The sequence below is a fragment of the Ignavibacteriota bacterium genome, assembly GCA_016708125.1.
Classification (GTDB): Bacteria; Bacteroidota; Ignavibacteria; order Ignavibacteriales; family Melioribacteraceae.
Window position 1 is genome coordinate 2,021,787 of record JADJGF010000001.1, and the last position, 115,343, is coordinate 2,137,129.

Consider the following 115,343-nt stretch of genomic DNA (forward strand, 5'->3'; position numbering starts at 1 on the left):
TTGGAAATTTATCTTTTACTTCCTGCAAAAGCTGAGTTCCATCAATTCCCGGCATTCTAATATCGGAAACAATTACATCAACATGATTATTATCTAAAATATTTATTGCTTCATTCCTTCCGTTTGCATAAAGCAGTTTCCACTCTTTATTCATTGGATACATCATTCTTCTGATTCCGGAAAGAACGTTTTCACTGTCATCGACAAATAATACACTTAAATTCATATAGTTTTTCTATTAATTTTATTTTTAAACTTGAACTACTGGTAATTTAATATTTATACTTGTCCCAACATTTTCTTCCGTATCCACTTCAATACTTCCGCCATGTTTATTTACAATAATATCGTAAGCTATGGAAAGTCCTTGTCCGGTTCCTTTCCCCACTTCTTTGGTTGTAAAGAAAGGTTCAAAAATTCTATTTTTAATTTTTTGAGACATTCCAATTCCATTATCTTTAACATTAATTTCTATAAAATTATTTTTATTTAAAGTTTTAATTAATATTTGTCCTTTAATTGAATCAGTATTCTTAAATTTACTTTCTAAAGCGTGAGAAGCATTTACAATAATGTTAACAAAAACTTGTCCTAAATCTGAAGCATAACAAACAAAGGAATTTATTGTATCATCAAAATCCGTAACCATTTCTGCGTAATATTTCCATTCATTTCTCGAAATTGTTATTGAATTTTGAATTAATTTATGTAAATCTGTAGCTACTTTTTCTTTTGGACCTGAGTGAGAAAAATCACGCATTGCTCCAACTATTTTCGCAATTCTTTCAACTCCTTTTATAGATTGATCAATTGCAGAAGGGAGTTCTTCAATAAGAAAATCAAAATCTATTTCTGATAAAATTGGTTGAAGTTCATTTGAATCTGCTTTATTGTTTTTTATTTTATTAAGTATTTCCAAAACCGGATTTAAGGAAATTTGTGTGTCTCTTAAAAAATATAAATTATCGTTTATAAATTGGGAAGGTGTATTTATTTCGTGTGCAATCCCCGAGGCTAAGGTACCAATAGCTTCCATTTTTTGCAAATGTCTAATCTGAGTCTCATTTTTTCTAACTTCTGTTAAATCTCTTATTATACCTTGTGCACCAATTTTATTGTTGAACATTAAATTACTTACAGAGACTTCCACATCTTTTTCAATTCCGTTTTTTGTAATAATTCTCATTTCATATTTAGAAGGAACTTTTTCACCTTTACTTACTTTTTGTTCTCTATCTATAATAATTTTTTTACTTTCATCGGTAACAAAATCTAACATATTAAAGTCAGAGGCAAGAAGATCTTCCTCATCTATTTCTAATAATTCAAGAAATTTTTTGTTTACAATTTCAAATTTTCTGTTAATTAATAAGTAAACCGCTTCATTTAACTTATCAATTAACATTCGATATTTAAATTCAGCTTCATGAAGAATTCTTAATACTTGATTTTGTTCAGTAATATCTTCAACAACTACTTCGTAATAAACAACTTTATTATTTCTATCTTTTATTGACCAAGCACTTTGTCTAACATCAATTTTTGTTTTATCTTTTTTGAGCAGAATATCTTCGTATCCGATTGTGTGTTCTTCACGTTTTAATAAATTTAAAAGCTTAAATTCATTTGTCGGTGATAAATAAATGTTTTCATTTTTAACTCTTATCAATTCATATTCAGAATTATACCCGAGCATTTTAACTAATGCCGGATTAGCCATAATAATTTTACCATCTTCGTCTAATCTGAGTATTCCCAAGGTTGAATTTTCAAAAAGTTTATTAAATCGATATTGACTCTCTTCAAGTTTAGTTTCAAATTGTTTTCTTTCTGTTAAATCGACTGTAATTCCATATGTTCCAATAATTTTATTTTCTTTATTTACTAGCGGAAATTTTGAAGTTTTACCCCAAGTTATTTTTCCGTTTTTATGGATTTCTGAATGTTCTTTTCCGATAAGTTCTTTACCGGTTGCCATAATTTGTTTTTCTTCTTTAAGATATATTTCAGCCACAGAGTAATCAAAAAAGTCCAAATCCGTTTTACCAAGTATCTCGTTTGAATTTTTTATTCCGAGAAAATTAATCATTGATTTATTTACTTTGGTAAATCTCGATTTTTCGTCTTTTACATAAATTTGGTGAGGTAAAAAATCTATGATAGTATTCAGAATATTATTATTACTTCTCAAAATTTCTATTTCATTTTTAAGAGACTCAATTAATTTATCTTTTTCCGAAGACAACATCGATTTTGGATTTTCTCTCCATATTCCGGTTAAATACCATTCATTATGAACTTCTGTAAGTGAAATTGACAATACTGATTCAAATTCTCTATTATTCTTATTTTTTGTAATAAAACTGGAAGAAGCTTTATAATCCTTTCCTATTGTAACAATTGTTTTAATATAATTTTCAAATTCGGAAATATTTTCTTGAGAAATAATTAATGAACTTATTGATTTATTAATGACTTCATTTTCTGCGTAGCCAAATAAACTTTTTGCCGATTCATTCCAAAAAATAATTTCAAAATTTTGATTAAAAGTAATAATTGCATCTTTTGTTGAATTAATTATTGCTTTGAATTTTGCTTCATTGTTAACAATTTTTTGTTCTGCAATTTTTCGTTTTGTTATATCTTGTTTAATAGCAATATAGTGAGTTACAATTCCATTTGAATTTTTTACCGGAGTAATAGTCATTTCCTCTGTATAAAAACTTCCATCCTTTTTTTTATTTATTATTTCATCACACCAAACATTACCAGCTTTTATTGTTTGCCAAAGATTTTTGTAAAAGTCATCTGAATGGTAACCCGATTTTAAAACTTTTGGATTAATATTTATTGCTTCTTCTTTTGAATATCCTGTTAACAAAGAAAATGCATTATTTATCCAAATAATTTTTCCTTCGGCATCAGTTATAGCAATTCCGTTAGCAGCAGCTTCCAGAGCTGTGCTTTGAAGAAAAGCAATTTTATTTTGTGGTGTAATTTCATCTTTTAAAATAAAATTAAAAGGTTTCGCCTCGATTACCTTTTCAAAAACATAATCATTCAATTTGTTTTTACTTTTAAAGTTCCTTGTAATATTTTCTTTCATTTAAATATCTATTTTTCTTCATTATCGAATTGTTGATAAATATTTAAAGTTCATGAATTTTCTTTTAAATAAGTATTTTAAAAATCGCTAAGTATTATAGATTATAAATATTTAGATAAGGTTTATAAATTAACAGCTTTCTTAAATGTTGGATTTGTCAAATTGGAAAGTATTGAGGGAATTTGATTAAACTCGCTTGATTTATTAATAAAATAATCTGCGCCTAATTTTAATGCAGAAGTTTTATATTGTTCATTGGGATAATTAGTAAGAATCACAACTTTCATTTTTTTATTTACTTTTCTAATATTTGCTAAAACTTCCAATCCATTTACACCCGGCATCCTTATATCTAAAAGTAAAATATCAGGTTTAAATCGCTTAATTAACTGAAGTCCTTCAATTGAATTGGAAGCTTCTGCAACTAAATTTATATCACTTACAGAAGCTATAATTGTTTTAAGTCGAGATCTTAGAAGTTCCGAATCATCAACTATCATAAGTTTTTGCATTCACTAACCTCTAAATAATTCGGAATGTAAATCTTAATGGCAAAGTAACAACAAGCTTTGGTAAAAATAATAGGATTTTTCTTATTGTGAGCGGATTAAATTCTATAAATGCTGTAGGAATAAATCTTACAAAAAATTAAACTAAACTATTAGTAATACAATACTTTGTAATTTCTGCATTATTCTTGAAATTCATTTTGGCTAAAATTCTTGATCTGTAAGTGCTGATAGTTTTAATACTTAAGCAAATTTCATCTGCAATTTCCGAAACAGTTTTTCCGCATGCAATTAAACGCATAACTTCAAATTCACGGTTAGATAAAATTTCAGCAGGATTTTCACTTTTATTTTTAATCAAGTCTTTTGCTAATTCTTGAGCTAATTCACTCGAAATATATTTTCCGCCTTTTATGCTTGTAAGAATTGCAGTTTTTAATTCTTCAGGACTTGCAAATTTAGGAATATATCCGGAGGCGCCGGCTTTTAAAACTCTTTTTGCATATTGATTTTCCGGGTGAACGCTGATAATTAAAATTGGAAGTTCCGGTTTAATTTGCTTTAAATAACTTAAAATTTCAAAACCGCTTTTTCCGGGCATGGAAATATCCAAAAGAAGTAAATCATAATTATTTTTTAACGACAAATCAATAACTTGAGTTCCATTATCAGCTTCGGTAATGGAGGCAATTTCATCAATTTGGGAAATAATTTGTTTTAAACCTTCTCTTACAACCGCATGATCATCTGCAATTAATATTTTCATCTGAGCAAGTTTTTTATTTTAAGATACGAATTATATTTTGCAACAAAAATGGAAAAATATTTTACATTTTATTCATTTATTGAACTTTTGATTTTTATAAATTCCGCAAATCTTTCAAGCAATTCCCAAGAGTAAATTCCCGAATCATAACCATCTTTCCAAGTAATACTAATTGCATAATTTCCCACGCTTTTAATATCTGCAATTTCATATTTCCCGGGTTTATCCGGTCCAGCCGGAGGCGGCGGATAATGTTTCCATAGAATTGTCTCGCCTTTATTTCCGGCATCCGGCGATTCATCTCTTAAAAATTTCAATGGGAATTCAACAATATTATTTTCGTTCCATTCAACTAATAAAATTTTTTGATCAATAAGTTTTATTTTTTTTGGTTTCATAGCAAAATTAAAAGTACTTAAAATTCATAAAGTGCCTAAAATACTTAAAATACTTTTGCACACTTTGTTTTAGTTGTTTCCTAAAATTAATGGCAATCCGTCTTTTCCGGAACCAATTACTACAATTTTTGAATTTGGAGAATTCGCCAATTTTTCAGTAGCTTCAATTCCTTTCCACTTTAAAAGATTTTCATTTATTCCATTGCTAACAATTGTTTGAAAATCTGCAATTCCTTTTGCTTCAATTCTTTTTCTATCGGCTTCTTGTTCTTCTTTCTGAAGTATAAAAGACATTCTCTGACTTTCTTGCTCAGCTTGCAATTTTTCTTCAATTGATTTTGTTAAACGTTCCGGCAAAGCTACTTGTCGCAACGGAGCTTTTTCAATAATAATTCCTCTATCGCTAACCAAATGCTGTAATTCATTTACAATTTCATCTTCCAATTGTTTTCTTGATGCCGTGTAAAGTGCTTTTGCCTCATATTTAGCAGTAACTCCGCGCGTAACTGATCTAAATTGCGGAACAAGAATTACATTTAAATAATCTCCGCCTTCAATTGATTTATAAATTTCATTTGTTTTGGATGGATCAAGCCGGAACTGAAGACTTAATTCCAAATTTACACTTAATCCTTCTTTTGAAGGAACCGTCATCGTTTCCTTAATCTCTTGAGTTTTAAAACTATATTTAATAATTCTTGCAAGCGGATTTACAAGATTTACACCCGGTTTTAAAGTGTTGTCACTAACAGTTCCAAGAAAATCTACTACGCCGACTGTTCCCGCGGGTATTACAGTAAATATTTGAACAATTGCAAAAATTGCAGCAACAATAGAAATAATTAACGTAATTGTTGCTTCTTGAAATCGCTTATTTTTTTTAACATTTACATGAATTGCGAAAAAAACTACCGCAGCTAAAATTCCAATTATGAAATACATTTTTCCTCCAACCTAACTAATAATTTTTTTAATCAATTTTTTCGGTTTAACTTTATTTGATGAAATTATTAACGAATTTAAAATCATAGATTTTGTTTCGTCAATTTTATTTTTTTTGTTCGAAAATAATTCGGCTATTTTTTCGCCTTTATTAATTCTATTTCCAATTTTGGGATAAAAAATAATTCCCGCAGTTGGATCTATAATATCTGTCTTTGTAATTCTTCCAGCACCCAATTCTAATGATGCCATTCCAATTTGATAATTATCTATTGATTTTAAATATCCGTTTTTTTCGGAATAAATAATTTCATGAAATTTTGATTTGGGATATGATTCGGGATTTTTTAAAAACTTAGTATCGCCTTTTTGAAGTTTAACAATTTCTAAAAATTTATCAAATGCTTTTCCATTCCTAATTAATTCTTCGGAAATTATAAAACCTTCTTCAATTGATTTTGCCTTTCCGCCAAGAAAAATCATTGCTCCGGAAAGATTTAGAGAAAGTTCATACAAACCTTCAACTTTTTCGCCATTCAAAATTTTTATAGATTCATAAACTTCCAACCAATTTCCAATGTAATTTCCCAACGGCTGATTCATATCTGTAATAAAAGCAATAACTTTTTTATCAAATGATTTTGCCGTATCAATTAACGAAGTTGCAAGTTTGTCGGCATCTTTAAGAGTTTTCATAAATGCGCCGCTTCCGGTTTTAACATCTAAAACTAAACCGTCAATTCCTTCTGCTAATTTTTTGCTCATTATACTTCCGGTAATAAGCGGAATTGATTCAACGGTTGCGGTAACATCGCGCAACGCATAAATTAATTTATCAGCCGGTGCAACATCTTTTGTTTGCCCAATTAAAACAGCTCCGCATTTCTGTAAAATACTTTGATATTGTGCAAGAGAAAGATTTGTATTAAAACCGGGAATTGCTTCCAATTTATCAAGAGTTCCGCCGCTATGACCTAAACCTCTTCCGGAAATCATTGGAACATTAACTCCCGCCGCCGCAACAATTGGAGCAATAATTAATGAAGTTTTATCACCAACTCCGCCGGTAGAATGTTTATCAACTTTTTTCCCGGAGATGTGAGATAAGTTAATAACTTTGCCGCTATACAGCATCGCTTTTGTTAAGTAAGAAGTTTCCTTTTCAGTAAATCCATTTAAAAATCCAGCCATCAAAAATGCAGAAAATTGATAATCCGGAATTAAATTTTTACTGAATGAAGAAACAAGAAAACTAATTTCGGAATTAGTTAATTCCTCTTTGTCTCTTTTTTTCTTTATTAAAGTTACAGTGTTCATATTTTTAGAATTGATTAATAAAAATGTAAATACAATATAAAATTTATCTCGTTAAGATTGAAATTAAGAATCATTTTAGATATTATGAAATTATAAATCTATTTATTTAAATAAAATTTTTTGAGGAAAAATATGTTCAATCCAAATTATAAGTTTACTTGTGTTGATAGATTTTTGAAATATGTAAAATTCGATACAAAATCAGATGAAGATTCAACAACATTTCCAAGCGATCCGAAACAGCTTGAACTTTCAAAATATCTTGTAAATGAATTAAAGGAAATTGGTTTAACCGATGCCCACATGGATGAAAACGGTTATGTGATTGCAACTTTAAATAGCAATACGGAAAAAGATGTTCCGGTAATTGGTTTTATTTCACATGTGGATACTTCACCGGCGGTAAGCGGGAAAGATGTAAATCCGCAAATTGTAAAAAATTATGATGGAAGCGATATAACTTTATTAAATGGTAAAATTATTGATGTTGCGAACAATCCGGAATTAAAAGATATGTTGGGATTTGATATAATAACAACCGATGGTACAACACTTTTAGGTGCTGATGATAAAGCGGGAATTGCAGAAATTATGGATGCTATGAATTACCTAATTTTGCATCCGGAAATTAAACACGGAACAATAAAAATTTGTTTTACTCCAGATGAAGAAGTTGGCAGAGGAACGGAAAAATTTAATGTTGAAAAATTCGGTGCAAAATATGCTTACACAATTGACGGAGGAACAAGAGGAGAAATTGAAACTGAAACATTTAGCGCAGATGCCGTAAACATTGAATTTATTGGGAAAAATGTTCATCCGGGTTATGCAAAAGGGAAGATGATAAATTCCGTAAAAATGGCTTCATACTTTTTAGAACTTTTACCCAAAGATAAATTATCTCCGGAAACAACAGAAAAAAGAGAAGGCTACGTTCACTGCACAACAATAAATGGCAACGAAGAAAAAACAGTTTTAAAATTTATCATTCGTGATTTTATTGATACAAAACTAAAAGAATATGAAAATTATCTTCAAGAATTAGTTAATAAAACTGTTGAAAAATTTCCCGGTTCAGTCAGCAATTTTAAAGTTATTGAACAATACAGAAATATGAAAAATATTTTAGTTCAGCATCCGGAAATTGAAAATAATGCAATTGAAGCTTTAGAAAGATTGGGAATCAAACCAATTCAATCTCCAATTAGAGGCGGAACAGACGGCTCACGCTTAAGTTTTATGGGTTTGCCAACTCCGAATATTTTTGCGGGAGGACATAATTTTCATGCTGTTACAGAATATGTTGCAATTCAAGATATGGAAATGTCAACAAAAACTATTGTAGAAATTTGTAAAATTTGGGAAGAAAAAGCTGAAAATATTGCGTAATTATTTAAAGGTTATTTCAAAATATATTGAAGTAACCTTTATTTATTTTCACGAATAATAAATTTAAAAGTATATTTTCAAACACAATTTATTTTATCGGGGCAAAAATGGTAATTCTTGAGAAGCATACAATTGCCGAAGTTCTGAACGAATCAGTTAAAAAATATCCTTCAAATATTGCAATGTCAAGCATTGATGGAAACGCAATAACTTATAATGAAATGCAGACTAAAGTTCAGAAAATTTCTGATTTTCTTAGAGATCGTGGAATTGTAAGTGGAGATAGAGTTGCCATTTGCAGTGAAAATACTCCCAATTGGGCATTGACTTATTTGGCAATTACAACAATTGGAGCAGTTGCTGTTCCGATTATGACGGAATTTCAATCGGCTGATCTTCATCATATTCTACGTCATTCCGGAAGTAAAGCATTATTTATATCAGCAAAACTTTACGAAAAAGTTGAAGAGTTTAGCTCGGAAAATTTAACAACATATATTTTGTTAGATGATTTAAGCATTATTCCGCACGATAAAACAAGTGATATTATTAGTGAAAAATTAAAGGAAGGAAAAAGAGAATTTGCAAAAATTTTAGATGCCGCAATGAAATTTGTTGGAATAAAAGATGAAAAAATTAATGAAGATGATTTAGCCGCAATTGTTTATACATCGGGCACAACCGGACATTCTAAAGGAGTAATGCTTAGTCACAAAAATATTGTTTTTGATGCAGTTGCAACAACCGAATTTGTTGATATAAATGAAAAAGATAGAATGCTTTCGCAGCTTCCGCTTGCGCACACAATGGAATGCACACTTGGATTGATTACGCCAATTATGGTTGGCGCTGCAGTTTATTATTTGGAAAAACCTCCAACAGCCGCAATTTTATTGCCTGCATTAAAAAAAGTAAAACCAACAATTATGGTTTCGGTTCCGTTAATTATTGAAAAAATTTACAAAATGAAAATTCTGCCGGAAATTAATAAAAAAGCAGTTACGCGGAATTTGTATAAAATTCCTCTTCTTAGAAAAAAAATAAATGGAGTTGCCGGTAAAAAATTGAAAGAAACTTTTGGCGGAAGTTTAAGAATGTTTTGTATCGGCGGCGCAGCTTTAGCTTCCGATGTAGAAAAGTTTTTAGTTGAAGCAAAATTCCCTTATGCAATGGGTTACGGCTTAACTGAAACTTCTCCGCTTGTTACTGGAACGGATAATTTTGGCGTTCGTTCGGGTGCTTCGGGAACTACACTTTACGGAATGGAAGTTAAAATTGTTGATCCCGATCCGACAACAAATGAAGGTGAAGTTTATATTAAAGGTCCAAATGTTATGAAAGGATATTACAAAGATCCCGAAAAAACTGCCGAAGTTTTAAGTAAAGACGGATGGTTCAAATCCGGCGATCTTGGTTATATTGATAAAGATGGATATTTGTTTTTAAAAGGAAGATCCAAAAATGTAATAATTGGAAGCAACGGAAAAAATATTTATCCCGAAGAAATAGAATCTGTGATTAATGAAAATAATTATGTCTTAGAATCTTTAGTTTATGAATCAGATAAAAAATTGATCGCAAGAATTCATTTAAATTATGAAGAACTTGATAGAGAATTTAATTTGCAGAATGTTAAAGAATCCGATGCAAGAAAAAAAGTTGATGAATTGCTAAATGAAATTATGGTTAATGTAAATAAACGAGTTTCAACATTTTCGCGCTTAAATAAAATTGTTCAACAACCGGAACCATTTGAAAAAACTCCGACGAAAAAAATTAAGAGATATTTGTATAACTAATTTTTATTTACATCATTATTAAGTGATTCAAAATATCTGCGGATTAAATCTTGATAATCCTTGGAATATCCTTCCTTTATTGCTTTAAGAAGTTCTTCTCTTAAAATATCTTTTGCTTGCTGATTTGAAAGATTAATATTTCCGGGAGAAGTTAAATCAAAAATTTTTCCTTCTTTGGATTCTCTTTTTTCTTCGTAATCTCTCTCATTAATTGAAAGTTGTGCATCTAAAAGTCGCGATAATATTTTATCTTGTTTCTTTATCAAATTATCATCAACTTTTTGTGTATTCATTCCCGATACAACTTCTTTCATTTCATTCAATACAGATTCTAAATTTGAGGCAAGTTTTTTTGATTCGCTTGATTCTTTCGCTTCTCTATTTAAATCTTGCAACGATTTTTGAATTGCACTTTGCTGTTGAGCTAATCTTTGAACCTGCGCTCTTTGCTGCATTGATAATTGTCCTTGTCGAAGAGATTGTGTTTGCTGATTCAAACCCATTTGCTGTTGAGCAAGCTGCTGTAACTGCTGCATAAGCGACATCATTCCTCCGCCTTGTCCTCCGCCCTGCATCATACTTTGTAACGAGTTTTGCATTATTGAAGCAGCATCATTCAAATTTTTCATGGCTTCGTTTTGTCCAATTGTTGAACCCATTCCGTTTTTGTTTTGAAGACCGGAAAGTGATTCCATCATATTTTTTTTTGCATCGCCGAGAGCTTTTCCCATTTCCGGACTTATTGCAAAAGTTTTTTGAGAAAGATTATCTAATTGCTTAAAAATATTATCAAGGTTTTGCTGAAGCTCCATTTGGTTCTGCATAAATTCAGAATATTGATTTTGCTGCGAATAAGAATTTTCTACTTTATTTTTTAAGCTTTCTTGTTCTTTCGATAAATCAATTATATTATCAATTGCTTGAAGCATTTTCTGCATAACCATAGATTGATTTTTTTTCTGCATTTGCTGCTGCATACTTTGCAAATCATTTTTCATTGAATTCATATTTTGAGAAAGCTGTTGTTGAAATTGCATTGCATTATCAAAATTTTGTTTCTGTAATTCCTCTAAAGATTTTTGCGAGAGTTCTTCATTTTTCTGTTCATCAAATTTTTTATTTGCATCATCCATTTGCTGCTTAGGCATATTTTCTACTTCTTTCATTTTCTCGCTTAACTTTTCCATCTCATCTTTTAATTCAGAAATATTTTTATCAATATTTTTTTGTTCATTCGATAATTCATTTTGTTTACTTAAATCATTCTTCGAATTTTTCTCATTTGTATTTTTTTTAAGCTCTTCTAAATTCTCAACAATTTTTTCCGTTCGTTTAACTATTTCATCCATCTTTTGCTCAATCTGAATTTGCTTCAATAAATTCAATGTTCTTTCAATACTTTTCTGAAAAGCTTTTTCATTCATTGATAAATTCTCTAAAGAATTTTGCACTTTATCACGCATTAAATCTTTCATGGAATCATTCAAATTTTCCAAAGCTTTTTTTAATTCATCACTGTTTAGCTCATCAAATAAATTCTGAAGTTCTTCATACTTTTTCATAGTTTCTTCGGAGAGCAAATTATTCTGCATCATTTTATTCTGCATTTCATGCAAATTATTTTTTACATCTTCAATTTTTTCCGAAACTTCTTCAAATTTTTTAGCTGCTTGTTCAATTCTTTCTTTTTCATTCCAATCAATTTTGTTTTCATTTTTCTTCAATTCATTATTTATTTCGTTCAGCTCAAGTTTTAATTCTTCAGCTTCTTTCATTGTTTTTGTCAACTCATCAATTGCATTTTCTTGCGTGTTTTCAACTTCGGCAAAAAGTTCATTTAAAGTTGGAATTCTAATTTTGAAAAAATTACTTCTCGTTTGTTTGGGACCGGAAATATTATCATTATCAAAAACATCAATAAAAAAAGTAACAATATTATTCTCACGCAAAAATAATTTTGTTAAATCCCAATTGTAATATAGCGCTTGCTCCAATTCAGATTTATCAATTGCTAAAATTAATTGGTTAAACTTTTGTTCAGAATTTTCTTCATTTGTTTCGGAAATTTTATAATTCAAAATGCAATTTGAAAATCCGAAATCGTCTTTAATTGTGTAATTAATATTTATCAAATTGTTTTGCGGAAGCAGAGAATTTTGTTCCGGTTTTGTAATTTCAATTGCCGGAAATTCATCTGGAATAATTTTTACGGAATAATAAATCGGATTTTCATTTTTGTTTTTCGCTGAATCTATAATCTCAAAAAAATAATTCATTTCATTAAAAATTTTGTAAGTGCCGGTTATATTTTTTTTATCGATAATTAATTTTTCTTTCAAACTATCATTTATAATAATCGTCGCATTTATTATTTCCTTAGAAGTTTTCAAATTGAAATTAACTTTTGAACCTTTTAAAACTAAAAGATTGCCGTTATCATTCTGAATTATTTTTGGCAATTTGGAATATTCCGGCGGAATAATTTCCAGAACTAAACTTGTGATTTGCGGAGTTGTAGAAACATTAATTTTAAAAATATCGGTTTTGTAATTTTTATTTCCGGCAAAATATGTAAAAGAACTTTTAACATTTCTTATCTGCAAAGTATAAATTTTATTAGAATCTAAAAAAATATTCTGAGAAATAAATTCTGATTGAAATTGATTTTTGGTAAAAAACTCAATTGTATTCGGTGCATTTCCTTTTGCAATAATTTTAATTTCAACATTTTCATTTTTCTGTATTTCCAAATTTCCGGGAAAAATTTCCAGTGAAAATTCATTTGGCTTTGAGAAAGTTTTGCCGAAGTTTATTACTCGATTTGAAGCACTTCTTAAATCTTGATTTAATAAAATGAAAACAAAAAATATTAAAATAAAAAGAGCTGTAATTTTTGAAAAATATTTTAAGTGGGAATAATTAATAACTTTTGCAAATTGCAAATCCTTAACCGAGTTAAAAACATCGAGAAAAGCCGCATCTTTTAATTGGGGAGAAAAATTAGAATCATCATTTTTTAATAATTGTATTGAGTTTAAAAGTTTATCTTTTACTTGCGGAAAATGAAAACCAATTTGGTTAGATGCTGATTCTATTGAAGTTTGTTCCGGTTTCTTAAATAATTTGTAAAAATTTAAAATTGCCGGAATAATTGAAATTATAAAAATTGCAAAAAGAATAATTATTAAAATTGTTCGAATAATTGAGCTGAAATAAAAATAAGTTTCAAGCAATGAAATTGTTAAAAATATTAATGTGATAATTCCTAAAGTTTTAACAATTCCAATTGCAAAATCTCTAAAATAAATATGTTTGATAAATTCCGAGATTTTAGAAATCAGCAAATTTATATTTGAATTTTTTAAATCCATTTTTAATGTGTGAGTGAATAAATAATAATATTCGTTCCAAATTTTAATGCTTCTTCTCTTTTTTCCGGAGAATCATTATGCACATCGGGATTTGCCCAGCCGTCACTTGGATTACTTTCCGCCGTGTAATAAATAACCATACGTTTTCCTAAAAACAATCCAAAACCTTTTGGAGCTTTATTATCATGCTCATGAATTTTCGGCGGACCTTGCTCAAACTCGTAAAATGAATTATAAATTTCATGATTAAACGGAAGTTCAATTAATTCATTATTTGGAAATACTTTTTTTAATTCTCTTCTAAAACTTTTATCTAAACCGTAATCGTCATCAACGTAAAGAAATCCTCCGTTATCCAAATAATCTCTTAAATTATTCGCACTTTTTTCTGTTAAAATAATATTTCCGTGACCGGTTAAAAATAAAAATGGAAAGCTAAAAATTTCGGTTGTTTCAATATCAACAAATTTATAAACGGGATTTGTTATGATATTTGTCTTTTCCGAAACAAATTTTAGCAAATTAATTTCTGCAGAAGGATCGTTATACCAATCACCGCCGCCGGAATATTTTACTCGTGCAATTTCAAAAAATGGGGAATTTTGAGAAAAAGTTTCTGCAAAAGTAATAATTATTATAATTAGTAAAATTTTGATCATTTTGTTTTTCAAACTTTTCTAAAAACGATACCTAAAATTAAATAATATTACTACTTGCGGAGGCAATTTGTTTCCTATTTATTTGTGTGAGCTATATCACAATTAAAAAAATATTGTTTCATTATTAAATTTTTCAAGCATTTTGAATGATTTTTGAGACACAAAAAATCAAAAATTCAATTACCTAATAATTTTATGAAAAATTTTAGCTGAATAAATTTGATAAAATAATTTGCTACTTAACTAAAGAAAACTTAAGTCGATTATAGAATATACTATTTTAAAAACAAATAACTATGAAGATACAATTATGAAAAAGAACTATATTTTGTTTGCCTTCATTTTAATCTTATCAGCATTTATAATTAGCTGCGATACAAAAAGTACAGATCCTGACGATACCGATGGAACTGATACGACTGATGTAGTAGTTCTGAATGGTCAAGTTGTAGCAGCAGAATCCGGTGATCCTTTAAGCGGTGCAATTATAAAAATTTCAGATGGATTAACCGTTAAAGGTGCAACTACGGGCGCTGACGGCAAATTTACAGCAAATTTTGAATTAACTTCTGATACTGATTTATCAATAATTGCATTTAAAGCGGGATATTTTCAAGATACAACCGAAATATTTGCAATCGTAAATACAGAGATGGAAGTTCCACTTTTTCAATTACAAAGAGATGAAAGCTCAAATGTTGCCGGGTATTCCGGTAAAGCGGCATCAATTTATCTTTATACTCAATCATCGGAATTTGTTGGTGTAACCGCAAGCGGTGCTGCAGAAAATATTGATATAGTTTTTGAAATTTCGGATTCAAGCGGAATAATTATTGGTGAAAGTAATGCAATTGAAGTAAGCTTTAGATTTGGTTCTGCACCAAACGGCGGAGAATATTTATATCCTTCTTCGGTTGTTAGTAATGCTTTAGGAAAAGCAGCAGTTTCTTTAAAAACCGGGACAAAAGCAGGAGTTGCTCAAATAATTGCAGAAGCCGTTGTTGATGGAAAACCAATTGCATCAAAACCAGTAAGCGTTACAATTCACGGCGGTTTCCCGGATATGGCACATTTTAGTATTGGTCCTGAAAAATTAAATTATCCTTATTTTTATGTAATAAATGAAGAAGCAAGAATAACAGTTTTAATTGGCGATAAATTTTCAAATCCGGTACGACCCGGAACAGCAGTTTATTTTAGTTCGGATGCTGGTGTAATTGCCGGTTCTGCACTAACAAACGAAATGGGAGTCGCTTCAGTTAGTCTTCTTTCGGGTTATCCAAAACCAAATGATCCAACTTATGGACCCGGATTTTTCTTTGTATATGCATCAACAGTAAATGAAAATGAAGAACAAATTACTACAAGAACAAGATTATTATTTTCCGGTTTACCGGTTGTAAACCTATATCCATTAAATATTGATACGTTAGGAAACGTTACACAAGTTGAAACAGTAGATATTGCAAACGGCGGACTTCAATCATTTATGTACACCGTAACCGATGATATGGGTCATCCATTAGCTTCCGGAAATAATTACTCGGTTGGAATTGCAACTGATGGCGATGCCGGCGCCGGCGGAGATATAAATATTACAATGCCGGATACACAACAAGGAAATACAATATTTTATTTCTCTGTTCAAGATACTAAACCGGATGAATTAACACCTGCCGCTATAACTGTTACTGTTAGCTCAAGCGGTCCAAATGGCAGATCAAGTGCTTCTGCAAATGGAATTACACGTTAATTAAATTATTCAAAAATAAGTATAAAAAGTCCGGTAATTGCCGGACTTTTGTATTTTTAAACCTTCGTCGTATTGAATAAAGGGCTCTATTTAATTATCTTAGCAAACTAAATTAAGATAATAACTGGGAAATAAATGGATTTCAAAATTCGTACACATACTTGTAATGATTTAAGAGAAAGTAATATTAACGATACCGTTGTTCTAAACGGATGGGTTGATAACCGTCGTGATTTAGGCGGCGTTATTTTTATAGATTTAAGAGATAGATACGGAATTACACAAATTGTTTTTGAACCAACTTATAATAAAGATTCGCATGAACTAAGCAAAGTTTTAAGAAGTGAGTTTGTAATTTCAATTGAAGGAAAAGTTAGAAAAAGACCAACCGGAACTGAAAATTCAAACTTGGCAACCGGAAATGTTGATATAATGGTTGATAAATTAATTATTCTAAATGAAGCAAAAACTCCGCCTTTTCCAATTAAAGATAATATAGATGTTTCAGAAGAACTTCGATTAAAATATAGATATCTCGATTTAAGAAGAGCGAGAATGCAGAAAAATCTTCTAACACGTCATCAATTCTATCAAATTGTAAGAAAATATTTTGATGAAAATAATTTCATAGAAGTTGAAACTCCGATTTTAATGAAAAGTACTCCGGAAGGCGCAAGAGACTTTTTGGTTCCGAGCAGACTTCACAAAGGAAGTTTTTATGCACTTCCGCAATCACCGCAAACTTATAAACAATTGCTTATGGTTTCCGGGTATGATAGATATTTTCAAATTGTAAAATGCTTTAGAGATGAAGATTTGCGTGCAGATCGCCAACCGGAATTTACCCAAATTGATGTGGAAATGTCTTTTATCAACGAAGAAATTATTCATCAAATGGTTGAAGGTTTGATGGCAAAATTATACAAAGAAATTAAAGGTAAAGATTTACAGCTTCCTCTAAAAAGATTAACGTACAATGAAGCATTAGAAAAATTTGGAAGCGATAAACCCGATACAAGATTCGGAATGGAAATGGTTACTTTGAATGAAGTTTTTTCAGCAACTGAATTTAAAGTGTTCAAAGATACATTAGATAATGGCGGAATTATAACTTCGCTTTTGGCAAAAAATTGCGGAGATTATACAAGAAATCAACTTGATGTTTTAACGGAATTTGTAAAAAAATTAGGTGCCGGCGGTTTAATTTGGATGCGTGTAAAAGAAGATGGTTTAGAAGCGCCAATTTCCAAATTTTTAACCGATATCGAAAAAAATAATATTATCTCAAAGTTAAACGCAAAAGTCGGGGATTTAGTTTTAATTCTTTCCGGCTCAAAAAGTAAAGCACTTCCTATTATGGGAAATTTACGATTGGAAATGGCAAAAAGATTAAATTTAATACAAAATGTTGTTGAAGATGAATTAATTTGGATTACAAAATTCCCATTATTTGAGTGGGATGATGAAACTCAAAGACTTTATGCAATGCATCATCCGTTTACTTCTCCGCAATTAGAAGATGTAGAATATCTTGAAAGAAATCCGTTAAAAGTTCACGCACGAGCTTATGATTTGGTAATGAATGGAAATGAAATTGCAGGCGGAAGTATAAGAATTCATAATTCGGAATTACAAGCTAAAATGTTTAAAGCTTTAGGAATTTCCGATGAAGAAGCAAAAGAAAAATTTGGATTTTTAATGAACGCATTTCAATACGGAGCGCCGCCCCACGGTGGAATTGCATTTGGTTTGGATAGAATGGTTATGTTATTTACGGATGAAAATTCAATTAGAGATTTAATAGCGTTCCCCAAAACCACAAGCGGAATTTCTTTAATGGATGAAGCTCCATCAAAAGTAGATGATGAACAATTAAGAGATTTGCACATTCGGCTGAGAAAGTAAAAAAAGTACTTAAAGTGAACTAAAATGCCAAAAGTTCATAAAGTTAAAAAATTTTAACAATTGAAATAGATTGTTCTAAAATTGGGATTACTTTTTTGATTAAGATCAATATTGAGATATTTTAATGAATTATTGATTTATAGCAATTATAAAATCCTTTGATTATACGATAATAATTGGCAAGAAACTTGATAAGTATATGTATGAATATCTTAATTAAATATTTTCTGGGGGGAAAATAAGTGGGTCAACAACAGTTACTTTTAATAATGCTTACCGTTATATTGGTTGGCGTTGCAGTTTTTGTTGGCATCGGAATGTTTACTGCTAATTCTGTTGAACAAAAACGAAATGAAATTATAAATGAATGTACAATCTTAGCCAGTGAAGCTCAATTATATTATAGAAAACCTAAAGCATACGGCGGCGGCGGAAAATCTTTTATTGGATGGCAGCTTCCTCAAGAATTTAACCAAACAGAAGCTGGGTTTTTTGTCAATACAGAAATTCAAGCAGAGCAGGTAATAATTACCGGTACCGGAAACGAAGTTGTAACCGAAAATGATTCTGTTAAAGTTGCAATGACGGTTACCGCTGATTCTATTTCTACGGAAATTATTAATTAAAATTTAAGTCAATTCTACAGGTAAAATTTACATCCTCATTACCTTCTTACTGTACCAAATTGAAATATTTGAGAATATTAGCCAATAGTGAATCATTTTCATACACATATGTGTGATATAAATCACTTTTTTTTAAAGTTTTGAATGTTTTTAGAATTGGCACAGTTATTTCTTTAGTTATTCCAACATTTAATCTCAAACAATTACCATTAACAAACAAAAGGAGTTAAAATAATGGGTCAACAACAGTTATTATTAATCGTTTTAGGTGTTATCATTGTTGGTATCGCAGTAGTAGTTGGTATCAACGTATTTACAGCAAGCAGTAAAAATGCTAATAGAGATGCAGTAATTGCAGATCTTACAACTTTAGCTGCTATGGCTCAACAATATTATAGAAAACCAACAGCAATGGGCGGTGGCGGAAACTCATTCGTAGGATGGGATGTTCCAAGTTCATTAGTTCAAACAGCAAATATGTCTGAAGATGTAACTATCGATGCTCAAACTCAAGATGCTTTAACTTTAACAGCAACATCAACTGAAGCTGGTGTAGACGGTACTCCATTTTCAGTTACAATGGAAATTACCAAAAATGAAATTGATACAACTTATTTCGCGAACTTCTAAAATATTTATCATTTAGTTCGATTATCAATTAAAAGTTCTTAATCATTGAAAGGCTAATAGAGCGAAGTAAGATAGTTTTATTAGCCTTCTTTATTAAAAAAACTAAGAAGAAAACATTATGATAGAATTACGTTTTAATGCTTTAAAAGCAAATGGACAAGCAATTTCAGGTACAATTAGTGCTCCAACTTTAAGCGCAGGTAAAAAGAAAATACAAGAACTTGTTGCTAAACATGGACTAAAAACCAAATCCATTGAAAAGAAATCTACATTCATGTTCAAAGTTAGAAAAGGAAGTGAAAAACCTTTTTCTGGAGAGCAAAAAGCATTTAATAAAGAAGAGGTAACGCAAGCATTATCAAAGCTTGGTTACCAGGTAATTTCTGTCAACAAAAAACTCATTGAATTTAATATGAAACCTCCTGCACAGGAGATTGTTTCGTTTGTAAAAATCAGTGCAGAACTTTTAGATCAAAAATTACCTTACAGTGAAATTATGACTTTGCTTCAAAATGATCTTGAAAATAAGGCATTACGAGAAACATTAAAGCAAATAAATAACGAATTGAAAAAAGGTGCAGATAGTGAAGCAGTATATTTAAAGTATGAAGGCATTTTCGGAAAGTTTACTGCATATATGCTTGGGTTGGCTTCTAAAAGCGGTAACATGACAGAAATTTACAGAGCTACTGCAAAGTTCTTAGAAAGACAACAAGAATTTAAAAAGAATTTAAGAAGTGCATTAATAACACCGCTTATAACATTATTTGTTCTTTTCATTGCAGTGTTATTCTATGTTGGTTACATTTTTCCGGAAACAGCTAAGTTATTCTTGAAATTTGATATTCCTCTTCCTCCGATGACGGCAGCTACATTAGATTTTAGTGATTTCATTTTAGCAAATCCAATATTATTAACTATACTAATTCTTGCTCCGCCAATTGTATTATGGCGATTTTCAAAAACTGAAAAAGGAAAATTCTTTGTAGATAGATACATGTTGAAAATTCCAATTATGGGATCTTTAATTCACAAAACAAATATTGAAGTATTTTGCCGTGTATTTTACACATTATATACAGGTTCGGCAGATAGCATTGAGCCAATTAGAATTGCGGCAGAAGCTACAGGAAATAGGTACTTCGAAAGTCAAATTAAAAATGTCTCGATTCCACTGATGGTAAGCAAAGGTATTGGTCTTACGGATGCATTAGAAGCGAGCGGCATTTTTACATCTACTGCAATTTCAAGATTTCATTCCGGTGAAGAAACCGGTACAATTAAAAATACAGCAAAACAATTAGCAAATTATTACGAAAGTGAAACTGTATTTAGATTAAAAAATGTGATAGAAATGATTCAAGTATTTATTGCAATGATAATTATGGTAGTTATGATTGGGTTAACATTAGTTTCAGCAGAAACAGCAACAATAAGTCCTAAACCACCATCAATGTAATTATAAAGAAAGATTGAAGAGCGGATAATGATTGAAGAAAAAATAGAAATGACGGATAAAATTGGTTACCTTTTGTTAAAGAAAGGCATAATCGATTTAGAAATCCTCGAAAAAGCTCTTCAAATTAAAGATAAAGAGTATGGTAACGCAAAACGAAATTTGGGTCAAATATTAGTTCATGAATTTGGATTTGATCACGATGTTGTTTTTAGAGAAATTGCTATACTTTATGCATTTAAGGAAATAATATTTAATCCGCTTGAATATTCTGAAATCCATATTGCAGAAATGCAAAAGATTTTGGAAGAAGCCGGTGAAGATGTTAAAGAACAACTTTTAGCTCATAAAGTTTTACCTTATAAATTCGATGACAGAATCAGAGATAAACTAATTCTTGCCGCAATTGATCCTACTGACAGATCGCTTACAAAAATTGCATATAATCTTAAAGCAAAAAAATATGAGCTGAATTTCATAAAAAAGAAAGATTATGAAAAATTAGCCGATTTATTAGTTCCGCAAGAAAATGAATTTCTTCAAATGGTTGAAGCTTCAGATGAAATTATGCAGGTGGATGTTGATGAAAGTTCAGTTTCGGAAGAACAACTCGATTCTGAAATCAACAAAAGTGCATTAGTAAATTTAGTTGAAGCTGCGTTGGTTGAAGGAGTTAGAAGAGGTGTAAGTGATATTCATATTTTTCCCAAAAGCGGAAAAAAGACAGAAATTCATTTTAGAACTGACGGGAAATTACAACTTTGGTACACACAAGATAATACTTTACCGGAAGCCGTAATGGCGGTAGTTAAAGATAGAGCAAAAGGTCTCGATAGATTTGAACGAGAAAGAGCTCAAGATGGATTTATTCAAAGACAAATTGATAATGTTGTAATTAGATATAGAGTTTCAGTTCTGCCAATGGTTGGAACAGAACTTAAAAGTAAATTCGAAAGTATTGTAATAAGAATTTTGGATGACAGAAACGTTGTAAAAGATTTAAGTAAACTTGGATTAGTAAATTATGCAAAAAAAGCTTTTGAAAAAGCAATCAAACAACCCCAGGGAATGGTAATTTTAACTGGACCAACGGGAAGTGGAAAAAGTACAACTCTTATTGCCGCATTATACCAAGTTATAAATCCAACCGTAAATGTTTTAACAGTTGAAGATCCGGTTGAATATGTTATTGAAGGTGCTCGCCAATTAAAAATTGGCCACAAAATGAATTTTGAACAAGCCATAAGAGCAATACTTAGACATGATCCCGATATTGTACTTGTTGGTGAAATGAGAGATAAAGAGACTGCAGAAACTGCAATTAAGCTTGCAAATACCGGTCACTTGACTTTTTCAACTTTACATACAAACGATGCGCCAAGTGCAGTTGCGAGATTATTTAAAATGGGTGTTGAACCTTTTTTAATTGCCTACGCAATAAATATTATTGTGGCGCAAAGATTAATTAGAAAACTCTGCGAACATTGTAAGCGTAAAGTTACAGAATTTGATAGCGCACATATGGAAGCACATGGATTAAATGTTGAAGAATGGAAAAACTATGAAATTTTTGAAGCAGTCGGTTGTGAAAAATGTAATAAATCTGGTTTTAAGGGAAGATTGGCAATACATGAAGCTCTTTATTTTACTAAGGAAATTAGAGAAATAATTGTAAGGTCTGGAAACGAAGTTGATGAAGAAGCAATAAGAATTCAAGCAAGGAAAGATGGTACTTTTAATTTAAGAGAAAATGGATTTGAGAAAGTAAAATTAGGATTAACATCCATTACAGAAGTAATTGCTGCAACAATGGAAGAATAATCTTATAAAAAATATATGATAAATCACGCATTAGAAATATTATCAAAATTCGCTAAGTCAATTCCAGATGCATACATCGGACTTGATCGAACCAATTATATTATTGAGAAATCTCAAGAACTAAGTATTAAAGATAAAGATCTTCTCATTAAGCTTATCAATCATATTTTAACTGTTATGGTAGATAGAGGAGCTTCTGATATAGAAATTGGCGGACCCGGATCCGGAAATTATGTTTGGTTTAGAATTCAAGGAATAAAGCAAAGAATTAAAGACTTGCCAAATCTAAAAATTGATGAAGCAACTTTATTAATTGCAGCTTTCCTAAACAAAAATCAGCACCGTCATTTAATGGTAGATAGAAATCTGGATTTCAGTTATTCGTTCCGCTATATAAAAGAAAATGTTAATGTAAGATTTAGAGCTGATGCATATTATGATTTAGACAATTTAACTTTAAACATGAGATCTATCTCAAGTAAACTTAGATCAATCCAAAGTTATGAATTTCATCCTTTTGCCATGCAGGCAATGAGTATCAACTATATAAAATTTGGACTTTCACTCATTACTGGAATTACAGGTTCGGGAAAATCAACAACTCTTGATGCACTAATTGATATGCACAATCAAGGCACACCTTGCCAAATTATTACAATTGCCTCTCCAATAGAATTTGTGCATGCTTCAAATCAATGTATTATAAAACACAGAGAAGTTGGAAGAGATGTTTTGTCATTTAAAGATGGGGTAACTCAAGCATTAAGACAAGATCCGGATATAATAATAATAGGTGAAATGAGAGATCCTGATACAATATTAGCTGCTTTGGAAGTTGCTGATACCGGTCATAAAGTATTTTCAACTTTACATACTTCATCTGCAATTGAATCAATAGATAGAATTATTGCAGAAGTAAATCCTGTTGAGCAGGAAAGAGTAAGAATGAGACTTGCTGATGTTTTGGTATCTGTAATATCTCAAAAATTAATTCCGGGTTTAGATGGAAAATTAGTTTTAGCAAAAGAAATATTAATTGTAACACCAAGTGTAAAAGCAGCTATCAAAAATAATAATACAAGTGAAATTTATATGATGATGAACCAAGGGGGAAACCTTGGAATGATTACAATGGAACAAGATTTAATGCGATTATATCAGCAGAGAAAAATATCCAAAGAAAATATGATAGCTTTTTCAAACAACAAAACAAGAATGCAACAATTATTTAAAGCGGTATAAATTATGAAACCAATTGTATGTGTCTCGTCAGAGGGAAATGATACCAAGATTGTGGTTCTTTCTAAAGAAAAAGATAAAATAAAAGTAAAAAAAACTTTTTCTATGATTATGTCCGGCGGACATGATTTCAAAGATCCAATGGGAAATAATTCGGAAATTCAATTTCTAAAAAATAGCGACTCTGATATTTCGTTTGACAGCATAAATGAAAGCGGCGGTAAGCTTGCTACTGTTGATAAAAACGACGTAAGTTTTGTTGCTAATTATTTTGGTTCTGATGAACTTAAAAATGCGGATTTTATTTCCGTAGTAACAGATCCAATTGTTAATCATCATATTTTTACCGGAAATATTTCAAACAATAAACAAAAAACTTTAAACGCAATTATTGGTGATATAGCAAAACAAAAAAATATTACTGTTGCGCCGGATTCCATTGATTATATTAAAATTGATGAAAAGACATTACACAGTGTATTTTTAAGGGAGGATAATCCAAGCGTAAATTTTATTAACGCATGGGCTGCTCATAACGGAAGAAGATATTACAAAATTTCTACCATTAAAAATTCAGAAACCGCGCTTGCAAATTATGTTATCAAAATAAATAAATTTTTTGATGAAGATTTTACTCTAATTATAAATACCGGACACGAATCAAGTAAGTTAATTTTCTTAAAAGGAAGTAAACTTTTACATATTGGTTCATCATTAGATATTGGTACTCAAAACATTCATACTTATGATGTTTATTTCTCAAAAATTCTTCTCGAAATGGAGAATGGCGGAATACCAAGATTAGATAATGTAATTCTCTGCGGTGAAGACAAATCAGAAAACTTAGTTCTTTCATTCTACGGAACTTTTCCGGAAGCAAATGTTACGGAACTAAAATTCGATAATATGGATACTTCTTCATTAAATGAAGAACAAATTGAAAATTTAGCTGCATTTGCGTTCCCATTGGCTGCCGGTATAGAATTTTTTGAATCAAAAGGAAATAAACACGTTGGAATTAATTTCCTTCCAAAATATATTGTCGAAAACCAGAAAGCAATTCAGTTTGGCTGGCACGCATTACTTGTGTTCCCATTATTATTTGCGGCAACTTTCTTTTTCACATTTCAAATACTTGAGAATAATAAAAAAATTGCCGAACAAAGAATGGAAATAGAAAGATTAAAATTACTTAAAGCACAAAATGAATTGATTATTGCCGAGATGGATCAATTAACTACTAAAATTAGTAAATTCGATGAAACACAAGCCATATTGGATTCAGCAACTGCCGGTACGGAAATTTGGGGAAATATGTTAACTAATGTTTCCGACTTTATGGAAAGACGAAGAAATTTTTGGATTGCCGGACTTGAAACAAATGTTGACCAAACTGTTGCCGTAAAAGGTTATACATTAAATAGAAATGTGCTAACAGAGTTTGCAGATGCTAATAATTCATCTTTGTTAAACACGGTAACATTTGAACCTTTGAGAGAAACAAAATCATACTCTTACTCATTAAAATTTAATATCAAAAGTAACGGAGCAGAAAAAAATGAACCGTAAAACATTTAGCACACTATTGCTTGTGGCAATTTTTGCAATAATTGCAATTACCGGCAGTGCATATACATATTACTTTCAGGGTAATGACATTGACGAAAACGAAAAGCAATTAAAAGAATTGAAAATCAATGCACAAAATACTGAAGAATTAGAAATGCAGCTTGCCGATTTGAAATTAAAGATTGAAGAAATGGATTCAATTTTATCTTTAAGAAAATATGTTATTCCAACAAAAATTTCTCAGTCAAGTTTCTTTCAATTTGTAAATGATGTTAGCGCCGGCTTTGCAGAAAATTCACATGTAAATGTTGAATATGTTACATCGGGAGAACAGGGCAGTTTTTCAACTCACAATTATGTTTTAAAAGGAACAGCAGAGTTTAATGATTTATTTAAACTAATTTATTCGGTTGAGCAAAGTAAAGAACTTAAAAAAATAACAAAAGGAAATTTGACAAATTTTGTTGAAGTTGACGATGAAGGAATGCCGCATTATTTAGTTTCATATACTTTAGAAGCAATGGTTTATTATTCAGATAACGATATGTTTGCTTCTGCAAATTATGCCGAAAACAGACTTGAACCAAATCCATTATACAACATTTTCTATCCATTAATAAGAGAAGAAATTCCGCCAAATTCAGAAGGATTGCTTGATGTTCAAACAGCGCAATTATTAGCGCTAATACCGGATGGAGCATATTTGACGGACGCTTCGGGAACGACACATTTATTATGGGAAGGTGATAAAGTTTATTTAGGATACTTAACAAAGATAGATTATACAACAAACGACGTGAAATTTATTCTTAACAAAGGCGGAGTTATTGAAAATATTACTCTAACTCTCGAACAAAAAGATCAAAAAAAAGACAAAAAAAATACGAGAAAATAAAATGAAAAATCTAATATTATTCGTAACTGTATTTTTAATTTCCTTACCAATTTTTGGTCAAAGAGAATTAGAAAAATCACTAAATGAATTTGTAAATCCGGAAGAATTGGTATCAATTTCTGAATACACACCTTTCGATAAAGCCTTGGAAATATTAAGTCAGATAAGCGAGAGAAAAACCGGCAAGAGAATTACGAGCGCAGCAGAAGTTGTAACACCAATTGGTGTTGAAATAAATAAACTTCCATATATGAAAGCGTTGGTAATTATTGTTCAGTATAACAATCTTGTTTTTGAGGAAAAAGAAAGCGTAATAATTGTTCATAAAAAAAGTGCTGAAGCAAAAAATTTAACAGACGAAACATTTGCAACTTTAGATTCTAGAGAAGTAAGAATTTCCGCAATATTTTTTGAAGCTGATGTAAATGAAATTAAAGAACGAGGAATAAACTGGGAATGGTTATTATCAAGTTCAGGTATTTCACTCGGAACAAAATTGAGATCTTTTTCTGAAACTGTTGAAAATGAAAATTCAACAAGCGCAAGCACAGAAACTCCGCCGGATTACTTAATAAACGGAGTGCACGAATTTACATCTGGAGATTGGAGCGGAACCGTTGAGGGTGTATTTAAATTTTTCGAATCTGAAAATTTAGGTGAAGTTATTGCAAGACCAAAAATTACAGTACGTGATAAAATGAAAGGCAGAATTCAAATTGGTTCTGATATTTCTATTAAACAAAGAGATTTTGCAGGAAATGTTATTGATGCGTTTTTCTCAACAGGTACTATAATTGAGGTAACGCCATATATTTATAATGAAGAAAAACAAGACTATATTTTATTAAAAGTTAGTGCCGAAAGAAGTTCTGCAATCCCAGGAGAAATTACAACAGAAATTAAGAAAACTGTTGTTGCAACGGACTTACTAATGCTTCATGGTGAAGAAAAAGCAATTGGCGGTTTATTTGTAAATGAAGAAGTAAACATTCGTCAAGGTATTCCATTCTTAAAAGATTTACCTTGGTGGGTATTGGGCATAAGATATTTAACCGGTTATGATAAAATAACAGTAAACAAAAAAGAGGTTATCATTGTTTTACAAGTTGAATTAGTGCCGACACTTAAAGATAGAGTTGCACAAAAGAAAGCAAATGAAATTGAAAGAGAAATTATTGAAGATCATGAATACTTAGAGAAATATAAAATAAAAGCTTTTAGAAATGCAGATGACAAGAATGAAAACAAACTCAGTAATTAAGTAGAAAATTTTTAAGAAAATTTTATTTACCCAACTGTGTAAATCATTGTTGGGTAAATTTTTATTTCAAATATTTATGTAATCAAATCAACAAAATGAAGATAAATGCAAAGCTACTATTACTCACATTTACAATTATCACTTTAGTATCCGTTACTTCGGCATTTATTTATCATACGCTCACCAAAGAATTTTTACTAAAGCAGCAATCAAAAAATTTAATTAATTCTGCAAATGATTTTATTTTTACATTTCAGCAAATAGTTGATGACATCGATTCTGATTTTCAAAATAATTACAAAAATGAAAATTTTTCGTTTTCAAGTTCCGAAATTGATTTTATAGTTTCTGCAAATATTGAAGATGAATTATTATCATCAAATTTTAAAATTAAACCCAATGTAAAAATTTATACGGATGTTCATTCACTTAAACAATTCTATGAACTAAACCGAAATCTAATTATTCGTCAGAAAAAAAATAATGAAGGATATATTTATTTCGGCAAAATTATTAACTCAAACTTTCTCACAAATCTCGCGGAAAAAATTCGCTCCGATATTGCGCTTGTTGATAATGGTGTAATTTCGTTATTATCAAATAATACCGATAACGAACAATATCTTCCTTCTTTAAGCAAAGCTGCGCGGGAGTTAAACGGTAAAAGTAATTTTGAACTTTTTGAAGAAGATGTAAATAATGCCGATTTATTTGTTACACATTTTTCTCCGGCTGCGCATAATCATTTTGGAAATAAATTAGACTTTATTGTATTTTCAATTTCCAACGAAGCCTCAACTTTCAGTAATACGATGAATCTTGTAACACTCGTAATTGTGTTATCCGGAATTTCATTAACAATTGTTTTTCTATTTTTATTTACCACAAAATTCAGAAAACAGCTTGAGTACATTTCAAATAGCGTTTCACAAATTGCTAAAGGTAAACTTGATGAAAGAGTTAAAATAATTTTGCAGGATGAAATTGGAAATCTTGGTTCCGCATTTAATAACATGCTTGAGGAAATTAAAAAAAGAGACGATTCTGAAAAAGAATACACAGAATTTATTTCTTTGATAAATAAGAAACCGGCATTAAAAGAAATTGGCGAAGTTACAATTGAGAAAATAATTTTATCAACCGGTGTTGATATTGGCGGAATTTATCTTTTAGAAAATAATTTGCTTATGCCTTTGGCAGTTTACGGGATTCCACATTTAGGTGATAAGGTTATTTACGAATCAAGTTTTTATAAACGCGCGATTGATAATAAAGAAATTATTGAAATAGAATTTGAAAATAATCACCCTATTGTGAGAACCGGTTTAACCGAACTCAAAATAAATTACTTATACATTCTGCCAATTTCTTATAACTATGAAGTTATTGCAATTTTAGAATTGGCTTCAGTAAATAAACCGCAGAATGACGTTAAGCAATATTATGAAAAAATTAAAGATCAATTATCAATTGGAATTGCAAACGGAAAAGCATTCAGCAAACTTCAAAACCTTGTTGATGAATTGCAGCAATTAAATAATGCTTATCAAAAACAAAATATTGAGATAACTGAAAAAAATATTGAATTATTGGAACTTCATGATAAACTAAAAAAAGGTGCTGAAGAATTAGAAATCCAAAAGGAAAAAGCTGTTGAATCTGCAAAACTAAAATCTCAATTTTTAGCAAACATGTCGCATGAATTAAGAACTCCGCAAAATTCAATTTTGGGTTTAACGGAATTAATTTTGAAAGATACAAATACTGATTCCAAAACAAAGGAAAGATTAAATGTAGTTTTGCGAAATGGTAAAAAACTTTTAAATCTTATTGAAAACATTCTTGAATTTTCAAAATTAGAATCCGGCAATATTGTATTAACCGAATCGGAAATTTTATTGAGTGATTTTATAAATGAAGTAAAAAGTTTTATCTCGCCGATTTTCTTAGAAAGAGAAATTTCATTTAACATAACAATTCCAAATGATTATGATTATTTGATAAAATCTGATATCAAAAAAATTGAACAAATAATTTATAACCTTGTTGGAAACGCTGCTAAATTTACAAAAGAGGGATTTGTAAATTTAAAATTACATGTAAATAACAATGAATTAATTATTGAAGTTGAAGACAGCGGTCCGGGAATTTCTGACGAAGATAAAAAAATAATCTTTGAGGAATTTAGACAAGCCGATGCAAGTTTAAATAGAAAATTCAGCGGTACAGGTTTGGGTTTAGCAATTTGTAAAAAATATACAAATCTTTTGCGCGGAGAAATTAATGTAATTTCAGAACTTGCAAAAGGTTCTAAATTTATTGTGCGAATTCCAAATACAATAAAAGACAAAGTAAAAAATCATGTTGTAAATTTTGAGAACACTCAGCAAAAAATATTTAAAGCTGTAATAATTTCTGACGGCGAAGATTCAATAAAATTAATTGGCGATTATCTAAAATCAAATAATGTTCAAGTAGAAATTCCGAATGTTAATGAATTTAATATTATTACAATTGAAGAAAGCTTTCCGGATGTAATAATTCTTGATGTATTATTGAAAAATAGAAATGGCTGGCAACTTTTACAAAAATTAAAAGAAAATAATTTCACTTCAAATATTCCTATAGTTTTAATTAACATGGATGAAGAAGCAAATTGCGGACTTGGATTTAATATTTATGATTTTGCAGTTAAAGATTTAACAAGACTAAATGTTATAAATGTTATTGAAAACATTGAGAAAAAACAAAGTATAAAGTTCAGAAAAATTTTGTTTGTTACGGATGAACAAAAATATAGCAAACTTGAAGAAGAATTAATTCACGATGAATTGAAAACTTATCAAACGTCAGATCATCACTCAATATGCGAAAATATTAAAAAGATTGAACCCGATTTAATTATAATTGATCAATTCAATAAAAATTTTGATTCATTCATTTTATTAAATGAAATTCAAGAAGATATTTATTCGAAAAATATTCCCGTTGTTTCGTTCATTCAAAATTTAAATGATGAAAAAGAAATTCAAGAAACAAATAATAAAATATTTGAAACAACATTAATTGCTCAACATCATCCTTTAGATGTTTTAAAAATTATTAAAGATAGAATTGAACTAATTGACGCTTCGGTTTTTAAATCAATTCAAAATGAGAATATTGAAACATCCGTAAATATTGGTAGAACTTTTGTTCAGAAAAATTATTCAGACTCCTACAATATTCTTGTTGTTGATGATGACAAAGATGCAAGATTTACAATTGGCGAGATTATAAAATCATTAGGTTACAACCCAATTTTTGCAGAAGATGGATTTGAATGTTTGGAAATTCTGAAAAACGAAAAACCGGATATTGTTTTACTGGATATTATGATGCCCAAAATGGATGGGTTTCAAACAATTAAAAAAATTAGAAATAATCCGGAAACTAAAACACTTAGAGTATTTGCGTTAACAGCTTATGCAATGCTTTCAGATAGAGAAATAATTGAAAAGAATGGTTTTAACGGATTATTCACAAAGCCAGTAAATACCGGACAATTAGAAAAAAGATTAAAAAATATTTTCAAATTAATTGCATGACAAAAATATTTAAAATACTTGTCGTTGATGACCAGCCGGATAATGTTTTTCTTCTTGAAGATAGATTGAATAAAGAAGGATTTAATGTCAGCAGAGCTTACGATGGAAAATCAGCAATAAAAAAGGCTGAGCTTGAGAAACCGGATTTAATTTTGTTAGATGTAATGATGCCTGATATCGACGGATTTGAAGTCTGCAAATCATTAAAGCTAAACCAGCACACAAATTCAATTCCGGTAATATTAGTAACTGCGTTAAATTCATCTTCGGATATTGAAAAGGGATTTGAGGTTGGAGCTTTTGATTATATAAAAAAACCGTTTAATAGAACTGAACTTTTGGCAAGAGTAAAAGCAGCATTAAGATTTAACGAAACAAATAAATTATATATTGAATTAGAAAAAATTAATACCTTTTCAACAACGGTAAAAAAAACAAACCATGAAATTAAACAGCCGCTTACTTTAATTAATTTATCTGTTACCGCACTAAAACGTGAAATTGAATCCGAAACATTTAATAAAAATTCTGCAATAAAAAGAGTTGAGTTTATTGAAAATGCGGTTAAAGATATTTTACATTTTATGGGAACAATGTTAAAAATTAAAGAGCCGGAAGTAAAAGAGTATTTAGATAATTTGAAGGCGAATCAATTTAAAATTGGTGAAGAAGAAATTGTAGAATCAGAGAAGTCTTTCTAAAATACTCTGCACTGTTTCAAAACTATATGGCTTTAATAAAACTTCGGAAATCTTAATTTCTTCCTTAAAATTTTCTACATCTGAACCGGAAGTTAAAACAATTGGAATATCTAAAAATTTAAGTTTAATATTTTTGATGCATTCTATTCCATCCATAATTGGCATATATCTATCTATAATTATTAAATCCGGTTTCTGATTATTTAATAAATCTAAAACTTCTAAACCATTTGCCGCTGAATAAGTTTTAATATTTAGCGAAGTTAATAAATCCTTTAAAACTTCCAACTGGAATGGATCATCTTCACCAATAATAATTTTTTTGTTGATAAATGATTTTGAAAATTTTTCAGTTTTGTGTGTTGGGAAAACAATTCTAAATAAAGTTCCTTTACCTAATTGGGATTTTACGGAAATGTTTCCGGAAAGCTCATCAACCAATTCCTTAACAATTGATAATCCTAAACCGTGTTCAATCTTATCAGATTTTTTTGATGAGAATCCAACATCAAAAATATATTTTAAATCTTCGGAATTAATTCCCGGACCATTATCGCTAATTATTAATTCAATTTGATTTTTGTAATAATCATTTAATGAAATAGTAATTTTTGCTTCACTATCTGCTTCTATGGAATTTTTAATTATATTCAAAATTATCCGACTTATATTCATATAATTAGCAAGAATAAAATCATACTTGCAATTATGAATAAATTGAATTGACTCTTGTTTTACATCAATGTTGAAAAGCTGAATCGAATCATTTATAACTTTTGATAAACTTATTTTTTCTTTAAAATTATTTTGAGAATTTGAAATTTCAGAAACCAAATCAGAAGCGAGCAGAGTATTTTTTTTAATAATATTTAGGAGTTGAGCAGCTCGATCTTTAGAACTAAAATTTTCATTAATTAGTTCAACGGAGTTCAAAATGTTGTTTAAAAGATTATTAAGATCGTGCTTAATTTTTTGCAGTTCACTTTTAGATTTGTTGTTGGAAAAATTAGAATCTAAAATATAGCGGTTGCTGCCATTCATTTATTTTAAACTATATTTTTTAATTTTTGAATAAAGAGTTTTCTGACTAATTCCCAGCATACGCGCTGTATTTTCTCTATTCCAACTATTTAGTTTTAATGCTTTTTGAATATGGAATTTTTCAACATCTTCTAAATTTAGTAATGCACTGTCATTTTCTTCTTCTAAAATTGGCTTTGAGTAAAACGTTGGCAAGTTCAAATCTTTTGCTTCTATTGTGCTTCCTTCGGCAAAAATAATTGATCTCTCAATCATATGTTCAAGTTCCCGCACATTTCCTGGGAACTCATAATTTTGAAGTGCAAACTTTGCTTCGTTAGAAAGAATTTTGGGTGAATTTATTGAACATTTTTTCTTCAAAAAATATTCTGAAAGTAAAAGAATATCATTTTCTCTTTCAACCAAAGGTGGAATTGTTAAAGTAATTACATTTAATCGGAAAAGTAAATCTCTTCTAAATTTTTTCTCTTCTGCAAATTCCATTAAATTTCTGTTTGTTGCTGCAATAATTCTAATGTTGGAAGAATGATTTGTAACTCCTCCAATTCTTCTGAATTCTCCGTTTTCTAAAAATCTTAAAATTTTTGGCTGAAGTGTTAAACTCAACTCGCCGATTTCATCTAAAAAAAGAGTTCCGCCGTCAGCAATTTCTACCAATCCCGGTTTTGAAGTTTTTGCATCGGTAAAAGCTCCCTTTTCATATCCAAAAAGTTCACTTTCCATTAATTGATCTGGAAGCGAAGCGCAATTTATTGCAACTAACGGTTTCTGATTTCGTAAAGAATTTTGATGAATAAACTCGGCGAAAATTTCTTTTCCCGTTCCGGTTTCACCTTCGAGCAAAATATTTGAATCGGAAAGTGCTGCTCTTTCGGCTAAATAAATTACTTCTTTAATGCTTTTGCTGTTTCCAATAATATTTATATTACTATATTTTTCAACTTTACTAACAAGAATTGTATTTTTTTCAAGAAGTTCGCGGTGTTTTAATGCCCGTTCAATTGTAATTAATAATTGCTGAAAATCGTAAGGTTTGTTGAGAAAATCAAAAGCGCCGAGTTTCATACATTCAATTGCTGTGCGCATATCAGATTGTGCGGTAAGAACAATAATTTGAAGACGAGGTTTATTTTCATTTGCAAACTTTAGAACTTTTTCGCCGGAAATATATTGCATTTCCAAATCGAGTAGAAGAATATCATAATCCTTTTCTTTCAGTTTTTCAATTGCATATTTTCCATCATAAACAATATCAACAGAAAAATTTTGGTTTATCAACTCCTCTTTAAGCAGATAGCATAAGGTTTCGTCATCATCAGCAATTAAAATTTTATTGTTTTTATTCATTTTATAAAGTTTAAAAAAGTAGAAAGCTGTCTATTAATTTAATGGAAATTTTGAAGCTGTAAAGTCTTTTCTTTTTAATTAAATAATTGTTATAATATTGTCGAAACCAAATAGGAAAATTTTACCGATTATTTTTGAACTCGCTTGCAGTTGGCAAGTTTATTTCAAAATCTCACATTTTAGATGTTGAAACAAGTTCAACATGACATTAGTCTTAATTTTTCAGTGGTTTTTTTATAAAAATTTCGAAAATAATTGGAAATAAATAGGAAATATTGGTAAATTTGCTGTCTTGAAATTTGGGCGCGTAGCTCAGTGGTAGAGCATCTGCCTTTTAAGCAGAGGGTCGGTGGTTCGAGACCACCCGCGCTCACTCCCCTAAACCCTTATGAGATAATATCTTATGAGGGTTTTGTTTTTTAAAGAATTTGAATCGTAGTAGAAATAGTAGTAGTTTCAAATAAAAACTTAATAAATGATTATTTAATCACGCTATGTTTTTTATTTTAAGAATCTCTAAACTTGCCAATTTGACTGATAATAACCACATTGAAAATATCTCATTTATAATTGCAAAATTGCAAATCTGAAATGTTAATTTTGCTTTCTTTGCTTCTTCTTCGGTTTTTCTTTTGTGAATAATTCTGCGGTATATTTTTCGTAAAGGGAAAATAGAAATTCCATTCTTTTTGCTTCTGTTGTAAATGGCTGAGTTCTGTATGCCGAATCTACTGCTTTATCAAGTCGGTTGTGAGCTTTAACCAAAGTTGGCGGCATTGTTAAAGGATCGTATAAATCTGCGAGTGAACTATTTGGAAATTCTAATCTTGTATCTAAAACTTTTTGTGCGGCTTCTTCTATTTCTTTTATTTGTTTTTCTGTCGGATTTTCCGGCCATGGGAAATTGTTGTAAACAATATCTTTAGAATATCTATAGTCGCTTTTCAATCTCCCACATACATATTTTACCCAAGCCATGTGCATCTTAGACATTAATATTCCAAAATGATATTGATTACCATTTGGAATAGCCATACAAGTATCACTTACAATAGAGTTTTTATCAAAAAAGCCGAATGGAATATATGGTCTATTTTCAGAAGAAACTCGTGGCACAACAATGAAAGTTTCAGGTCGATTTCTATCACGAAAAAGAGTTGGTGTTGACGCAAATTTCTGTGTAGAGGGAGCAACACTATCAAGCCGAAACTTTTTAACTAACTCAGCTCTTTTTAGTACTTCAGGCATTTGTTTTAATTCGTTTGGTTTAACATCCGTAAGCCATAAGCACCAACGATTTTTGCCATTTAAGAACTCATAAGCAGATATTAGAGGAAGAATAAATTTGTCAGCATTTGGTTCTTTAATAAGAAATTCACTTTTTTCTTCATCTGATAATATTAAATTTCCACCATCTAACGGCATATTGCCAAAACTCATTTTAGGCACATTACATAGTGGTGTAGATCGTTTATGTATTACCATATTATTTGCATCAACCAAATATGGATTGATATTTTTTACTTCAATCTTTAGTGCCTCGCCTTTAATATCTTCATATTCAAATAAATATTTTTTATTTGTATCAAAATTCGCAAAACCGATAATAACACAATAAACTGCAGCATTGCCTCTCGCCTCATTATTCCATTTAAAAGTTCTGTGTGCAAAATGTATTTTAATATTATAATGATGAAAAAGAATATTCCACAAAATTCCAACTTGTTCACCTTGTGTTATTGAATTAGTTGAAACAAATGCCACTTTAATTTTCGTTTTATTTACAAATTTTGCTGCTTTAGAATACCACGCTGATACATAATCAAGTACACCCGAACCTTTAAATTTCTCAAATTCTTCAACAACTTCATTTCTTTGGGAAACTGACATAATTTTTGAACCAACAAACGGCGGATTTCCCAAAATGTAAGAAAGTTCTGTTTTAGGTATTATTTCTTCCCAATTAATTCTTAGTGCATTTCCGTTAATAATTGTTGCAGATTTTTTTAACGGAAGTCTAACAAAATATTGACCAAACTCATTACTAATTGCCATGTTCATTTGGTGATCAATAAGCCACATTGCAACTTCCGCAATTCTTGCCGGAAATTCTTCATACTCAATTCCGTACATCATATCAACATCAAGAAAAACCAATTCGCTTACATTTAAAAATCCTTGTCCTACTTTATCTTTGTATAATTGCCGCAGAATTTCAATTTCCAAAAGTCTTAATTCTCTGTAAGTAACAACAAGAAAATTACCGCAACCGCAAGCGGGATCGAGGAAACGCAGTTTGCTTAACTTTTCATGAAATGCAATTAATTTATTCTTATTGTGTTTTACTGTTTCAAAATCCGCCCAAAGTTCATCAAGAAAAAGCGGCTTAATAAGTTTTAGAATATTTTTTTCACTTGTATAATGTGCGCCAAGATTTCTTCTTTCAATAGGATTTTTTACACTTTGAAACATTGAACCAAAAATTGCGGGTGAAATTTTTCCCCAATCCAATTGACAAGAATCAAGCAATAATTTTCTCATACTGCTATCAAATGCTGCGGGCGGAAGAAACTCTTCGAAAAGTTTTCCGTTTACATACGGGAATGCGTTTAATTGTTCATCAAGATTTTTTAATCTTTTTTCACGCGGAGTATTTAGCACATAAAAAAGTTCGCTTAATCTTGAACCAAGTTCGCTTCCGTCTTCATCGGTTCGTTGAGTTAGAAAATCATAAAAAATATCTTTATCGAAAATTGTAGCATCATCTGCAAATAAGCAAAATAAAAGTCTAACAAGATAAACTTCAAGCGGATGACCTTCATAACCGACTTCTTTTAATTTATCATGAAGTTTTCCCATAATTTCGGCGGCTAAAATATTTACGGGATCTTGTTCTTTGTAAGTATTTTTTTGGTATCCGGCAATAAATCCAAAGTGTTGAACATTATTTAGAAATTCGGAAATTTTGAATTCTATTTTGTTATTTTCAACTAAATTATGCAGACGAAAAGTTTCAAAATCGGAAATGAGAATATAATCGGGAATTTCATGTTCTTTAAGTGCTTCGGTGTATTCTTTAGCTTGTGTAAAAGCTTTGTCAAGGTCTTTGCCGCGGCTTTTCATTTCAACAAGAAGAGTTCCTTTCCAGAGCAAATCAATGTAGCCATCGTGATCATCAAGCTTTTTTACTCTTTCTTCAAAAGTGGCAACTTTTTTTCTTGAAATTCCAAACACATTAAAGAAAGCATCAAGGAAAGATTTTGCATCGGCATCTTCGTTAAAAGTTCCGTTCCACTCTTGAGAAAATTTTAACGCACGGTCTTTTATTTCATTCCAGCTTAAAGGCATTTAAAACTCTTCAAAAATTTAAGTATTAAGTTAACAGAATTGAATGATTTTTTCATTATGAAAAATGAGTTTTGCATTGCAGAAAACACTAAGCAAGAAATAATAAGAAAAATCTTGTATGTCGGCGATTTAAACAAATACGCTTCGACATGAGAATCTCAGTAGTTATAAATATTCAGATAGGCGAGGTAATTGAAATTAAATTCAATACCATATGCGTAGAAATTTAGAAATTATTACACTATAAAAAACAGCCCAATTGGCAAAAAACAAATTTATAAGAAATTTTACAATTTAATAGGTAATAAAATTATTGACGAAAAGTATTCAACAGATTTCTAAAATAGTGAAAAAGGCATTTTAAAAATAGCTTCAGATTTAAGAGCTTTTTCAAGATTTAATAATATTCAACTGAATTTTATCGTTGATATTCATATTATAATTAATAATTGAAAATATTTTCAGTATTTTAATCATGAGCAAAAATTTACTAAAGACATTGCAAATAATCACGATAGTTTTATTGACTTTATTGTAATACGTTCTAATAAAGAATTGGATTATTGTGCTAAAGAAAATAAATATATTGATTATTGATGATTCTAGTAATCTTATATTTGCATATTTAAGTGTATTAAAGAATCAGAGTTTTATCGTTAATCATAAACAAGTTTTAAGTTTAATAGATTTTGAAGTAGAACTTGAAAATAATAATTGGGATGTTATATTTTCCGAAATAAAATTACCAGAAATATCTGCCTTAAACGCTCTCAAAATTTTAAGAAAAAAAAACCTTAAAATTCCTTTAATCGTAATTACCACAAGGACAAGTGAAAAACTAATTATTGAACATATAAAGAATGGCGCTGCAAATTATATATTTAAAAAAAATATTAAAACTCTAGGTCATGTAATTTTAGAGGCAATTGAAGAAAACAGAAATGAATTAGTAACAAATGTTCAAAATTATACAAAAAAAAACGTTTCCTATATTGATAATATCAAAAAAATAAAAGATGATCCTATATCTATTAAAAGTACTGAGGCAGAACAATTTATCACTCAAAACGAGTTTAAAAATCTATCGGATTCATCACCTGGTTTAATGGGTACTTTTTATCAGAGACCGAATGGTTCAATATGCATGCCCTTCGCTTCAAAACAAATCGAATATCTATATGGATTAACTCCAGAAGAAGTAAAAGAAGATGCATCAAAACTTCTTGCAAGAAATCATCCGGATGATATTGAAAGAGTAAAAAAAACTATCGCAGAATCAGCAGAAAATTTAACCCCATGGCATTGTGAATTCCGTGTAATACACCCATCGCGCGGTGTGATCTGGTTAGAAGGATCAACAAATCCCAAACCGCATCCTGATGGTGGGGTAATTTGGTATGGTTTCATACATGATATTACAAAACGAAAAATAATTGAAGAACAATTAAAAATTAAAGAAAGGCATTCACAATCACTTTTAAGACTATCAAAACATTTTGAAGTAGCCCAGACATACGAAGAAATTTTAGAATTTGCATATACTGAAATAAAGGAAATTATTGGGTATAAAAATTTGTGGGTTTACTTATTTAATTCAGATAAAACAAAAGCAAGAGTTATTGCAGTAAAAGGGCCAATTTCCTTTAAAATATTTGATGATATAAAAGTTGCTGAACTTAATATTCATGGTGATAGAATGTTAGAAGAAATTGCGACTTCTTATCAACCTGTAATTATTGAAGAAGCAATTAATGATAATAGAACTAATAAAGATATTGTAAAATATCTGGGAAATAGGAGCATTATAAATATTCCTATTACTATTTCTGAAAAAATTTTGGGTAGTGTGGGATTAGGGACATTCAATGAAGAAGGTATTAAAATTCCTTCTAATATTGAGTTAGATTTTTTAAAATCTCTATCAAGCCAATTAGCAGCAACAATTTCGAAAATTAATATGGAGCTGGAGCGCGATAAAGTTGAAATAGAACTGCGTGAAAGTGAAAAACGATATAGGCTAATCACAGAAAATACTGCTGATACTATTGCAGTATTTGATCTTAATTTTAAACCAATTTATGTAAGTCCTTCCGTAAAAAAATTAAGAGGATTTACAGTTGAAGAAACACTTGGACAGACTATTGATCAAATATTAACACCAAAATCTCTGGAAATAGTTTCAAATGAACTAAAAAATCAGTTTAAACAAGAGTTAAATAATGAAAAAGATATTGAAAGAAATGTTCTACTTGAGTTAGAAGAATATTGCAAAGATGGAAGCTTAATTCAAGTTGAAACTTCTGCATCATTTATTCGGGATATAAATAAAATTCCTATAAGTATTTTAACTTTAACAAGAGATATAACCGAAAGGAAACTTAATGAACAAAAATTAATTCAAAGTGAATTAAAGTATCGTGAACTAACAGAAAATTCCCCTTATAATATTATGTTGTATGATTCAGATCGAAAGTTTCTTTATGCCAATCGAAATTCATATTTTGAATTAGGTTTAAATTTGTCCGAACTGCTTGGTAAAAAAATAAACGTGAATGAAAATTTCACGCCTTCAAAAATTTATGTAAATAAAATAGAAAGTGTTCTTAATTCAGGTATTCCGGAAGAATTTGAATTATTGATTCCAGACAAAAATAACCAGCTACGTAATCACAACATTAAATTGACTCCAGAGCATGATAATAGTGGAAAAGTTATTGGAGTTATAGCCTTTGGGACAGATGTAACTGATGAAAAAGTATATAAAGCAGAATTAGAAGAAAGTAAACGTAAATTTCAAAATATAATTGAACTATCACCTGTTGGAATTTATCAATCATCTCCTGAAGGTAAGTTCCTTCTCGCAAATAATAGGCTTGTGCAAATTTTAGGATACGATTCCATAGAAGAGTTACTTCAGTTAGAATTAGAAAAAGATATTTATTTTGATTCAAGTAGCAGATCAACTTTAATAAACCAAATAATTTCCGGTTCAGAAAGTCGAGACTATGAACTTAAGTGGAAAAAGAAAAATGGTTCAACAATATGGATTACAAATTCAGTACGAGTTGAGAAAGATGAAAATGGAAACATTTTGTACTTTGAAGGATTTGTAAAAGATATTGATGCTCAAAAAAAATCTGAAATGGAACTTCTTAAGTTATATACTGCCGTAGAACAAAGTTCCGCAACAATTGTGATTACTGACCTTGAAGGTAATATTGAATATGCAAATCCGAAATTTAAGACATTGACTGGATTTGATTTAAATGAAGCAAAGGGAAAAAACCCAAGAATTATTAGCTCTGGGAAACATTCTAAAGAATTTTATAAAAATATGTGGGATACAATAACATCAGGTAAAGACTGGCTTGGAGAAATTGAAAATAGAAAGAAGAATGGTGAATTATTTTGGGAAAGTGCTGTTATTTCTCCTATAAAAAATTCTAATAATCAAATAACTCATTTCGTAGCAATAAAAGAAGACATCACTGAAAAGAAGAGAATTATGCAAGAGTTAGTTGATGCAAAAGAAAAAGCTGAAGAAATGAATAGAGTTAAATCAATATTTTTTGCAAATATGAGTCATGAATTACGTACGCCTTTTGTTGGAATTATGGGATATGCTGATTTGTTATCTCAATCTTTATCTGATCATGAAGAAAAGGAAATGGCAATTGGGTTATTAAATACAGCAAAGAGAATGAGAGACACATTAACTAAAATACTAAATTTATCTAAGTTGGAGTTTAACGAAATTGAATATCGTCCTAATAGATTTGACATTACTGTAATACTAAATACCATACTTAAAGAATTTTATATTACAGCACAGAAGAAAAATATTATTTTAAGAATTGTCAAAGATTTTGAATCGTTGGAAATAAATACTGATGAATCACTACTTTTTGAAATTTTAAGTAACTTAGTTAGTAATGCTGTTATTTATACAGAAAAAGGTGAAATCATTATATCTGCAAGTATTATAATGAAAGAAAATAAAGATGTTTTATTACTTAAAGTGGAAGATTCAGGAATTGGAATTCCTAAGGAAAAACAAGAAATAATTTGGCAAGAATTTAGGCAAGTAAGCGAAGGAACAACCCGCAATTATCAGGGGACAGGACTTGGTCTATCCATTGCAAAGAAGTACATTAAATTAATTGGTGCTAAAATTTATTTGGAAAGTGAAATTAATAAAGGGACAACGTTTTTTATTGAATTACCAATTTCATAAAATCTAAATATTATTTAGATTATTTTATTACTAACTTAATTGAGAATACTTTTAACTTATTTTTTTTTAATTAAAATCTTATATAGGGGGTTCTTTGCCAACCTTGGGGGAAGGTTGGTTTTTTTATAATGGAATATCTAACTTTTTAGTACAATCAAAAAATAAAATGTTGATGTGCTAATGAAAGTAGTTTTGGATCTTCAATTTTATTTTTGTTCTTAAAAATTATTGCCCAAATAATGTAACACTCTTTTTCGGTAATCATAAAATTTCCGGAATTATATCTGTTGATTAGCTTTTCAGAGACACTCGCCTGTATTTCAGCTAAATTGAATTTATTATTTTTTATGCACTCAATTGCTGTTTTAATTATATCTTCCATCGGTTTAAGTTCATTGGACATTTTATCCATGTCAATTTCAAAAGGAACAATTTTATAATTCTGATCGTTTGAATAAATATTTTCTAATAATCTAACGGCACTTTCCATAGAAATCGGCGCGGTTACAAAATTGCCGGTTTTGATATTTTTTACCCTAAATTTCATCCTTCCCCCCTATGAAATGATGATGTTTTAAGTCATGCTAAAATGATAGGTTTTTTATAAAAGCAATCCTTCCAAGTTTTTGCAACAATATTTTGCTCTTTATATAATTTAACAATTTTTTTTTGTTTAAAACAGATCAACTTTTTAATTCAATAAACGAGCAACAAAATTGAGGACATAATTTTTGTAAATAGTTAATTTGATCAAGATGATATACAAACTGATTTATTCAATAACTGAATTAGATAAAAGTCATTGACCATAAGCCCCATCAACAAGCGTATTTCTAAGTAACCCGTTATTCTTCATTTGAGACTCTTTCTTATTTTCGATGCGAACCACCCCCATATTCAAATTTGGACTGGAAACTCAGAAATGATAAAGAAAGAAAATAGAGTATAATTTTATTTTCTAAAAGGCCGAATGAATTTATGATTAAGCTTCATAACAGAATGCCTGTAATACTTGGATTGCAGGAAGCTATAGAATATCTGTCCGGTGATTCAAATAGTAACTTGGAAATATGCCAGCTGTATAAGGATTAGAGGAATATGGAAAAAGAGGTTGCGGCGTTTTAATTGCATTTGTTCATTATGATCGATTAAAATTTCTATTTGCTGATTATAAAATTTTTATGGTAAGTTATTAATTCTTAATTATAAACAGTTACAAGTATTCCTCAATTATATAGTTGAATCATTTATTAATATTCGGTAATATTAAACTAAAATCATAAATAAAGGAAAATAAAATTGAATAGTAACTCTCATAATAGATATAGTATAAGATTAATCCGTTATGGAATATTGTTATTTTTATTTGGATTAATTACTGGTTTTTTAATTCCGTTATTGAAAAATCCAAGGATGGGTTTATCTAGTCATCTTGAAGGTGTAATGAATGGAATTTTAATAATAATTTTTGGATTAATTTGGCCAAAATTAAATTTATCGGATAAACAATTCCAATGGACTTTTATACTTACCATATTTGGAACATATACAAATTGGTTTACAACTCTGCTGGCTGGATTCTGGGGAGCAGGTTCGGAAATGATGCCAATTGCTGGAGGAAGTATGCAAGGATCAGCATTTCAAGAAATAATAATAAAATTTGGTTTGATATCCTTATCAATTTCTATTGTATCGGTTTGTATAATTATATTATGGGGTTTGAGAGGAAAGCTTGTAAAATAAATTGCAAGTTAATTCAAGAATTTAACTAACAAGTTTCCGAAATAATCAACGAGTAAGTTTCTCAAATAAATAATCCCTAATATCTCGGATGAAATGAAAATAGCTACTTTGATTTGTATATAATAAAATAAATTTAAATTGTCTCGTCAGAACGAAGAGCTATTATTACCGAATAACTACTTAACAATACTTTTCTTAAAAACAATGTAAGTCTCACATTTACTAATTATTAGATTTTCATTTTATTACATGTAAATGTTTTAGAATATACTGGGCTTGTTAGATGATATTTGTATTTTAAAAATTTAATACGATAATGTAGTGTGAAAATTTATAGAGTGTAAATTGAATATTAATAATATAATTGTAAATAGATATACTTTTGTATCGCTCATTTTTTGTCATAGTCGAAATACCGCTCAGTTGAATATAAATTATAACCTACAATTGACAATAACTAAAACTATTATAAAAATAATTATACTTGAACAAGGGTGAAGGAATGAAAACAACAATTAATTTATTAGTAATAATTCTTATTGTATCTATTAAAACATGGGCAGGATCAATATCAGGAGAAATATCTTATTTAGGTGGTGCCAAAGATTCAATTTTTGTTGCTGCATTTTTAACTCCAGATTTAGATGGTGAACCAATACAAATTACTTCATTAAGTGAACCAGGTAATTATGTACTTGAAAATTTGGATGACGGAACATATTATGTTGTATCTGTAATTACTAGCAGTACTGAATATATTAAAGCAACCGATCCTTATGGTTTTTGGGGAACATCAGATTCACTAACTGCAGTAATAATTTTAGGTAATAGTAATGTTACGGGAATAAATTTAACATTAATTGATGGAACAGAAGAAAATCCAAATCCGTTTGCGGAAAAGTACATTGAGCCATCAGCAATATTACAGTTAACAGAACTAACAGAAGCAGGCAAAAATCCTTGTATTGCATACGACGGAACTTCAATCTTGCTATATAAACATGATTATCAAGATGCACCAAGTGCCAAAGTTTATATAATAAATCCAGAAACTGGAGAAATAAAAAATACTATTTACTTGAATCTTGAATCGGCACCTAATAGAATTAGCTGGATTGAAGAAATGACATTTAGAAATGAAGAACTATGGGCAGTAGGTGGATTTGGTGATCCAAGCGGAACAGGATATGTTAATGGTGTTTTTAAAATCGATTTAAATACAAGCAACTCTTCTTCACAAATCAAATTTAATTCACTAATAGAAAACACAAATGGTATTGCATGTGATGGAACCAACTTTTTCGTAGGAGTGAAAAATAATTTAGGTGAAGAAGGAATAGTCAAATTCAATCCAGATCAAGTTTCTGAAATTCAACCAGATTTGTTTATTGATTTGCAAAGTGAAAATGTCGAACATATTACTTATGGAGATGGTATCCTTTGGGTAGGAATTGATAAAGTGAATAAATTTGATCCAGTAAATGGTGCATATTTAGGAAATCTAGAATTACCAGCCTCATCTTCAGAATTGTATATTGATAATAATTTTTGGACATATGACGAAGTTGAAAATTGTCTTTTTGTTTATAATTTATCGACTGTTGGAATAAAGGAACAAATTTATCCGAGTTATAGTTATAATAAGCTATCGCAAAATTATCCTAATCCATTTAATCCAACTTCAATAATAAATTATACAATAAAGGAAATCGGAAATGTAAATATTAATATATATGATGTATTGGGCAGAAAGGTAAAGGAATTATTAAACGAAATAAAAACACCGGGAAGTTATAAAGTGAAATTTGATGGATCAAATCTTGCTAGCGGAATTTATATATACACAATGCAGGTAAACAACTTCTTTGAAAGTAAAAAGATGATTTTAACTAAGTAATTTATTTGAGTATATAAAGGTGCGATCTAAAAAAGGTCGCATCAAATTTAAAATATCTAATATGTTAATTCAAAATCCTAAAATACTTCATTCAAATGATAAAATAACGAGAATTGTATATTCGTCATTGACCATAAGCCCTATCGACAAGCGTATTTCTAAGTAACCCGTTATTCTTCATTTGAGACTTTTTTAAAAATCCATTACGGGCCACACCCATATTTTTTTTCAAGATTTCAAATAACATGTAAAGAATACAAAGGGAGTATACCAACTATTTTCAAAATTATTTAGTGATATTTTATAGGAAAACCATGCAAATGTAATCAAGGACTATTCTCTCTCGAATGTAACTTTTATTTTAAATAATTTAGTCTAAATATTTAAAGAGCTCCTTGTAAAGAATAGATTTCTGAATATTTAAAAATCTATTGAAAGGTTTTTTCAAAAAAAATACCACAAATCAAAAAAAAATACTTTTAAGTTTCAGCAACCCCAAAAAGGAATTTAAATTTCAATAAGTTAAATCTTTTTCTTACTAATTTGCTCAAATAAAAAAAATCAATTCTGATTCGAGATGAATTTGTAATCATTATATTTATTATTTTTAAGAGATATTTAAAAGCTCAAAGAAGCTATGAACCAATCTTTATTTTTCAAAACATATTAAAAAACATGAAATTTTAGTATATTAAAATTAACTAAGATATTTCTACTAATTAAGAGAAAAAAATGAACGGTACTACGAGAAGAACATTTATCAAAAATATTGCATTAAGTACTTTTGCATTCAATTATATTCCATTTTCAGTAAGAGGTAAAACAGTACCAAGTAACAAACTAAATATTGCAGCAGTTGGTGTAGGTGGAATGGGCGGGGCAAATTTAAGAATGCTTGAGAATGAAAATATTGTAGCATTGTGTGACGTTGATTTTAATTATGCAGCCAATACTTTTAAAAGATATCCAAATGCAAATATTTATAAAGATTATAGGGTAATGCTTGAAAAGGAAAAGAATATTGATGCAGTTCTTATTGCAACTCCTGATCATACTCATGCAGTAATTACATTGGCTGCGATGCAAGAAGGGAAACATGTTTTTTGCCAGAAACCATTAACACACAATATTTACGAAGCAAGAAAAATAATGGAAGCTGCAAAGTACTACGGTGTTCAAACCCAAATGGGAAATCAAGGACACTCATCTGATCATATTAGAATTTTAAAGGAATGGATTGAAGATAGTGCTATTGGAAATATTTCGGAAGTTCATGCATGGACAGATAGACCCGTTGGCGGAGATCCTTGGTCAACATTTTTAATAAAATCAATACCAACTGAAAAAGTTGCAATCCCGGAAGGATTAGATTGGGATTTATGGCTTGGACCAGCCAAATATAGAGAATATCATCCGGATTACCATCCGACAAAATGGAGATCATGGATTGATTTTGGAACCGGATCATTGGGAGACATGGGCTGTCACATTATAGACCCGGCATTTTGGGCTTTAGATTTAGGTTCTCCAACTTCAATTGAAGCTACATCAACTCATTGGGAGCCAGAAATTGAATCTCAAACATTTCCAAGGGCATCAATCGTTCGTTACTCATTTCCTAAAAATGAAAAACGTAATGAAATAAAACTTACTTGGTACGATGGTAGATTAATGCCCCCAATTCCGGAAGAATTAGAATTGGGAAGAAATTTACCATCAAGTGGCGCATTAATAATTGGTGATAAGGGTGTAATAATGCATGGTAGTCATGGGGCAGAAAATGTTAGAATAATTCCGGAAAATAAAATGAAGGAATATAAACTTCCGCCTAAAACAATCCCAAGAATTAAAGGATCACATGAAGATGATTGGATACGAGCATGCAAAGAAGGAAAAAATGGAGTTCCGGCAAGTTCAAATTTTGAATATGGAGGAGCATTAACGGAGATGGTTTTACTTGGAATGATTGCAATACAAGTAAAGGATAAAAATCTGAAATGGAATGGTAAAGAAATGAAATTTGAAAATAATGAATATGCAAATGACTTAATAAATCCTAAATATAGAGAAGGATGGAGTTTGTAAAAAAATATTTCTGAATACAAATTTAAATTCAAAATAATTATTTAGTGACGAAATCTTTAAATAGATATAATGATAATTACGACTTAACTTTGTTTTTCTTCGTCTTGTAAGCCAATTTAAAATTAAAAATCTTGTGTGGTAAAAAATGAAAGTATTGATTTTTGGAGCCAGTGGAGCGACTGGAAAATTGGTTACAAAAGAACTTGTTGAAAGAGATATTAATACTAAAGTTGTGATACGAGAAACTGCAACAATTTCGCATAATTTACTTGATAACAATAAAGTTGAGATAATAAGAGGACAAGTAAGCAAATTTACATTGGAACAAATAAAGGAACTTGTAAAAGATTGTGATGCAGTAGTATGTTGTCTTGGTCATAATATTAACTTTAAGGGAATATTTGGTCCTCCATATAATTTAGTTTCTCAAACTGTTAAGAAAATAACTAAAGCAATTCTTCCATATAGTAATACTAAATTTATTCTAATGAGTACAACAGCATATACGAATAAAAAAATCGGTGAAAAAAACATACTAGGTGAAAAAATAATTTTTTCATTTCTGAAACTTTTTTTACCACCGCACAGAGATAATATGGATGCATGTGATTATTTATTATATAAATTAGGAGCAGAGAATAATATTGATTGGATTGCTGTTAGACCGGATTCACTTATTGATGAAACAAGTAAAAGTGCTTATGAAGTTTTTGAACTTAAAAAGAGAAGTCCAATTTTTAACCCTGGTAAAACCAGCAGAATAAATGTAAGTCAATTTATAGCAGATTTAATTATGGATAAACAATTATGGTCTTTGTGGAATCATAACACTCCGGTAATATATAATCAAGAATAGAAATCTTGATATATTCTCACTGTGAAATTAGCTTAACCGGATTTCACTCTTGATATTTCCCATGTAAATCAAGTTTTTTTAATTAAAAAAGTTTGTTTTAACTTTTCAGAATTTAATAGCTTCAATAAAAAAGAATACTTGTATCAATTAGAATATTTACTAAGTAATTTAGTTTGTATATTAAATATTAAAATAATTTATAAATTAACGATTATAGGTTAATAGTCAAAAAAAAATAGGTGGAGAAATGCAACAATGTGATTGTATAAATGGGTGTCCTTTTTTTAATGATAAAATGTCAATCGAAAGCGGTATTGGAAAAATATTTAAGAGAGATTATTGTTTAGGAAATTTTATGGAGTGTGCAAGACATAAAGTAAAAGTAGCTTTGGGAAAAGAATATGTACCCAATAATCTTTATCCAAATATGATTGATAAAGCAAAAAAAATATTGTTAGAAGCTAAAGTATCAATTTAATAGGTTTTGGCAATATTATTGGGCATACATTTCCCATAGATATAATATTTTATTTCAAAAGAAATTTCTTCGAATATTTTTATTGGAAAACAATTTCCAATCTTGCGGATTAACGCTATCTAAGTGATGGAATTTATTCGCTTCTAAATTTAGTTACGATTTACAGCCGATCTAAAAACTCATACCTCTATACAGCTTTTCAGCAATGGTTTGTTAAGCTTAGCTGAGTATTAAAAACTTAATAATATATTCAATCAAAATTCTTTATTCGAAATAAGAAAGACAAAATTGATTAAATGGTTACTAGATAATAAATCTTAAAATTTAATTTAAGGATATTAATAAAATTAGATACAAAAATATTCTTTCATAGATTTTTATCAATTTTATAGGTAATAATTAAGCGTTAAAATTTCGGAGATAATATAAAATGTTTTCAACAGTAAGATATTTTATAAAAACTAGCATTGTTTTTTTAATAATTGGAATTTTATCCGGATTGTATATTTCTATTTCAAAAGATTTCTTTCATATTCCAATTGGAACTTCATTTATATCTGCACATGTACATATTATTCTTGTTGGCTCAGTAATGATGATGATTATGGGTGTGGCTTTATGGTTTTTCCCACGGGCTGAAAAGGAAGATAAAAAGTATAATCCGAATTTAATTTTGTGGACATATTTATTAATTACAATTTCTACGGCATTAAGATTTATTTTCCAAATTATTGCTAACTTTTTTTACGTTGATTGGATAAATATTATGGTTACAATATTTTCGTTTTTCCAAATTATTGCAATTTTGCTTTTCTTCTATTCAATGTGGGGAAGAATCAGACCAGTTGGGAGCCAATATCGTGAAGCAAAAGGTGAAAAATTCTAAGTAAACTATTTTTCTTAAATTTTATACAATGAACATTTGAGAAATAAACCCGCATAAATCTTATCAACATTTTGCAGATAATCAAAAAACAATTAATATCTTGAAAAAGAAAAAATTTTATGATTGACAAATAAATATTAATTTCTTACTTTAAATCAGAATAAAAAATCCGAATAATAAATAGCTAATATGATTTTTAATAAAAGTACAGAATACAGTGTTAGAATATTGTTATTCATGTGTGAGGCTGGAGATTACAAATATTTTAGTGCTACAGAAATAGCCAATGTAGTAAATATTCCCAAAGAATATCTTTCGAAAATATTACAAAAATTAACTCACAAAGGAATTGTTTTTTCAAAAAGAGGGAAAGGCGGCGGGTTTAAATTACTTAAAACGAAAAATGAAATTGAATTAAAAGAACTTATAAATCTTTTTGATAACGAAAAATTTTACTCTAAATGCCTAATTGGTTTATCTGATGATTGTAATGAATGTAAATGTTCTTTTCATAACCAATGGGTAAACCTAAAAACTGTATTGATTTCTTCAAATTTAGAAAATATTAAAACGACACTTTTTTTACAATAAAATAAGACAATATATACTAATAATTAATAGGAACAATAAATGAAAAATAAAATATTTGTAATAATACTCATTTCAACAATTTTAATTAATTGCGGAGAAAATAAAGATTCCAATAGTTCAACTGGAAGTAACAATTCAGCAAAAGAAAAACTTGCGCAAAAATTTGGACTAACTCTTTATGAATTAGAAAATGGTGTTGGACCAATAAAAGAAAAAATTACTTTAGGTGAAATAAGCAAATCATTGGCGGATGATGGAAAAAAATTATTTGAAGAAAAATGTATGCAGTGTCATAAAATGGATGAAAGATATACTGGTCCGGCACTTCGTGGAGTAACTGAAAGAAGAACTCCGGAATATATTATGAATATGATTTTAAATCCGGAAGAAATGACTAAAAGACATCCGGAAGCTAAAAAGTTATTAGGAATTCACGCAAATCAGATGACATTTCAAAATGTTACACAAGATAATGCAAGAGCACTTCTCGAATATTTAAGAATGGAATCATCACATTAAAAGGGAGAATTATATGTCAACGAAACAAAAAGCAAGATTTATAATTTCTATTTTTTTCATAGCGCTAATTTATAGCTGTTCTGGAAATAATGGAAAACCGGGAACAAGTGATGCTGCCGAAAAAGTTTATGTTGCACCCGGAGAGTATGATGAATTTTATGCTTTCATGTCGGGTGGATTTAGCGGACAAATAACTGTTTATGGATTACCATCGGGTAGATTGTTTAAAATCATTCCCATATTTGCTCAACATCCGGAGAATGGATATGGCTACACTCCGGAAACAAAACCGATGTTGCAAACTTCATATGGAGAAATACCTTGGGATGATGCCCATCATCCAGAATTATCACAAACCGATGGAACACCGGACGGAAGATGGATATTTATTAATGCTAATAATACTCCAAGGGTTGCAAGAGTAAATTTAAGCACTTTTGAAACTGAGGAAATAATAGAAATTCCAAATTCTGCAGGCAATCACGGTTCTCCATTCATTACAATGAATACGGAATACGTTGTTGCTTCAACAAGATTTAGCGTTCCGATTCCCCAAAAGGATGTTCCAATTTCTTCGTATAAAGAAAATTTTAAAGGAACAATTTCATTCATAAAAGTTAATCCGGAAAACGGAAGAATGAATATCGAATTTCAAATTTTAGTACCGGGTTTCAACTATGATTTGGCACATGCGGGAAAAGGTCCTTCTCATGGTTGGGCATTTTTTACTTCATATAATAGTGAACAAGCAAATACTTTATTGGAGATCAATGCATCCCAAAATGATAAAGATTTTATAGCAGCAATAAATTGGAAAAAAGCGGAAGAATATATTAAAGAAGGAAAGGGTAAAAAATATAATTCGGAATATTACCACAATATTTATAATGATGAAACTCATACCGCTACTTCAAATGTTGAAAAAGAAATACTCGTATTAGATCCAAAAGATTGTCCGGGTTTAATATATTATTTACCAACTCCAAAATCTCCGCATGGTGTAGACGTTGATCCTTCTGGTGAATATATTGTTGCCGGTGGAAAACTTGCAACAGTTATCCCGGTTCATTCATTTTCCAAAATGATTAAAGCCATAGAAAACAAAGAATTCATTTCGGAAATATTTGGAATTCCGGTTTTGAAATATGAATCTGTAATTGCTGGTGAAGTTGAAGATCCTGGTTTGGGACCTTTACATACAGAGTTTGATGGAAATGGATATGCTTACACTTCTGCATTTATTTCATCCGAAATAGTAAAATGGAAATTGGGCACTTGGGAGGTTGTTGATAGAATTCCAACATATTATTCAATCGGTCACTTAATGATTCCGGGAGGAGACAGCAAAACACCTTTCGGTAAATATGTTGTTGCATTAAATAAAATTACAAAAGATAGATATTTACCAACCGGACCTGAACTTTGTCAATCAGCGCAATTGATTGATATCTCAGGAGATAAAATGAAATTGCTTTTAGATTTCCCAACAATCGGCGAACCTCATTATGCACAAGGAATTCCAGCTGAAATTCTTATGAAGGGACAAAAGAAAATTTATGAATTGGGAAAAAACAATCATAAATATGGATTAAGATCAGAGAAAGATGCAAAAGTTGAAAAAAATGGAAATGATGTTCATATTTATATGTCAACAACAAGAACTCACTTTAAGCCTGATAATATTGAAGGAATTAAAATTGGAGACAAAGTTTATTTTCACATAACCAATTTAGAACAAGATTGGGATATCCCGCATGGTTTTGCAGTGAAAGGAATGAATACTGCTGAACTTTTAATAATGCCCGGACAAACAAGAACTGCAATTTGGGAACCGAAATCAGAAGGTGTTTATCCATTTTATTGCACAGACTTTTGTTCAGCATTACATCAAGAGATGCAAGGGTATGTTCGTGTCTCCGCAAAAAATAGCAGTAATGAATTAAAATATAATTAGGGATTTTGAAATAGGTTGTCTCAGAATGTAATAGTTAATTATGGTTGGAATAAGGCTCCGTTCAAAACAATTTTGAGACAACCGTTATTATGATATAATATTCAGAGAACTATGAGGGAAAATATGATGAATAAAAAGGAGAGACTTCAAACAATAATAGCGGCGCTTATTTTAATCGGTGTTTTTTTATTTCCAATTTGGAAAATTGATTTGCAAGCTCCACAATATCCGGAAGGGATTGGTTTAAGAATTTGGGTGAATCAAATTACCGGATTTAATGAATTTGATTTGAATAATATCAATAAACTTAATCATTACATCGGTATGAAAGAAATTGTTCCATCATCAATACCGGAATTAAAAATAATGCCATATATCGTTTTATTTCTTATAGCTTTTGGAATATTAGTATCGATTCTAAAAAATAAACGATTTCTAACAATTTGGCTGTCTCTTATTATAATTCTTATGATTGCCGGTTTATATGATTTTTACATTTGGGGATATGATTACGGTCATAATTTAAATCCAAATGCACCAATTAAAGTACCGGGAATGTCATATCAGCCGCCGTTATTGGGTTCAAAGCAATTGCTAAATATGAAATCAATTTCATTACCGGATATTGGAAGTTATTTTATTGGAATATCGTTTCTGCTTGGGAGTTATGTTTTGTTTAATAAAAAAAAATAAAAAGGAAAAAACTTTATGAAAAATATTTTATTTGGAATAATTCTTTTGGTCAGTACTAATTGTTCAAACGGACCGGAACCAATTAAATATGGTCATGATAGCTGTGATAAATGCAGAATGCAAATTATGGATCCAAAATACGGAACCGAATTAGTTACATCAAAAGGGAAAATTTATAAATTTGATTCAGTTGAATGTTTAGCATTTTATGCAAAAATATGAATGATGATGAAAATTCAACATTGTGGGTTACAGACTTTTTAAATAAGAATGAATTAGTTGAAAAAATAAAGCTTACTTTTTGTTAAGTGCAAATTTAAGAAGTCCAATGGGATTGAATCTTACTGCTTTTTCTTCTCAAACAGATTTAAATAAAATTAAGAATCAGTATCAAGGTAAAAAAATAAATTGGGATGAACTAATTGAGTATGTTAATCATGAATGGCAGCACAAAACAATGCATCATTAGTATTAATTTAGTTTGGATAATTTTCTTAATTCCACAATATTTTTATGCGAAAGAAATTCATGTTGGAAAAGATCATCCGATTAAAACTATTAAATCAGCTTTAAGTATTGCAAATACTAATGATAGAATAATTTTACATAGTGGAAAATATTTTGAACATGATATTGTTATTGATAAGAAAATTGAATTAATAAGTTTTGAAAACTCCGTAATTGACGGTGAAAATAAATATCAAATTTTAACGGTAAAATCTGATTCAGTTAAAATATCCGGCATTACTTTTATAAATACCGGAATTAGCTTTATCGATGATAATTCAGCCGTTAAATTAGATTCGGTTAAAGGATGTGAAATTTATAACAATACTTTTGATAATAATTTTTTTGCAATCTATTTAGCTAAAACTTCGGATAGTATTGTGAGAGATAATGTTATTAAGGCATATACAAAAAAGGAATCATATTCTGGAAATGGAATTCATTTATGGTATTGTAAAAATATTACAGTAGATAAAAATTATATCAATGGTCATCGTGATGGAATTTATTTTGAGTTTGTTAGGGAAAGTCAAATTCAAAACAACATAAGTGTTAATAATTTACGATATGGATTGCATTTTATGTTTTCAGATAATTGCAGTTACTCGTATAATGAATTTTTGGAAAACGGCGCCGGTGTTGCTGTTATGTACACAAAAAAAGTTAAAATGTTTAAAAATAAATTTGAAAGAAATTGGGGACCAGCTTCTTATGGAATATTATTAAAAGACATATCAGATAGCGAAATTGAAAACAATTTCTTTTACAAAAATTCCAGCGGCATTTATGTTGAAGGCTCGAATAGAATAAATATCAATAATAATAATTTTACCGAAAATGGTTGGGCAATCCGCTTAATGGCAAATTCTATGGATAACCACTTTGAACGAAATAATTTTATTGGAAATTCTTTTGATGTAACGACAAACAGTACAAAAAACTTTAACTATTTTGAAAATAATTTCTGGTCGGATTACAAAGGATACGATATTGATAAAAACGGAATTGGTGATATTCCATACCGACCGGTAAAATTATTTTCTTTAATTGTTGAGAAAAATAGACCGACAATGATTCTTTTGCGAAGTTTATTTACCGAAATTTTGGATGTTGCAGAAAAAATATTTCCGGTACTAACACCGGAAACACTTATCGATGAATCTCCATCTATGAAAAGAATTTTATGATTAGAATTGAAAGTTTAGAAAAATTTTACGGTAAATTGTGTGTTCTAAAAAACATTGAATTATCAATAGAAAAAGGCAAAATCACTTATCTTGTTGGACCAAACGGTTCTGGGAAATCAACACTAATAAAAGCAATTCTTGGTTTAATAAAAAAGTATAACGGAACAATTTCTATTGATGGTAAAATTATTAACGGCGAAAGTGATCATAGAAATCTAATTGGTTATATGCCGCAGAGTGCAAGTTTTCCGGAAAATCTTTTAGTAAAAGATATTTTTTCTATGGTTAAAGATATTAGAAATTCCAAAACAATTGATGAAGAATTGATTTTGGAATTCTCACTTGAAAAGGAGATGAATAAAAAGTTAAAGAATCTTTCCGGCGGAACAATTCAAAAAGTTAATGCCGCAATTGCATTTTTATTTGATCCGCAAATATTAATTCTTGATGAACCAACATCCGGCTTGGATCCGGTTTCAAGCAATATTTTAAAGAAAAAAATTCTAAAAGAAAATCAAAAAGGTAAAACAATATTTTTTACGTCCCACATTATAAGTGAGTTGGAAGACCTTGCTCAAAACATAGCTTTTTTGTTAGATGGAAATTTATGGTTCAATGGAGCTAAAGAAGAATTGATAAATTCTACTAATGAAAAAAATCTTGAAAAATCAATTGCATCAATAATGATAAAAAATTCAAAATGAATAAAACTTTAAAAATTATCAAATATCAAATTAAGGACAATATTCAAAGCAGATGGATTATTGGATTTTTTATTTTTTTTCTGACTTTTACATATTGGTTAATAAATTTTACCGGAGATGCGCCAAAGGTAATTTTAAGTATTCTAAACATGATTTTAATTGTTATTCCGCTTATAAGTTTAGTGTTCGGATCAATTTATATTTACAACAATTTGAATTATATCAAATTTATGTTAACGCAGCCAATTAAACGTCTTTCGCTTTATTTTGGTTTATACTTTGGTTTGGTAATTCCGTTATTATTTTGTTTGACTTTTGGAATTGGAATTGGCGTATTGACTTTTTTCCCACTGTTTGAAGAATATTTAAGCATTGTAATTTTACTTTTAATAACCGGACTTTTTCAAATTCTAATTTTTACAGCAATTGCATTTTTAATCGCAACTTCAAATGATGATAAACTTAAAGGATTGGGGATATCAATATTTGTATGGCTGTTTTTTACAATAATTTATGATGGATTAATTTTATTTATACTTCAAACATTTCAAGATTATCCGCTTGAAAGAATTGCGCTTGGATTAACAATGATAAATCCAGCTGATCTTGGCAGAATATTTATAATTCTAAAATTTGATGTATCTGCGTTAATGGGTTATACCGGAGCAGTTTTTGAAGATTTTTTTGGAAATAATGTTGGTCTAATAATTTCTTTATCTGTTCAGATAATTTGGTTTTTGATTAGCTTTATTTTTGGATTAAAAATATTTAAATCAAAGGATTTCTAAACGATTTTGTTCTATAAAAAATTATATAAAAAATATACAATTTTGTTTTACAAACACAACTTTCATTTTCTTTTTTACATTGTTTTAAGTATTCATGATACTTTCAGAATTATGAATTCTTGTCTTGATTAAATTTCCTATTATTACATGAAATACAAAGTTAGAGTCATTGGAAAAGACTTCGCACCAACCACGCTTAATAATTTTTTTTGCTAAAATATCGAAACTAAATCAATAATTGTTCGTAACAATATGCATTGAAATATAATTCCATTTTTAAATATGATGGCAAAATGATTAAGAAATATTCGGTTTTAATATCCATTACAATATCGGTGATTTTATTTATGATCGCAACTTCTGTTTATCCAGGAGGTTCAATATTAGATAAGAATTCAATAGGCTTTGATTGGTCAAAAAACTTTATAAGCAATTTATTCTTAGAAAAAGCGTTAAATGGTTTTGATAACACATCAAGAATTTGGGCAATCATAGGGATGGCAGTTCACTCAATTGGTTATGGAATATTCTTTATCAATACATCAAAAAAGATACCTCATAAACACAGTAAAAATGTCTTAAAATATGTGGGAACAGCTAACATAATATTTAATTTCCTAATTGCAACGCCATTGCATGATATTATGGTGACAATTTCGAGCACATTATCATTGCTGGGCATATTTTATATTACTGTATTTATTCTTAAGTCTAAACTTCATTTATTTAAAATCTTCAATATAGTTTGCTTATTAACTTTTTATTTTACTTTATTTTTATATGGTACAGGGGATTGGGGATTATTGGCAATAATGCAGAAAGTATCTTTGTTATTTTCAATGATTTTAGTTTTAAGTATAGAATATTTTATCAAGAAAGAAGATTTAATTCCAATTAAGCAATTGTAAAAATTTTAATTATGCAAAAAATGTACAATTCTTAGAGCCCGTATTTTTTCGGGTTTTTCATTTTAAAGAAAATTTCATCGAAGTACATTTCGAAGTAGAATATCTTAAAATTTTGTAACCAATAAATTTATTTTGAACAAAATAAGAAATTCAATTTTACAATTAGAAACGGTGTTGTGCTATTTCATAACTTCTTTTTCCAATTTCCCAGCGCTACAGATAACTTGCTTGAAATTTCACCAAATGTACCGCTGAAGTTTAATTCTTCCATTGCAGCGTCTCTTTTACCGGTTAATGCTAATCCAAGTGTGGAAGCTGCAGATTTATGAAATTTTGAATGTAAATCTTTTACTTTTTGGAAATCTTCTGTTCCTTTTTCAATACTTGGCAAACTTTCCAACCATTTACCAAATTCACAAACATTATCTTTTTGAACTATTGCTGTTTGGAATTCTGATTTGCCGGTTTCTATTGCACTAATTAGTCGGCGTTTCCAAATGGAATGATTATTTATTGCTGAATTTAATGCTTCCTTTGTTACCATATTTCCTCCAAATTCATTTTAATTTATTATCGGGCAATATGTCTAAAAATTAAGATGTTAACATGAAATTGCAAAGTATTTGAGAATGTAAAAAAGTAGGATTTAATTATATTAATTGCACAAAGAAAAATAGGGCATTATCCGTAAGTGAATAAAATGTAGATTCATTATATTTTAATTATTAAGTTTATAGATAAATTTTATGTAATAAACTCTAATTTTTTTGATTTACTTTTTGGCTTTATGAATTCAAGCAAAACTTATTTTGAGAATTATACTCAATCAATTTCCGCAAAATTTTCTCATCCTACAACTTCAGAAATGGGTTACAGAACCGATTTTGAAATTCTTCTAAAAGGAATTTTCGAATCAATAAACGTAAGCAGAATTGATCATGATGCAAAAGCCGTAAAAGGAAATAAACCAGATTTTATTATTCTAAAATTCGGCGTTCCGCTTCTTTATATTGAAGCAAAAGATATAGGCGTTTCTCTTGATAAAGTTGAAAAATCCGAGCAAATGGAACGTTATTTCGGTTATGCAAATTTGGTGTTAACGGATTATGTAGAATTCCGGTTTTACAGAAACGGCGAAAAATATCAAGAGCCGATTAAAATTGCGGAGTACGATTTAAAATCCCGCACTTTAAATTCGCTGCCAAATAATTTTGAACTTGCCGCAAAAACTTTAATTGATTTTACACAATCGCATAAAGAACCAATTAAAAGCGGGCTTCATCTTGCTAAAATTATGGGCGGAAAAGCTCAAAGAATTAGAGATAATTTATTGCAGTTTCTTTCCAAAGATTCTGAGAAAAATGTTGAAATAAATAAAATTTATAAAACCTTAAAAAAACTTCTTGTGCATGATCTTAAGTTAGAAAATTTTGCGGATATGTATGCGCAGACTTTAGTTTACGGTTTATTTGTCGCAAGATATTTTGATGAAACTCCCGAAAATTTTTCACGCCGCGAAGCTCGTGATCTCGTTCCAAAATCAAATCCTTTTTTACGTCATTTCTTTGATCATATTACCGGCGCCGATTTTGATAAACGCCTTGAATTTATTGTTGATGAACTTTGCGTAGTTTTTTCTCATGCAAATATTTCGGAATTAATGAAGCAATATTTTAAAGATGATCTTTGGGGAAAGGCTAATGATGGTCCAGATCCAGTAATTCATTTTTATGAAGATTTTCTCCGTGAGTATGATGCAGAACTTCGTAAAAAAATGGGAGCTTATTATACGCCGCAGCCCGTTGTGCGCTTTATTGTTCGCGCTGTTGATCATATTCTAAAAACCGAATTTAATCTTCCCAACGGTTTGGCTGATACTTCTAAATTGGAAAATGGAAATCACAAAGTTCAAATTCTTGATCCCGCAGTTGGAACCGGAACTTTTATCAGCGCAGCAATAAGAAATATTTATGAGCATTTGTTAAAAACCGGACAAAAAGGAAGATGGACTTCTTACGTTCATCACGATCTGCTTCCAAGAATTCACGGATTTGAAATAATGATGGCGCCTTACACAATTGCGCATCTAAAATTAAGCATGGCTTTTAAGGAAACCGGATTTAACCATTTTAACAGAAGATTGGGAATTTATCTTACAAACTCTTTGGAAGAAGCCGATAATTTAAGCGATCTTTTTACCGGATTTGGTTTTGCGGAAAGTATTGCCGAAGAATCTAAAGAAGCAATCCAGATTAAAAACGAAACTCCCATTATGGTTGTTCTCGGAAATCCGCCGTACAGCGTTAGTTCATCCAATAAAGGTAAGTGGATTACGGATTTAATTAAAGAATACAAAAAGGATTTGAATGAAAAAAATATTCAGCCGCTTTCTGATGATTATATAAAATTTATTCGTTACGCAGAACATTTTGTTGAAAAAAATAAAAGCGGAATTGTTGCAATGATTACAAACAATTCTTTTTTAGATGGAATTATTCACCGACAAATGCGTAAACATTTGCTTGAAACTTTTGATGAAATTTATATTTTGGATTTGCACGGAAACTCGAAAAAGAAAGAAACTGCGCCGGATGGAAGCAAAGATGAAAATGTTTTTAATATTATGCAAGGCGTTTCAATTTCAATAATGATTAAGAAAAATATTAAAACAAAAACCTCCGAGGTTTATAAAAATTTGGCAACCGTAAAATTTGCAGAACTTTACGGAAAGCGAAATGAAAAATTTGAAAATCTTAATTCAAATAATTTGAATACAATTAAATGGAATGAATTAAAAATTACTGAACCGAATTTCTTTTTTACGAAAAAAGATTTTAGTGAAAAAGATGAATATGAAAAAGGATTTAAAATTGATAAACTATTTGCGAATTATGCTTCTGGAGTGGCAACTGCAAAAGATGGTTTTATAATTAAGTTTACACAAGCTGAGATAAAAGAACTTAAAATCAGTTTCGAAAAATATACCAATAAAGAAATTGCACAAAAAAATAAAATTGATCTGAATAAAGTTGAACTTGTAAAAAATGATTTACCAAATATCGTAAATGACTTCACACAAATTCTTTATAGACCTTTTGATATTAGATATTCTTTGTATTCTCCCAATAGTGATGGAGTATATCAAAGACCTCGCCCAGAAATTATGAAACATCTTTTACAAAAAAACATTGCCATTTTAACTTGTAAAAAACAAACGTCATTTGATTTTCAACATATTTACCTTTCAAAAAATATTGTAGATCGTTGTTCGGTATCTTTACAAACTGGTGAAGTTGGATACGCATTCCCACTTTATCTATATTCAAAAGACGGTACAAAAATCCCAAACCTAAATAATGAAATTTTAGAAAAGATAGAATACATTGTTGGCAAAACAGAACCGGAAGAAATTTTAGATTACATTTATGCAATTTTGCACTCGCCGAATTACCGCAAAAAATATAAAGAATTTTTAAAGATAGATTTTCCCCGGGTTCCATATCCAAAAGATAAAAACACATTTAACAAATTGGTAAAACTCGGCACAGAATTACGCCAATTACATTTATTAGAATCACCAAAAGTAAATCAATTTATAACAACATTTCCCAATTTGGGATCAGACATTGTAGAGAAAATAAATTATACAAACGGAAACGTTATAATAAACGAAGAACAATATTTTGGAAACGTTCCGGAAATTGTATGGAATTTTTACATTGGCGGATATCAGCCGGCACAGAAATGGCTAAAAGATAGAAAAGGCAGAACACTAACAAATGATGAAATAGAACATTACCAAAAAATAATTGTTGCATTAACAGAAACAAACCGTATTATGCAAGAAATTGATTTTGAGTAAATAATTTTACTTCATTTATACATTATTGAAATTCATATTCTCAAAAACCAAATTTTCTTCCGATTATACTAACATTAAGAAACTTCTGAAAAATTAATTTAATGGTGCTTGTCATTCCCACGAAAGTGGGAATCCAGAGAGAATTAAATAGATTCCCGTCCGTCAGTTGACGGATCACGGGAATGACATTTTGAATATTTCAGAAGTCTCATTAAAATATTTATAATTACTTATTTTATATAAAAATATTATAGTTTTAATTATTACAATAGTGAAAGATGATTCTGATCATTTAGCGGAAACAAATAAATTGGGAATTAAATTTACTGCGGATTTTCCGTTAATTTTTAACTTCAAAATTGAAACAATTTCTTCTAAACCATTTTGAAAAAGTGTTATTATTTTGATTTGTGTTATGTTTGATATTATTTATTATTTTTATGTCAATAATTATAGACATATGTAACTTTTTATAGACAAAGGAAATTAAGAAATGATAGTTAATAATGTTTTAAACAAATTATTTTCTGCACCAACATCAATTATGGTTTTAAGAGAATTATCATTGCGGAATACCGGAATAACTGGAAGGGAATTAGGCAGAGTAATAAATATTACACCGCAAGCCGTACATAATACACTTAGTAATTTAGAAACACTTAAAATTGTGAAAAGGGAATTTGCTGGAAGATCTCATTTCTTTACATTAAACAGAAATCATTTTCTAACGAAAAAAATTATTGAAAGTATTTTTGAATATGAAAGAGAATATCTAAAAAGTATTTTTGATAAAATAAAAAAGGAAATTGGCAAAGAAACATCAAGCATTATTCTATATGGAAGTGTTGCAAGAAAAGACGAGAATTGGGAAAGCGATTTTGATATTTGTATTGTATATAATAATGAGAAAAAACAAATTGAAGATAAAATTAAAAATTTAAGAACTAAGCTATACGATGACTATGGAATAACACTTGCACCTTATTATGTTAGTCAAAAAGAATTTATTGAAGGGAACAAAAAAAATAAATCACCAATAAAAAATATAATAAATGAAGGAAAAGTTATTTCGGGCTTATCAATAAGCAGGTTAATAAATGGTTAAAAAAGTATCACGTAAACAGTATGAAACATCGAACTATAAAAACTTTTTAAAAGTTGCAGAAAATTTTATAAATGGAGCAGACTTAGCCTTAGATTATGAATACTACAATGCTGCCGGAGTTTTAATAATTCATTCAGCTATTGCATTAGCCGATGCAGTTACTATTCGTTTCGGATCAGTAAAATGTACGGGCGAAAATCATTATGAAATTATAAAATTACTTCAGGAAACTGCGCCAAATTCTAAGCAGACATCGGTTGCAATAACTCATTTTGATAAATTAATTGATCATAAAAATGCTGTATCGTACCAAGGTGAAATTTATGATTCGGCTGATATAAAAACTTTAAGAAAACATTATGAAAGATTTTCAGTTTGGGTTAAATCAATTTTGGAATAAGAAATTAAATTATTACATATTCATCTGCTGCGATTAAGTTTTAATATTTTTTCAATTGCGTAAAAAGTTATGTGTAAGTGAATCGGTAAAACCGATGAAATTATTGTGAAACAATACCAAACATGTAGAACACCCCACTCAGTTGCTTAAAATTATATCAGTAAATAAATAATAGAAAATTCTGAAAAATTATAATTTGTCATATTGAGTCCGTTTCCGTTGGCTAACGGACAGCATGACAAAAATCATTATTTCAATTTAATCAAATTCATTTAGTTCAAATTTTATTTAACTTCAAAATGATATTTGCCGGAACCAATGTGTAAAACTATTTTTCCACTTTCAACTTTTACAGAATTTATTCCTAAAATTTCATTTAAAGATTTTCCGCTTTCTAAAATATTTTCCTTTTTGTCAGTTGGAAGAAAAACATCTGCGGTTGTATTTGCCGGAATTTCAAGTTCCAGTTTAAAAATGTTATCTACATTTTTCCACGATGATTTGATTTTCCCATAAATTGAGTTGAACTCAGCTTTGGCAAATTTAAGGTTTTCATTTGTATGCGGATTTACAATAATATTTTTAAAACCGGGAATATTCTCATCCAAATCAATTCCGGCAACATCGCTGTAAAGCCATTTGCCAATTGCTCCATACGCATAATGATTGAAAGAATTCATTCCTTCACTTTGAAAAGTTCCGTCAGTTTTAATTCCGTCCCAGCGTTCCCAAATTGTTGTTGCACCTTTTGTAACCGGATATAACCAAGATGGGTATTCTTTTCTAAACAAAAGTTTAAATGCCAAATCTTCATAACCAAAATCAGTCAGTACTTTTGCAATATGAGAAGCACCAAGAAATCCACTTGTAAGATGACCAAAATTCTTTACATCATTGGCCAATCTTTTTGCCGTTTCATTCTTTGAATTTTCTGGAACTAAATCAAATGCCAATGCAAGTAAATAAGCCGTTTGTGTATTTGAAGCAATTCTACCGCTTGAAGTAATAAACTCTTTTTGAAATGCATTTTTAATTTTAGTCATTAAAAGTGAAAATTCTTCAGCATCTTTATTTTTCCCAAGCACAAAAGCAATTTTGTTCATTAAACTTGTTGAGTAATAATAATATGCGGTTCCTATTAAATCTTTATCTGTTGTAGCTCCAGGATAGTCAGAACGATTTGTTGCGAAAGCAAGCCAATCTCCGTATCCGACGGCGGTATTCCATAAAAAAGAATCACCGGCGCGAGTCTTTAAATATTCTATCCATTTCTTCATCGATTCATATTGAGTTTCTAAAATTCGTTTATCGCCGTAATTCAAATAGACTGTCCAAGGAACAATTATTCCAGCATCTGCCCAGCCGGCAGCGCCGCCCTCATTGGGAAGAATATTTGGAATTACATGCGGAATTCTTCCATCGCTTAACTGATCTGGAATAAAATCTTTCATCCATTTCGAATAGAACGAAGCGGCATCCATATTGAAACATGCAGTTGGAGCAAAAACTTGTGCATCTCCCGTCCATCCTAATCTTTCATCTCGCTGCGGACAATCGGTTGGAACATCAAGAAAATTTCCGCGCAATCCCCATTGGATATTTTTTTGAAGCTGATTGATTAAAGAATCAGAACATTCAAAATTTCCGGTTGGAGTCATATCCGAGTGAATAACTTTTCCAACTAAATCGTTGAGTGCAATTTCACCTTTATAATCTGTTACCGCAACATATCTAAATCCTTGAAAAGTAAAGCGTGGTTCATAAATCTCTTCTTTTTCACCTTTAAATGTGTACTCAACTATTTGCTTGGCTTTACGCAAATTTGCTAAATAAAGATTTCCATCTTGATCTAAAACCTCACCATGTTTTAAAGTGATTTTTTCTCCGGCATTTCCATTTAATTTTATTTGAATCCAACCAACCATATTTTGTCCAAAATCAAAAACGAGTTCTCCGTTTGGAGTAACGAATTTATTAATAGGGCGAATTGTTTGTGTTACTTTTACTTCCGGTCCTTCCGAAGCAATGAGATTTTCGTACCCGTAATTTGCAACGGAAACTTTTTCCCAAGAATTATCATCATAATTATTATTATCCCAGCCGGATTTTTCTAAGCGGGCATCATATATTTCACCGTCATAAATTTCAGACATTAAAATTGGTCCAGTTGAGTATTTCCAACTCTCATCAGAAATAATTGTTTTCGTTGAACCATCTTCGAAAGTGATTTCAATTTGCAAAAGTAAACCGAGTTTTGAGCCATAATTATTAGGAGTATAATCCCATTTCATCGGACCTTTATACCAGCCGTTTGCAAGAATTGCACCCAAAGAATTTTCGCCACTAATTAAATTTTGTGTTACATCATAAGTCTGGTATTGAAGTCTTGCATTGTAACTTGTCCAGCCCGGAGTGAAAAGCTGCTCACTTATTTTTTTACCATTAATTCTAAGTTCATATAATCCATGACTTGTAACATAAGCTTTGGCAGATTTTATTCCTTTCTTCAAGTTAATTTCTTTTCTAAACATTGGGCAAGCAGTTGAATTTTTCAGATTGTCTTTTTCCGATTGCTCAATCCATTTTGCTTTCCAATCACTTTTATTAATTAAACCCATTTCCCAAAATGCGGGATCGCTCCATTGGGATTGGCTTCCGTCAATTCCCCAAATTTTTACTTGCCAAAAAATTCTTTCAGATGATTTTAAATTATTTCCTTTATACTCTATTTGATTTGAACGATCTGAAATTATCTTCCCGGAATTCCAAATTAAGTTTTTGTCTGATTCAAGTTCCGCAATACTTTTAGCAGCTTTTATTTGATATGCCGATTGAATAAAATTTCTTTGCTCGGTAATTATTTCCCAGCTTAATCTTGGAATTTTACTATTAATTCCAATTGGGTTTTGCTTGTATTCAGTTCGCAGATTATTAACAATTATCTTATTTGCGGCAATAGTTAAATTGAAAGAAAATACAAGAGCTAGAAATGTGAAAAGAAAAGATAAATTATTTGTTAAAAATACTTTTTCCCCGAAGTTAGTTCTCATCTTATTCCCATTTAATTTTTCAAAGAATTATTTATAAAAAATTTTTATAGTTACAACAAATATAGTAACCAAAAACAAATGTAGTTATACTTAATTCACAAAAAAAATATTCAACTTTTATGTTTTGCTTAAAGTTTTTGATAAACGAAAAAAATATTAATTACATTTCTTATATAAAAAAATACTACATGGGGAAAAATGAAAAGAATATTACTGGCAGTTTTAATGCTTACATTTACAATATTTGCAAATGACTCAGTTAAGAAAAAAGAACTTGCAGAATTTGTTAATCCGCTTGTGGGCACAGATTCAGATTATACTCTTTCAAATGGAAATACATATCCGGCAATAGCAGTGCCGTGGGGAATGAATTTTTGGACACCGCAAACCGGGAAAATGGGAAACGGATGGCAGTACACTTATGATGCATATAAAATTCGTGGATTTAAGCAAACTCATCAGCCATCGCCTTGGATAAATGATTATGGTGCATTTTCTATTATGCCCGTTGTTGGTAAATTAAAATTCAACGAAGATGATCGTGCTTCTTGGTTCAGTCACAAACGAGAAACCGTTAAACCATATTACTATCAAGTTTATCTTGGTGATTACGATACTTGGGTTGAATTCACACCAACGGAACGAGCCGCACAATTTAATATCAATTTTCCCAAAACAGAAAAAGCTTATTTAGTTATTGATGCCTTTCATAAAGGTTCATTTGTAAAAGTATTACCAAAAGAAAAAAAGATTATTGGATTTAGCAGAAATAATGATGGCGGAGTTCCGGAAAATTTTCATAATTATTTTGTGATTTATCTTGATAAGGAAATTGATTCTGTTTACACATGGAATGGAACAGCACTTTCTGCAAACAGTTTTGAAAGTAAAGGTGAACATGTTGGAACGGTAGTAAAATTAAAAGTTAAAGAAAATGAAAAAGTGAATATTAAAATTGCATCATCCTTTATAAGTTATGATCAAGCTGAATTAAATCTAAAAAATGAAATTGGTAATGACACTTTTGAACAAACACTTAACAAAGCAAAAAATACTTGGAATGAAGGATTAAATAGAATTGAAGTTGATGGAGGAAGTGAAGAACAATTCAAAACATTTTACACAGCGTTGTATCGCACAATGTTATTCCCCAGGAAATTTTATGAGATTGATAAAAATAATAATGTAGTTCATTACAGCCCGTATAACGGCGAAATATTACCGGGTTATATGTTTACTGATAATGGCTTTTGGGATACATTCCGTGCTGTTTTCCCTTTCTTTACAATAATGCAGAGAGAATTGAGCAGTAATATAATGGAAGGACTTGCAAATGCTTATAAAGAAAGCGGCTGGCTTCCGGAATGGGCAAGTCCCGGACACAGAGACTGTATGGTTGGATCAAATTCAGCATCAATAATTGCTGACGCATATTTAAAAGGAATTCGCGGATTTGATATTAACTCATGTTACGATGGTATTCTCAAAAACTCTGAAAATGAAGGTCCGCTTAAATCTGTTGGAAGATTTGGTGCTAAATATTACAATACTCTTGGCTATATTCCTTATGATGTTAATGTGAATGAAAATGTTGCCAGAACTTTGGAATATTGTTATGATGATTTTACAATAATGAAACTCGCAAAAGCCTTAAATCGTCCGCAAAGTGAAATCAATCTTTTTGCAAAACGTGCATTGAATTATAAAAATGTTTTTGATCCATCAACAAATTTTATGCGAGGGAAAAACAAAGATGGAAACTGGCAATCTCCTTTTATTCCGGAAAAATGGGGAGACGCATTTACAGAAGGTTCATCATGGCATTATACTTGGTCAGTCTTTCATGATCCGCAAGGACTAATTGATTTGATGGGCGGACGAGAAAAATTTGTAAATAAATTGGATTCAGTTTTTACTTCGGAACCAACCTTTGATTTTTCTTATTACGGAATTCAAATTCATGAAATAACAGAAATGGTTATTGCGGGAATGGGGCAGTATGCACATGGCAATCAGCCGATTCAACATGCTATTTATTTATATAATTATGCCGGTGAACCCTGGAAAGCACAAAAATATGTTCGTCAAACTTTAGATTTAATGTACACTCCATATCCGGATGGACTATGCGGTGATGAGGATAATGGTCAAACTTCTGCATGGTATGTAATGTCTGCTGCTGGTTTCTATTCTGTTTGTCCCGGAACAGACGAATATGTTTTAGGTTCACCTCTTTTCGAGAAAGTAACACTGAAACTTGAAAACGGAAAAACATATACAATTGCCGGAAAGAATAATTCAAGTGAAAATATTTACATCCATAATGCAAAACTAAACGGTGAAAATTACACCAAGAATTTTATTCGTCATAGCGATATTATGAATGGTGGAAAATTGGATTTTGAAATGAGTAATACTCCAAATTTGAAAAGAGGAATTAATAAAGAAGATTTCCCATATTCATTTTCAAACGAATTTAAAAAATAATTTTAAAGGTTTTGAATTATAAAAATGATGATAAGTTTATTGGAGTTTTATAAATCATTATGATATAATAGATGGTGGAAAACCCCTATTTAATTATGGGCGATAAACCCAACAAAAACTGAAGATTATAAAATGTGACTTTGGTTTGGGAATTTTTATTTTCAAATAAATATTTATCATAATGAATTTATAACATTTTCGAAGACACAATAACGAGTTAATGAGAAATAGAAAATTAAAAACTATAAATCTCCGATTTCTTTTATTAGTTTTTGCCAGAGTTCACTGCCGTTTTCATTTCTTTTTTTATGAACATTACTTTAAAATGAAGTGAAAGTTAAAATAATATTTTTATCAACAAGAATTTTCTTATGATTTTGAACTTTGTTATTGAATAAACAAATCTCTAATTCAAAGACCTAAATTGATTGGGTGTTTGGCCAGTTAAGTTTTTAAATAACCGAGTAAAATGTTGAGGATATTTAAATCCTAATTCGTATGCAATTTCATTTACAGTTTTATTTGTATCTAATGTTTTGTTTTTAGCTAAATCAATAATTTTGTAGTGAATATATTCTTTTGCAGATTTTCCGGTTTCCTTTTTAATCAAATCACCAAAATAATTTGCAGATAAATGTAGTTCTACCGCAAAATATGAAACAGTTGGTAAGCCTATTTGTGTTGGTTTTTCTGAATTAAAATAATCATTTAATAAATCTTCAAACTTTTCCAAAATACCTTTATTAACATTATCTCTCGTAATGAACTGACGATCATAAAAACGTTCACAATAATTTAGGAATAATTCAATATTTGAAGTTATAAGTTTTTTACTGTGCTTATCAATACTGCCGTTCAGTTCAAATTCGATTTTCGAAAAACAATCCAAAACAATTTGTCTCTCTCTTTCTGATAAATGAAGTGCTTCATTAGCGTTGTAGCTAAAAAAACTATAATCATTTATGCTTTTTGCAAGTGAAGTTCCATGTATTAAATCTGGATGAAAAACTAAAGCATAACCTTTGGGCTGATAAACTTTCCCGTCATTTTCAATTTGCATTATTTGTCCCGGAGAGACAAAAACCAATGTGCCTTCTTGGTAATCATAATAGTTTCTCCCATACTTTAAATCTCCACATTTTACTTCCTTCAAAAAAATGCAATATAAACCATAATTGATTCTTACGGTTTTTTGTCCTCCCCAAGATCTTGGATCGGCTTTTGAAAAATCAATAACGCTAACCAAAGGGTGAAGAGTTTGATGATTATTTAAATCATTGTATTCTTTTACGGTGTTAAATCTGAAAATCTTTTCCATATCATTTATTTTTTTAAATCAAATTTAATCATTCATTCATCGTTTTAATAATCATAGAAATAAAATCAGTAAAAATGGTAGATAATACAGTAATCTATATACCAATTACTAATCATCATGATTGTATATTTGAATTGAAAAAAAAGTATAGATTTTGAGAAAATAAAATATAAAAGGTTAAAATGAAACAAAAAAACATTAGAATAATTGAAAAGTTATTGAAATCTTTAATTTTATTTCTGGTCGTAATATTTATTTCATCATGTAATTTATTCAATGAAGATCAGCTTATTATCAAAGAACAATGCAGTTTTACAATAGGTGGAAAGATCATTCGCAATCCCGGTAAATTTGATCCATTTAACCCAACACCAACCGGACAAACTTATCGAGGTGATCATGCTTACGTTTTCTATCAAATTCCGGACAATGCACATAAATATCCTTTAGTTATGTGGCATGGCTTCGGTCAGTTTTCAAAAACATGGGAAACAACACCGGATGGGCGTGAAGGATTTCAGAATATATTTTTACGAAGACGTTTTCCGGTTTATTTAATTGATCAACCAAGAAGAGGTGATGCCGGTCGAAGCACAGTTAGTGCGAATATTGAACCAATAGCCGATGAACAACAATGGTTTGGTACATTCCGATTAGGTATATGGCCAAATTATTTTGATGGAGTACAATTCGCCAAAGATTCTGTTACTCTTGATCAATATTTTCGTTCTATGACACCAAGCATTGGTACAATCGACATAAATGTTAATGCAGAAGCGGTGTCTGAACTTTTTAATAAAATAGGTTCTGCAATTTTAATTACACATTCACATTCTGGCGGAATGGGCTGGCTCACCGCAATTAAAAATCAAAATGTAAAAGCTATTGTTTCTTATGAACCGGGAAGTGGTTTTATTTTTCCGGATGTTGAAGTCCCCGAACCTTTGGCAAGTTCTGGTGGTACGCTTGTAGCTATTGGTGTTTCAATGCAAGAATTTCTAAAACTTACAAAAATTCCAATTGTAATTTATTATGGAGATTATATACCAAGTGAACCAAATCCTAATCCCGGACAAGATGGATGGCGAGTAAGACTTGAAATGGCAAAGTTGTGGAGAGATGTTGTAAATAAAAATGGGGGAGATGTAACTGTTATTCATTTGCCGGAAGTTGGAATTAAAGGTAACACTCATTTCCCATTTTCAGATTTAAATAATTTAGAAATTGCCGATTTACTATCAGATTGGCTAAAAGCAAAAGGATTAGATAAATAATATATAAAAGGAAAAATATGAATTCAGTAAAACTTAATAATGGTGTTGAAATGCCGATTCTTGGTTTTGGAGTATTTCAAGTTACAGATCTTAAAGAATGTGAAAATAGTGTCCTTCAAGCAATTGAAGCCGGTTATCGACTTATCGACACTGCCGCAATTTACATGAACGAAACAGCAGTTGGAAATGCTATCAAAATTAGCGGTGTTGAAAGAGAAGACCTTTTTATAACAACTAAACTTTGGGTGCATGACACAGGTTATGAAAAAACAAAAGCTGCATTTGAAAAATCGTTAAATAAACTTCAACTAGATTATCTTGATTTGTATTTAATCCATCAGCCATATAGTGATGTTCATGGTTCATGGAGAGCAATGGAAGAACTCTACAAAGAAGGAAAAGTGAGAGCAATTGGTGTAAGCAATTTTCACCCCGATCGAGTAATGGATATTATTGCTTTTAACGAAATTGCTCCGGCAGTAAATCAAATTGAAACTCATCCATTCAATCAACAAATAGAAGCTCAGAAATTTTTAATTGATACTGGAGTTCAATTAGAATCTTGGGGCCCATTTGCAGAAGGAAGAAACAATCTATTTCAAAACGATTTACTGCTTTCTATTGCTGCAAGGTATAATAAAAGCTTAGCTCAAGTTGTGCTTCGTTGGCTTACACAAAGAGGAATAGTTGCAATACCTAAATCTGTAAAAAAAGAAAGGATAAAAGAAAATTTCAACATTTTTGATTTTGAATTAAATCCAGAAGATATGAAAGCAATTGCAAATCTTGATATGAAAACCAGCTACTTTTTCGATCATCACAATCCGGAAATTATTAAATGGATGGGAAGCAGAAAAGTTGACTTATAGTGTTACGGATAAAAAGTTGAAGTAATATAATTAAATAAAATTTTTAGGAATAAGTTGTGAAAAATATATTTGTGAATAATCTACTAATAGGAATTCTCATGTTAATGAGTTTAAATATCAAAGGGCAAAATAAAATAGAAAATCCTTTTACACTTGTTTACAAGGGTGCAATAATAGAAAATCTTTCAGGTGAGGTAAATATTCGACAAGTAAATTATAAACTTAATGGCATTGAAATATCTGCAAATGTTTATACACCAGCAAATTATGATTCTTTGAAAACTTATCAAGCTATTGTTGTTGCACAGCCTAATGGCGGAGTAAAGGAACAAGTAGCGGGATTATATGCCCAACGTTTGGCAGAATCTGGTTATATCACCATTGCTGCCGATGCATCATTCCAAGGAGCCAGCGGTGGGTATCCTCGTAATGTTGATAAACCATCAAATAGGATTGAGGATGTAAGAGGAATGGCAGATTTTATCTCACATTATAAAGGTGTAAACAAAGAGAATATAGGTTTATTGGGAATCTGTGGCGGTGGAGGTTATTCATTAGCTGCCGCTCAAACCGATAAAAGATTTAAAGCTGTAGCTACTTTAAGTATGTTTAATTCCGGACTAGTAAGACGAAACGGATTTATGAATTCCCAAGTATCTTCAATTCATGAAAGATTAAAACAAGCATCTGATGCACGCGCTCAAGAAGCAGTGGGTGGCGAAGTTATATATGCCGCAAATGCAGAAATTACAGATGAAATGGCTGATAAAATGCCATTCGATTTATATCGAGAAGGTCATTACTACTATAACAGAACTCATGCGCATCCCAATTCAACTTTCAGGTATACTATGAGTAGTCTGCTCGATTTGATGGCTTTTGATGCAACCACTAATATGGATTTAATAAATCAACCTTTGTTAATGATTGCCGGAAGTAAAGCCGATACATATTACATGTCAGAAAGCGCATTTAAACTTGCTACTGGCACTAAAGAAAAGGAATTATTTTTGATTGATGGAGCAACTCACATTCAAACATATTATGTTCCAGAATATGTAGATCAAGCAATGGACAAACTCAACGAGTTCTTCGACAAGTATTTATAATTTTTTTAATAACCAATAAGGATAAAATTATGAAAACAAAAATTATGCTTCTCTTTCTAACATTTTTAACAGCGAATTTATCACTTGCACAAAATTCTTCTGAAGAAGAGGAAATTATTAATCTTTCCAAAGCCAAATGGCAGTGGATGTCAGACAAAAATGTAGATAAGCTAGATTCACTCTTCCATGAAAAGTCTATGTTCGTGCATATGGGTGGAACTTGGGGGAAAGAACCGGAAATCAACATAATAAAGAGTGGTGGAATCTGGTATAAGAATGCGGACATTCATGAAGTATCTGTAAAAATTATTGATAATACTGCAATCCTATTAAATAAAATTACACTGCTTGCAGTTGTCGGAGGAAATGAAGTTACCAATCCTTTTGAAGTTACTGAAGTGTATATAAATCAAAATGGAAATTGGAAATTAGGTTCACTATCATTTACTAAGCTGCTTATCCCTAATGCTCAATAAGTATCGGTAATTCACAACAATAATAAAGTGGTTTAGAGAATTAAGAATACAATAGTTGCAAACAATTAAAAGGGAAAAAATGAAAACAGCAAAAAATTATTTTCGTCTACTTCTTATAGTTTTCTTTTTCGTCAGCATCAATAATATTAATTCACAAGGTAAAGAAAATGTGCCAACCTTAAAATTGAACAATGGAATTGAAATGCCCCAATTGGGGATTGGCACTTTTGCAGTCTCATACGATGATGCAAAGGCAGCATGTCTCGAAGCTTTTAGAAATGGTTTCCGCCATGTGGACTGTGCTACCGCATATCGTGTTGAGGGAGCAGTTGGTGAAGCAATGAAAGAGAGTGGAATTCCGCGTGAAGAATTTTTTATTACAAGCAAATTATGGGTTTCCGATTATACAAATGGCAAAACCCTTGCTTCTATTGATACAATACTGAAACGCTTTCAGACAGATTATATTGACTTGCTCTATATCCATCAGCCTATTGGAGATTATATCAATGCATGGAAGGATATGGAAAAGGCTGTTTCATCTGGAAAGGTACGATCATTAGGAATCAGTAATTTCGATGCCAGCAACGAACGTTTCCATGCAATTGTAGATAGCATGAAAATTAAACCAGTTGTGTTGCAAATAGAATGTCATCCATACGCGCAACGTAACGATATTAGAGAGTGGGTTAAACCTTACAACATTATTATAGAGTGTTGGTATCCACTAGGTCATGGAGACAAGGGATTGTTAACCGACCCGGCAATTAAAAATATTGCCGAAGCACATGGAAAAAGCATTGCCCAAATAATTCTCCGTTGGCATATCCAAGAAGGTTTCTCTGCAATTCCGGGATCCAAAAATCCAGTTCATATCAAAGAAAACATAAGTATTTTCGACTTTGAGTTGAGTAATGCTGAAATGACAACAATGCGTTCACTTAACAAAGACAAACGTTTTTTCAGTGTAACATTAGAACAACTTGATAGCTGGGTTAGATAATCAATAGCAAACGAACTGTGGGATGAATAATGAATGATGTATAAAAACCTTTACCCACTTGCTTATGCGCTGTGTCAATTAATAATTGAAATAAATAACATTAAAATAGAACGATATGAAAAAAATAATATTAGAAATCATTTTATTCTTTATTTCATTTTCAATAAATGCACAACATGCAGAAAATACTACTACTTATGTAACTGTTAATACAATCTCCGGAATTTTGAGAGGCGTTAACGAATGCGAATGTGAAAGTTTTAAGGGTATCCCGTATGCTGCTGCTCCAGTTGGTGAATATCGTTGGCGTCCTCCACAGCCTTGCCCCAAATGGGAAGGAATTCGTGATGCAACAAATCTCGGAGCAAATTGTGCTCAAGCAGGATGGCCTCGCGGTTCAGGCTCTATTGCAGAAGGCTCATCGGAAGATTGCTTATTTATCAATTTATGGAGACCAGAAGGAGCAAAGCCGGAATCAAAGTTACCAGTAATGGTATGGATACATGGTGGTGGTTTTGTTGGAGGAGCTGGATCTTATCCGGGTTTTTCCGGTGATCAGTTTGCAAAGCAAGATATAATTCTAATTACATTCAACTACCGTCTTGGTAGACTTGGCTTTTTTGCATTTCCCGCATTAAGTAAAGAATATCCGGAAGAACCTAAGGGCAACTATGGTTATATGGATCAAATCGCAGCACTAAAGTGGGTACAAAGTAATATTGCATCGTTTGGAGGCGATCCAAACAATGTAACTATTTTTGGTGAATCTGCTGGTGGTGTTTCGGTACATTCATTATTGACAATTCCGGACGCCAAAGGTCTTTTTCACAAAGCTATAATTCAATCAGGAGGAGGTCGGGATGGTGTTCTTACTGGCAGACCAATAAGTGAAGAAAATGCTGATTTGTATTACCCGGTTTCTGCCGAAACGATAGGAATTAATTTTGCACGGAAACACGGAATCGAAGGAACTGATGAAGCTGCTTTAGTTAAATTACGAACACTAAGTGTGGAAGAGATTGTAGATGGTGGACAAGAAAGTGATGGTCAAGGAGAATTGCCAATATACTCTGGTCCAATTCTCGATGGAAAATTGGTTGTAGAAACTGCTGAGAGTGCATACGAGTTTGGCAGACAAGCAAACGTTCCGCTCATAATTGGTTCGAATAGCGCTGAAGTTCCGGCAGGGTTCGTAAATGCTAATTCCAAAGAAGAATTACTGTCTTTATTTGGAAATTTTAAAGACGAAGCAAATAAAGTGTATGATCCAAATGGGACTGCTGATTTTGCTGAGATGCTTACAATGGTCAATACTGACAAGGTATGGGCTGAACCGGTAAGATTAACAGCAAGAGCTTTTGCAAATGAAGGAATTCCAGCTTATGTATATCTTTTTTCTTATGTAGCTAATTCAATGAAAAATTGGATGCGATTTGGTGCCGGACACGGATCAGAAATTTCTTATGTGTTTAATAATCTTAGTAATCGGAATGGAATTGTAATTGAATTGAAAGACCAAGAAGTTGCTAATATGATGAATGCTTATTGGGCTAACTTTGCCAAGACTGGTAATCCCAACGGTAAAGGATTGCCGCACTGGCCAATTTATAATTATGAAAAGGATGAGATTTTAGAGTTTCAATCTGATGGTTCAGTGGTTGGAAAATCAGATCCTAAAAAAGCAAGACTTGACTTAATCGAAAAATCAGTAACAACTGGAAATCTTCGTTAATCCAGATATTTTTTCTGAGCTTAAAAACTAAGATTGTAAACTTTAGGAGAAATGATACAAATGTTGGTAAATGAAAATAAAAACAACTTTACTAAAATGATATTTACATTAGTTATCAAAAATTACTTAATGATTTTTGTTGTATTTGTTTCTTTGACACTTAATCATTTAGCTCAAAGTGAAATGGATGCGAGACTGTCATTAACAAATATGCAACGTAGCATAATTTCGATTTCAGCATTTACGGCAAAAGGCAAATTGTCAGAACTAAAATCTGCTCTGAACGTAGGATTAGATGCGGGTTTAACTATCAATGAAATAAAAGAAGTAATTGTTCACCTTTATGCTTATTGCGGTTTCCCTCGCAGTATAAGAGGATTGCAGACTTTTATGGATGTGATTGAAGAAAGGAAATCTAGAGGAATTTATGATATTGTTGGTGCTGAATCATCCGATATAATTGATGAAAATACCAAATATGAGCAAGGTAAAATAAATTTAGAAAAACTAACTGGGAAACCGCAATCTGAATTTAAAGGCGGATATGCAGAATTTGCACCAATTATAGAAATATTTTTAAAAAAACATTTATTCGCCGATATTTTCCAGCGAGATATTTTAACCTTTGCCGAAAGAGAATTGGTTACTATATCAGTGTTAAGCTCAATTGGCGGAACAGAACCAATGCTTAAAAGTCATTTATCAATTTGTCTGAATCTTGGCTTGACTCCAGCACAATTGAATGAATTTGTTGGAGTTATTCAATCAACGATTGGTGAAAAAGAAGCAAAAGATGCACAAACTGTTTTAAATGAAGTTTTAAAAAACAAGTAACGGCAATATTAAGATAAATGAAAAAAATCCAATGAAGAAAAACAAAATTATTTACAGTCTGCTTGTTATTTTTATTATGAATACTTCATGTAAACAAAGTACTCAAAATAAACCGGCATTTGCAAAAGGAAACAAAATAACCAACGATAACTTTACTGGTTCAGCATGGTTAGAAATGTTTGTAAAAAGTGATAGTATTTTCAACGCCTCAATTGGCAACGTTACATTTGAGCCAAAAGCGAGAACGAACTGGCACAAACATCCGGGCGGACAAATACTTCTTGTAACAGACGGAAAGGGGTTTTATCAGGAAAAAGGAATGCCGGCTCAAATTATTAGAAAAGGTGATATTGTAAAAATAAAACCTTATGTAGAACATTGGCATGGAGCTGCATCAGACAGCGGTTTAACTCATATTGCCATTAGTCTTAATACAGATATAGGAAATGTTATTTGGTTAAATTCAGTTACAGATGAAGAATATTTCAGTATTAAAAATTAGTTGATTATATTAAAAGTAATTTAACGTACTTATAACACTTTCATTTTATATAAATTCAACCAATTTGAGTAATAACAAATCTAATAAGTGAACAAAAGTTATATACGAATTAAATCAATTGTTGTGAAATTCTATGGGTTTTGACGAAGATAAAGAGCTTGTGTAGTTGTTATTAATTATAGGAAGTTTTTCATTTGCAAATTTTTGAGAAGATTGGCATAGAACATTCTATTTATTTACTTACAAAATAAACAAATATTTTATCTCTAAAATGGATAAAGACTTTAAATAATATCGTATGATTTTGTTAAATTAAAACAAGTGAAACTTTCAAATAAATAAGAGTATGTCGATAATTAAACCCAAACTTTTTACAACGTTAAAAAATTATAATAAGCAGCAATTTATTTCTGATTTAACCGCAGGTGTAATTGTTGGAATTGTTGCTTTACCTCTCGCAATTGCTTTTGGAATTGCAAGCGGAGTAACCCCGGAAAAAGGAATTATAACTGCAATAATTGCTGGCTTTATTATTTCTTTTTTTGGCGGAAGTAGAGTACAAATCGGCGGACCAACCGGTGCGTTTATAATTATTGTTTACGGAATTATTCAAGAATTTGGAACAACCGGATTAGCTATTGCAACAATAATGGCGGGCGTAATTCTAATAATGATGGGATTGGCAAAATTCGGTTCGCTGATTAAATTTATTCCTTATCCAGTTGTTGTGGGGTTTACAAGCGGTATTGCATTATTAATTTTTTCTACTCAAGTAAAAGATTTTTTTGGTTTAGACATAAAAACTGTTCCGGCTGAGTTTCATGAAAAGTGGATTATTTATTTCGAAAAATTTTATACAATAAATTACTATGTCTTTGGTATTGCAATGTTGGCTCTTATAATAATGATTTTTTGGCCAAAAATAACTCACCGGATTCCAGGTTCACTAATTGCAATAATTGTAACAACAATAATTGTTATAGTATTTAAATTACCTGTTGACACAATTGGCAGTAGATTTGGAGATATCCCTTCCAACCTTCCTTCTCCAAGTTCATTTGATATCAATTTAGATATAATTAGAAAATTAATAGAACCTGCAACTGTAATTGCATTACTTGCAGCAATTGAATCTTTACTTTCCGCAGTTGTAGCAGATGGAATGATCGGCGGAAAACATAGAAGTAATATGGAATTAATTGCTCAAGGTTTAGCAAATATAATAACACCAATATTTGGTGGAATACCGGCAACAGGGGCGATTGCAAGAACTGCAACAAATATTAAAAATGGCGGAAGAACACCAGTTGCTGGAATTGTACACGCAATTACACTTTTGTTAATTATGCTTTTCTTTGGAAGTTATGCAAAGCTAATACCAATGGCAACTTTAGCTGCAATTCTTGTAATTGTTTCTTATAACATGAGTGAATGGAAAACATTTAAGTCGCTGTTAAAAAGTCCCAAAAGTGATGTTGTAGTTTTATTAACTACATTTTTCTTAACAGTAATTTTTGATTTGACAATTGCAATAGAAATTGGAATGATATTAGCCGTATTATTATTTATGAAACGAATGGCAGAAGTATCCAATGTAAGTGTAATTACAAGAGAATTTGAAGATGCTGAAGATATACTTGATCCGAATGCTATTGATAAAAAACAAATACCTGTAGGTGTTGAAGTATTTGAAATAAACGGACCGTTCTTTTTTGGTGCTGCAAAGAAATTTAAAGATCAAATGTTTGCTATTGAAAAACCACCCAAAATTAGAATTATTCGAATGAGAAATGTTCCGGCAATTGATGCAACTGGTTTGCAAACATTAAAAGATTTTTATATTGATGCAAAAAGACAAAAAACTAAATTAATACTTTCCGGTGTGCACACACAACCTTTGATGGCAATGACTCAAGCGGGATTATTAGAAATATATGGGGAAGATAATATTTTTGGAAATATTGATGATGCGCTTGATCACGCACGAGGAATGCTGGGACTTTCAAAATTAGGCAGACCAAAAGATTTTATTGCAACAGTTAAAAGAGATGTTAGTAAATGATTATTTTGTAAAAATTCTGCACATAAAATGGCGTTAAATTTAAAAGAAATTTCACACATGCTGATAATTTCAGAAAATGATATTCAATAATTAATTTTTTAAAAATTCTCTTCCAAAATCTTTATAATACAATTGACTTAAATAAACAACAAATAATAGTGTGGGCTATAATTCGAAATCATCCGTTTAATAATTCTGATCAACTGAATTATTTCCATTTTGAAAAATTATTTTCAAATTGAAAACAATAAATTAAAAATTAGGCAATAAATAGAAAGATTTGTTCGTTTAACTTTCGGCACAAATATTGACTATTTCCTTTGTGAATTTCATTTCATATAAATAATAATTGAATATTTTAGTATATAAGTAATAAAAAGAAGAAGTTATGAATAAAGGAAATGTTTTAATAATAGACGATCAACTTGAAATAAGAAATCTTCTTTCAAAGTTGTTGGAATTAGAAAATTATAATTCATTCTCAACGGATAATATTAATGATGGAATAAAAATAATTTCCGATGAAGATATTCAAGTAATTATTTTGGATGTAAGACTAAAAGAAGTAAACAGCATAGAATTCATTCCAATAGTAAAAAAGCGTAATCCATTTATTGAAATTATTATGTTAACAGCATATGGCAAAATTAATGACGGAGTTCAATCAATAAAATTAGGCGCATTTGACTATATTGTAAAAGGTGATGATGATGATAAAATAATTCCAACTGTAGCAAAAGCAATTGATAAATATAGACTATCAACAAAACTTAACAAACTTGAAAATAAAATAAGAAGTAAATACAAATTTGAAAATATAATTGGTGCTTCCGATAAAATAAAAGAGGCAATTAGTTTAGCTAAAAAAATTACGGATTCTGATTCAACAGTTTTGTTAACTGGTGAAACTGGAACTGGAAAAGAAGTTTTTGCACAGGCTATTCATTATGAAAGTTATAGAGCAGATAAACCTTTTGTAGCAATAAATTGCAGTGCAATTCCAAAAGATATTTTAGAATCTGAATTATTTGGATACAAAAAAGGAGCTTTTACCGGAGCAATAACAAATAAGAAAGGTTTGTTCGAAGAGGCAGACGGAGGAACTTTATTTCTTGATGAAATTAGTGAAATAGCATTTAATTTACAGGCAAAATTATTGCGAGTTCTAGAAACAAATAGTTTTATTAAACCCGGAGATTCAAAAGAAACAAGTGTTGATATTAGAATTTTAGCTGCAACAAATAAAAACTTAGATGATGCAATCAGTAATGAAGTTTTTAGAAAAGATCTATATTACAGAATTAGTACATTTGTTTTAAATTTACCTTCACTGCGTGAAAGAAAAGAAGATATTACAGTACTTGCAGATTATTTTATTTCACATTTTTCAAAAAAATTAAACAAACAAATAATTTCTGTTGACCCGGAATTTCATATTAAGTTAATTTTATATCCATTCCCAGGCAATATTAGAGAATTGCGCAATGTTTGTGAACGCGTTGTTATACTTTCGGAAAATGGAATTATAACTTCAAAATATCTTCCGCAAGAATTTTTTATACAAACTAATAGTGATTGGTCCAATGAGAACGATCTTTCACTTTCAAAAATAGAAATGCATCATATTCAGAAAATTCTAACATTTACTAATAATAATAAAAATAAAACTGCAGATTTATTAGGAATTGGCTTAACTACATTGTACAGAAAAATTGAGCAATATGGTTTATAGAAAAAGTAAATAAATGTTAAATCTTAAATCTAAGATATATGGCAGTCTCTCAATTCTTATTATTACAATAATAGTTTTAGGTTTTTACGGAATTTATTCACTCAGGAAACTCTCAAATGATTCGAAAGCAATTATCAAAGATAATTTTCTATCCATAGATTATACTTTTTTAATGATTTCTGAATTAGATAAAATAGATGCATTAAATGATTCTTTAAAATTTCATTTGGAGAGAAATGAAAATCCGGATTTAGTGATAATCGATTCTCTCGCAAAACACTATTTCTCCTTTGAAAATTTACTTAAGCTGCAAAATAATAATATCACTGAAATTGGCGAATCTGAGCTAGTTGAAAAATTGAAACAGAGTTTTTCAACTTATAAGTTAGAAACTAAAGAATCAAATTATTATCAGAAAATTCATAACAGAAAAAAAAGTAAAAATTATCTTCAACTTATGAGAAATACAATTAGCGAAATTTACAACCTCAATATGAAAAGCATTTTACATAAGAAAAAAGTTGCAGAAAAAACCTCATCTGAAGTAATATCGATTATGTCGATTATATCATTTGTAAGCTTAGTTATTATCATATTTTTCGTAATTCGTTTTCCAAGATATATTGTCTCGCCAATTGTAGAACTAACTTCAAAAATAAAAGCTATTTCAGCAAAAAGCTTTGATCAAAAAATAGAATTTAAATCAAAAGATGAAATTGGATCACTTACAAGTGCCTTCAATGTTATGGCTTCAAGACTTATGGAATATGAAGAACAGCATATTGATCAATTATTGTTTGAGAAAAAACGAATAGAAAGTTTAGTGCAAGGATTAAACGATGGAATCATTTTATTAGATAAAGAAAAAAAAGTAATTCTGATAAACTCAAATGCATTAAAGATTTTATCACTTGAGAATCTTAGTATATTAAATAAAAATATTAGCGTATTAAATAAGTTATCGGAAAAATTAAATACAATTAGTAGTCAATTATTATCTAATGATAAAGAAATCAAACAAACAGAATTTTATGATCATGAGACCGATCAATATTTTAATGTGGATAAAATTGAAATTATGCAGGAAAAAGAATCGAGTAATAAAAATGAAGTAAAGGGAATAGTAATTATTTTAAAAAACGTTACACTTTTTAAAGAACGAGATTTAGCAAAAACAAATCTTATTGCTACAGTTTCACACGAATTGAAAACGCCAATTTCCTCAGTAAATTTAAGCCTAAAGCTGCTAAACGATTTTAGATTAGGAACTCTTAATGATGATCAAAAAAAATTAGTTGAATCAATTTCTCTTCAGAATAAAAAACTTTTACGTGTTGTAAATGAATTGTTGGATTACTCCCAAGCAGAAACTGGGAAAATAAACTTATTTATTGAGCAAATAGATCCAACTCAAATTGTTGATCTTGCAGCATCTGCACTTATGATTTTACTATCCGAAAAAGAAATTGAGTTAAAATTGGAATTGATGAAAAATCCGCCTTTAATTAGAGCTGATAAGGAAAAATCAGTTTGGATTCTTGTAAATATTTTAACAAATGCTATTCGATATTCACCTCAAAAAAGTCAGATTCTTATCGAAATGGTAAGGTTAGATAATTTTATAAAATATTCTGTAATTGATCATGGTTCAGGGATATCGCAGGTTGATATAGAAAATATATTTAAGAAATTTGTTAAATCAGACAATAAAAAAGGTACCGGACTTGGATTATCTATTGCAAAAGAAATGGTAGAATCTCAAGGCGGAAAAATTTGGGTTATGAGTGAAATAAATAATGGCAGCCAGTTTTATTTCACGTTACCAATCGCGTAAATATTTTCATTTTGAAAAACAATTTTCATTTTGAACTATATAATCAAATATTTTTAATACAAATCTCAAAATATTGTTTTTATTCCAACCAATTAATTTGGTACACAACTTGCCTTATTAATATCATGATCAAAATAAATAATACGAATAAACGCAGATATTTAAATGATAAAAAAGCTGTTGAATAATCTTTCGCCAATACAATTGTTAAGTCTTGGTTACTTAATAATAATTTTAACCGGAGCATTTTTATTAATGCTGCCAATTTCTTCAACCAACGGATCATCACAAAATTTTATTGATGCTTTTTTTACATCTACTTCTGCAATTTCTACAACAGGTTTAATTGTTGTTGATACCGGCAGCTACTATACTTTATTTGGGCAAATTGTAATATTATTCTTACTACAAATTGGAGGAATTGGATATATAGCAATTTATGTAATTATTGTTTTGTTAAGTAATAGCAAGTTTTCAATTAAAAGTAAAAAAGTTTTAAGAGAGTCCATTTCAAGATTACCGGAAGTTAATCTTATCAAATTTGTGAAATTAATTTTGCTATATACAACTGTTATTGAATCTATAGGCGTAATTTGTTATTACATTGTTTTTCAGAAAAAATTCACATTTTGGGAAGCAATTTATCAATCAATTTTTCATTCCATTTCAGCGTTTTGCACGGCTGGATTTTCATTATTTGTGGATAGTTTTTGTTCATATAATAATGATTGGCTGATAAATTATACAACGTACTTTCTTGTAATAACCGGCGCAATTGGTTTCTTTGTAATTTTTGATGTACTTCAAATTTTTAATAAGTCTTCTAATCAAAAAAAATTAACACTCCAAACAAAGATTGTTTTGTCTACATCGTTTTACCTTTATGCAATCGGCAGTATTTTAATTTTTATTACTGAGCAAAATAAATTTTCTACAAGTCTTACTTATAATGTTTTAATAAGTGCATTTCAAGCAATTTCAGCATCAAGTACAGTGGGTTTTAATTCTATTGATATTGGAAAAATGTCGGAAAGCAGCTTGTTTGTTTTAGTCATTTTAATGTTTGTTGGAGGTTCACCTGGAAGTACTGCCGGCGGGATTAAAACAATTTCATTTGCGCTGATAAATATTTTCTCAGTTTCATTAATTAGGGAAAAACAAACTCCTTCAGTTTTCAAACGAAGTATAAATATTAATAATTTTTATAAATCAACGGGACAAGTTTTTATTGGTTTTGTTTCAATTGTACTTTTCTCATACTTATTAACAATCTCAGAAAATATTGGATTTATGAAAGTTTTGTTCGAAGCGGTTTCAGCTTTTGGTACAGTTGGACTTTCAACCGGAATAACTTTTAATTTAACTTGGCTCGGAAAAATTTACATAACAATTTTAATGCTCATTGGTAGAGTTGGTCCATTTGCCTTAGGTTTAGTTTTCCTTACAAAATCAAATGAAAAATATTACAAATACCCGGAAGAAGATTTATTTATTTCATAAAAGGAGATTATAATGAATAATTTCGCAGTTTTAGGATTAGGTAATTTTGGTTTTAACATTGCAAAAAAATTATCGGAAAAAGGGAAAAATGTTTTAGCAATTGATTCTTCGCCAGAACAAATTGATAAAATTAAAAATATTGTAAATGATGCCGTAATAGGTGATATCAAGAATAAATTTTTCATAAATGAATTTATTGATACAAATATTGAAACCGCAATTATCAGCACTGGCGAAAATATTTTTGATAGTATTTTAGCTGTTCACCATGTTAAAGAAGTTGGAGTAAAAAATATTATTGTGAAAGCTGTTGATGAAATGCATTCACAAATTCTTAAAATAATGGGAGCAACAGAAATTATATTCCCGGAAAAAGATATCGCTGAGTGGATTGCAATTCGATTAGCGGAACCAAATTTAATTGAAAGAATTCCACTTTCACAAGATTATTCAATTGTTGAATATGCATGTCCCGATAAGTTTGCCGGTAATTCATTAAGAAAAATTCAACTAAGATCTAAATTCAACATATTATTGATTGCAGTAAAAGATATTCTAATAAATGAATTTATCTTAATGCCTGAAGCTGACTATATTCTTAAACCAGATACAACATTATTACTTATGGGAAAACAAAAAGATATAAATGATATGAAGTTGAAAATTTAAAAAGTATTTTAAATATTTAAAATCAAATTCACTAAATCGCATTTTCTTTAGAAGTAAAATGTGCATTTAAAATTTGTAAATTATTAAAATAGTTCAAAAGGTTTTTAGTTAGAAATTGAAAACTAAATTTTTTCAACTTGCTCTACAAGTGATTTGACTAATTCCGTTTGTGTAAAACCATTTTTCTGAACTCCGGAATATGAGTGAACTGAAATTTTACAGTAACTTAAATTGAGTTGATTTAAAATTATTCCCACATTTTTATTATTAACGCCGCCGGCAATAACTATTTCAATTTTGTTTTTTGCTTTTTCAATAATTTGATTTAGACAAGTAATTCCATCTAAAGCACTCTTTTTATTTCCCCATTTTGTTCCGCTTGTTAGCACGCGATTTACACCCAAATTAATTAACAATTCAATTGTTTCAATTGGATTAGGTGTTGCATCAAATGCTCTGTGAAAAGTAATTAGTAAATTATTTTGTTTGCTTAATTCTATCAGCGAAATCATAGAATCAACATCTAAATTGTTTTGATTATTCAAAACTCCAAAAACAACTCCATCCGCACCGGCGTTTGATGCAATTTTAATCTGCTCTTTCATTTCAAAAATTTCTTTTTTAGAATAGGAAAAATTTTCGGCCCGCGGTCTAATCATAACCATTAAGCCAGATTTCTCCCTAAATGCTTTTCTTGCTTCAGTAATTGAATCTAACTTTGGAGTTAATCCATCTACTTGCATTTCTCCGCATAATTCAATTGTTGATGCACCGCCGGAATATGCCGCTTCTACCGAATCTCTTAAGCTTTGTTCACCATCGCAATTAATGCACACTTCAACTTTAATCATAATGAAAATTAATAATCTTTTGTTTTTAATATCGTTTAAAAATAATTATTATGAAATTAAATGTAGGTTATAACTGTTACACTAATTAGGTTAAAAAAGTAAAAATATATTCACTAGTTTTTAAACTGAAGATTAAAATATTTTATTCATTGAAAATGTAATTATTTTTACTTTAATTTAAGTGTCCCCCAATAAATTTAATAACTTTTAAGAAAGTTGAAAAAAATATCTTCAGAAATTCTTAACATATCAAAATAAGACACGATATACAATTTAACAATTTTTTAGAAAGATCTGAAAAATGTCAAAGCAGAATAAGTTAGTTCTAATTGTTTCAGTTGGACTGCTCACTACAATTATTTCATTCATAGTTTCATATAGAATTGAGCAAAAAAGAGTTCAGATAATTTTTGAAAAAGCTGCAGTAGAAAGAACTGCGCTTATAATTCAATCTATAGAAATGACTGAATTAGTAACTGAATCAATGAGAAATTTGTTTTTAGTTACGGAAGATATTTCTTATCCGAATTTTCAAAAGTTTATTAACTCATTTAATAAAAAAATGATTGGAATTCAATCGTTAGAATGGGTTCCAAGAATTAAACATTCCGATAAAGAAAATTTTATTACCCAAGCAAAAAATACTTTATCTATTGATTACAAAATACTTGAATTAAATGCTGATCATAATTTAATTTCTGCAAATGAAAGAGAAGAATATTTTCCGGTTTATTATCTTGAACCAATAAAAGGAAACGAAGAATCTTTAGGTTTTGATTTAGCTTCAAATAAAGAGAGAAATGCTGCATTAAAAAATTCTGCAGAAAAGAATAGATTTGTTGCTTCCGAAAGAATTATTTTAGTCCAAGGTGAAAAAAATGAAATCGGGATTAGATTATTTGAACCAGTAATTAGAAATCTTTCTGAAAGCGAAACTGAAAATAAAAAACTCGAAAATTTAATTGGTTTTGTAGGCGGTGTTTTTAAACCTGAAAAAATTGTTGAAAATTCAATTTCTGTTTTGCAAAAGACCGATATTGATATTTACCTTTTAGATGAATCTGCGCCGAAAGAAAATCAATTATTATATTTTCATAAATCAAGATTTTCTCAAAATAATGAACAAACTAATTTTGATGAAGCCGAAATAAAATTTCATCAAAAAATTCAATATGGCGGAAGAACTTGGTCAATTACATGCATTCCAACTCAAAATTTCTTTGATGTAAATGAAGCGTATATTCCTCATTTAATTTCATTAATCTTCTTTTTCTTAACTGCATTTTTTTCGTTTTATTATTTTCGTCATTCGCAAGAAAAAGAAAGAATTAAAAATATTGTTGAAAAACGAACAAAGGAACTTAATGAAAGTAAACAACGTTTAGATTTAGCAATTAACGTTGCGGAATTGGGCTTGTGGGATTGGAATATTAAAACCGGCAATTTATACAATAATGAAAAATTTGCAACAATGCTGGAGTTCAAAGAAAATGATATTGAACCATTTTTTGAAAATTGGAAAAAGTTAATTCATCCGGATGATGAGGACGAAGTTCTGGATATTTTAAATCAGCATCTTGAAGGTTACACACCAAACTTTTCTGCAGAATTAAGGCTTGGTACAAAATCCGGTAATTGGAAATGGATTCAAACTTTAGGCAAAGTTGTGGAAAGAAATGAAAATGGAAAACCGGAAAGGGCAATAGGAATTAACATAGATATTACTGAAAGAAAATACATTCAGCAAAAATTAATTAAGTATAGTCAAAAACTAGAAAAACAAAATATTGAAAAAAGTAAAATATTTTCAATCATTAGTCATGATTTGAAAAGTCCTCTAGTTGCAATAAATGGTTTTTCGGAATTACTTGTAACTGATATTGATACATTAGATTTATCCGAAATAAAAAAATATTGCATTTACATTTATCAATCATCAACTTCATTAAATTCAATTTTAGAAGGATTGGCAGAATGGGGAAGATTGCAGCTTGGACAAATTACATTTTCTCCAAAATCTTATCAATTGAATAAGCAGATTGAAAAAGTAATAAATCAAGAAAAAATAAATGCGCTTAATAAAGAAATAGAAATTCAAAATAATTTTAATGGAAATTTTAAAATTTTTGCAGATGAAATTATGATAGAAACATGTATGCGAAATCTTCTATCAAATGCAATTAAATTTACTCCCCATAAAGGGAAAATTTATATTAATGCCGAAATGAAAGATGATAAAATAGTTACTTTTTCTGTTACGGATACGGGAGTTGGAATTCCCGAAAGTAATTTAAAAAATATGTTTAAAGATTCTTATCATATTTCTACAAATGGAACTTCCGGCGAAAAAGGAACCGGTTTGGGTTTAGGAATCTGCAAAGAATTTGTTGAGCGTAACGGCGGAAAAATTTGGGTTGAAAGTATAGAGAATTTTGGAACAACTTTTTATTTTACTTTGCGGACAGAAGATAGTTTAGACTACTTTAGGAATTTATAAAATATTTTGAAATATAATTACGCATTAAAAATTACAGAGAAAATAGAACCAACATTTTTTTCACTTTTTACTTTTAGTTCAGCATTATTTAATTCAGCATAACTTTTAACTAAAGATAAACCAAGTCCAATACCTTCGTAAGATCTTGTGTAACCTTGTTCTTCTTGGATGAAAGGATCAAAAATTTTATTTAAGTAAGCTGATGAAATGCCAATTCCGGTATCAGTTATATCAGCTTGAATATTTCCATATGAATTTACAAATGATTCAATTGTAATGCTTCCTTTGTTTGTATATTTAATTGCGTTGTCAATCAAATTAATAAACATTTGGTTAATTGAATATTGATCGCAGACTAATCTTAACGGTATTTTGGAATTTTTTAATTCTAAATGAATTCCTTTTGCAAAAGCTTTTGGATGAAGTTCTTTTATAATTGGCCAAAGAATTTCGTCTTCTAAATTAACTTCGCTTAATTCAATTTTATATTTTTGGTTATGAATTTTAGAAACATTTAAAATCAAATCAATTGTTCTTGTTAATCTATTGCCGCCGCGTTCAATATAATCAAATGTTTCAGCCATTTCCGGGTTAAGCTGACCATTTAATTCATTTCTAATTAATGCAGAGAAACTCAAAATTGAGTTTAATGGAGTTCTAATTTCATGAGAAATTTGCGCAAGAAAATCCGATTTTAATCGTGCAGCTTCTTCCGCTTCATTTTTTGCAATTAGCAATTCATCTTCATATTTTTTTCGTTCAATTACTCTTGCAATTTGATCGGCAACAAGTTCTAAAACTTCTTTATCTTTTTTTGTGTATAAATTTCCAACGTAATCTTTAATAATAATTGCGCCGATAATTTCACTTTGTATTTTTAATGGAATTCCTAAAATTGTATTTGGTTTTGCGATGTATTCAAACAATTGAGAATTGGTAACAAGCAATTCAATATCTTTTTCATCTAAAATATATGATGCACCGGTTTTTTGGATAAATTTAAATTCTTCTTCCAAATTATGTTTTTCATCAAACTCAATTTCACTTAACAAAAAAGGAAATCCCAATTGATTATTTTTTGAATTTAACAGACAAACTGCAAAATTTTTAATCGGCATTAATTGAGTTAAATATTTGTATATGGAATCGTAAAGATTATTATCAAGCTTTGATTTGTTAATAATATTTGAAATTTGCAGAAGAACCGATTGAACCAATTCATTTTTCAATCTGTTTGTAACATCAATTGCGGTTGTAATTCTTAACTTATTTCCGTCTTCGTCATTAACTCGCAAATTTGTTGTTTGAATATAAAAATAAGTGCCGTTTTTATGTTTAACTTTTTCTTCAGCTTTAAGAATATTTATTCCATTAAAAATTTTTAGATGATTTTCTCGCGCAACATTCTGTGAATCTTCAGAAAGTAAATTTAAATATGGAATTCCAACCAATTCAGATTTTTCATATCCAAATAATTCGGCAAAATGTTTGTTTATTTCAACAATATTTCCCTCAAAATCTGCAATACAGATTGCAGTTTGCGCTTCATTGAAAACAGACTTGAAAAAATCTATATACCTTTCCTTAGAATTTTCTTCCAATTCCTTTCCAATTACAGTATTTTCAGAGTTAATTAGCATTTTGAAGTATAATATGTTGACGTATTATCGGAAGTATTTGACAGATTTTGAGTTGCATCACACAATAATTCTTTAAATTGAACATCCCTTTACTTATTTTAAAATATAATTACACAAAGGAAATTGTTTTGCTGCTAATAGAAATTTTACCGGATAAATGCGATTTTTGCGGCTGCTGCGTTGGAGTTTGTCCGGAAGATGCAATCGAATTGAAAGAAGCGGAAATTAAAATTATTGAAGAACTTTGCACAAATTGTTCAAAATGTGTTTGGTCATGCCCAATTGAAGTTCTAAAATTTAACCGAAATGGAATTGAGGCTGCGGAATTATGAAAAATGAATACGATGTAATTGTTGTAGGTGCGGGACCAGCAGGATCAATGGCAGCAAAATTTGCATCAGAAAATGGTGTTTCTGTTTTGATGCTGGAAAAAGATAGAGATGTTGGTTATCCGGTAAGATGCGGTGAAGCTGTAAGTTTGGCCGGAATTGAAGAATTTGTAAAACCTGATCCCAAATGGATTTCTGCGGAAATTACAAAATTTAGTTTTATTTCTCCCGATAAAACCGAAGTAATAATTCCCTTCGAAGGAAAAGGAGTTATTCTAGAAAGAAAAATTTTTGATTATGAATTAGCAAATTTAGCTTCGCAAAAAGGGACAGAAATTTTAACACGAGCTTATGTTAATGGATTATTGATTGAAAACAATTCCGTCTGTGGAGTGAAATATGATTTTAGAGGAAAGCAATTTCAAATAAAATCTAAAATAGTAATTGGAGCTGACGGAGTTGAATCAAGAGTTGGGCGTTGGGGCGGATTAAAAACTCATTCGGATTTTAGAGATATGGAAAGCGGCATTCAAATCACCGCTTCAAATATTAATGTTGATCAAAATACTTGTTATTTTTATTGGGGAAGCGAATATGCGCCGCAAGGATATTTATGGATTTTTCCCAAAGGAAATGGTTTAGCAAATATTGGGTTGGCAATTACCGGAGATATTGGAAAGAAAAAATCAGCTTTATCATTTCTTAATGATTTTATGAAAAATTATTTTCCAAATGCGTCAGTTTTATCTTCGGTCGCCGGAGGAATTCCATTTACTCCAACTTTAGAAAAAATTGTAAATCCCGGAATTATGTTGGTCGGAGATGCAGCTCGACAAATAAATCCGCTTTCCGGCGGTGGAATTGTTAGCGGAATGATTGGCGGAAGTATTGCCGGGAAAGTTGCCGCTCATGCAATTAAAAATGATGATTTGCATAAAATTTATGATTATGAAATTTTGTGGCGAGAACGACTTGGTAAACGTCATGAAATGTTTAACAGAATTAAAAATGGAATTTACAAGTTCAGTGATGAAAAATATGATCAGATTGCACATTCTTTGGTTGAACTTCCCGATGAAAAAAGAACTTTGGGAAATGTTGCAAAAAAAGCTGTGATAAATAATCCTTCATTATTAATTGATGTTGCGAAAGTGTTTTTTAAGTGAAGACGAAAAACGGAAAACGAAAAACGGAAAAAAGTAAAAAATATTCTCTAAAAATTAATATAAAACTTCTGAAACATTATAAAATGTCATATTGAGCGAAGCGAAATATCTCGATTTAAAATTATTATGAGATTCTTCATCCCGCATTTTGCGGGATTCAGAATGACATTTAAGTGATAATTAAGTAGTTTCAATATATTATTGAAATCTCATATCTTTTGTCTGAAATCTCTAATCTATTTTAATAAAATTACTTTTTTTGATTCAAAATAATTATTAGCAGAAATTGTAAATAAATAAATTCCGCTTGTAACTTTATTTGCATTCCATTCAAAATTGTATTCACCGATTTGATGATTTTTATTTATTACTTCTTCAATTAATTGCCCGAGTAAATTATAAATTCTAATTTTTACATTTGCTGGCTGCGATATTTTATAATTTAAATTTGTCGTTATGTTGAACGGATTTGGATAAACACCAAACTCAAATTCTAAATTCTCATTTAAATTATTATCAATATCAGTTACGGTTGAAGGTGCATAAACGGAAACATTAATTAATTCCGGAGTTCCGGATTTGTAAATTTTTAACGAATGTTTGCCGGAATTTAAAAACTCATTAATTACAAAAGTTTGAGGACGTTTTTGTAATTCATTCCCAGTAATGATTTTCTGATTTGTTAAATCTATTTCTTTATCATCAATTGTAATTTCAATATCATCGGACGAATTCATATCAAATGAAAGTAGGCAAGTAATTTCAGAATTTTCTGAGATTTCTAAATCAATATTTTTGAAAAACCCATCTTCATCATTTGCTATTTGATTAAAATTATTATTGTAAATTAATTTTCCGCTTGGAGAATTTACTACAATTATATCGCTCACAAAAGGAGTTTCATCTGTATAAATTTTTAAATTATGATTTCCGGAAGATAGATTAACTGGTAATGAAATTGAATATCCATTTCCATTTATTAATTCACCGTTTAATGAATTTTGATTGTTCCAGCCATAATCAATATTATCAATAACAATTTTTAAATCATCATCAATCTCAATTTCAGAATAATTTTCTGCATTTCCGGTTATATAAATTAAAGCTTCACTTTGATCTTCAATTGTAAAATTATATTCTTTCCACAAAATTTCTTTTTCACCGTTTGGGTATGAATTTGGAGAATCCCAAAGTAAAATATTGCCAAAAATATTTCTTGAAATTTCTGTACCGTTTAATCCGCTAATTTCAACAAAATCCACAAAGATTGATGAAACTTCGGAAATATTATTCCAATATTCGCTGGGATCTTCAATATTTATTACTCGGTTATCAATCCAAACATCAAACCGCATTTTATCATCGGGAATATTTGAATTCGCCAAATAGAAAAGTTCATCATCAATATATAAAGAAGTAAAATTTTCTTCCCAAATTATTTTATAAGTATGCCATTCTGTTTCATTAAGTTTATTTTGTAAATTCATAGTTTTTTTGTTGCTTAAAGAATCACTGGCAACGCCGAATAAAAACCAATTATATTTTTCTTCAGTTAAAACACTTTTTTGCTGCATTATCCACGCAACATCGTAATCAAGAAATAGATCAATTAAAGTTAAATCTCCATCCCAAAAACCCCAGCCTCTTGATCCAATATGCTGCGGCGAGCATTTTATTCTTGTTCTTAAAATTGTTCCCGGCAAATAAGGTTCGGTCGGATCATAAATTTCTGTATTGCAATATTCTGAACTTTCGGCGTTTAACAAAGTGAGTTGCAGCATTCCATCTTTAACAATGGGAATTGTTTGATTTCCATCTGCTCTATAAAACCAATAATTATTTTTACTTTGAAAATCATCACGCAAAATTAATTGTGCATTTACGGAAACTGAGAAAAATAGAATAAATCTTAAAATATTTTTCAATTGGGCAATCTTTCTATTTACTAAAATTTGGCAGAATAATTATTGATAATCACAATAAAGAATTTTTCGAATAGCAATTATAATATTTCTAAATTAAAATTATGTGTTATTAAACAATGAATTTATTAGAATCATATTTTTTAGAATAAATATAAACAACTAAATAGAATTCTATTTTTATTAAATTTAACTACATAATAAAATTTTTAATTTAGAATATTTATAGAAAAATATATGCCTTCCAGCTGGGGAATTAATCCTAATTATTTACATAATGTTTTTAAATATCTTGATTCCGCAATTATGGTTGTGGATGACAAGGAAGAATTTTTAGTTTGGAATAAAGGTGCCGAAAAAATTTTTGGTTATTCACAAGAAGAAATTATTGGAAGAAATTCTTCCGCACTTTTGCCAGGTGGACAAAAATATATTACCGAATTAAATAATATTATTGAAGAAGTAAAATCAAAAGGTTTTGCCGAAGTAATTGAAACAGAAAGAAAATCCAAAGATAATAGAATAATTCCGGTCCAGCTAAATGTTGCAAAATTGCCGGGAGAAAATAATTCATATGCCGGAAGAACTGTTATTATTACAGATGTTTCTGAGGTTAGAAAACTTCAGCAGCAAGTTGATCAATCAGAAAAGCTTGCGGTAATTGGACAGTTAGCAGCGGGAGTTGCGCACGAAATTGGAAATCCGCTTGCCGCAATTTCTTCAATCGTACAAATTTTGCAGAGAAAATCTACAGATCATTTTACAAGTGAACAGCTTGCAAATGTAAAGGATAATATAAATCGAATTTCAAAAATTGTGAGAGAGTTAGTTGATCTTTCTCGACCGCCAAGTCATGATGAAGTTATTACTCAAATTAATGAAGTTATAAAAACCGCCGTTGGAATTGTTAAATATGATAAACGTGTAAAAAAGGTGGAGTTTAAAACTTATCTTGATGAAAATTTACCGATGATAAAAGTGGTTCCCGATCAATTAATTCAAGTATTTATAAACATTTTAATAAATTCTTTAGATGCCGTTGAAGGAGAAGGAATTATAAAAGTAAAATCATTTTATAAGGAAAAATTTATTTTTGTAAGTATAAGTGATAACGGCTGCGGAATAGATGAAAAAGTAATTTCGAAAATTTTTGATCCATTCTTTACAACAAAGCAAGTTGGTAAAGGTACAGGGCTTGGACTTTCCGTAAGTTATGGAATAATTAAAAAATTTAACGGAGATATTAAAGTAGAAAGTCAATTGGGAAATGGAAGCGAGTTTCTTGTTCAAATTCCAATATAACTTTTAAGAAAGGAAAATTATGGATATAAAAATTTTAATTGCCGATGATGAAAAAGGAATTCGCGATTCGCTCCAAATGATTTTGAGCGAAGAAGGATTTCAAACAATTGCTGTTTCAGATGGTGCTGAAGCACTTGAACTGATTAAAAATAATGAATTTCAGTTAGTGATTTCTGATATTAAAATGCCCGGAATGGATGGAATTGAATTGCTTGAAAAATGTTCTAAAATTTCTCCCGAAACTTATTTTATAATGATGACGGCTTACGCATCTGTAGAAACTGCAATCGGCGCTTTAAGAAACGGAGCATATGATTATTTGCTAAAACCGGTTGAGTTTGATGATATTTTGAATAAAATAAAACGACTTCTTGATTTCAAAAAACTTTCCGATGAAAATAAATTTTTGCGACAAAAAATTTCGGCGAAAGCAGATTTTGAAAATATAATCGGCAAAAGTGAACCGATGAAAAAAGTATTTAATATAATTTCTCAAGTTGCGCCAACAAATACAAATATTTTTATTTCGGGAAAAAGTGGAACTGGAAAAGAACTTGTTGCAAAAGCAATTCATTATAACAGTAAAAGAAAAGACAAAATATTTCTGCCGATTAACTGCGGAGCAATTTCAGAAAATTTAATTGAAAGTGAATTGTTCGGACACAGAAAAGGTTCATTCACCGGAGCAGTTGGAGATAAAGACGGATTATTTAAAGTTGCTGATGGAGGCACTTTATTCTTAGATGAAATTGCCGATCTTCCGATTAATTTACAAGTAAAATTATTGCGCGCAATCGAAGATAAAGAATTTATGCCGGTAGGCGGAATTAAACCAGTAAGAACTGATGTAAGAATTATTGCAGCTACAAATCAAGATATTTACGAAAAGACAAAATCCGGCGAATTTAGAGAAGACCTTTATTACCGTTTAAATGTTGTTGAAATTAAACTTCCTTCACTAAATGAAAGAAGGGAAGATATTCCGCTTTTGGTCGATCATTTTGTTGAAAAATATTGCAACGAAATGGGAAAGCCTGTAATCGGCGTAAATAATGAATCAATGAAAAAATTAATGAACTATGATTGGCGAGGCGGAGTTAGAGAACTTGAAAATATAATTGAAAGAGCGATAATATTTTCCAGCGGCGATAAAATTGAAGTTAATGACCTTGCAGATAATGTAAATTCTTCAGTAAGCATAAACAACATGCCGGAATCAATAAAAGAAGCAACTTTAATTTTTGAAAAGGAACATATTAAACGAGTTGTAAAAAAATATGAAAATAATAAAGAGGAAGCTGCAAATGCTTTAGATATTGGCTTATCCTCACTTTATAGAAAAATGGAATTGTTGGGAATTCCAACAAGATCAATTAAAGAATAAATTATTTATTAAAAAATTTTATGTAATTTTATTTAACATTTTAATGTAACATTTAACGAATATGGAATTTACAGATAACAAAATTTTAGACAAACTTTTAGTTCCGAATAAAAATTATTTTGTAATTTCATGGAGTTACAACGGCGAGTTTAATTGTCCGGTATCTTTTGAAAATATGACCGGATACACAAAAGAAGAAATTTCAAGCTTTCCTTACAAACATCATTCATTAACGGAAAATAACGAAGACGAGCAAATTTATAAATCAGTAATACAGCTTAATTTTGATGAGGAAATTAAGCAGATTACAAAAATTTTCAAGATCATTTCAAAAAGTGAAAAACCAATTTGGCTTAAAGAATTTATTTCCGTTGATGAATCAAATTTAAACAATGGATTTCTTAGTCTGCTTGTTGATATTACTGATCTTAAGCAAAAAGAAGTTGAATTTCATGAAATTATTGAAGCTAAAACTGAGCAGAATAATTCTAAAGATAAATTAATTTCAATTATCTCACATGATTTGCGAGCACCATTTACAAGCTTATTAGGATTTTCAGAAATTTTATTGAATGAACAAAATCTTTCCGAAGAAGAGAAAAAAGAATATTTAGAATACATTTACGATGCATCTAAAATTCAGCTTCAAATGGTAAATCATTTATTGGATTGGACGCGGCTTCAAACCGGAGCAATGAAATTTGAACCGCAAAGAATTGAAATTAGAGATATTGTTGAAAACTGTATTTCCGTTTTAACCGGCGTTGCAATTAGAAAAAATATTGAAATAAAAGTTGATGGAGGGAAAGGAATTTTTGTAAATGCCGATGAAAAATTAATTTCTCAAGCAGTTACAAATCTTCTTAGCAATGCCGTAAAATTTACTCCGAGCGGAAAAAAAATAAAAGTAAATATCGGTTTTTTCAAAAATGATATGATTGAAGTTACTGTAAAAGATGAAGGCGTTGGAATTTCTGAAAGCAATCAAATAAAATTATTTAAAGTTGAAAGTAAATTTTCACAAGCCGGAACTGCCGGTGAAAAGGGAAGCGGGTTAGGTTTGGCTTTAGTAAAGGAAATTATTGAAAAACATTCCGGCAAAATTTGGTTTTATTCGGAACTGCAAAAAGGAAGCGAATTTCATTTTACAATTCCAAAAGCTGATGATACAATTCTAATAATTGAAGAACATGAAGATTTACGAAATGAATATCAAAAAGTTTTTGCTGAAAAATATCCAACATTTAATTTATTATTTGCAAAAACCGGATTTGAAGCGTTGAATTTTATTTTAGAAAAAACACCTTCGGCAATTATTTCATATCATAAAATGCCGCTTATGAACGGAGTTCAATTAGTTTCTTCACTCAGAAAAAAAGATATTCATAATAAAGTCTCTGTAATTATTTTAATTGATAAAATTGAAGAGGAAGAAAAATCAGAGTATAAAAAATTCAAAGTAGAAAAATTTGTTGATTTTAAAAAAACACCTCAAGAAATTGGCGAAATATTAGCCGGCGTCATATCTTAAATTCCAACAATTTCAATTTTTTATTTATTTTTAAGTACATTGTTTAACAAATCTGATAAAGGAAAAAATTGCAAAATTCTGAAGTTACGGAAAATAAAAAATGGTACGCACTTTACACAAAACCCCGGCATGAATTTAAAGCTTCAAGTCAATTAACAGCTTGCGGAGTTGAACATTTTTTAGCAACAGTTACAAAAATTAAACAATGGAGTGATAGAAAAAAGAAAGTTACAGAACCATTATTCAGCGGATATATTTTTGTAAGAGGAAATGAAAAAGACAGATTAATTGCATTAGAACAGCAATCAATTGTGCGGACAATTTTTTTTGAAGGCAAACCCGCAATAGTTCCAAATTGGCAGATTGAAAATCTCCAGAAAATGTTGGAACGCGGAACGGATATTTCTTTAACTGAAAATTTAGCAATTGGAAGTCGTGTTAAAATTATTTCCGGTCCGTTTAAAGATGTAGAAGGAATAGTTTATGAAAATGCAAATCAAGATAAAATATTGGCAATAACAATTGATTTGCTTAGAAGAACTGTGATTGTAAAAATTCCAAAGGATAGCGTTATTGAAGCAAAATAAAAAGGATTTGAAATGTTAAATCAAACAAAATTAAATCAATTAAAAAATCAAGATAAGTTAGAACATTTTTTATTGATGACAAGCATTTCTTTAAAAAGTGCAAAAACCGGTAAAAATTTTCTTGATATGGAATTGCGCGATGATACAGTTTCGTTAAATGCAAAAATGTGGAACGGATTTGAAAATTTTGCGGGAAATGCAAAACCCGGATCAATTGTAAAAGTTCTTGGTTCGGTTGATGAGTTTAATAATCAACTTCAAATAAAAGTTGAGAAAATTAGAATTGCTGATAAAAATGATAAAATTGCGATTGATGATTTTCTTCCAAAATCCAAAAGAGATTTTGCCGAAATGGAAAGTGAGTTTAAAACTATTTTAAATTCAATAAAATCAAAATATTTAACTCAATTATTAAAAAATATTTTTACCGAAGAAAATTTTAATAAATATAAAAAAGTTCCCGCGGGAAAATCTTGGCATCACGCTTATATTTCCGGATTGTTAGAGCACACTTTGGAAATTATTAAAATTTGTGAACTGATGTGTAAATTTCATTCTGAAGCAAATCGTGATTTACTATTAACCGGCGCAATTTTACATGATTTTGGAAAAATTGAAGAGTTAGATTTTACAACCGGATTTGATTATACGGATAAAGGAAAATTAATTGGACATATAGTAATTGCGGCAAATATTATTGAAAACGAATCCAAAAAAATTGAGAACTTTCCGGAAGAATTAAAAAATCAACTTTTGCATATTGTGTTAAGTCACCAAGGAAAATTAGAATTTGCTTCTCCTGTAATTCCTAAAACTTTAGAAGCAATAATACTTTATCATGCCGATGAATTAAGCGCGAAAGCAAATGCATATAAAAATGCAATTCTTTCTGAAAAGAGAAGTGGAAATAGTTGGACAAAATATTTACCACTTGCAGAAACTTCATTATATCTAAAAGATGTAAATGATTTAAATGATGAATTTAAGGAAACGTTGTTTTAATAAGTTTCTAAATTTTAATAAAGTCATTCTGAGGAGTTCGCTTCAAAGAACGACGTAAGAATCTCTGGTTTAAAAAAGAGATTTCTCTTCCGATAAAATTCATCGGAATCGAAATGACAAAATTTTAAATATAAAATAATTTCAAGTTTCAAATATTTTTTTATGGAATTCAAAAAAGAATTTATAGAAAAATTAAAGACTGCCGACACACTATTATTTTTTACGGGCGCTGGAATTTCTGCGGAAAGTGGAATTTCTACATTTCGCGGAAAAGATGGTTTATGGAATAAATTAAAACCGGAAGAACTTGCAAACTTTAATGCATTTATGAAAAATCCCGATATGGTTTGGGAATGGTATCAATACAGAAGAAAAATTGTTGAAGAATCTAAGCCAAATAACGGACATTTAGCAATTGCAGAATTGCAAAATTTTTATGAAGTTTTTGTTGCAACACAAAATGTTGATAATTTACACGCTCGCGCAGGAAGTAAAAATATTGAAGAATTGCATGGAAGTATTGTAAGAAATTTTTGTATTGATTGTAAAACTTTTTATGAACATCAAGATTTTATGTTTGACAATAAAGTTCCCAAATGCCCAAAATGTAATGGACTAATTAGACCGGATGTTGTTTGGTTTGGTGAAAATTTACGTGGAAATGCTTTTCCAAATAGTGAACGAAATGCAAAAAAATGTGATATTTGTTTTATTGTTGGCACAACGGGAATTGTTTATCCAGCAGCTTATATTCCATTTACGGCAAAAGAATATGGCGCATATTTAGTTGAAATAAATATTGAACCAACCGAAATGACTTTCAATGTTAATTATTCAATCATGGGAAAATCCGGAGAAATTTTGCCGGAGATTTTGGAGTTGGTGAAAAAAATGAAAACGAAAAAATAAAAAAATGTTAAAGATCCGATCTTTTGAAAAGATCTGATCTTATTAATGAGGATAAGTCTATTTTTCAATTAAACAAATTTCTTCTTCCGCATAAGTATTTTCAGTTTCGCAAACTCTAACTTTTATGTGAGTTATATTTTTAGGCAATTTCTTTTCGGAAATTTTTCTCAAAAAATAATTGCACAAATTCTCTGCGGTGCTTTCAAAATCAACAATTACATGGGCTGAGTTTAATTTCTTAATTACATCAAGTAATTCAAAATCTTTATCACTTATAATTACTGCGTGATCTAGTTCATCAACAAGCGGACCAACAATTTCTTTTACATCAAAATAATCTAAAACCATTCCATCATTATTTACATCTCCGGAAAATTCAACAATTAATTTGTATGAATGTCCATGGAGATTTATACATTTGCCTTTGTGGCATTGTAATCTGTGACCCATTTCCCATCTAAATTCTTTTGCAATTTTCATACGCCTCTTTGGTTTGGTTCCCAAATATGTTTATGTAATTGAATTTGAAATCTTACATTTAAATTATCTTGTAAAATCCATTCGGATAATTGTTTGTATTCAATTTTACCAAAAACCGGAGAAAAAAGTATTTCACATCTGTCATCTAATTTATATTCATTAATCAAATTTTTCGACCATTCAAAATCTTCTCTATCGCCAATTACAAATTTTACTTCATCATTCGGTTTTAGAAAATTAATATTTTCATAGAAATTTTTCTTTTCCATTTTGCTTGATGGAGTTTTGAAATCTAAAATAATTTTTACTCTTTTGTCAACATTTTCGATTGATAAACTTCCGCCGGTTTCCAACAAAACTTCATAATTTTGATCGGAGAGAATTTTCATTAATTCCAAACTTTCTTTTTGAACGAGCGGTTCGCCACCGGTAATTTCAACTAAATTGCATTTGTATTTTTTGATTTCTGTTAAAATTTCATTGATTGAATAATCTTTACCTTCGTAAAATGAATATTCCGTATCGCAATAAGTGCATCTTAAATTGCAAAATGTTAATCGTATAAAAATACAAGGCAAACCAACTTTTGAACTTTCGCCTTGAATTGAATAAAAAATCTCGTTTATTTTAATCAATTTCTAACTTTCTTTTCATTTTATGTGCAAAAATACTAATAAAATAGAAGTTTTTGTACATTTTAAAGTTGCAGTTGAAAAATAAATTTTCTAAGTTTATTGTCTTAAAAAATTTTGTAAGGTAAAGAATGGCAAATCATAAATCTGCTAAAAAAAGAGCAAAAACTAGTGAAAAAAAGAGATTGATAAACAAAGCTTCAATGTCTAAAGTAAAAACATTAGTTAAAAATGTTCTTGATTCTAAAGAAAAAGAAACTGCAGAAGTTAAATTGAAAGACGCTGTTGCATATTTGGATAGAGTTTCCGGGAAAGGTAAAATTCATAAAAATAATGCTGCAAGAAAAAAATCACAATTAACAAAATTTGTTAATTCATTAACTGCGTAAATTCTGAAATTTTAGTTACATATTAGAATAGATGATAAAGCGATCTTGGAATTTCCCGATCGCTTTTTGCTTTTAAAAACCTAACATTTTATAATTCATCAATTGCGTCAATTCCTTCCGGCATCGGAAGAAAGAATCTAATATCTTGAATTTTTCCGTCTTTTCTAATTAGTTTATCAACTTTTTTCTTAATCAAAACACTGTGTTCGATAAATAAATCATCATCTACAATTGAACCAAAAACGTAACTGGTTCCTTTTATTATAACGTTTTTTCCAATTCTTGTCGGATGTTCATCGCTTCCGGTAATATTAACGCTTGATTCAATTCTTGAGTTTTCACAAATTGTAATATTTCCTTTTATAATATCGCCCCAAAGAATTTCTACGTTGTCTTTCAATTCTAACTTTTGATTTGGAAAACAAGAAAGGTGAACATTTTCACCAATAATTATATTTTGTCCGAAAATAACATTCCCCATTACATAAACATTTTTTCGCAATTTTATGTTATAATTTAGTTTAACACCTTCGCCAACGTAAACGCCTTTGCCGATTTTAACATCCAACGGCTGACCTTTTTTATCTGCTTCAATTATATTTTCCATAACATCATCAGCAATAAAAAAATCATCCGGATCATCAATTTCAATTATATCTTTTAATTTTTCATATGCATGTTTTCGGGCAATATCATCCATTTCTTTCAACACGGATTTATTGTTAAATCCCATAATTACATGCTGCTGCTCGGCAATTACGGCTCCGACAGATAAATTATTTTGGTTGAAAAGAGCAATTAAATCTGTTATATAAATTTCACCTTGAGCATTATTGCTGCTTATTTTGTTTATAAGTTTTACAAGAAAATTAAATTTAAATGCGAAAACACCGGAGTTAAATTCATTATTTTTGATAAGTTCTTCTTTTGTAAAACTATAATTTCTTCCGTTAAAAATTCTTGTGTAAGGAATTTTTTCATCCAATCTTAAAATATCTTTGTACTCAATAATCTCAATTACCTTTCCGGTATCTTTGCCGGAAGATTTTCCATTATCATCGATTGGTTTTACTCTAACAATTCTTCCGTAACTATTTTCATAAGGATCTTTTCCATCATACATTCCGGTTAAAACCATCATATCGGTTTTGGATTTTAGAAATTCTTTTTTGAACCTAATTAATGTTGCATCATCAATTAAACCCATATCGCCCGGAAGAATATAAACTGTTCCGTTATACTTTTCTTTTTCAATTTTCTTTAGCGCAATTTGAACTGCGTGTCCGGTTCCTTGCTGAACTTCTTGAAATGCGAAAACATTATTTTTTTTATTTCCGATAACTTTAATAACATTTTCGGCTTTTATTCCCGTTACAATTATTGAGTTAGATTTTGAAAGTCCGTTTTTGCAAGCTTCGTAAACACGTTGAACAGTTGATTTTCCCCAAATTTTATGAAGCATTTTTGAAGTTTGAGATTTTATTCTTTTTCCGTGACCCGCCGCTAAAATGATAGCAGTTTCCGAATTTTTATAATTGAACTCTGATGAATATTCTTTTATCAAATCATTAATTGGTGAACTTTTTTGTTGCGACATTATTTCTCCAGATTTTTTTTCTAGTAAATAAATTTGATGGGAGCTAATAACAAGGAATTATTTTCAATTTCCAAATTTGTTTTGGTTTTTATTTTCAATTGCGGTTTTAATTTCGCGAATTCTATTATCAAATTTTTCGGTTAATTCCGGTTTAGCAATTTTAAGTTTTTCAAAAATTTCTAAAGCTTCCGTAAAATTTTCTTGCGATGCATAAATTTCTGCAAGAGTTTCCGTAACAATTGGTTCATTATCGAAATTAATTTCATCTGAATTAATTTCTTCATTTGAAATTAATTGTTCTGTATCAATATTATCAAATTCATGATTATCAATTACTGATTTGTAGAAAAAATTATTTTGAGAATTTCCTAAATCCAAATTGATATCATCTTTTTTTAATCTAATATTTTCTATAAGCTGATGATAAAAATCTAATGTTTTTTTATCGTTTAGAAGATTATCACCTTTAAGTAAATTTTGTTTGGAAAGTTCAAATTGATTGTTATAAGCATCCGCAACTGCCTTTAGAAAAAAGACAGTTGGGTGATACGGAAATTTTTGTGAGGCTTTTTCGAATAACTCTATTGATTTCTGAATGTTTTTTTTTTCTAATTCTTTAGATGCTTCATAAACAATTAACGGAGATTCTTTGTTAAATTCGTAAATGAGAGCAAATTTATCCATAGAAATTAAGATTTATTTTCTAAAGCATGTTTTATTGATAATCCGGCAACAGATGAAAATCCCAAGAAAAACATTAAGTGAAATGGTAATGCTGCAATTTCAAAAAAGTATAGTGATGCAACAACGCCAATTAAACAGTAAACAGCTAGAATAATTTCAACCATTATCGTAGAATTTATTTTATTAGATGAAAGATAACTTTCGTTCTTTTTTATTTTGTCTGATTTTTCAACAATTTTGAATTTTGGTGTTCTAACAAATTCACTTTTTCTATCCATTAACCCTTCAAAAACCGCACGCGAATTGTTTACTGCAAATCCCATACTTCCAGCCATAAATATTGGGAAAAGTGCCATTTTTTTTCTCCAATCGGTGTAAACATCTTTTTGTGCATATAGATAAAATAAAAATGAGCTGATAAATGCTAAAACAAAAACGGACATAAAATTAAAAAATATTGCGTAAGGTCCGCTATTTTTAATAAATACAAGCGGAACGTTTAAAATTCCGGCAATAAGAATAAATGGAAAAACAATATTATTGGTTAAGTGAAAAGTTGATTGAATTTTTGTTCTGAATGGAATTTTAGATTTCCAAACCATTGGCAATAATTTTTTTGCGGTTTCGATTGCACCTTTTGTCCATCTGAATTGTTGAGCTTTTAAGGCATTCATTTCCGAAGGTAATTCAGCCGGAGTTGTAAAATCTTTTAAATAAATAAATTTCCATCCGTTTAATTGTGCTCTGTAACTTAAATCTAAATCTTCAGTAATTGTATCGTCATTCCAGTTACCGGCATCTAAAATGCACTCTTTTCTCCAAACTCCGCCGGTTCCGTTAAAATTGATAAAAAATCCGGCTCTGTTTCTAATTGGTTGTTCCATCACAAAATGTCCGTTTAACGCCAAAGCTTGAATTCGAGTTAAAATTGAGTAATCTTCATTAATATGTTCCCAACGAGTTTGAACCATTCCAATTTTAGGATTTGTAAAATATTTTAAAGTCTTTTTCAAGAAATCCGGTTTTGGAACAAAATCAGCATCAAAAATTGCAATTAATTCACCCGTTGCCGATTCTAATCCTTCTTTCAAAGCTCCGGCTTTGTAACCTTTTCTATTACTTCTTCTAACTTGCTTAATATCAAAACCTTCTTTTTGTTTTTGCTCAACAATTTTCTTAACAAGATCAACTGTCATATCTGTAGAATCATCAAGAACTTGAATTTCCATCAAATTTTTAGGATAATCTATTTTGCAAACAGAATCAATTAATCTTTCCGTAACATATTGTTCATTATAGAGTGGAAGTTGAATTGTAACTTTTTTATCAAAATTTTCTACTTCAGAAGGTTCCGGAACGTTGGAAATAAACTTTCTGTAATAATAAAGCATAATTACACCGTGACTTGCAAATACAAGCAGAACAACCATTGTAAGAATGTAAATAATTAAAATAATTTCGTCTAAAACCATTTTATAAATTCCAAAGTTAATAAATTAACTCTTTTAACTAAAAAAGAGTGATCATAAATATACGTAATTTTATCAGATTTTCAATTGTTACCAATCAGATACAACAGCAAGTAAAATTTCTTCCGATAATTTTTCTATTGCTTCTGTAATTGCATTATTTCTATTTGTATAAACATCTCCGGTATTTGAATAATCTGCGTAATCCGAAAAACTTTTCTCAAAAACTGTTTTTTTCATCACAAAATCTTTATAAATAACTCTTGCATTAATTGTTAATCTTATTGTTGAAACAGTTTCTCCGCCTTGAATAATATTTGGAGATTCAGAAATTGAGTTGATTGTACAATCTAAAAGTGCATCCGATTTTGATTTATCTGTTATTGCAAGCGAATTATCTGAAATAAATTTTTCAATCAAAGTGCTGGTAAAATTATCAGCCATGTTTGGTTCGCCGGATCCACTTCTATCTACGGCAAAAGGAATTGCAATTGTTTTTAGATGATTGGGAACAGAACTTCCGGTGAATGAATAAGCGCAACTTGATAAAACTATTGTAATGAAACTTAATAATATTATACTTTTATATTTATTTACTTTTTTTAACATTTCTAAATTTTATACAATTCCTAATTTAATTTTGTTCAAATTTATTCAAAATTCCACAAACATTTTTAACTTTTGATTTTTGATATTTAATTTAGATTCCGTATTCTTTTAACTTTCTGTAAAGAGTTCTTTCGCTAATTCCCAATAAATTTGCGGCTTTTCTTTTACTATCTTTTGTAAATGCTAAAGCTTTTTTTATTGCATCTTTTTCAAGTTTTGTAATCGGAATTATTTCATCCAAATCAAAATTTGCTTCTTCAGATTTTTGCGGAACATTACTTCTATATGCTAAATTTTTAAGCTCATTTAAATCTTTTTTAATTTCGATTAAAGCTCCCAAAATTATTTCTCTATCCAAAGATTCTGTAGATTTCTGTAAAAATATTGGAAGATTTTTATTTTCTTCAATTTTAGGATTTGTTAATAAATTAGTAAACGAATCTTCATTTAAAATTCCGGTTTTGCTTAACGCTGCCGCAGTTTCGATAACATTTTTTAGTTCTCTAATATTTCCGGGCCAAGAATAATTATTTAACAATTCATATGATTCATTTGTTATGTTTGGAGATTCAATCTTGTGATGTTCAGCATAATTATTTAAGAAAAAATTGATCAAAAGTACAACATCTTCTCTTCTTTCACGTAACGGAGGAATATTTAAAGTAACAGCTTTTAATCTGAAAAATAAATCTTTTCTAAATCTTTTTGAATCAACTTCCGTTTGCAAATCTTTGTTGGTTGCGGCAATAATACGAACGTCTACTTTTTTTGTTGTTTCACTTCCCAATGGTAAAAATTCACCAGTTTCTAAAACACGCAATAGTTTTACTTGAGTTGTTAGCGGCATTTCCGCAATTTCATCAAGAAAAAGCGTACTTTTATCTGCCATTTCGAAATAACCTTTTCTGTCATCAATCGCTCCGGTAAACGAACCTTTTTTGTGTCCAAATAACTCACTTTCCAAAATTCCTTCTGGAATTGCTCCGCAATTTACACTAATTAATTGCTTATTTGCCCTTTTGCTTGTATTGTGAATTTCTCGCGCAAATATATCTTTCCCAACTCCGCTTTCTCCGTAAATTAACACAGAAATATCAGATTGAGCAACTTGATGTGCAATATCAATTAAATCTTTAATTTGTTTGGATTTGCCAATTATTTCCATTTTACTAAATTTTGTATGACATTATGACAGTAATATACGACAAAATTATTCAATATTTGATAAAAATGCAATATTTGAAGCGAAATTTAAACTTATCAATTTTAAATATTTAGGTATGATTTCTTGTAAAATCGTCTGTAATAAATTTTTTTGAATTTGTTTTGAACTCAATAAGGAAAAATTTTCTATTCAATTTCTCTAATTTTTCCATCCACAGAAAATTCTGTTTTCAATCTTTTTTGCAAAACTTCGGCATCTGATTGTGAAGAAAACTCTCCAACGGTAACAACATGAAGCTGTAAATTATTTACATTTTTTTGAGAAATATTTGATATTAAACCTTTCTGTATAAATTTATTTTTTAACTCTTGAGCATTTTGTAAATTTCCAAAAGCACCAGCTTGAATTGTATATTTTTTATTTGCTGCAGATTTTTTATTATATGGTTTATTTTCAACTAGAATCATTTCATCATCTTGAATAAAACTTCTATCTGTATTTTTTAGATAAGGTGAATCTGGATATTCTTTGTTGAGCAAAGCTTTCAGAGTTTCAGCTTTTTTATATAGGCCGATTGCATAAAAATATGAGAAACTTCTGAACAAAGCTGCATCGGCAAATTTACTGTTTGGAAAAGTTGAATAGACTAATTCATAAAGTTTTTGTGATTCTTCTCCATTTTCCGTTAAAACCGCTTGAAGAAAAATTACATTTGGATCATTTGCATTTTTCTTTTTGAAGAACTCCAAATTTTCTTTCGCTTCATCAATTTTTCCTTGTTCAATCATTTTTAATTGCGGAATTATATCAACATTTTGTGCAAATGTTTGAGTAGAAAAAACTAATAAAATTATCTTAATCAAATTTTTCATTTATGCAATCTTATGTTTTTCTTCATTAGAAAAATCTACTTTTGTAACAACATCTGCAAATAATGTTCCCGATGTTGCTTTATTAATTTTCACTTTTATGTAATCACCTTTAAAAATATTTTCTTGTGACGGAATTATTACAACTTTATTTGTATCGGTTCTTCCGGCAAGAAATTCATTTGATTTTTTACTGAATCCTTCAATCAAAATTTCCTCTTCTTTACCAATTAAATCTTGATTTATTTCATAAGAAATTTTTTGCTGTTGATCAATAATTTCACTTAATCTTTTTGATTTAGTTTCCTCATCAACATCGTCAATCATTTTAAAAGCTTTGGTTCCTTCCCGCGGAGAATATTTAAACATATAAGCTCCGTCATATCTAACATTTCTCATTACTTCCAAAGTTGCTAAATGATCTTCATAAGTTTCTGTCGGAAATCCGGAAATAATATCTGTAGAAAATGTAACACCCGGAATTATTTTCCTAGCTTTTTCAATTATGTTAAGATAATGTTCAATAGTGTAAGTTCGGTTCATTAAATCCAAAATTCTATTTGAGCCGGACTGAACCGGAAGATGAATATAATTGCACAAATTCGGATGTTCGGAAATTGTATAAAGTAATTTATCGGAAAAATCTTGCGGATGAGAAGTTGAAAATCTCACACGAATTTTTCTATCAACAATTGCAACAGCGGAAAGTAAATCCGCGAAATCCAAACCATTATCATTATACGAATTTACATTTTGTCCGAGTAAAGTAATTTCTTTATATCCTTGATTTGAAAGCTGTTCAACTTCTTTAATTACTGATTCTAAAGTTCGGCTTCGTTCTCTTCCTCGAGTAAATGGAACAACACAAAATGTGCAGAATTTATCACATCCGCGCATTACAGAAATCCACGCAGAAAGCCCATCGTCATTGGCTCTGAACGGAATTAAATCATCATAAGTTTCAGTTTTGGAAAGTTTAACACCAATTCCTTTTTCTCCGGAAAAAGCAAAATCAATAAATTCAGGTAAACGTCTGTATTCATCGGGACCAACAACCAAATCAACCATTTTTTTATCGTTAATTAAATCATCGCGCAATCTTTCAGCCATGCAGCCCAAAATTCCAATTACCAAATTTGGTTTTTCCGATTTCAGAGTTTTAAAGTTTCCTAATCTGCCGTAAATTCTTTGTTCCGCATTTTCTCTAATGCTGCAAGTATTTAATAAAACTACATCCGCATTATTTATATTATTTGTTAAATCATAACCTTTTGTTGATAAAATTCCTTGAACAATTTCCGTATCGGCCAAATTCATTTGGCATCCGTAAGTTTCAATATAGACATTACTTTTTTGCAAAACTTTTCCTTTCTGTAAAACTAAAAAATTTGAATTGAAATTTACTTATATGCTTGTTTAATCTCAAGAATTCAAATCACTTACAAATATAATTCGGTATTGAAAAATTGTACTAATGCAATAAAAAATTTATAACTTTAATTACAAATTTTTATTAAATCGTGAGAACATATGAACTTCCCCAAAATAACTTTTGCTGTTTTAATGATTTTAATTTACTCATGTTCATTTCAAGATTCGGTAAAAGTTGTAAATTTTTCTCCCGAAGGAGAAATTGAAAAAGCCACAAATTTTACAATAGAATTTTCGCAAGATTTAGCTCCAACGGAAAAAATTGGTGAATGGCTTACCGACGAATTTGTTGTATTTGAACCAAAAATAAATGGAAAATTTAAATGGATTGATCCAAGAACTTTACAATTTTCTCCAGATTTTTCTCTTGATGCTATGCAAAATTATACTGCAAAAATTTCAAGCAAAGTTTTGTTTAATAAAAATCTCAGCACGGATTTTGAAACTTTTAATTTTAACACACCACATTTTGATGTAACAAAAGCAGAATTTTTCTGGACACAAATTCCAAATAAATCGTATGTAACAAGTATTCAATCAAATCTTTATTTCAATTATCCGGTTCAGCCAAATGAACTTTCATCGCATCTTATAATTACAATTGATGGAAATAAAATTTCTAATTTTGAAATCACCACAACAGCTTCATCAAATATTATTGCAATAAGTTTAGGTGAAATAAAACAAACTACAGAAAATCAAAATATTGTTGTGGAAATTTCAAAAGGATTAAAATCAATTTTAGGAAAAGAAGGTTTAGTTGAAAATAGAAAATTTGATTATGAATTATCAAAAATTACTAAACTTGATATTTCTGATGTTGTTTCCGGATTTGATGGAAACAACGGCTGGATTGATATTTATTTGAATCAAACAATAATAAAAGAAAATGTTGATAATTATATTTTGCTAGAACCAAAAGTAGAATTTGAAACTCAAGTTTATGATAATCACATTAAAATAATTACTAAAGGTCAAACTGAAAATACATTTACTCTAAAAGTGAAAAAAGGTTTGCAAGGCTTGTACGGAGGCTCGCTTGATAGAGAATATGAAAGAGTTGTTTCACTTTTAAATGTTGATCCGGCAATAAATTTTTCCGATAAACAAGGAAAATATTTAATGCTTCCTGGATTGAAAAATCTTTCTGCAAATATTGTAAATATTGATGCAGTCGATATTGAAGTTTCGCAAATTAATAAAAATAATATTATGTATTTCAAAAATAATTTCACAAATGATTATTGGGGATATTACAGTTACGATTATTATTTAAATCCACACGAATCCGATGACAGTTATGGTAAAGCGTTATATAAAGAAAAAATAAAATTAAATTCATCGCAAAATTGGATGAACACAATTAATATAAATTTAGAAAAAGCAATAACCCAAAATGAAAAAGGAATATTTTTAATCGAAATAATTTCTAATGAAGAAAGATGGATTAAGGATAGAAAAATTGTTGCGGTTTCTGATTTTGGAATAATTACAAAAAAAGCAAAAAATGAAATGATTGTTTTTGTTAATTCAATTTCTAAAGCAGAACCAATAGAAGGAGCAAAAGTTGAAATTTATTCAACTCACAATACTTCAATGCTGGAAGGCGTTACGGATAAATTTGGTGTTGTAAAATTTAGTTTAGAAAATGGAAAGAACAAAGATGAATCACCAAGAATAATTTTTGTTGAAAATGAAAGTGATTTTAATTATTTGGATTTACGCGAATCTTATGTTGAAACTTCCAGATTTGATGTTGGCGGTTTTTCTGATTATTCAGATAACTACAAAACATTTATATATGCTGAGAGAAATTTATATCGACCCGGAGAAAAAATTAATTTAAGCGGAATTTTACGAAATGAAAAAATGGGAATAATTTCCGATGAACCCATTTTGCTTAAAATTATTTCACCGACCGGAAAAGTTTTTGAAGAATTTCCAAAAACATTAAGTGAACAAGGATCATTTGAACAATCTTTTGCAATGCCGAATTATGCACAAACCGGATTATACAAAGCTGAACTTTACAATGGTGCTAAAAAAATAATTGGCTCATATAATTTTAGTGTTGAAGATTTTGTTCCAGATAAAATTAGAGTAAACTTTAAAGTCGATAAACAAAAAGTAACTCCGGGTGAATCTGTTAAATTAAATTTGGACTCAGAATTTTTATTCGGTGCAAAAGCTTCACAGCTTAAATACGAAGGAGAAATTCAATTTCGGCATACAGATTTTGTAAGCAATAAATTCACAAATTTTTCATTTAATAATTATGTCGGTGAAAATTCATCAATAAGTAATTATACATTTGATGGAACTTTGGATGAAAATGGTCAAGTTGAAATTAATTATACAACTCCGGAAAAATTAATTAGCGGCGGAAAAATTTCTGCATATGCGTATTCAAGTGTTTTTGATTTGACCGGAAGAACTGTAAATCGCGTTGTTAATTTTGATATCTTCACAAAAAATAATTTTATCGGAATCAAATCACCGGATTATTATTTGAACATAAATCAGAACTATAATTTTGAAATCGTCTCTGTTGATAAAGATGATAAACCATCAAAAAGTTTTAATGGAATTGCAAAATTAGTTAGGTATAAATGGGATTCTGTTTTAAGAAAAGATTACGACGGAAGAAATCATTATACTTCGGTAAAAACAGAAATCGTAGAATGGGAAAAAGAAATATCTATTAGTGGAGTTCCTTCAAAAATAAATGTTAATGCAAAAAGTACCGGACAATATGAATTAAGAATTTCTGAAAAAGAAAATCCCGCATATTACAAAACGGAATTTTATGTTTATGGTTGGTCTGATTTAACGGTTTCAAATTTTGATATTGATAAAGAAGGTAAAGTAGAAATTGTTCTTGATAAAAAAAATTACGAACCAAATGAAAAAGCAAAAGTCATTTTCAAATGCCCATTCTCCGGCAAACTGCTTCTCACATTGGAGAGAAATGGAATTTATGAATATAAATATTTGGATGTAAAAAATAATTCTGCTCAAACTGAAATTAGTTTAGCAGAAAGTTATATGCCGAATGTTTTCATTTCTGCAACATTATTTAAACCTCACGGAAAGGAAAGTGAGTCACCATTTTTAGTTGGACATGGATATACTTCAATCAGCATTGAAAAAAAATCTAATAAATTACCAGTAAAAATTATTTCTGCAGAAAAAGTTAAACCAAATTCTAAACAAGAAATAACAATTAAAACAAATCCGAATAAAAATATTTATGTAACATTTGCTGCTGTTGATGAAGGAATTTTGCAAATCAAAAATTTTGAAACTCCGGATGCTTACAAAATGATGTATGCAAATCGTCCTTTGAAAGTTGAAAGCTACGATCTTTATTCACTTTTATTGCCCGAAGTAATTTCTAAAAAATCTTCTTCCGGCGGAGATGATTTAGCTCAGCAATTGAAAAAGAGAGTAAATCCCGTAACTTCCAAACGCTATAATTTACTTTCTTATTGGAGCGGAATTAAGAAAACAAATTCTAATGGCGAAGTGAAAATTAATTTACAAATTCCACAGTTTAATGGTGAAGTAAGGTTAATGGCTTTGGTCTATGATGGACCTAAATTTGGATCATCTGATAAAAGTATTAAAGTTTCGGATGACTTAATTCTAGAACCGGAAATGCCAAGATTCCTTTCTGCAAATGATAAGCAAATTTCAAATGTTACTTTGATAAATACCACAAATAAAAAAAGTAAAGTTATTATTAATGCAACAGTTTCAGGTCCGATAGAAATTATTTCTGATAAATATAGAACAGTTGAAATAAATCCGAATTCAACTGCAACCGTCCAATTTAATTTGTCAGCAAAAAATGAAATTGGCAATGGAAAAATAATTTTTGAAACAGAAGGATTAGCAAAAGTAAAAGAAGAAATAAATATTGGTATTAGAACAGCTTCACCGTTGGTTGTTGAAAGCGGTTCGGGAGAAATTAAAGCTGGCGATAAACTAGAAATAAATTTGCCAAATTATTTTATTAAATCAACACAAAGTTCAACTCTTACAATTAGTAAACTTCCGGTAATAAAATTTGCAAAACAATTGAAATATCTTCTCGGATATCCTTATGGCTGTGTTGAACAAACTGTGTCTAAGGTTTTTCCTCAATTGTATTTTGGAGATATTGCGAAAAATATTAATCCAAAATTATTTGAAAATAACAATTCTATATTTTTTGTTAATGAAGGAATTAAAAAATTAGAATCAATGCAACTTTATGATGGATCAATTTCTTATTGGCAAGGTTCTAACGAATCAAATTTTTGGGGAACTGTTTATGCAGCTCATTTTTTAGTTGAAGCAAAAAAAGCTGGATTTTATGTTGATGAAAATGTTTTCACAAAATTAATTTCTTACTTGGGAAGAAAAGTTAAAGAAAAAAATATTGTTGATTATGTAACTTATTCGAACAATCAGAAAACAATAATTAAAATTGCACAAAAAGAAATTATTTATTCTTTATATGTTTTAACACTTGCTAACAAAGGCGATATTTCAACTATGAATTACTATAAAGCCATGCCGCAGCTACTAACAAATGATACAAAATATTTATTGGCGGGTGCATTTGCTTTAATGGAAAAGAGAAATTCATTTGCGGAATTAATTCCAAATAATTTTAACGAAGAAAAAACAGAAAGACTTTCCGGAGGATGTTTTGATTCAAACATTAGAGCCAATGCAATTATGTTAAATGTACTATTGGAAGTTGATCCGAGTAATTTACAAATTCCGGTAATTGTAAAATATTTAAGTCAAAATTCTGAAAATATTTATTCAACACAAGAAACTGCATTTACGTTTCTTGCTCTGGGCAAAGCTCTTAAATCGCAGACAAAATCTGATCTGCAAGTTGATGTAATTTCAAATGGTAAAAATCTTGGAACATATAAAAATTCGGATATTACAATTTCCAATAATAATCTTCACTTGGGTAAAATAAATTTAAATGCAAAAGGTGAAGGAAAAGTTTATTACTTCTGGAATACAGAAGGAATAAGTACGAAACCGGATGTGAAAATTATTGATTCACAAATGAAAGTTAGAAGAACATATTATAACTACAGAACTAAAAATGAAATTACAAACAATAAATTTATACAAGGTGATTTGATTGTTTGCAAAATATCTTTAACAGGTGGACAAAGATCAGCCGAAAATATTGTTATATCTGATTTAATTCCAGCCGGATTTGAAAATGAGAATCCTCGACTTTCGACTTCTACAAATCTTAATTGGCAAAATAAAAACAGCATGAATGTTCAGTATATGGATGTGCGCGATGACAGATTAATTCTTTTTACAAATTTAAAAGCAAACACAACAAATGATTTTTATTACATGCTGCGCGTTGTAAATAAAGGTGAATATCAGCTTCCGGTAATTGGTGCGGAAGCAATGTATGATAGGGATTATCACTCATTCCATGGTGATGGAAAAATTATTGTTGAGTAAATGTGAGCGAAAAAGTTAGAAAAATATTTTTCAGAATTTCATTATTTACTTTGTTTATAATTGTTTTGTTTTTTTTTCTCAATTTAATATTTCCGTTACCAGAAGAAAAAAGTTTTTCAAAA

88 protein-coding genes and 1 tRNA gene (2 of these 89 cut by a window edge) are annotated in these 115,343 nt (G+C 29.7%); 61 read left to right on the plus strand and 28 right to left on the minus strand.

The features are described from left to right. From IPH62_08985 to IPH62_09015, 7 genes are all read right to left on the minus strand, one after another. On the minus strand, positions 1–226 hold the start of the coding sequence (locus IPH62_08985; protein ID MBK7105405.1) for an HDOD domain-containing protein. It extends 902 nt beyond the left edge of the window; the window shows 226 of its 1,128 coding nt (coding positions 1–226); the start codon lies at positions 224–226; its stop codon lies off the left edge, out of view. 24 nt (positions 227–250) lie between these two features. Beyond that, entirely contained in the window at positions 251–3,106 is a 2,856-nt protein-coding gene (locus IPH62_08990; protein ID MBK7105406.1) for a PAS domain S-box protein, read from the minus strand. Between the two features lie 122 nt (positions 3,107–3,228). Next, entirely contained in the window at positions 3,229–3,618 is a 390-nt protein-coding gene (locus tag IPH62_08995) for a response regulator transcription factor (GenBank protein MBK7105407.1), read from the minus strand. Positions 3,619–3,754: 136 nt separating this feature from the next. Further along, complete coding sequence (locus IPH62_09000; GenBank protein MBK7105408.1) at positions 3,755–4,381, minus strand: response regulator transcription factor; 627 nt, start codon at positions 4,379–4,381, stop codon at positions 3,755–3,757. A gap of 68 nt (positions 4,382–4,449) precedes the next feature. Continuing rightward, a complete protein-coding gene (locus IPH62_09005; protein MBK7105409.1) occupies positions 4,450–4,779 on the minus strand; it encodes a DUF971 domain-containing protein in 330 nt (109 codons plus the stop codon). A gap of 69 nt (positions 4,780–4,848) precedes the next feature. Then, complete coding sequence (locus IPH62_09010) at positions 4,849–5,721, minus strand: prohibitin family protein (protein ID MBK7105410.1); 873 nt, start codon at positions 5,719–5,721, stop codon at positions 4,849–4,851. 12 nt (positions 5,722–5,733) lie between these two features. Further along, positions 5,734–7,038, minus strand: a complete 1,305-nt coding sequence (locus IPH62_09015; GenBank protein ID MBK7105411.1) for a thymidine phosphorylase — start codon at positions 7,036–7,038, stop codon at positions 5,734–5,736. 132 nt (positions 7,039–7,170) lie between these two features. Between IPH62_09015 and pepT the strand changes: the two genes are divergently transcribed. Both pepT and IPH62_09025 read left to right on the plus strand, forming a co-directional pair. Further along, positions 7,171–8,427, plus strand: a complete 1,257-nt coding sequence (gene pepT / locus IPH62_09020) for a peptidase T (GenBank protein MBK7105412.1) — start codon at positions 7,171–7,173, stop codon at positions 8,425–8,427. Between the two features lie 107 nt (positions 8,428–8,534). Next, positions 8,535–10,226: an AMP-binding protein gene (locus IPH62_09025; GenBank protein MBK7105413.1), complete on the plus strand. Its 1,692-nt coding sequence runs from the start codon at positions 8,535–8,537 to the stop codon at positions 10,224–10,226. Here the strand turns inward: IPH62_09025 and IPH62_09030 are convergent. Both IPH62_09030 and IPH62_09035 read right to left on the minus strand, forming a co-directional pair. Then, positions 10,223–13,597, minus strand: a complete 3,375-nt coding sequence (locus IPH62_09030; GenBank protein ID MBK7105414.1) for a hypothetical protein — start codon at positions 13,595–13,597, stop codon at positions 10,223–10,225. The two genes, IPH62_09025 and IPH62_09030, sit on opposite strands and share 4 nt — an antisense overlap. 2 nt (positions 13,598–13,599) lie before the next feature. Next, entirely contained in the window at positions 13,600–14,256 is a 657-nt protein-coding gene (locus IPH62_09035) for a DUF4159 domain-containing protein (GenBank protein ID MBK7105415.1), read from the minus strand. 310 nt (positions 14,257–14,566) lie between these two features. On the opposite strand from IPH62_09035, the gene IPH62_09040 reads away from it, so the two are divergent. The 12 genes from IPH62_09040 to IPH62_09095 all read left to right on the plus strand — a co-directional run bounded on the left by IPH62_09040 (position 14,567) and on the right by IPH62_09095 (position 31,699). Further along, positions 14,567–16,009, plus strand: a complete 1,443-nt coding sequence (locus tag IPH62_09040) for a hypothetical protein (GenBank protein ID MBK7105416.1) — start codon at positions 14,567–14,569, stop codon at positions 16,007–16,009. Positions 16,010–16,144: 135 nt separating this feature from the next. After that, a complete protein-coding gene (gene aspS / locus IPH62_09045; GenBank protein ID MBK7105417.1) occupies positions 16,145–17,914 on the plus strand; it encodes an aspartate--tRNA ligase in 1,770 nt (589 codons plus the stop codon). 242 nt (positions 17,915–18,156) lie between these two features. Continuing rightward, on the plus strand, positions 18,157–18,540 hold the full coding sequence (locus IPH62_09050; GenBank protein MBK7105418.1) for a hypothetical protein: 384 nt from the start codon (positions 18,157–18,159) through the stop codon (positions 18,538–18,540). 234 nt (positions 18,541–18,774) lie between these two features. Further along, on the plus strand, positions 18,775–19,170 hold the full coding sequence (locus IPH62_09055; protein MBK7105419.1) for a hypothetical protein: 396 nt from the start codon (positions 18,775–18,777) through the stop codon (positions 19,168–19,170). Between the two features lie 118 nt (positions 19,171–19,288). Beyond that, positions 19,289–20,629, plus strand: a complete 1,341-nt coding sequence (locus IPH62_09060) for a type II secretion system F family protein (GenBank protein ID MBK7105420.1) — start codon at positions 19,289–19,291, stop codon at positions 20,627–20,629. Between the two features lie 27 nt (positions 20,630–20,656). Beyond that, complete coding sequence (locus tag IPH62_09065; protein MBK7105421.1) at positions 20,657–22,447, plus strand: type II/IV secretion system protein; 1,791 nt, start codon at positions 20,657–20,659, stop codon at positions 22,445–22,447. 15 nt (positions 22,448–22,462) lie between these two features. Further along, positions 22,463–23,689, plus strand: a complete 1,227-nt coding sequence (gene tadA, locus IPH62_09070; GenBank protein ID MBK7105422.1) for a Flp pilus assembly complex ATPase component TadA — start codon at positions 22,463–22,465, stop codon at positions 23,687–23,689. A 3-nt stretch (positions 23,690–23,692) separates the two neighbouring features. Further along, a complete protein-coding gene (locus IPH62_09075; protein ID MBK7105423.1) occupies positions 23,693–25,255 on the plus strand; it encodes a hypothetical protein in 1,563 nt (520 codons plus the stop codon). Beyond that, positions 25,245–26,150 (plus strand): hypothetical protein, encoded by a 906-nt coding sequence (locus IPH62_09080; GenBank protein MBK7105424.1) that lies wholly within the window; start codon positions 25,245–25,247, stop codon positions 26,148–26,150. Before IPH62_09075 ends, IPH62_09080 begins: the two co-directional genes overlap by 11 nt. Position 26,151: 1 nt before the next feature. Continuing rightward, positions 26,152–27,411 carry a hypothetical protein gene (locus IPH62_09085; protein MBK7105425.1) on the plus strand — a complete coding sequence of 420 codons (1,260 nt, stop codon included), beginning with the start codon at positions 26,152–26,154 and terminating at the stop codon, positions 27,409–27,411. A gap of 95 nt (positions 27,412–27,506) precedes the next feature. Continuing rightward, on the plus strand, positions 27,507–30,998 hold the full coding sequence (locus tag IPH62_09090) for a response regulator (protein MBK7105426.1): 3,492 nt from the start codon (positions 27,507–27,509) through the stop codon (positions 30,996–30,998). 5 nt (positions 30,999–31,003) lie between these two features. Continuing rightward, a complete protein-coding gene (locus IPH62_09095) occupies positions 31,004–31,699 on the plus strand; it encodes a response regulator (protein MBK7105427.1) in 696 nt (231 codons plus the stop codon). Here the strand turns inward: IPH62_09095 and IPH62_09100 are convergent. Beyond that, positions 31,682–32,740, minus strand: a complete 1,059-nt coding sequence (locus tag IPH62_09100) for a hybrid sensor histidine kinase/response regulator (protein MBK7105428.1) — start codon at positions 32,738–32,740, stop codon at positions 31,682–31,684. The two genes, IPH62_09095 and IPH62_09100, sit on opposite strands and share 18 nt — an antisense overlap. Next, positions 32,741–34,087: a sigma-54-dependent Fis family transcriptional regulator gene (locus tag IPH62_09105; protein ID MBK7105429.1), complete on the minus strand. Its 1,347-nt coding sequence runs from the start codon at positions 34,085–34,087 to the stop codon at positions 32,741–32,743. It lies immediately after the preceding gene. A 301-nt stretch (positions 34,088–34,388) separates the two neighbouring features. Between IPH62_09105 and IPH62_09110 the strand changes: the two genes are divergently transcribed. Then, a tRNA-Lys gene (locus IPH62_09110) sits at positions 34,389–34,460 on the plus strand. A gap of 221 nt (positions 34,461–34,681) precedes the next feature. Here IPH62_09110 and IPH62_09115 read toward each other — a convergent pair. Then, positions 34,682–37,435, minus strand: a complete 2,754-nt coding sequence (locus IPH62_09115; GenBank protein ID MBK7105430.1) for a class I SAM-dependent DNA methyltransferase — start codon at positions 37,433–37,435, stop codon at positions 34,682–34,684. 565 nt (positions 37,436–38,000) lie between these two features. On the opposite strand from IPH62_09115, the gene IPH62_09120 reads away from it, so the two are divergent. Continuing rightward, positions 38,001–41,669 (plus strand): PAS domain S-box protein, encoded by a 3,669-nt coding sequence (locus IPH62_09120; GenBank protein ID MBK7105431.1) that lies wholly within the window; start codon positions 38,001–38,003, stop codon positions 41,667–41,669. A 154-nt stretch (positions 41,670–41,823) separates the two neighbouring features. Here IPH62_09120 and IPH62_09125 read toward each other — a convergent pair whose 3' ends face one another. Continuing rightward, complete coding sequence (locus IPH62_09125) at positions 41,824–42,216, minus strand: hypothetical protein (protein ID MBK7105432.1); 393 nt, start codon at positions 42,214–42,216, stop codon at positions 41,824–41,826. 746 nt (positions 42,217–42,962) lie between these two features. On the opposite strand from IPH62_09125, the gene IPH62_09130 reads away from it, so the two are divergent. From IPH62_09130 to IPH62_09205, 16 genes are all read left to right on the plus strand, one after another. Further along, on the plus strand, positions 42,963–43,412 hold the full coding sequence (locus IPH62_09130) for a hydrogenase (protein ID MBK7105433.1): 450 nt from the start codon (positions 42,963–42,965) through the stop codon (positions 43,410–43,412). 502 nt (positions 43,413–43,914) lie between these two features. After that, positions 43,915–45,309, plus strand: a complete 1,395-nt coding sequence (locus IPH62_09135) for a T9SS type A sorting domain-containing protein (protein MBK7105434.1) — start codon at positions 43,915–43,917, stop codon at positions 45,307–45,309. A gap of 732 nt (positions 45,310–46,041) precedes the next feature. Beyond that, positions 46,042–47,394: a Gfo/Idh/MocA family oxidoreductase gene (locus IPH62_09140; protein ID MBK7105435.1), complete on the plus strand. Its 1,353-nt coding sequence runs from the start codon at positions 46,042–46,044 to the stop codon at positions 47,392–47,394. A gap of 145 nt (positions 47,395–47,539) precedes the next feature. Continuing rightward, complete coding sequence (locus tag IPH62_09145) at positions 47,540–48,250, plus strand: NAD(P)H-binding protein (protein ID MBK7105436.1); 711 nt, start codon at positions 47,540–47,542, stop codon at positions 48,248–48,250. A gap of 247 nt (positions 48,251–48,497) precedes the next feature. Further along, positions 48,498–48,728 (plus strand): hypothetical protein, encoded by a 231-nt coding sequence (locus IPH62_09150; GenBank protein ID MBK7105437.1) that lies wholly within the window; start codon positions 48,498–48,500, stop codon positions 48,726–48,728. Positions 48,729–49,158: 430 nt separating this feature from the next. After that, the gene (locus tag IPH62_09155; protein MBK7105438.1) at positions 49,159–49,614 is read left to right on the plus strand and encodes a hypothetical protein; all 456 of its coding nucleotides are present in this window, start codon (positions 49,159–49,161) and stop codon (positions 49,612–49,614) included. A gap of 189 nt (positions 49,615–49,803) precedes the next feature. Beyond that, positions 49,804–50,205: an Rrf2 family transcriptional regulator gene (locus IPH62_09160; protein MBK7105439.1), complete on the plus strand. Its 402-nt coding sequence runs from the start codon at positions 49,804–49,806 to the stop codon at positions 50,203–50,205. 39 nt (positions 50,206–50,244) lie between these two features. Next, positions 50,245–50,724, plus strand: coding sequence for a cytochrome c (locus tag IPH62_09165; GenBank protein MBK7105440.1), 480 nt, complete (start codon positions 50,245–50,247; stop codon positions 50,722–50,724). Between the two features lie 13 nt (positions 50,725–50,737). Further along, positions 50,738–52,678 carry a Sec-dependent nitrous-oxide reductase gene (nosZ, locus tag IPH62_09170; protein ID MBK7105441.1) on the plus strand — a complete coding sequence of 647 codons (1,941 nt, stop codon included), beginning with the start codon at positions 50,738–50,740 and terminating at the stop codon, positions 52,676–52,678. Positions 52,679–52,789: 111 nt separating this feature from the next. After that, entirely contained in the window at positions 52,790–53,371 is a 582-nt protein-coding gene (locus IPH62_09175; protein ID MBK7105442.1) for a hypothetical protein, read from the plus strand. A gap of 15 nt (positions 53,372–53,386) precedes the next feature. Next, positions 53,387–53,593, plus strand: coding sequence for a hypothetical protein (locus IPH62_09180; GenBank protein ID MBK7105443.1), 207 nt, complete (start codon positions 53,387–53,389; stop codon positions 53,591–53,593). Between the two features lie 106 nt (positions 53,594–53,699). Next, the gene (locus IPH62_09185; GenBank protein MBK7105444.1) at positions 53,700–53,840 is read left to right on the plus strand and encodes a hypothetical protein; all 141 of its coding nucleotides are present in this window, start codon (positions 53,700–53,702) and stop codon (positions 53,838–53,840) included. After that, on the plus strand, positions 53,809–55,065 hold the full coding sequence (nosD, locus tag IPH62_09190; protein MBK7105445.1) for a nitrous oxide reductase family maturation protein NosD: 1,257 nt from the start codon (positions 53,809–53,811) through the stop codon (positions 55,063–55,065). Before IPH62_09185 ends, nosD begins: the two co-directional genes overlap by 32 nt. Beyond that, the gene (locus IPH62_09195) at positions 55,062–55,769 is read left to right on the plus strand and encodes an ABC transporter ATP-binding protein (GenBank protein MBK7105446.1); all 708 of its coding nucleotides are present in this window, start codon (positions 55,062–55,064) and stop codon (positions 55,767–55,769) included. The genes nosD and IPH62_09195 overlap by 4 nt, the downstream gene beginning before the upstream one ends. Beyond that, the gene (locus IPH62_09200; GenBank protein ID MBK7105447.1) at positions 55,766–56,557 is read left to right on the plus strand and encodes an ABC transporter permease; all 792 of its coding nucleotides are present in this window, start codon (positions 55,766–55,768) and stop codon (positions 56,555–56,557) included. The genes IPH62_09195 and IPH62_09200 overlap by 4 nt, the downstream gene beginning before the upstream one ends. A gap of 293 nt (positions 56,558–56,850) precedes the next feature. Next, a complete protein-coding gene (locus tag IPH62_09205; GenBank protein ID MBK7105448.1) occupies positions 56,851–57,465 on the plus strand; it encodes a hypothetical protein in 615 nt (204 codons plus the stop codon). A 184-nt stretch (positions 57,466–57,649) separates the two neighbouring features. Here the strand turns inward: IPH62_09205 and IPH62_09210 are convergent, their stop codons facing one another. Then, positions 57,650–58,009, minus strand: a complete 360-nt coding sequence (locus tag IPH62_09210) for a CZB domain-containing protein (protein ID MBK7105449.1) — start codon at positions 58,007–58,009, stop codon at positions 57,650–57,652. Between the two features lie 243 nt (positions 58,010–58,252). On the opposite strand from IPH62_09210, the gene IPH62_09215 reads away from it, so the two are divergent. The 3 genes from IPH62_09215 (at position 58,253) to IPH62_09225 (ending at position 62,832) form a co-directional block, all read left to right on the plus strand. Beyond that, complete coding sequence (locus IPH62_09215) at positions 58,253–61,327, plus strand: N-6 DNA methylase (GenBank protein MBK7105450.1); 3,075 nt, start codon at positions 58,253–58,255, stop codon at positions 61,325–61,327. Positions 61,328–61,820: 493 nt separating this feature from the next. Further along, positions 61,821–62,432 (plus strand): nucleotidyltransferase domain-containing protein, encoded by a 612-nt coding sequence (locus IPH62_09220; protein MBK7105451.1) that lies wholly within the window; start codon positions 61,821–61,823, stop codon positions 62,430–62,432. Continuing rightward, positions 62,425–62,832: a hypothetical protein gene (locus IPH62_09225; GenBank protein MBK7105452.1), complete on the plus strand. Its 408-nt coding sequence runs from the start codon at positions 62,425–62,427 to the stop codon at positions 62,830–62,832. The genes IPH62_09220 and IPH62_09225 overlap by 8 nt, the downstream gene beginning before the upstream one ends. A gap of 284 nt (positions 62,833–63,116) precedes the next feature. Here IPH62_09225 and IPH62_09230 read toward each other — a convergent pair whose 3' ends face one another. Continuing rightward, positions 63,117–65,882 carry a family 78 glycoside hydrolase catalytic domain gene (locus IPH62_09230; protein ID MBK7105453.1) on the minus strand — a complete coding sequence of 922 codons (2,766 nt, stop codon included), beginning with the start codon at positions 65,880–65,882 and terminating at the stop codon, positions 63,117–63,119. Between the two features lie 198 nt (positions 65,883–66,080). Here IPH62_09230 and IPH62_09235 point away from each other — a divergent pair, with 198 nt between their 5' ends. Continuing rightward, positions 66,081–68,369 carry a GH92 family glycosyl hydrolase gene (locus tag IPH62_09235; GenBank protein ID MBK7105454.1) on the plus strand — a complete coding sequence of 763 codons (2,289 nt, stop codon included), beginning with the start codon at positions 66,081–66,083 and terminating at the stop codon, positions 68,367–68,369. Positions 68,370–68,775: 406 nt separating this feature from the next. Here IPH62_09235 and IPH62_09240 read toward each other — a convergent pair whose 3' ends face one another. Beyond that, entirely contained in the window at positions 68,776–69,687 is a 912-nt protein-coding gene (locus tag IPH62_09240) for an AraC family transcriptional regulator (GenBank protein ID MBK7105455.1), read from the minus strand. A gap of 182 nt (positions 69,688–69,869) precedes the next feature. Between IPH62_09240 and IPH62_09245 the strand changes: the two genes are divergently transcribed. From IPH62_09245 to IPH62_09305, 13 genes are all read left to right on the plus strand, one after another. Then, the gene (locus tag IPH62_09245) at positions 69,870–70,961 is read left to right on the plus strand and encodes an alpha/beta fold hydrolase (protein MBK7105456.1); all 1,092 of its coding nucleotides are present in this window, start codon (positions 69,870–69,872) and stop codon (positions 70,959–70,961) included. Positions 70,962–70,978: 17 nt separating this feature from the next. Beyond that, complete coding sequence (locus IPH62_09250) at positions 70,979–71,830, plus strand: aldo/keto reductase (GenBank protein ID MBK7105457.1); 852 nt, start codon at positions 70,979–70,981, stop codon at positions 71,828–71,830. Positions 71,831–71,928: 98 nt separating this feature from the next. Continuing rightward, complete coding sequence (locus tag IPH62_09255) at positions 71,929–72,939, plus strand: alpha/beta hydrolase (GenBank protein MBK7105458.1); 1,011 nt, start codon at positions 71,929–71,931, stop codon at positions 72,937–72,939. 29 nt (positions 72,940–72,968) lie between these two features. Continuing rightward, a complete protein-coding gene (locus IPH62_09260) occupies positions 72,969–73,415 on the plus strand; it encodes a nuclear transport factor 2 family protein (GenBank protein MBK7105459.1) in 447 nt (148 codons plus the stop codon). Positions 73,416–73,494: 79 nt separating this feature from the next. Then, complete coding sequence (locus IPH62_09265; GenBank protein MBK7105460.1) at positions 73,495–74,418, plus strand: aldo/keto reductase; 924 nt, start codon at positions 73,495–73,497, stop codon at positions 74,416–74,418. Between the two features lie 115 nt (positions 74,419–74,533). Continuing rightward, positions 74,534–76,150 (plus strand): carboxylesterase family protein, encoded by a 1,617-nt coding sequence (locus IPH62_09270; GenBank protein MBK7105461.1) that lies wholly within the window; start codon positions 74,534–74,536, stop codon positions 76,148–76,150. 96 nt (positions 76,151–76,246) lie between these two features. Then, positions 76,247–76,984, plus strand: a complete 738-nt coding sequence (locus IPH62_09275; GenBank protein ID MBK7105462.1) for a carboxymuconolactone decarboxylase family protein — start codon at positions 76,247–76,249, stop codon at positions 76,982–76,984. 76 nt (positions 76,985–77,060) lie between these two features. Further along, entirely contained in the window at positions 77,061–77,486 is a 426-nt protein-coding gene (locus IPH62_09280; protein MBK7105463.1) for a cupin domain-containing protein, read from the plus strand. Positions 77,487–77,832: 346 nt separating this feature from the next. After that, entirely contained in the window at positions 77,833–79,548 is a 1,716-nt protein-coding gene (gene sulP, locus IPH62_09285; protein MBK7105464.1) for a sulfate permease, read from the plus strand. Positions 79,549–79,936: 388 nt separating this feature from the next. Further along, positions 79,937–81,280 carry a sigma-54-dependent Fis family transcriptional regulator gene (locus IPH62_09290; GenBank protein ID MBK7105465.1) on the plus strand — a complete coding sequence of 448 codons (1,344 nt, stop codon included), beginning with the start codon at positions 79,937–79,939 and terminating at the stop codon, positions 81,278–81,280. A 13-nt stretch (positions 81,281–81,293) separates the two neighbouring features. Then, positions 81,294–83,114, plus strand: a complete 1,821-nt coding sequence (locus IPH62_09295) for a HAMP domain-containing protein (GenBank protein MBK7105466.1) — start codon at positions 81,294–81,296, stop codon at positions 83,112–83,114. 165 nt (positions 83,115–83,279) lie between these two features. Beyond that, on the plus strand, positions 83,280–84,614 hold the full coding sequence (locus tag IPH62_09300) for a Trk family potassium uptake protein (GenBank protein ID MBK7105467.1): 1,335 nt from the start codon (positions 83,280–83,282) through the stop codon (positions 84,612–84,614). Positions 84,615–84,626: 12 nt separating this feature from the next. Beyond that, a complete protein-coding gene (locus IPH62_09305; GenBank protein ID MBK7105468.1) occupies positions 84,627–85,283 on the plus strand; it encodes a TrkA family potassium uptake protein in 657 nt (218 codons plus the stop codon). Between the two features lie 122 nt (positions 85,284–85,405). On the opposite strand, the gene IPH62_09310 is transcribed toward IPH62_09305, so the two are convergent. Beyond that, on the minus strand, positions 85,406–86,134 hold the full coding sequence (locus IPH62_09310; GenBank protein MBK7105469.1) for a copper homeostasis protein CutC: 729 nt from the start codon (positions 86,132–86,134) through the stop codon (positions 85,406–85,408). A gap of 301 nt (positions 86,135–86,435) precedes the next feature. On the opposite strand from IPH62_09310, the gene IPH62_09315 reads away from it, so the two are divergent. After that, on the plus strand, positions 86,436–88,631 hold the full coding sequence (locus tag IPH62_09315; protein ID MBK7105470.1) for a CHASE domain-containing protein: 2,196 nt from the start codon (positions 86,436–86,438) through the stop codon (positions 88,629–88,631). A gap of 17 nt (positions 88,632–88,648) precedes the next feature. Here IPH62_09315 and IPH62_09320 read toward each other — a convergent pair whose 3' ends face one another. After that, positions 88,649–90,271 carry a PAS domain S-box protein gene (locus IPH62_09320; protein ID MBK7105471.1) on the minus strand — a complete coding sequence of 541 codons (1,623 nt, stop codon included), beginning with the start codon at positions 90,269–90,271 and terminating at the stop codon, positions 88,649–88,651. Between the two features lie 95 nt (positions 90,272–90,366). On the opposite strand from IPH62_09320, the gene IPH62_09325 reads away from it, so the two are divergent. Both IPH62_09325 and IPH62_09330 read left to right on the plus strand, forming a co-directional pair. Further along, complete coding sequence (locus IPH62_09325) at positions 90,367–90,603, plus strand: 4Fe-4S binding protein (GenBank protein ID MBK7105472.1); 237 nt, start codon at positions 90,367–90,369, stop codon at positions 90,601–90,603. Continuing rightward, entirely contained in the window at positions 90,600–91,766 is a 1,167-nt protein-coding gene (locus IPH62_09330; GenBank protein MBK7105473.1) for an NAD(P)/FAD-dependent oxidoreductase, read from the plus strand. Before IPH62_09325 ends, IPH62_09330 begins: the two co-directional genes overlap by 4 nt. Positions 91,767–92,002: 236 nt before the next feature. Here the strand turns inward: IPH62_09330 and IPH62_09335 are convergent, their stop codons facing one another. After that, positions 92,003–93,691: a T9SS type A sorting domain-containing protein gene (locus IPH62_09335; protein MBK7105474.1), complete on the minus strand. Its 1,689-nt coding sequence runs from the start codon at positions 93,689–93,691 to the stop codon at positions 92,003–92,005. 234 nt (positions 93,692–93,925) lie between these two features. Here IPH62_09335 and IPH62_09340 point away from each other — a divergent pair, with 234 nt between their 5' ends. From IPH62_09340 to IPH62_09365, 6 genes are all read left to right on the plus strand, one after another. After that, positions 93,926–94,990 (plus strand): PAS domain S-box protein, encoded by a 1,065-nt coding sequence (locus IPH62_09340; GenBank protein MBK7105475.1) that lies wholly within the window; start codon positions 93,926–93,928, stop codon positions 94,988–94,990. A gap of 19 nt (positions 94,991–95,009) precedes the next feature. Next, complete coding sequence (locus tag IPH62_09345) at positions 95,010–96,374, plus strand: sigma-54-dependent Fis family transcriptional regulator (protein MBK7105476.1); 1,365 nt, start codon at positions 95,010–95,012, stop codon at positions 96,372–96,374. A 61-nt stretch (positions 96,375–96,435) separates the two neighbouring features. Continuing rightward, positions 96,436–97,905, plus strand: coding sequence for a response regulator (locus tag IPH62_09350; protein ID MBK7105477.1), 1,470 nt, complete (start codon positions 96,436–96,438; stop codon positions 97,903–97,905). Between the two features lie 68 nt (positions 97,906–97,973). Beyond that, positions 97,974–98,492 (plus strand): UpxY family transcription antiterminator, encoded by a 519-nt coding sequence (locus IPH62_09355; protein ID MBK7105478.1) that lies wholly within the window; start codon positions 97,974–97,976, stop codon positions 98,490–98,492. A 12-nt stretch (positions 98,493–98,504) separates the two neighbouring features. After that, positions 98,505–99,494 carry an HD domain-containing protein gene (locus tag IPH62_09360; protein ID MBK7105479.1) on the plus strand — a complete coding sequence of 330 codons (990 nt, stop codon included), beginning with the start codon at positions 98,505–98,507 and terminating at the stop codon, positions 99,492–99,494. A gap of 162 nt (positions 99,495–99,656) precedes the next feature. Continuing rightward, positions 99,657–100,403 carry an NAD-dependent deacylase gene (locus IPH62_09365; protein ID MBK7105480.1) on the plus strand — a complete coding sequence of 249 codons (747 nt, stop codon included), beginning with the start codon at positions 99,657–99,659 and terminating at the stop codon, positions 100,401–100,403. A 57-nt stretch (positions 100,404–100,460) separates the two neighbouring features. On the opposite strand, the gene IPH62_09370 is transcribed toward IPH62_09365, so the two are convergent. After that, positions 100,461–100,883, minus strand: a complete 423-nt coding sequence (locus IPH62_09370) for a 6-carboxytetrahydropterin synthase (GenBank protein MBK7105481.1) — start codon at positions 100,881–100,883, stop codon at positions 100,461–100,463. Further along, a complete protein-coding gene (gene queE / locus IPH62_09375) occupies positions 100,880–101,518 on the minus strand; it encodes a 7-carboxy-7-deazaguanine synthase QueE (protein ID MBK7105482.1) in 639 nt (212 codons plus the stop codon). Before queE ends, IPH62_09370 begins: the two co-directional genes overlap by 4 nt. A gap of 128 nt (positions 101,519–101,646) precedes the next feature. Here queE and rpsT point away from each other — a divergent pair, with 128 nt between their 5' ends. Beyond that, positions 101,647–101,904 carry a 30S ribosomal protein S20 gene (gene rpsT, locus IPH62_09380; protein MBK7105483.1) on the plus strand — a complete coding sequence of 86 codons (258 nt, stop codon included), beginning with the start codon at positions 101,647–101,649 and terminating at the stop codon, positions 101,902–101,904. Positions 101,905–101,992: 88 nt separating this feature from the next. Here the strand turns inward: rpsT and IPH62_09385 are convergent, their stop codons facing one another. The 7 genes from IPH62_09385 to miaB all read right to left on the minus strand — a co-directional run bounded on the left by IPH62_09385 (position 101,993) and on the right by miaB (position 109,656). Beyond that, the gene (locus IPH62_09385) at positions 101,993–103,501 is read right to left on the minus strand and encodes an NTP transferase domain-containing protein (GenBank protein ID MBK7105484.1); all 1,509 of its coding nucleotides are present in this window, start codon (positions 103,499–103,501) and stop codon (positions 101,993–101,995) included. A gap of 63 nt (positions 103,502–103,564) precedes the next feature. Continuing rightward, the gene (locus IPH62_09390) at positions 103,565–104,185 is read right to left on the minus strand and encodes a hypothetical protein (GenBank protein MBK7105485.1); all 621 of its coding nucleotides are present in this window, start codon (positions 104,183–104,185) and stop codon (positions 103,565–103,567) included. A gap of 5 nt (positions 104,186–104,190) precedes the next feature. Further along, positions 104,191–105,657 carry a glycosyltransferase gene (locus IPH62_09395; GenBank protein ID MBK7105486.1) on the minus strand — a complete coding sequence of 489 codons (1,467 nt, stop codon included), beginning with the start codon at positions 105,655–105,657 and terminating at the stop codon, positions 104,191–104,193. An 87-nt stretch (positions 105,658–105,744) separates the two neighbouring features. Then, positions 105,745–106,263, minus strand: a complete 519-nt coding sequence (locus IPH62_09400; protein ID MBK7105487.1) for an LptE family protein — start codon at positions 106,261–106,263, stop codon at positions 105,745–105,747. 91 nt (positions 106,264–106,354) lie between these two features. Next, positions 106,355–107,428 (minus strand): sigma-54-dependent Fis family transcriptional regulator, encoded by a 1,074-nt coding sequence (locus IPH62_09405; GenBank protein MBK7105488.1) that lies wholly within the window; start codon positions 107,426–107,428, stop codon positions 106,355–106,357. A 185-nt stretch (positions 107,429–107,613) separates the two neighbouring features. Next, complete coding sequence (locus IPH62_09410) at positions 107,614–108,300, minus strand: SPOR domain-containing protein (GenBank protein MBK7105489.1); 687 nt, start codon at positions 108,298–108,300, stop codon at positions 107,614–107,616. After that, on the minus strand, positions 108,301–109,656 hold the full coding sequence (gene miaB / locus IPH62_09415; GenBank protein MBK7105490.1) for a tRNA (N6-isopentenyl adenosine(37)-C2)-methylthiotransferase MiaB: 1,356 nt from the start codon (positions 109,654–109,656) through the stop codon (positions 108,301–108,303). It abuts the gene before it with no gap. A gap of 171 nt (positions 109,657–109,827) precedes the next feature. Here miaB and IPH62_09420 point away from each other — a divergent pair, with 171 nt between their 5' ends. Next, positions 109,828–115,221, plus strand: a complete 5,394-nt coding sequence (locus tag IPH62_09420; GenBank protein MBK7105491.1) for an alpha-2-macroglobulin family protein — start codon at positions 109,828–109,830, stop codon at positions 115,219–115,221. A 2-nt stretch (positions 115,222–115,223) separates the two neighbouring features. After that, a protein-coding gene (pbpC, locus tag IPH62_09425) for a penicillin-binding protein 1C (protein ID MBK7105492.1) crosses the window boundary here: on the plus strand, positions 115,224–115,343 show its beginning. The gene runs 2,184 nt beyond the window's last position; the window shows 120 of its 2,304 coding nt (coding positions 1–120); its start codon is at positions 115,224–115,226; the stop codon falls past the right edge of the window.

Coding starts and splice junctions, on each gene's coding strand:
- IPH62_09225 (MBK7105452.1), top strand. CDS start 62,425: ATGGTTAAAAAAGTATCACGTAAACAGTATGAAACATCGAACTATAAA.
- IPH62_09215 (MBK7105450.1), top strand. CDS start 58,253: ATGAATTCAAGCAAAACTTATTTTGAGAATTATACTCAATCAATTTCC.
- IPH62_09385 (MBK7105484.1), bottom strand. CDS start 103,501: ATGTCGCAACAAAAAAGTTCACCAATTAATGATTTGATAAAAGAATAT.
- IPH62_09000 (MBK7105408.1), bottom strand. CDS start 4,381: ATGAAAATATTAATTGCAGATGATCATGCGGTTGTAAGAGAAGGTTTA.
- IPH62_09310 (MBK7105469.1), bottom strand. CDS start 86,134: ATGATTAAAGTTGAAGTGTGCATTAATTGCGATGGTGAACAAAGCTTA.
- IPH62_09140 (MBK7105435.1), top strand. CDS start 46,042: ATGAACGGTACTACGAGAAGAACATTTATCAAAAATATTGCATTAAGT.
- IPH62_09210 (MBK7105449.1), bottom strand. CDS start 58,009: ATGGTAACAAAGGAAGCATTAAATTCAGCAATAAATAATCATTCCATT.
- IPH62_09235 (MBK7105454.1), top strand. CDS start 66,081: ATGAAAAGAATATTACTGGCAGTTTTAATGCTTACATTTACAATATTT.
- IPH62_09340 (MBK7105475.1), top strand. CDS start 93,926: ATGCCTTCCAGCTGGGGAATTAATCCTAATTATTTACATAATGTTTTT.
- IPH62_09410 (MBK7105489.1), bottom strand. CDS start 108,300: ATGAAAAATTTGATTAAGATAATTTTATTAGTTTTTTCTACTCAAACA.
- IPH62_09255 (MBK7105458.1), top strand. CDS start 71,929: ATGTTAATGAGTTTAAATATCAAAGGGCAAAATAAAATAGAAAATCCT.
- IPH62_09200 (MBK7105447.1), top strand. CDS start 55,766: ATGAATAAAACTTTAAAAATTATCAAATATCAAATTAAGGACAATATT.
- IPH62_09395 (MBK7105486.1), bottom strand. CDS start 105,657: ATGGTTTTAGACGAAATTATTTTAATTATTTACATTCTTACAATGGTT.
- IPH62_09405 (MBK7105488.1), bottom strand. CDS start 107,428: ATGGAAATAATTGGCAAATCCAAACAAATTAAAGATTTAATTGATATT.
- IPH62_09150 (MBK7105437.1), top strand. CDS start 48,498: ATGCAACAATGTGATTGTATAAATGGGTGTCCTTTTTTTAATGATAAA.
- IPH62_09265 (MBK7105460.1), top strand. CDS start 73,495: ATGAAAACAGCAAAAAATTATTTTCGTCTACTTCTTATAGTTTTCTTT.
- IPH62_09040 (MBK7105416.1), top strand. CDS start 14,567: ATGAAAAAGAACTATATTTTGTTTGCCTTCATTTTAATCTTATCAGCA.
- IPH62_09125 (MBK7105432.1), bottom strand. CDS start 42,216: ATGAAATTTAGGGTAAAAAATATCAAAACCGGCAATTTTGTAACCGCG.
- IPH62_09320 (MBK7105471.1), bottom strand. CDS start 90,271: ATGCTAATTAACTCTGAAAATACTGTAATTGGAAAGGAATTGGAAGAA.
- IPH62_09290 (MBK7105465.1), top strand. CDS start 79,937: ATGAATAAAGGAAATGTTTTAATAATAGACGATCAACTTGAAATAAGA.
- IPH62_09080 (MBK7105424.1), top strand. CDS start 25,245: ATGAACCGTAAAACATTTAGCACACTATTGCTTGTGGCAATTTTTGCA.
- IPH62_09185 (MBK7105444.1), top strand. CDS start 53,700: ATGGGATTGAATCTTACTGCTTTTTCTTCTCAAACAGATTTAAATAAA.
- IPH62_09195 (MBK7105446.1), top strand. CDS start 55,062: ATGATTAGAATTGAAAGTTTAGAAAAATTTTACGGTAAATTGTGTGTT.
- IPH62_09275 (MBK7105462.1), top strand. CDS start 76,247: ATGATATTTACATTAGTTATCAAAAATTACTTAATGATTTTTGTTGTA.
- tadA (MBK7105422.1), top strand. CDS start 22,463: ATGATAAATCACGCATTAGAAATATTATCAAAATTCGCTAAGTCAATT.
- IPH62_09205 (MBK7105448.1), top strand. CDS start 56,851: ATGATTAAGAAATATTCGGTTTTAATATCCATTACAATATCGGTGATT.
- IPH62_09135 (MBK7105434.1), top strand. CDS start 43,915: ATGAAAACAACAATTAATTTATTAGTAATAATTCTTATTGTATCTATT.
- IPH62_09065 (MBK7105421.1), top strand. CDS start 20,657: ATGATTGAAGAAAAAATAGAAATGACGGATAAAATTGGTTACCTTTTG.
- IPH62_09090 (MBK7105426.1), top strand. CDS start 27,507: ATGAAGATAAATGCAAAGCTACTATTACTCACATTTACAATTATCACT.
- IPH62_09250 (MBK7105457.1), top strand. CDS start 70,979: ATGAATTCAGTAAAACTTAATAATGGTGTTGAAATGCCGATTCTTGGT.
- IPH62_09005 (MBK7105409.1), bottom strand. CDS start 4,779: ATGAAACCAAAAAAAATAAAACTTATTGATCAAAAAATTTTATTAGTT.
- IPH62_08995 (MBK7105407.1), bottom strand. CDS start 3,618: ATGCAAAAACTTATGATAGTTGATGATTCGGAACTTCTAAGATCTCGA.
- pepT (MBK7105412.1), top strand. CDS start 7,171: ATGTTCAATCCAAATTATAAGTTTACTTGTGTTGATAGATTTTTGAAA.
- IPH62_09230 (MBK7105453.1), bottom strand. CDS start 65,882: ATGAGAACTAACTTCGGGGAAAAAGTATTTTTAACAAATAATTTATCT.
- IPH62_09350 (MBK7105477.1), top strand. CDS start 96,436: ATGGAATTTACAGATAACAAAATTTTAGACAAACTTTTAGTTCCGAAT.
- aspS (MBK7105417.1), top strand. CDS start 16,145: ATGGATTTCAAAATTCGTACACATACTTGTAATGATTTAAGAGAAAGT.
- IPH62_09180 (MBK7105443.1), top strand. CDS start 53,387: ATGAAAAATATTTTATTTGGAATAATTCTTTTGGTCAGTACTAATTGT.
- IPH62_09175 (MBK7105442.1), top strand. CDS start 52,790: ATGAGGGAAAATATGATGAATAAAAAGGAGAGACTTCAAACAATAATA.
- nosD (MBK7105445.1), top strand. CDS start 53,809: ATGAATGGCAGCACAAAACAATGCATCATTAGTATTAATTTAGTTTGG.
- IPH62_09105 (MBK7105429.1), bottom strand. CDS start 34,087: ATGAATAAAAACAATAAAATTTTAATTGCTGATGATGACGAAACCTTA.
- IPH62_08990 (MBK7105406.1), bottom strand. CDS start 3,106: ATGAAAGAAAATATTACAAGGAACTTTAAAAGTAAAAACAAATTGAAT.
- IPH62_09015 (MBK7105411.1), bottom strand. CDS start 7,038: ATGAACACTGTAACTTTAATAAAGAAAAAAAGAGACAAAGAGGAATTA.
- IPH62_09060 (MBK7105420.1), top strand. CDS start 19,289: ATGATAGAATTACGTTTTAATGCTTTAAAAGCAAATGGACAAGCAATT.
- IPH62_09270 (MBK7105461.1), top strand. CDS start 74,534: ATGAAAAAAATAATATTAGAAATCATTTTATTCTTTATTTCATTTTCA.
- IPH62_09315 (MBK7105470.1), top strand. CDS start 86,436: ATGTCAAAGCAGAATAAGTTAGTTCTAATTGTTTCAGTTGGACTGCTC.
- sulP (MBK7105464.1), top strand. CDS start 77,833: ATGTCGATAATTAAACCCAAACTTTTTACAACGTTAAAAAATTATAAT.
- IPH62_09360 (MBK7105479.1), top strand. CDS start 98,505: ATGTTAAATCAAACAAAATTAAATCAATTAAAAAATCAAGATAAGTTA.
- IPH62_09085 (MBK7105425.1), top strand. CDS start 26,152: ATGAAAAATCTAATATTATTCGTAACTGTATTTTTAATTTCCTTACCA.
- IPH62_09220 (MBK7105451.1), top strand. CDS start 61,821: ATGATAGTTAATAATGTTTTAAACAAATTATTTTCTGCACCAACATCA.
- IPH62_09260 (MBK7105459.1), top strand. CDS start 72,969: ATGAAAACAAAAATTATGCTTCTCTTTCTAACATTTTTAACAGCGAAT.
- IPH62_09400 (MBK7105487.1), bottom strand. CDS start 106,263: ATGTTAAAAAAAGTAAATAAATATAAAAGTATAATATTATTAAGTTTC.
- IPH62_09075 (MBK7105423.1), top strand. CDS start 23,693: ATGAAACCAATTGTATGTGTCTCGTCAGAGGGAAATGATACCAAGATT.
- IPH62_09115 (MBK7105430.1), bottom strand. CDS start 37,435: ATGCCTTTAAGCTGGAATGAAATAAAAGACCGTGCGTTAAAATTTTCT.
- IPH62_09160 (MBK7105439.1), top strand. CDS start 49,804: ATGATTTTTAATAAAAGTACAGAATACAGTGTTAGAATATTGTTATTC.
- IPH62_09245 (MBK7105456.1), top strand. CDS start 69,870: ATGAAACAAAAAAACATTAGAATAATTGAAAAGTTATTGAAATCTTTA.
- IPH62_09100 (MBK7105428.1), bottom strand. CDS start 32,740: ATGAATGGCAGCAACCGCTATATTTTAGATTCTAATTTTTCCAACAAC.
- IPH62_09035 (MBK7105415.1), bottom strand. CDS start 14,256: ATGATCAAAATTTTACTAATTATAATAATTATTACTTTTGCAGAAACT.
- IPH62_09280 (MBK7105463.1), top strand. CDS start 77,061: ATGAATACTTCATGTAAACAAAGTACTCAAAATAAACCGGCATTTGCA.
- rpsT (MBK7105483.1), top strand. CDS start 101,647: ATGGCAAATCATAAATCTGCTAAAAAAAGAGCAAAAACTAGTGAAAAA.
- IPH62_09420 (MBK7105491.1), top strand. CDS start 109,828: ATGAACTTCCCCAAAATAACTTTTGCTGTTTTAATGATTTTAATTTAC.
- IPH62_09300 (MBK7105467.1), top strand. CDS start 83,280: ATGATAAAAAAGCTGTTGAATAATCTTTCGCCAATACAATTGTTAAGT.
- IPH62_09165 (MBK7105440.1), top strand. CDS start 50,245: ATGAAAAATAAAATATTTGTAATAATACTCATTTCAACAATTTTAATT.
- IPH62_09295 (MBK7105466.1), top strand. CDS start 81,294: ATGTTAAATCTTAAATCTAAGATATATGGCAGTCTCTCAATTCTTATT.
- IPH62_09240 (MBK7105455.1), bottom strand. CDS start 69,687: ATGGAAAAGATTTTCAGATTTAACACCGTAAAAGAATACAATGATTTA.
- IPH62_09010 (MBK7105410.1), bottom strand. CDS start 5,721: ATGTATTTCATAATTGGAATTTTAGCTGCGGTAGTTTTTTTCGCAATT.
- IPH62_09025 (MBK7105413.1), top strand. CDS start 8,535: ATGGTAATTCTTGAGAAGCATACAATTGCCGAAGTTCTGAACGAATCA.
- IPH62_09155 (MBK7105438.1), top strand. CDS start 49,159: ATGTTTTCAACAGTAAGATATTTTATAAAAACTAGCATTGTTTTTTTA.
- IPH62_09145 (MBK7105436.1), top strand. CDS start 47,540: ATGAAAGTATTGATTTTTGGAGCCAGTGGAGCGACTGGAAAATTGGTT.
- IPH62_09345 (MBK7105476.1), top strand. CDS start 95,010: ATGGATATAAAAATTTTAATTGCCGATGATGAAAAAGGAATTCGCGAT.
- IPH62_09365 (MBK7105480.1), top strand. CDS start 99,657: ATGGAATTCAAAAAAGAATTTATAGAAAAATTAAAGACTGCCGACACA.
- nosZ (MBK7105441.1), top strand. CDS start 50,738: ATGTCAACGAAACAAAAAGCAAGATTTATAATTTCTATTTTTTTCATA.
- IPH62_09030 (MBK7105414.1), bottom strand. CDS start 13,597: ATGGATTTAAAAAATTCAAATATAAATTTGCTGATTTCTAAAATCTCG.
- IPH62_09055 (MBK7105419.1), top strand. CDS start 18,775: ATGGGTCAACAACAGTTATTATTAATCGTTTTAGGTGTTATCATTGTT.
- IPH62_09330 (MBK7105473.1), top strand. CDS start 90,600: ATGAAAAATGAATACGATGTAATTGTTGTAGGTGCGGGACCAGCAGGA.
- IPH62_09305 (MBK7105468.1), top strand. CDS start 84,627: ATGAATAATTTCGCAGTTTTAGGATTAGGTAATTTTGGTTTTAACATT.
- IPH62_09370 (MBK7105481.1), bottom strand. CDS start 100,883: ATGAAAATTGCAAAAGAATTTAGATGGGAAATGGGTCACAGATTACAA.
- IPH62_09390 (MBK7105485.1), bottom strand. CDS start 104,185: ATGGATAAATTTGCTCTCATTTACGAATTTAACAAAGAATCTCCGTTA.